The organism is Streptomyces resistomycificus (genome assembly GCF_001514265.1).
Lineage (GTDB): Bacteria > Actinomycetota > Actinomycetes > Streptomycetales > Streptomycetaceae > Streptomyces > Streptomyces resistomycificus.
In genome coordinates this window covers 228,740-342,291 of the sequence record NZ_KQ948994.1, presented here as the reverse complement: position 1 = coordinate 342,291, position 113,552 = coordinate 228,740, and the positions used below count along the sequence as shown (strand labels likewise).

The 113,552-nt window shown below is 69.9% G+C and carries 99 protein-coding genes and 9 pseudogenes (2 of these 108 running past the window's edge); 48 read left to right on the top strand and 60 right to left on the bottom strand.

Going from position 1 to position 113,552, the window contains the following annotated elements; genetic code table 11:
* Positions 1–70, top strand: a pseudogene (locus AQJ84_RS24435) (hypothetical protein); it begins 650 nt to the left of the window's first position.
* A 200-nt stretch (positions 71–270) separates the two neighbouring features.
* Here the strand turns inward: AQJ84_RS24435 and AQJ84_RS24430 are convergent.
* Positions 271–879, bottom strand: a complete 609-nt coding sequence (locus AQJ84_RS24430; protein WP_051869487.1) for a DinB family protein — start codon at positions 877–879, stop codon at positions 271–273.
* 372 nt (positions 880–1,251) lie between these two features.
* On the opposite strand from AQJ84_RS24430, the gene AQJ84_RS24425 reads away from it, so the two are divergent.
* Complete coding sequence (locus tag AQJ84_RS24425; RefSeq protein WP_030037872.1) at positions 1,252–1,992, top strand: VOC family protein; 741 nt, start codon at positions 1,252–1,254, stop codon at positions 1,990–1,992.
* 50 nt (positions 1,993–2,042) lie between these two features.
* On the opposite strand, the gene AQJ84_RS24420 is transcribed toward AQJ84_RS24425, so the two are convergent.
* Positions 2,043–4,469 (bottom strand): SpoIIE family protein phosphatase, encoded by a 2,427-nt coding sequence (locus AQJ84_RS24420; protein ID WP_030037873.1) that lies wholly within the window; start codon positions 4,467–4,469, stop codon positions 2,043–2,045.
* Positions 4,470–4,651: 182 nt separating this feature from the next.
* Here AQJ84_RS24420 and AQJ84_RS24415 point away from each other — a divergent pair, with 182 nt between their 5' ends.
* Together AQJ84_RS24415 and AQJ84_RS24410 are read left to right on the top strand one after the other, a co-directional pair.
* Entirely contained in the window at positions 4,652–6,112 is a 1,461-nt protein-coding gene (locus tag AQJ84_RS24415; RefSeq protein WP_030037874.1) for an aldehyde dehydrogenase family protein, read from the top strand.
* Between the two features lie 306 nt (positions 6,113–6,418).
* Positions 6,419–7,078 (top strand): TetR/AcrR family transcriptional regulator, encoded by a 660-nt coding sequence (locus AQJ84_RS24410; protein WP_030037875.1) that lies wholly within the window; start codon positions 6,419–6,421, stop codon positions 7,076–7,078.
* 197 nt (positions 7,079–7,275) lie between these two features.
* On the opposite strand, the gene AQJ84_RS24405 is transcribed toward AQJ84_RS24410, so the two are convergent.
* Both AQJ84_RS24405 and AQJ84_RS24400 read right to left on the bottom strand, forming a co-directional pair.
* On the bottom strand, positions 7,276–7,590 hold the full coding sequence (locus AQJ84_RS24405) for a hypothetical protein (protein ID WP_030037876.1): 315 nt from the start codon (positions 7,588–7,590) through the stop codon (positions 7,276–7,278).
* A gap of 603 nt (positions 7,591–8,193) precedes the next feature.
* Positions 8,194–9,780, bottom strand: a complete 1,587-nt coding sequence (locus AQJ84_RS24400) for a hypothetical protein (protein WP_030037877.1) — start codon at positions 9,778–9,780, stop codon at positions 8,194–8,196.
* A 220-nt stretch (positions 9,781–10,000) separates the two neighbouring features.
* On the opposite strand from AQJ84_RS24400, the gene AQJ84_RS24395 reads away from it, so the two are divergent.
* Both AQJ84_RS24395 and AQJ84_RS24390 read left to right on the top strand, forming a co-directional pair.
* Positions 10,001–11,248: an MFS transporter gene (locus tag AQJ84_RS24395; protein WP_030037878.1), complete on the top strand. Its 1,248-nt coding sequence runs from the start codon at positions 10,001–10,003 to the stop codon at positions 11,246–11,248.
* 247 nt (positions 11,249–11,495) lie between these two features.
* Positions 11,496–12,038 carry a GNAT family N-acetyltransferase gene (locus tag AQJ84_RS24390; RefSeq protein ID WP_030037879.1) on the top strand — a complete coding sequence of 181 codons (543 nt, stop codon included), beginning with the start codon at positions 11,496–11,498 and terminating at the stop codon, positions 12,036–12,038.
* Between the two features lie 397 nt (positions 12,039–12,435).
* On the opposite strand, the gene AQJ84_RS24385 is transcribed toward AQJ84_RS24390, so the two are convergent.
* Positions 12,436–12,909, bottom strand: a complete 474-nt coding sequence (locus tag AQJ84_RS24385) for a GNAT family N-acetyltransferase (RefSeq protein ID WP_030037880.1) — start codon at positions 12,907–12,909, stop codon at positions 12,436–12,438.
* Positions 12,910–13,245: 336 nt separating this feature from the next.
* Between AQJ84_RS24385 and AQJ84_RS24380 the strand changes: the two genes are divergently transcribed.
* The gene (locus tag AQJ84_RS24380) at positions 13,246–14,022 is read left to right on the top strand and encodes an HAD family hydrolase (protein ID WP_053191056.1); all 777 of its coding nucleotides are present in this window, start codon (positions 13,246–13,248) and stop codon (positions 14,020–14,022) included.
* A 10-nt stretch (positions 14,023–14,032) separates the two neighbouring features.
* On the top strand, positions 14,033–14,470 hold the full coding sequence (locus tag AQJ84_RS24375; protein WP_225877104.1) for a hypothetical protein: 438 nt from the start codon (positions 14,033–14,035) through the stop codon (positions 14,468–14,470).
* A 48-nt stretch (positions 14,471–14,518) separates the two neighbouring features.
* Here AQJ84_RS24375 and AQJ84_RS45135 read toward each other — a convergent pair.
* Together AQJ84_RS45135 and AQJ84_RS24370 are read right to left on the bottom strand one after the other, a co-directional pair.
* Positions 14,519–14,707: pseudogene (locus tag AQJ84_RS45135) on the bottom strand (MFS transporter); the annotation flags it as partial.
* A 33-nt stretch (positions 14,708–14,740) separates the two neighbouring features.
* Complete coding sequence (locus tag AQJ84_RS24370; protein WP_037802027.1) at positions 14,741–15,928, bottom strand: MFS transporter; 1,188 nt, start codon at positions 15,926–15,928, stop codon at positions 14,741–14,743.
* Between the two features lie 67 nt (positions 15,929–15,995).
* Between AQJ84_RS24370 and AQJ84_RS24365 the strand changes: the two genes are divergently transcribed.
* The 4 genes and pseudogenes from AQJ84_RS24365 to AQJ84_RS24350 all read left to right on the top strand — a co-directional run bounded on the left by AQJ84_RS24365 (position 15,996) and on the right by AQJ84_RS24350 (position 20,229).
* On the top strand, positions 15,996–17,048 hold the full coding sequence (locus tag AQJ84_RS24365) for an ArsR/SmtB family transcription factor (protein ID WP_051869490.1): 1,053 nt from the start codon (positions 15,996–15,998) through the stop codon (positions 17,046–17,048).
* Between the two features lie 592 nt (positions 17,049–17,640).
* A pseudogene (locus AQJ84_RS44310) lies at positions 17,641–17,746 on the top strand (VOC family protein); the annotation flags it as partial.
* A 318-nt stretch (positions 17,747–18,064) separates the two neighbouring features.
* Positions 18,065–19,117: a hypothetical protein gene (locus AQJ84_RS24355; protein WP_053191073.1), complete on the top strand. Its 1,053-nt coding sequence runs from the start codon at positions 18,065–18,067 to the stop codon at positions 19,115–19,117.
* A gap of 2 nt (positions 19,118–19,119) precedes the next feature.
* A complete protein-coding gene (locus tag AQJ84_RS24350; RefSeq protein WP_030037887.1) occupies positions 19,120–20,229 on the top strand; it encodes a beta propeller repeat protein in 1,110 nt (369 codons plus the stop codon).
* Positions 20,230–20,383: 154 nt separating this feature from the next.
* Here the strand turns inward: AQJ84_RS24350 and AQJ84_RS24345 are convergent, their stop codons facing one another.
* Together AQJ84_RS24345 and AQJ84_RS24340 are read right to left on the bottom strand one after the other, a co-directional pair.
* On the bottom strand, positions 20,384–21,010 hold the full coding sequence (locus AQJ84_RS24345; RefSeq protein ID WP_030037888.1) for a TetR/AcrR family transcriptional regulator: 627 nt from the start codon (positions 21,008–21,010) through the stop codon (positions 20,384–20,386).
* Between the two features lie 256 nt (positions 21,011–21,266).
* A complete protein-coding gene (locus tag AQJ84_RS24340; RefSeq protein WP_030037889.1) occupies positions 21,267–22,091 on the bottom strand; it encodes an SDR family oxidoreductase in 825 nt (274 codons plus the stop codon).
* 345 nt (positions 22,092–22,436) lie between these two features.
* Between AQJ84_RS24340 and AQJ84_RS24335 the strand changes: the two genes are divergently transcribed.
* A complete protein-coding gene (locus tag AQJ84_RS24335; RefSeq protein ID WP_030037890.1) occupies positions 22,437–23,894 on the top strand; it encodes an FG-GAP-like repeat-containing protein in 1,458 nt (485 codons plus the stop codon).
* 126 nt (positions 23,895–24,020) lie between these two features.
* Here AQJ84_RS24335 and AQJ84_RS24330 read toward each other — a convergent pair whose 3' ends face one another.
* The 3 genes from AQJ84_RS24330 to AQJ84_RS24320 form a co-directional block, all read right to left on the bottom strand.
* Positions 24,021–26,123 carry an alpha-galactosidase D gene (locus tag AQJ84_RS24330; protein WP_030037891.1) on the bottom strand — a complete coding sequence of 701 codons (2,103 nt, stop codon included), beginning with the start codon at positions 26,121–26,123 and terminating at the stop codon, positions 24,021–24,023.
* 266 nt (positions 26,124–26,389) lie between these two features.
* Positions 26,390–27,814 carry a sensor histidine kinase gene (locus AQJ84_RS24325; RefSeq protein ID WP_030037892.1) on the bottom strand — a complete coding sequence of 475 codons (1,425 nt, stop codon included), beginning with the start codon at positions 27,812–27,814 and terminating at the stop codon, positions 26,390–26,392.
* On the bottom strand, positions 27,811–28,479 hold the full coding sequence (locus AQJ84_RS24320; protein ID WP_030037893.1) for a response regulator transcription factor: 669 nt from the start codon (positions 28,477–28,479) through the stop codon (positions 27,811–27,813). The genes AQJ84_RS24325 and AQJ84_RS24320 overlap by 4 nt, the downstream gene beginning before the upstream one ends.
* Positions 28,480–28,650: 171 nt before the next feature.
* Here AQJ84_RS24320 and AQJ84_RS24315 point away from each other — a divergent pair, with 171 nt between their 5' ends.
* From AQJ84_RS24315 to AQJ84_RS24290, 6 genes and pseudogenes are all read left to right on the top strand, one after another.
* Complete coding sequence (locus AQJ84_RS24315) at positions 28,651–29,343, top strand: PepSY domain-containing protein (RefSeq protein ID WP_030037894.1); 693 nt, start codon at positions 28,651–28,653, stop codon at positions 29,341–29,343.
* A gap of 247 nt (positions 29,344–29,590) precedes the next feature.
* Entirely contained in the window at positions 29,591–30,088 is a 498-nt protein-coding gene (locus tag AQJ84_RS24310) for a peptidylprolyl isomerase (RefSeq protein WP_030037895.1), read from the top strand.
* A 441-nt stretch (positions 30,089–30,529) separates the two neighbouring features.
* The gene (locus AQJ84_RS24305) at positions 30,530–30,799 is read left to right on the top strand and encodes a GlsB/YeaQ/YmgE family stress response membrane protein (protein ID WP_030037896.1); all 270 of its coding nucleotides are present in this window, start codon (positions 30,530–30,532) and stop codon (positions 30,797–30,799) included.
* A 390-nt stretch (positions 30,800–31,189) separates the two neighbouring features.
* Positions 31,190–31,861 carry a glycoside hydrolase family 11 protein gene (locus AQJ84_RS24300; protein WP_030037897.1) on the top strand — a complete coding sequence of 224 codons (672 nt, stop codon included), beginning with the start codon at positions 31,190–31,192 and terminating at the stop codon, positions 31,859–31,861.
* Positions 31,858–32,547: pseudogene (locus tag AQJ84_RS24295) on the top strand (polysaccharide deacetylase family protein); the annotation flags it as partial. The gene AQJ84_RS24300 and the pseudogene AQJ84_RS24295, both read left to right, overlap by 4 nt.
* 443 nt (positions 32,548–32,990) lie before the next feature.
* Positions 32,991–33,260: a hypothetical protein gene (locus tag AQJ84_RS24290; RefSeq protein WP_225877106.1), complete on the top strand. Its 270-nt coding sequence runs from the start codon at positions 32,991–32,993 to the stop codon at positions 33,258–33,260.
* Between the two features lie 21 nt (positions 33,261–33,281).
* Here AQJ84_RS24290 and AQJ84_RS43765 read toward each other — a convergent pair whose 3' ends face one another.
* The 3 genes from AQJ84_RS43765 to AQJ84_RS24285 form a co-directional block, all read right to left on the bottom strand.
* Positions 33,282–33,440, bottom strand: a complete 159-nt coding sequence (locus AQJ84_RS43765; RefSeq protein ID WP_310591763.1) for a beta-galactosidase small subunit-related protein — start codon at positions 33,438–33,440, stop codon at positions 33,282–33,284.
* Positions 33,441–33,502: 62 nt separating this feature from the next.
* Entirely contained in the window at positions 33,503–33,643 is a 141-nt protein-coding gene (locus AQJ84_RS43540; RefSeq protein ID WP_164872985.1) for a hypothetical protein, read from the bottom strand.
* 57 nt (positions 33,644–33,700) lie between these two features.
* Positions 33,701–34,555, bottom strand: a complete 855-nt coding sequence (locus AQJ84_RS24285) for a helix-turn-helix transcriptional regulator (RefSeq protein WP_063753033.1) — start codon at positions 34,553–34,555, stop codon at positions 33,701–33,703.
* 145 nt (positions 34,556–34,700) lie between these two features.
* Here AQJ84_RS24285 and AQJ84_RS24280 point away from each other — a divergent pair, with 145 nt between their 5' ends.
* Together AQJ84_RS24280 and AQJ84_RS24275 are read left to right on the top strand one after the other, a co-directional pair.
* Positions 34,701–35,516, top strand: coding sequence for a phytanoyl-CoA dioxygenase family protein (locus tag AQJ84_RS24280; RefSeq protein WP_030037901.1), 816 nt, complete (start codon positions 34,701–34,703; stop codon positions 35,514–35,516).
* Entirely contained in the window at positions 35,513–35,851 is a 339-nt protein-coding gene (locus tag AQJ84_RS24275) for a hypothetical protein (protein ID WP_030037902.1), read from the top strand. Before AQJ84_RS24280 ends, AQJ84_RS24275 begins: the two co-directional genes overlap by 4 nt.
* Before the next feature lie 135 nt (positions 35,852–35,986).
* Here AQJ84_RS24275 and AQJ84_RS24270 read toward each other — a convergent pair whose 3' ends face one another.
* The gene (locus AQJ84_RS24270; protein ID WP_030037903.1) at positions 35,987–37,750 is read right to left on the bottom strand and encodes a glycoside hydrolase family 6 protein; all 1,764 of its coding nucleotides are present in this window, start codon (positions 37,748–37,750) and stop codon (positions 35,987–35,989) included.
* 841 nt (positions 37,751–38,591) lie between these two features.
* On the opposite strand from AQJ84_RS24270, the pseudogene AQJ84_RS45250 reads away from it, so the two are divergent.
* The 3 genes and pseudogenes from AQJ84_RS45250 to AQJ84_RS24260 all read left to right on the top strand — a co-directional run.
* Positions 38,592–38,654 (top strand): annotated as a pseudogene (locus AQJ84_RS45250) (glycoside hydrolase family 48 protein); the annotation flags it as partial.
* 196 nt (positions 38,655–38,850) lie between these two features.
* On the top strand, positions 38,851–39,873 hold the full coding sequence (locus AQJ84_RS24265) for a LacI family DNA-binding transcriptional regulator (RefSeq protein ID WP_053191052.1): 1,023 nt from the start codon (positions 38,851–38,853) through the stop codon (positions 39,871–39,873).
* 252 nt (positions 39,874–40,125) lie between these two features.
* On the top strand, positions 40,126–41,256 hold the full coding sequence (locus tag AQJ84_RS24260) for a GH12 family glycosyl hydrolase domain-containing protein (RefSeq protein WP_030037905.1): 1,131 nt from the start codon (positions 40,126–40,128) through the stop codon (positions 41,254–41,256).
* A gap of 85 nt (positions 41,257–41,341) precedes the next feature.
* On the opposite strand, the gene AQJ84_RS24255 is transcribed toward AQJ84_RS24260, so the two are convergent.
* The 8 genes and pseudogenes from AQJ84_RS24255 to AQJ84_RS24220 form a co-directional block, all read right to left on the bottom strand.
* Positions 41,342–42,292 carry an expansin EXLX1 family cellulose-binding protein gene (locus AQJ84_RS24255; protein ID WP_030037906.1) on the bottom strand — a complete coding sequence of 317 codons (951 nt, stop codon included), beginning with the start codon at positions 42,290–42,292 and terminating at the stop codon, positions 41,342–41,344.
* A 467-nt stretch (positions 42,293–42,759) separates the two neighbouring features.
* A pseudogene (locus AQJ84_RS44305) lies at positions 42,760–42,879 on the bottom strand ((Fe-S)-binding protein); the annotation flags it as partial.
* Entirely contained in the window at positions 42,870–43,778 is a 909-nt protein-coding gene (locus AQJ84_RS24245; protein WP_037802034.1) for an amidohydrolase family protein, read from the bottom strand. The pseudogene AQJ84_RS44305 and the gene AQJ84_RS24245, both read right to left, overlap by 10 nt.
* Positions 43,775–44,086: an L-rhamnose mutarotase gene (locus AQJ84_RS24240; protein ID WP_030037909.1), complete on the bottom strand. Its 312-nt coding sequence runs from the start codon at positions 44,084–44,086 to the stop codon at positions 43,775–43,777. Before AQJ84_RS24240 ends, AQJ84_RS24245 begins: the two co-directional genes overlap by 4 nt.
* Positions 44,086–45,123, bottom strand: coding sequence for an aldo/keto reductase (locus AQJ84_RS24235; RefSeq protein ID WP_030037910.1), 1,038 nt, complete (start codon positions 45,121–45,123; stop codon positions 44,086–44,088). Before AQJ84_RS24235 ends, AQJ84_RS24240 begins: the two co-directional genes overlap by 1 nt.
* Positions 45,120–45,878: an SDR family NAD(P)-dependent oxidoreductase gene (locus AQJ84_RS24230; RefSeq protein ID WP_030037911.1), complete on the bottom strand. Its 759-nt coding sequence runs from the start codon at positions 45,876–45,878 to the stop codon at positions 45,120–45,122. Before AQJ84_RS24230 ends, AQJ84_RS24235 begins: the two co-directional genes overlap by 4 nt.
* Positions 45,875–47,212: an L-fuconate dehydratase gene (locus tag AQJ84_RS24225; protein ID WP_053191071.1), complete on the bottom strand. Its 1,338-nt coding sequence runs from the start codon at positions 47,210–47,212 to the stop codon at positions 45,875–45,877. The genes AQJ84_RS24230 and AQJ84_RS24225 overlap by 4 nt, the downstream gene beginning before the upstream one ends.
* A gap of 14 nt (positions 47,213–47,226) precedes the next feature.
* Entirely contained in the window at positions 47,227–48,078 is an 852-nt protein-coding gene (locus AQJ84_RS24220; protein WP_030037914.1) for a fumarylacetoacetate hydrolase family protein, read from the bottom strand.
* An 880-nt stretch (positions 48,079–48,958) separates the two neighbouring features.
* On the opposite strand from AQJ84_RS24220, the gene AQJ84_RS24215 reads away from it, so the two are divergent.
* The 4 genes from AQJ84_RS24215 (at position 48,959) to AQJ84_RS24200 (ending at position 53,613) form a co-directional block, all read left to right on the top strand.
* A complete protein-coding gene (locus AQJ84_RS24215; RefSeq protein ID WP_030037915.1) occupies positions 48,959–50,005 on the top strand; it encodes a sugar ABC transporter substrate-binding protein in 1,047 nt (348 codons plus the stop codon).
* A gap of 160 nt (positions 50,006–50,165) precedes the next feature.
* Positions 50,166–51,779: a sugar ABC transporter ATP-binding protein gene (locus AQJ84_RS24210; RefSeq protein ID WP_051869492.1), complete on the top strand. Its 1,614-nt coding sequence runs from the start codon at positions 50,166–50,168 to the stop codon at positions 51,777–51,779.
* A gap of 2 nt (positions 51,780–51,781) precedes the next feature.
* Positions 51,782–52,825, top strand: coding sequence for an ABC transporter permease (locus tag AQJ84_RS24205; protein WP_053191050.1), 1,044 nt, complete (start codon positions 51,782–51,784; stop codon positions 52,823–52,825).
* Positions 52,826–52,911: 86 nt separating this feature from the next.
* Positions 52,912–53,613: a FadR/GntR family transcriptional regulator gene (locus AQJ84_RS24200; RefSeq protein ID WP_053191048.1), complete on the top strand. Its 702-nt coding sequence runs from the start codon at positions 52,912–52,914 to the stop codon at positions 53,611–53,613.
* A 265-nt stretch (positions 53,614–53,878) separates the two neighbouring features.
* Here AQJ84_RS24200 and AQJ84_RS44770 read toward each other — a convergent pair whose 3' ends face one another.
* From AQJ84_RS44770 to AQJ84_RS24180, 5 genes are all read right to left on the bottom strand, one after another.
* Complete coding sequence (locus tag AQJ84_RS44770; RefSeq protein WP_259294300.1) at positions 53,879–54,004, bottom strand: hypothetical protein; 126 nt, start codon at positions 54,002–54,004, stop codon at positions 53,879–53,881.
* A gap of 201 nt (positions 54,005–54,205) precedes the next feature.
* Positions 54,206–56,023 (bottom strand): polyprenyl diphosphate synthase, encoded by a 1,818-nt coding sequence (uppS, locus tag AQJ84_RS24195; protein ID WP_051869494.1) that lies wholly within the window; start codon positions 56,021–56,023, stop codon positions 54,206–54,208.
* A gap of 15 nt (positions 56,024–56,038) precedes the next feature.
* Positions 56,039–56,908 carry a hypothetical protein gene (locus AQJ84_RS24190; protein WP_030037920.1) on the bottom strand — a complete coding sequence of 290 codons (870 nt, stop codon included), beginning with the start codon at positions 56,906–56,908 and terminating at the stop codon, positions 56,039–56,041.
* A complete protein-coding gene (locus AQJ84_RS24185) occupies positions 56,905–57,510 on the bottom strand; it encodes an ATP-binding cassette domain-containing protein (RefSeq protein WP_030037921.1) in 606 nt (201 codons plus the stop codon). Before AQJ84_RS24185 ends, AQJ84_RS24190 begins: the two co-directional genes overlap by 4 nt.
* Before the next feature lie 651 nt (positions 57,511–58,161).
* On the bottom strand, positions 58,162–58,536 hold the full coding sequence (locus tag AQJ84_RS24180) for a VOC family protein (RefSeq protein ID WP_030037922.1): 375 nt from the start codon (positions 58,534–58,536) through the stop codon (positions 58,162–58,164).
* Positions 58,537–59,163: 627 nt separating this feature from the next.
* On the opposite strand from AQJ84_RS24180, the gene AQJ84_RS24175 reads away from it, so the two are divergent.
* The 3 genes from AQJ84_RS24175 (at position 59,164) to AQJ84_RS24165 (ending at position 61,070) form a co-directional block, all read left to right on the top strand.
* Positions 59,164–59,661 carry a hypothetical protein gene (locus AQJ84_RS24175; protein ID WP_225889141.1) on the top strand — a complete coding sequence of 166 codons (498 nt, stop codon included), beginning with the start codon at positions 59,164–59,166 and terminating at the stop codon, positions 59,659–59,661.
* 370 nt (positions 59,662–60,031) lie between these two features.
* Complete coding sequence (locus AQJ84_RS24170) at positions 60,032–60,607, top strand: dihydrofolate reductase family protein (protein ID WP_030037924.1); 576 nt, start codon at positions 60,032–60,034, stop codon at positions 60,605–60,607.
* A 91-nt stretch (positions 60,608–60,698) separates the two neighbouring features.
* On the top strand, positions 60,699–61,070 hold the full coding sequence (locus AQJ84_RS24165) for an iron chaperone (protein WP_030037925.1): 372 nt from the start codon (positions 60,699–60,701) through the stop codon (positions 61,068–61,070).
* A 293-nt stretch (positions 61,071–61,363) separates the two neighbouring features.
* On the opposite strand, the gene AQJ84_RS24160 is transcribed toward AQJ84_RS24165, so the two are convergent.
* Entirely contained in the window at positions 61,364–62,584 is a 1,221-nt protein-coding gene (locus AQJ84_RS24160) for an acyltransferase family protein (protein WP_051869496.1), read from the bottom strand.
* A 175-nt stretch (positions 62,585–62,759) separates the two neighbouring features.
* Between AQJ84_RS24160 and AQJ84_RS24155 the strand changes: the two genes are divergently transcribed.
* Positions 62,760–66,470, top strand: coding sequence for an nSTAND1 domain-containing NTPase (locus AQJ84_RS24155; protein WP_053191044.1), 3,711 nt, complete (start codon positions 62,760–62,762; stop codon positions 66,468–66,470).
* A 353-nt stretch (positions 66,471–66,823) separates the two neighbouring features.
* Here the strand turns inward: AQJ84_RS24155 and AQJ84_RS24145 are convergent, their stop codons facing one another.
* Positions 66,824–67,561 carry an ATP-grasp domain-containing protein gene (locus AQJ84_RS24145; protein WP_078631536.1) on the bottom strand — a complete coding sequence of 246 codons (738 nt, stop codon included), beginning with the start codon at positions 67,559–67,561 and terminating at the stop codon, positions 66,824–66,826.
* A 320-nt stretch (positions 67,562–67,881) separates the two neighbouring features.
* On the opposite strand from AQJ84_RS24145, the gene AQJ84_RS24140 reads away from it, so the two are divergent.
* Entirely contained in the window at positions 67,882–68,391 is a 510-nt protein-coding gene (locus AQJ84_RS24140; RefSeq protein ID WP_030037928.1) for an SUKH-4 family immunity protein, read from the top strand.
* A gap of 15 nt (positions 68,392–68,406) precedes the next feature.
* On the opposite strand, the pseudogene AQJ84_RS44300 reads toward AQJ84_RS24140, so the two are convergent.
* The 3 genes and pseudogenes from AQJ84_RS44300 to AQJ84_RS24135 all read right to left on the bottom strand — a co-directional run.
* Positions 68,407–68,668: pseudogene (locus tag AQJ84_RS44300) on the bottom strand (IS5/IS1182 family transposase); the annotation flags it as partial.
* A pseudogene (locus AQJ84_RS41215) lies at positions 68,644–68,992 on the bottom strand (helix-turn-helix domain-containing protein); the annotation flags it as partial. The pseudogenes AQJ84_RS41215 and AQJ84_RS44300, both read right to left, overlap by 25 nt.
* 117 nt (positions 68,993–69,109) lie before the next feature.
* On the bottom strand, positions 69,110–69,655 hold the full coding sequence (locus tag AQJ84_RS24135; RefSeq protein WP_225877108.1) for a GrpB family protein: 546 nt from the start codon (positions 69,653–69,655) through the stop codon (positions 69,110–69,112).
* Between the two features lie 453 nt (positions 69,656–70,108).
* On the opposite strand from AQJ84_RS24135, the gene AQJ84_RS24130 reads away from it, so the two are divergent.
* From AQJ84_RS24130 to AQJ84_RS24125, 3 genes and pseudogenes are all read left to right on the top strand, one after another.
* Positions 70,109–72,805, top strand: coding sequence for an ATP-binding protein (locus AQJ84_RS24130; RefSeq protein ID WP_053191041.1), 2,697 nt, complete (start codon positions 70,109–70,111; stop codon positions 72,803–72,805).
* Between the two features lie 114 nt (positions 72,806–72,919).
* A pseudogene (locus AQJ84_RS42440) lies at positions 72,920–73,018 on the top strand (IS5/IS1182 family transposase); the annotation flags it as partial.
* 162 nt (positions 73,019–73,180) lie between these two features.
* Positions 73,181–74,401: a S1 RNA-binding domain-containing protein gene (locus AQJ84_RS24125; protein ID WP_037802038.1), complete on the top strand. Its 1,221-nt coding sequence runs from the start codon at positions 73,181–73,183 to the stop codon at positions 74,399–74,401.
* A 356-nt stretch (positions 74,402–74,757) separates the two neighbouring features.
* Here the strand turns inward: AQJ84_RS24125 and AQJ84_RS24120 are convergent, their stop codons facing one another.
* Positions 74,758–74,958 (bottom strand): hypothetical protein, encoded by a 201-nt coding sequence (locus tag AQJ84_RS24120; RefSeq protein ID WP_404817510.1) that lies wholly within the window; start codon positions 74,956–74,958, stop codon positions 74,758–74,760.
* A 260-nt stretch (positions 74,959–75,218) separates the two neighbouring features.
* Here AQJ84_RS24120 and AQJ84_RS24115 point away from each other — a divergent pair, with 260 nt between their 5' ends.
* Complete coding sequence (locus AQJ84_RS24115; protein ID WP_030037935.1) at positions 75,219–75,590, top strand: DUF6233 domain-containing protein; 372 nt, start codon at positions 75,219–75,221, stop codon at positions 75,588–75,590.
* Between the two features lie 77 nt (positions 75,591–75,667).
* Positions 75,668–75,877, top strand: a complete 210-nt coding sequence (locus AQJ84_RS24110) for a hypothetical protein (RefSeq protein WP_030037936.1) — start codon at positions 75,668–75,670, stop codon at positions 75,875–75,877.
* 68 nt (positions 75,878–75,945) lie between these two features.
* Here AQJ84_RS24110 and AQJ84_RS24105 read toward each other — a convergent pair whose 3' ends face one another.
* A complete protein-coding gene (locus AQJ84_RS24105; RefSeq protein WP_030037937.1) occupies positions 75,946–77,196 on the bottom strand; it encodes a PP2C family protein-serine/threonine phosphatase in 1,251 nt (416 codons plus the stop codon).
* Between the two features lie 433 nt (positions 77,197–77,629).
* Between AQJ84_RS24105 and AQJ84_RS24100 the strand changes: the two genes are divergently transcribed.
* The 3 genes from AQJ84_RS24100 to AQJ84_RS24090 all read left to right on the top strand — a co-directional run bounded on the left by AQJ84_RS24100 (position 77,630) and on the right by AQJ84_RS24090 (position 80,749).
* The gene (locus AQJ84_RS24100) at positions 77,630–78,496 is read left to right on the top strand and encodes a GNAT family N-acetyltransferase (RefSeq protein WP_030037938.1); all 867 of its coding nucleotides are present in this window, start codon (positions 77,630–77,632) and stop codon (positions 78,494–78,496) included.
* A gap of 220 nt (positions 78,497–78,716) precedes the next feature.
* Complete coding sequence (locus tag AQJ84_RS24095; RefSeq protein WP_030037939.1) at positions 78,717–79,322, top strand: GOLPH3/VPS74 family protein; 606 nt, start codon at positions 78,717–78,719, stop codon at positions 79,320–79,322.
* A gap of 353 nt (positions 79,323–79,675) precedes the next feature.
* Positions 79,676–80,749: a TauD/TfdA family dioxygenase gene (locus AQJ84_RS24090; RefSeq protein ID WP_030037940.1), complete on the top strand. Its 1,074-nt coding sequence runs from the start codon at positions 79,676–79,678 to the stop codon at positions 80,747–80,749.
* Between the two features lie 223 nt (positions 80,750–80,972).
* Here the strand turns inward: AQJ84_RS24090 and AQJ84_RS24085 are convergent, their stop codons facing one another.
* From AQJ84_RS24085 to AQJ84_RS24060, 6 genes are all read right to left on the bottom strand, one after another.
* The gene (locus AQJ84_RS24085; protein ID WP_030037941.1) at positions 80,973–81,611 is read right to left on the bottom strand and encodes a CoA transferase subunit B; all 639 of its coding nucleotides are present in this window, start codon (positions 81,609–81,611) and stop codon (positions 80,973–80,975) included.
* Positions 81,611–82,381, bottom strand: a complete 771-nt coding sequence (locus AQJ84_RS24080; protein ID WP_030037942.1) for a CoA transferase subunit A — start codon at positions 82,379–82,381, stop codon at positions 81,611–81,613. Before AQJ84_RS24080 ends, AQJ84_RS24085 begins: the two co-directional genes overlap by 1 nt.
* Before the next feature lie 174 nt (positions 82,382–82,555).
* Positions 82,556–83,719, bottom strand: coding sequence for a zinc-binding metallopeptidase family protein (locus AQJ84_RS24075; RefSeq protein WP_059198866.1), 1,164 nt, complete (start codon positions 83,717–83,719; stop codon positions 82,556–82,558).
* The gene (locus AQJ84_RS24070; RefSeq protein ID WP_030037945.1) at positions 83,716–84,927 is read right to left on the bottom strand and encodes a Dabb family protein; all 1,212 of its coding nucleotides are present in this window, start codon (positions 84,925–84,927) and stop codon (positions 83,716–83,718) included. Before AQJ84_RS24070 ends, AQJ84_RS24075 begins: the two co-directional genes overlap by 4 nt.
* A gap of 22 nt (positions 84,928–84,949) precedes the next feature.
* A complete protein-coding gene (locus AQJ84_RS24065) occupies positions 84,950–85,474 on the bottom strand; it encodes an aromatic-ring-hydroxylating dioxygenase subunit beta (protein WP_030037946.1) in 525 nt (174 codons plus the stop codon).
* The gene (locus AQJ84_RS24060) at positions 85,471–86,823 is read right to left on the bottom strand and encodes an aromatic ring-hydroxylating oxygenase subunit alpha (RefSeq protein WP_159042797.1); all 1,353 of its coding nucleotides are present in this window, start codon (positions 86,821–86,823) and stop codon (positions 85,471–85,473) included. The genes AQJ84_RS24065 and AQJ84_RS24060 overlap by 4 nt, the downstream gene beginning before the upstream one ends.
* A 204-nt stretch (positions 86,824–87,027) precedes the next feature.
* On the opposite strand from AQJ84_RS24060, the gene fdxA reads away from it, so the two are divergent.
* The 3 genes from fdxA (at position 87,028) to AQJ84_RS24045 (ending at position 89,328) form a co-directional block, all read left to right on the top strand.
* The gene (gene fdxA / locus AQJ84_RS24055) at positions 87,028–87,342 is read left to right on the top strand and encodes a ferredoxin (protein WP_030037948.1); all 315 of its coding nucleotides are present in this window, start codon (positions 87,028–87,030) and stop codon (positions 87,340–87,342) included.
* Positions 87,339–88,337, top strand: coding sequence for an NAD(P)/FAD-dependent oxidoreductase (locus AQJ84_RS24050; protein WP_051869500.1), 999 nt, complete (start codon positions 87,339–87,341; stop codon positions 88,335–88,337). The genes fdxA and AQJ84_RS24050 overlap by 4 nt, the downstream gene beginning before the upstream one ends.
* Positions 88,338–88,533: 196 nt before the next feature.
* Positions 88,534–89,328 (top strand): IclR family transcriptional regulator, encoded by a 795-nt coding sequence (locus tag AQJ84_RS24045; protein ID WP_030037950.1) that lies wholly within the window; start codon positions 88,534–88,536, stop codon positions 89,326–89,328.
* 246 nt (positions 89,329–89,574) lie between these two features.
* Here the strand turns inward: AQJ84_RS24045 and AQJ84_RS24040 are convergent, their stop codons facing one another.
* The 15 genes from AQJ84_RS24040 to AQJ84_RS23970 all read right to left on the bottom strand — a co-directional run bounded on the left by AQJ84_RS24040 (position 89,575) and on the right by AQJ84_RS23970 (position 105,038).
* On the bottom strand, positions 89,575–89,931 hold the full coding sequence (locus tag AQJ84_RS24040; protein ID WP_030037951.1) for a cupin domain-containing protein: 357 nt from the start codon (positions 89,929–89,931) through the stop codon (positions 89,575–89,577).
* A complete protein-coding gene (locus AQJ84_RS24035) occupies positions 89,928–90,701 on the bottom strand; it encodes an aldolase/citrate lyase family protein (RefSeq protein WP_053191037.1) in 774 nt (257 codons plus the stop codon). The genes AQJ84_RS24040 and AQJ84_RS24035 overlap by 4 nt, the downstream gene beginning before the upstream one ends.
* 27 nt (positions 90,702–90,728) lie before the next feature.
* Positions 90,729–91,892, bottom strand: a complete 1,164-nt coding sequence (locus AQJ84_RS24030) for an amidohydrolase family protein (RefSeq protein WP_157874946.1) — start codon at positions 91,890–91,892, stop codon at positions 90,729–90,731.
* A 71-nt stretch (positions 91,893–91,963) separates the two neighbouring features.
* Positions 91,964–92,782, bottom strand: coding sequence for a fumarylacetoacetate hydrolase family protein (locus AQJ84_RS24025; protein WP_051869504.1), 819 nt, complete (start codon positions 92,780–92,782; stop codon positions 91,964–91,966).
* A gap of 159 nt (positions 92,783–92,941) precedes the next feature.
* Complete coding sequence (locus tag AQJ84_RS24020) at positions 92,942–93,337, bottom strand: nuclear transport factor 2 family protein (RefSeq protein ID WP_053191034.1); 396 nt, start codon at positions 93,335–93,337, stop codon at positions 92,942–92,944.
* Positions 93,322–93,774 (bottom strand): VOC family protein, encoded by a 453-nt coding sequence (locus AQJ84_RS24015; RefSeq protein ID WP_037802045.1) that lies wholly within the window; start codon positions 93,772–93,774, stop codon positions 93,322–93,324. Before AQJ84_RS24015 ends, AQJ84_RS24020 begins: the two co-directional genes overlap by 16 nt.
* 205 nt (positions 93,775–93,979) lie before the next feature.
* A complete protein-coding gene (locus tag AQJ84_RS24010) occupies positions 93,980–94,894 on the bottom strand; it encodes an ABC transporter permease (protein ID WP_030037958.1) in 915 nt (304 codons plus the stop codon).
* On the bottom strand, positions 94,891–96,072 hold the full coding sequence (locus AQJ84_RS24005) for an ABC transporter permease (RefSeq protein ID WP_063753035.1): 1,182 nt from the start codon (positions 96,070–96,072) through the stop codon (positions 94,891–94,893). Before AQJ84_RS24005 ends, AQJ84_RS24010 begins: the two co-directional genes overlap by 4 nt.
* Positions 96,069–97,625 carry an ABC transporter ATP-binding protein gene (locus AQJ84_RS24000; protein WP_030037960.1) on the bottom strand — a complete coding sequence of 519 codons (1,557 nt, stop codon included), beginning with the start codon at positions 97,623–97,625 and terminating at the stop codon, positions 96,069–96,071. The genes AQJ84_RS24005 and AQJ84_RS24000 overlap by 4 nt, the downstream gene beginning before the upstream one ends.
* Before the next feature lie 25 nt (positions 97,626–97,650).
* Positions 97,651–98,739, bottom strand: a complete 1,089-nt coding sequence (locus tag AQJ84_RS23995) for a BMP family ABC transporter substrate-binding protein (RefSeq protein WP_030037961.1) — start codon at positions 98,737–98,739, stop codon at positions 97,651–97,653.
* 660 nt (positions 98,740–99,399) lie between these two features.
* Positions 99,400–99,537, bottom strand: coding sequence for a hypothetical protein (locus tag AQJ84_RS43150; protein WP_157874945.1), 138 nt, complete (start codon positions 99,535–99,537; stop codon positions 99,400–99,402).
* A 13-nt stretch (positions 99,538–99,550) separates the two neighbouring features.
* Positions 99,551–100,930, bottom strand: coding sequence for an amidohydrolase family protein (locus AQJ84_RS23985; protein WP_053191032.1), 1,380 nt, complete (start codon positions 100,928–100,930; stop codon positions 99,551–99,553).
* Complete coding sequence (locus AQJ84_RS23980) at positions 100,927–101,949, bottom strand: alcohol dehydrogenase catalytic domain-containing protein (protein ID WP_051869509.1); 1,023 nt, start codon at positions 101,947–101,949, stop codon at positions 100,927–100,929. Before AQJ84_RS23980 ends, AQJ84_RS23985 begins: the two co-directional genes overlap by 4 nt.
* A gap of 417 nt (positions 101,950–102,366) precedes the next feature.
* Positions 102,367–103,578 (bottom strand): PucR family transcriptional regulator, encoded by a 1,212-nt coding sequence (locus tag AQJ84_RS23975; RefSeq protein WP_079022651.1) that lies wholly within the window; start codon positions 103,576–103,578, stop codon positions 102,367–102,369.
* 11 nt (positions 103,579–103,589) lie between these two features.
* A complete protein-coding gene (locus tag AQJ84_RS23970; RefSeq protein WP_030037966.1) occupies positions 103,590–105,038 on the bottom strand; it encodes an aldehyde dehydrogenase family protein in 1,449 nt (482 codons plus the stop codon).
* Between the two features lie 73 nt (positions 105,039–105,111).
* Between AQJ84_RS23970 and AQJ84_RS23965 the strand changes: the two genes are divergently transcribed.
* The 3 genes from AQJ84_RS23965 (at position 105,112) to AQJ84_RS23955 (ending at position 110,026) form a co-directional block, all read left to right on the top strand.
* On the top strand, positions 105,112–106,194 hold the full coding sequence (locus tag AQJ84_RS23965) for an NAD(P)-dependent alcohol dehydrogenase (RefSeq protein ID WP_063785363.1): 1,083 nt from the start codon (positions 105,112–105,114) through the stop codon (positions 106,192–106,194).
* A 133-nt stretch (positions 106,195–106,327) separates the two neighbouring features.
* A complete protein-coding gene (locus AQJ84_RS23960) occupies positions 106,328–108,529 on the top strand; it encodes a cytochrome P450/oxidoreductase (protein ID WP_051869513.1) in 2,202 nt (733 codons plus the stop codon).
* Between the two features lie 354 nt (positions 108,530–108,883).
* Entirely contained in the window at positions 108,884–110,026 is a 1,143-nt protein-coding gene (locus AQJ84_RS23955; protein ID WP_051869515.1) for an acetamidase/formamidase family protein, read from the top strand.
* A 148-nt stretch (positions 110,027–110,174) separates the two neighbouring features.
* Here the strand turns inward: AQJ84_RS23955 and AQJ84_RS23950 are convergent, their stop codons facing one another.
* Entirely contained in the window at positions 110,175–111,008 is an 834-nt protein-coding gene (locus AQJ84_RS23950) for an SDR family oxidoreductase (protein WP_030037971.1), read from the bottom strand.
* A gap of 285 nt (positions 111,009–111,293) precedes the next feature.
* Here AQJ84_RS23950 and AQJ84_RS23945 point away from each other — a divergent pair, with 285 nt between their 5' ends.
* A complete protein-coding gene (locus AQJ84_RS23945) occupies positions 111,294–112,163 on the top strand; it encodes an AraC family transcriptional regulator (protein WP_053191028.1) in 870 nt (289 codons plus the stop codon).
* A gap of 171 nt (positions 112,164–112,334) precedes the next feature.
* Here AQJ84_RS23945 and AQJ84_RS23940 read toward each other — a convergent pair whose 3' ends face one another.
* The gene (locus tag AQJ84_RS23940) at positions 112,335–113,126 is read right to left on the bottom strand and encodes a hypothetical protein (protein ID WP_059198865.1); all 792 of its coding nucleotides are present in this window, start codon (positions 113,124–113,126) and stop codon (positions 112,335–112,337) included.
* Positions 113,123–113,552, bottom strand: partial view of an ABC transporter ATP-binding protein gene (locus AQJ84_RS23935; protein WP_079022650.1) — the 3' portion only. 206 nt of this gene lie beyond the right edge of the window; 430 of the gene's 636 nt are visible here — the last part of the coding sequence; the start codon falls outside the window, past its right edge; its stop codon occupies positions 113,123–113,125. Before AQJ84_RS23935 ends, AQJ84_RS23940 begins: the two co-directional genes overlap by 4 nt.

Genomic DNA, 113,552 nt, shown 5'->3' with positions numbered 1-113,552 from the left:
GGTACGGCGACTCACGGAGCATATTCTGGCCGACGATCCGCGGAAGACTGCTGAGATTCAAGGAAGTTGAGAACATGGCGACAAGTGCGCGCGCGTCGTCACCGACGGGGCCGCCCCCCTCTTGTCGAGCCGGTGAAACCACGGTGCCTCTACGGGCATCGGCAGGTAGCGTGCGGGCCATGTCGAGCCCCGAGTCGGACACGGGGGGAGCTTTCGGTCACGCCGTCAGCCCACTGCCATCACTGAGTTCGTAGCGTTTCCCGCCCCGCGTCACTCGATGTCTCTTCCGCTGTACCTCCTTGCCATGGCCGTCTTCGCCATGGCGCGCGGTACGGCACCGTCCTGCCAGCGGTAGAGGTCGCGCAGCAGGGAGATCTCGGCGCCGTGATGGATCAGCTCCCTGTTGACGTGCAGGACCCTGTTCTCCATGGGAAACCGCTCGGGACCCACCGTGGGCGGATTATCCAGGTCAGCGTCCGAGAGTTCGCGGACCCCCGCGTTCCATCTCCCGTACACCTCATCGAGCTGTTTTAGCGCCTCGTCAGCGGTCCCCGCGTAGGCGAACGTCCGGGAGTCGACGTCCTGGCCGCCGAAGTACCACCCGACCCGATAGCCCAGGCAGGAGACGATGATGTGCGCCAGCCGCCAGGCAATCGTGGTCACCGGCGCCGGCACCGGGTCAGGGGACGCGGAGTCCATCGTCCATTCCCCCGAGCCTTCCGACATCGGTGCGGCGGACGTGCCACGTGGGCGGACGCTCCAGCAGCCGCGCACCGGCTCCCAGAAGTACTCCTCATCGGTAAGACCGTCCAGCCGCGGCCGCAGGTTCTTGTGCCAGTACCAGTCCAACTGCTCTGCGAGCCGCTCGCTTCTTGTCATTTCCGCACACTACATACGCCGGAGACCGGGCTGCGACCCTCGCGGACGCCGCCGGCCGTGGGCCGCGAGAGCATACCGCACGGGGAGATGACGCTGGGGCTGATGTGCCCTTCGGGTGGCGCCGCCGCGAGCGGCTGTTTGACATCAACAACCCGGCTGGCTGGGCTGGTTCAATGACCCGGATGGGACAGTCTCGACCGATGACATGACGGATGATCAAGACCGCAGACTCCCGCCCGAGATCAGCATGAGTATCCCGAGCGAGCGCCACGCCAGAGCCTCCGGCCTGCATGTTCGAAGGTGGCGAAGACTCTCTGTTCGGTGACGGCACCTGCGGATGTCGTTGCAGCGTCGGCACATAGGATCGCCGGTATGGCACTGCGACCTGTTCAGGTGAACATAAAGGCCCTTGACGACTCGGCGGTCGGCCGGTTCTGGGCGGAGGCGCTCGGCTGGGGTGTTTCCAGCGAGGGACCCGGCGTGACCAACGTCGAACCCGTCGGCGGCTTCGTGTGGCCGGACCCGGTCGCCGTCTGCATCGACGTCGTAACCGTCCCGGAACCCAAGACGTCAACGAAGAACCGTGTGCATCTCGATCTCGCCACCACCTCGGCGACCCATCAGGCGGAGCTGGTCGCACGCCTCCGGGCACTCGGTGCGACGCCCGTCCACGTGGGCCAGGGCGACGTGCCGTGGACGGTCCTCGCCGACCCGGAAGGCAACGAGTTCTGCGTGCTGGAGCCTCGGGAGACCTACCGGGACACCGGGCCTATCGCCCGGGTGGTGGTCGACTGCGAGGATCCGCGGGCCATGGCCCGGTTCTGGGACGAGGCGATGGACTGGACCCTGCACGAGGTGACCGACGATCACGCGGTGTGGCGCTCCGCCAAGGGCGTCGGACCATATCTCGAGTTCCTCCGCACCGGCGTGAAGAGCGTGCCGGACCGCGTCCATCTCGACCTGCTGCCGTACCCCGGTGACGATCAGGCAGCGGAGGTGGCCCGGTTGCGGGACCTCGGTGCCACCGACCTGGACCTCGGCCAGGGCGACGTCCCGTGGAGGTGCATGGCCGACCCGGAGGGCCACGAGTTCTGCGTCCTCGCCCTGTCCTGACGCAGAGCCCTGACGACACCAACCTCGCTGCTCCGTTCGTCGGTTGGGCCTCAGTCGACGGGAAGAGACTGCTCGGCCCAAATGATCTTGCCGTTGGTGATGTGACGGGTGCCCCAGCCTTGGGTGAGTTGAGCGACGAGGAGCAACCCGCGTCCGCCTTCGTCGAAGGTGCGGGCCCGCCTCAGGTGGGGCGCGGTCGCGCTGCCGTCGGAAACCTCGCAGATGAGGGTGCGGTCGTAGATCAGTCTGAGCTCGATGGGAGGCCGGCCGTACCGGATGGCGTTGGTGACCAGTTCACTGACGACCAACTCGGTGACGAACACGGCATCGTCCAGGCCCCATTCGGACAGTTGCCGGCTAGCGGCCTTGCGTGCCCCGGCGACCGCGGCGGGGTCGGGTGGCAGCTGCCAGGTTGCCACGCGGGAGGCGTCGAGGGCGCGGGTGCGGGCGACGAGGAGAGCCACATCGTCGGAAGGGCGATCCACGAGCATGGTGCGCAACAGGGCGTCACAGATGGCCTCCAGGCCCTGAGCGGGTCGGCGCAGCACCTCGCGCATGGCGTCGATCCCTTCGTCGATGTCACGGCCGCGGGCCTCCACGAGACCGTCCGTGAAGAGCACGAGCAGGCTGCCCTCGGTCAGCTCCAGCTCGGTCGACTCGAAGGGCAGGCCACCCAGGCCGAGGGGCGGACCTGCCGGGACCTCGAGGAACTCGACGGTGCCGTCAGGTGCCACCAGGGCGGGCACGGGGTGGCCGGCCCTGGCAATCGTGCAGCGGCGGGAGACCGGGTCGTAGACGGCGTACAGGCAGGTGGCGCCGATGTCGCCGTCGAGCAGGGCCATGCTGTCCTCCCCGCCGGCCAAGTGGTTGACGAGGTCGTCGAGGTGGGTCAGCAGCTCGTCGGGAGGCAGGTCGACATCGGCCAGTGTGCGTACGGCGGTGCGTAGCCGTCCCATGGTCGCCGAGGCCTGGATGCCGTGTCCCACGACGTCACCGACGACCAGGGCGACCCGGGCGCCGGACAGTGGGATGACGTCGAACCAGTCGCCGCCGACACCGGCTTGCGCGCTGGCGGGCAGATAGCGGGAGGCGACATCCAGGGCCGCCTGCTCGGGAAGACGTTGCGGAAGCAGGCTGCTCTGCAACGTGAGAGAGGTGTCGCGCTCGCGGGTGTAGCGCCGGGCGTTGTCGATGCACACGGCGGCGCGGGCGGTGATCTCCTGGCCCAGCAGCAGGTCGTCCTGCTCGAAACGCTTGGGGTGTCGGTGGCGGGAGAACGTGGCCACTCCCAGGGTGAGGCCACGGGCGCGCATGGGTACCGCCAGCACCGAGTGGAACCCGAACTGCCGCATCCGATCGGCCCGTTGCGGGGCGGTCCGGTCGAGATTCTCCAGGACGGCGGGCGTGACGTGCTCGATGAGCGGCCGTCCCGAGGCCAGACAGTCCGCGGCGGTGGAACCCTCCGGGTAGGCGGCCACCGTCCCGTGCGGCACCACCGTTTCGGGACAGCCCTCTAGCACCGACTGAGAGGCGACCCTGCGCAGCATCACCGGACCGGACGGAGCGCCCTGCGGCGGATCCTCACCCCCCTCGATCGCCGGCAGGAGATCCACCGTCACGAAGTCCGCGAACCGCGGGACCGCCACGTCGGCGAGTTCCTGAGCGGTGCGGGGCAGGTCCAGGGTGCTGCCGATCCGCACGCTGGCGTCGTTGACCAGGACCAGTCGCTGCCGTGCGAGGTACTGCTCCGTCACGTCGTGCGCCGACAGCAGGACTCCTTCGCTCCGCCCGTCAGAGTTCCGCACCGGGACGAGGGACACCGACCACACGCTCTCCCGCTCGTGGCCGGCGAGGTGCAGTGCGGCTCCGAGCTCCTGAAGGCGGCCGGTCTCCAGCGCGGTTCGCATGCCCTCCTCGGTCCGTTCGCTCTCCGGGTCGAGGACGATCTCCGTAACGCGCAGGCCGCGCATCTCCTTCTCGGACAGGCCCATCACACGTTCCATGTCGGCGTTCGCCCAGCGCAACCGCAGTCCGGTGTCGTACAGGGCCATCGTGTAGGGAGCCTGGGCGAAGCTGCGCCGCACGAACGAATCGTCCTCGGGAGTCGGGGCCGGCTTCGACACGGCTGACACCAGCAGCCAGTCGTCGTCCCCGTCGTTCTCCCGGTGATGGGCCAGCAGCCCAACGGTGAGCCGGTGACCGTCCCGGTGCAGCAGCGTGGCCGTCCCGCTCCACCTAGGCAGACCGGTCAACGAGTCCAGCACGTGCGTGTGAGCGGCGTCCGCGAGCAGCACGGACCCGTTCCGGCCGACCACCTCGGAGGCCCGGTATCCGAGCAGTCGCCGGGCCCCCTCGTTCCACGCCGTCACGACACCATGGCCATCGACGACGACCCTGGCGGTGGCCGCCTCGTCGACCTGTTCCTGCGACCAATCGCTCGGAGGGCCCTCGTCCCGCGCGGACGCGGATCGGATCATGACGTCATCTCGCCTCACTCACGCCCTGGGGCCGTCTCTCCGCGAGCGCCCTGAACCCGAGGTGCGCCGCACCTTCACTTATTACGACACTAGACACAAGAGTGACAGATGGGCGGGTATGGGTCCTCGTGGCAGGACGGCTGGCAGGACGGCGACACCGCCCCCGGACGGAGGCGGCACCCATGGCTGGCAGCGGCACGAGGTGGCCGGATCAGGACGAGTGGGCCGGGAAGATCTACAGCGCGGGCTGGCGCGAGCCCCACGGTGGCACGCGCCAGGTGATCGAACCTGCCACGGGGCACGTGCTGGCCGACATCGGCGTCGCCTCCCCCGCGGACGTCGCCCGGGCCGGCGCACGGGCCGCCCGGGCCGCCGGGGACTGGGCCGCGGCAGCTCCTTCCGATCGCGTCGAGGTCCTGCTGCGTGCGTCCGCCGCCCTGCGTGAGCACAGCGATACTTTCCGCGACTGGATCGTCCGTGAGTCGGCCGGCGTCCCCGCCAAGGGCGACTACGAGATCAACGCCGCCCTGGCCCAACTGACGCACGCCGTCGGACTCGCGTCCCTGCCCCGGGGTGAGGTCCTGGCCCCTCAGGTCCCCGGTGGAGCCAGTCTCGCGTGGCGGGTCCCGCTCGGCGTCGTCGGTGTCATCAACCCCTGGAACGCGCCGCTCCTGTTCGCGGTGCGCGCACTGGCGCCCGCCCTCGCGCTGGGCAACACCGTGCTGCTCAAACCCGACCCGCTCACCCCCGTCTCCGGGGGTGTCCTCGTCGCGCGGCTCTTCGAGGACGCCGGGCTGCCCGAGGGAGTGCTGCATGTCTTGCCCGGCGGCGCGGAGACCGGGCAGGCGGTCGCGGCGGATCCCCACGTCGCCATGGTCGCGTTCACCGGCTCCACCGAGGCCGGACGCGCCGTGGCCCGTGTGGCAGGCGAGGGGCTGAAGCGGGTCTCCCTGGAACTCGGCGGCAAGAACCCTCTCGTCGTGCTCGAGGACGCGGACGTGGAGGCGGCAGCCCTGGCCGGAGCCATGAGCACCTTCGGCTACCAGGGACAGGCGTGCGTCGCAGCCGGCCGGCACCTGGTCCACGCCGACCTGGTCGAGGCGTACACCGACGCGCTGGTCGGGCACGCGCGGACCATGCGCGTCGGCGACCCCCGCGAGGAGGGCGTCAGCGTCGGCCCGGTCATCAGCGAACGGCAGGCCACCAGGATCGAGCGCATCGTCGACGCGAGCGTCGCCGCCGGGGCGCGGGTGCTCACGGGCGGCCGGCGCGACGGCCTCTTCTACCCGCCCACCGTCCTGGACCACGTCGACCGGACCATGCCCGCCTTCACCGAGGAGATCTTCGGTCCCGTCGCCCCGGTCATCCCCTTTCACACCGAGGCGGAGGCCATCGAGATCGCCAACGACACCGCGTACGGTCTGACGGCTGCCGTGCACTCCGGCTCCGTACCGAGGGCGACCGCTGTCGCAGAGCGGCTGCGCACCGGCATGGCCCACATCAACGACGTCTCCGCCAAAGACGCCGCGAACGCCCCGTTCGGAGGCATGGGCATCTCCGGAAACGGCTCCCGCATCGGCGGCACAGCCAGCCTGGAACAGTTCACCCAGTGGCGCTGGATGACGGCACCGGGACCGGTGTGACATCGGAGCCGGGCGGAGGCCTACGAGTACTCGCAGCCGGGCGGAGGCCTACGGGTACATGGCGTGGCGCCGCGCCACGCCATGTACCCGTGATCCGCGCTCCGCTGTCGTCCCACGGTGGCGATGTCGCCGCCCCCGATAACGGATACGATGAGGCCGAAAATGGATTTCCGGCGCGCTCAGTGCCGCATCGGCCGCTGAAAGGGTGACCGTCTCATGGCTTCGGCGACACCACCCGTCCCCGGTAGTCCTGACTGGTGGGCGAGCCGGCCGCCGACTCCCGCCTATCGGCGCGGGCGTCCCCCGATGGACGTCGACCGGATCATCGAGACGGCGTTGAAACTCATCGATGAGGTCGGGGCCCAGGCGCTGACACTGCGGATGCTCGCCGACGCCCTCGACTCGGGTACGGCGACGCTCTACCGGCACTTCAACGGCAAGGACGAACTTCTCGTTCTGGTCGCCGACAGAATCCTGGGCGAGGTCCGCGTCCCTCCTGCCGAATCGGCAGGCAAGTCCTGGCGGGAGGCCGCGACAGTCGCCGCGGAGGCTTTCCACGACACCTTGCGCCGACACCCCCGAGCGGTTCCTCTGCTGTCGGCTCAGGTTCCTGTCGGCCCCAACGGCCTGCGCGCCAGGGAACGGCTGCTCACGCTGTTCCTGAGCCACGGGTTCTCGGTCCGGCTGGCAGCCCGCGCCTACACCGCGCTCGGACACTACGTGACGGGCTTCGCCATCCAGCAGTACGGCCCCGGCACACCCCGCCCCGAGGACCAGGTGCGCCTGCGGGGCTACTACCGTGCCCTGGACCCGGCCACCCACCCGGCCACGACGGCCGCAGCCGACGACCTCACCTCCGTACCGCTCCAAGAGGAGTTCCGGTTCGGCCTGGAGCTGCTCCTCGACGGTCTGGAGCAGGCCAGGCTCAGAGAGTCTCAGGTGTGCGGCGATGCGGCCGGGCGCTGACCCTGGCAGGTCACGGGGTGCGCGTCGGAACAGGTCGATGTCGCCGACGCCGATCCTGGCGGGCGGCACCCCGGTGTGGTCGGCGCGCCGTGTCGCGCCGGTGCAGGGACGCTCGTCCACGCCCCTGGGACAGCGGCCGACATACACGGTTCAGGCGGATCACTCGTTCGCGAGCACGCTGTCTGTCGGACCGAAGATCACACGTCCGGCTGTCCTTGGCGCCGCTCGGGTACGGCGTCCCGCCGCGGGAAGCCGGGCGGCCGCCGCACCACGGGCCGATCGTCGTGGCCGGAAACGGCGATCCCGCTCAGCGGCGAGGCAACTTCAGCCGAACGGATCCGCGCCTCCAGGCCCGGCTCGATCTGCGTGTCCGTGCTGTTGAGGAGTCCGGCAAGCATGAAGTAGTGACCGGCCAGCATCACCGCTTCGACGGCACCCTTCGTTCCGTACCGTGAGGGCAGGCCCGCCCACTGCCGCTCGGAGAGCCGGCTGGTGGCCGGCAGGGTATCCACGTCGGCCAGCAGTTCGGCGTCCTGAAGGTCCCAACCCCCGAGGTCGATCCGTGTGGCGTGCGCCGTTTCCCTGAGCTCCTACCGGTTGGGCGGCGGAAGGAAACCGCCCCTGGACTCCGCTGCGTATTTATGGATACAACGTAACCATAAAACGGCTGGACCTCCACTGTGGTCCGCGTCAGGACATTCCATGTGGCCGTCCCGGAAAGTTGCGGGCGGCCAGCCGGATGACGGGGCCGTAGGCGATCCGTCCGAGGCTGGGTCGTCCTCGTCGGGCTGGACACCGACGAACGTGTTGTCGTCGTCGTTGAGTTGGCCGACCAGGTGGAACAGGCCTCTTCCGACGGGTCGTCGATGTGTGTAGTCCTCGCGACCGAAGCCCGCGGGACTCGGCCGCGGCTGCAGCGGTGCCTTCGACGGCGGTCTGGTCGGCCGGTTCCTGACAGTGGAGCGGGCCCCGCGCCTGCGTAGGTAGGCACGGTTCGCCCGGCGTCTGTTGCCAGCCGGGGAGGCAGCCGCCTCGGGAGGGCCTGCGGGGGTTGCCGGCCGCTGGTTGGACGCCGGGGTTGCTGGTTCCAGCGCGAGGCCACCAGCAGGCTTCTTCTACGCCGGCGGCCTTGCCCGTTGGCCCTCCGCCATCACCAGCCCGCGGATCGTTTCCTGACTCAGCGCCGGGTTCGCAGCCGCGGCATGGGCCAACTCCTCGTCGTCGAGGAGCTGTGCCAGCCGAGACTGCGGAAGCTTCGGGTGGCGCGTCGCCGCGGCCCTCACGGCAGGGTCCGGGTCCAGGGTGAGCCGCTCCACGGCTGCCGGCTCGGTTTCGAGGTCGCATGCGGCCAAGGCCCGGACCTCAGGGTCCTCGTGGTCGGCGAAGGCGGCCAGTCCGCCGGTCGGGAAGTTCGGCCGGGTGGTGAGGTGGCTGCGCTCGGGGCCGGTGTACTCGAGGAAGCTGCGCAGCAGAAGTGGCGCGGGGGCGTCTGGATGATGCTGGGCCAGCAGGACGCGTACGCCGAGGTCGTCGTCGGCCGCCAGGCGTGCGACGAGGTCCGGTGGCAGCAGGTGATCCCTGGCTGCCTGCCGACGCAGGAGTGGGTGGCTGGAGAGCGCCTTCCGGCGGACCGTCTTCGGATCCTGCGGGACCTCGGGCGGGCGATGGAAGACGAAGACATGGTCCATGGGGGCTTCGTAGTCGATCCGGGCCCGTTCCTCCTCGCTCAGTGCGGGGTGGACGGACACGGCCAGCCGGACCTGCGGGGCGGGGTCCGTCGCGAGCGCGCGGCGCTCCGCAGCCCCGAGGTCCGCGCGGTGCGCGACCCTCGTGCGCACGTCCGGGTTCGGATCGGCGACGAGCGCGTGGCGCTCGGCAGGTCCGAGGTCCGCGCGGTGCGCGATCAGGCCCCGTATCTCCGGGTCCGGATCCACGGCCAACAGAACCACAACGTCGGGAGGAAGGGAGGGGTTGACGGCGATCATCGCCTTGTCCTCCTCGCCGACGGGACTCTCGAGGACACCGTCCACTACAGCTCTGCTGAGGGCGTGATGGAGCAGCATGTCGTTGCGGGCGTGGCACGGCCGGTCAGGGAGCGCGCTTTCCACCCACGCCGGATCCTGTCGGCGCGCGTGTCGCCGCGCCGTCTCCCGGACCTCGTCATCGGGATCCGTGAGCAGTGCGGCCCGCGTGTCGGCGGACAGTGACGCCCACTGGTTGACGCCCCAACAACGAACCTTCGGGACCGGATGCGTGGGCATGGAGCGGCGCAACGTGGTGGAGATCTGCTGGTAAAAGCCGTACCCACCCAAGAGTTCGCCCTCGTACGTGCTGATCATATGGACGACGGCCTCGTCTGGCAGGGGCCTGGGCTGCGCCGGGGCGGCCCACCGGGGTCCCCCGGCGAGGTGGGCACGGACGAACCATTCGGGGTCGTCCAGCAACCGAACTCGCTGGGCCGGATCGACATGGGGGTTACGGGCGAAGAAGCTGCGGGTGTAGGCGTCGGGGTGCTCGATCACCGCGTCGACGACGGCGTCGGGCAGGATCCGGTCCCGGCACAGCACCATCCGTACGGCAAGCGGAGCGTCGGCGAGCAACCGCAGCAGGATGCTCTCTGGAGCGGACGGGTTGAGGGCCAGCCCCGCGAGCCGACGGGCGGGAAGGTCCGCGTCTGACCAGATCTGCTCAGGCGTAGGCATGCTCCGTCTCCCCCCAATGTGCCAACCGGCCTCGTGCGCGACTGGTTGACGACCCTATCCGCCTCACACGGTGACGGGCCAAGCGTCAAGTAGCACTGACGAAGGCGTCGGCGAAGGCATCAGCCAGGGTGCCATGAGGGGGAAGCCGCGCGCCTGGCCCGGCGTTGCCGGTCCTATATCCCGTTGACGGGCGCGCCGCCCAGCCCCAACGATCAGGCGCATGTGTGCCGCCCTGGCGCCTCTGCGCCACCGCCCGTTCCGTCACCTCTTCATCGGTACGACGGCCAACCTGCTCGGCAACGGGGTGGCGCCGATCGCCCTGGCCTTCGGCGTGCTCGACGCCACTGGCTCGGTCGGTTCGCTCGGGTTGGTGGTCGGCGCCCACTCCCTCACCAGCATCCTCTTCCTGCTGTTCGGCGGGGTGTTGGCGGACCGGCTGCCGCGCGGCCCGCTGCTGGTCGGCAGCAGCATGGTCAGCGCCGCGAGCCAGGCGGTGATCGCCGCCCTGATCCTCACTCACAGCGCCGCCATCCCCCTGCTCATGGTGCTCGCCGCGGTCAACGGGGCGTCGAGCTCCTGCTACCAGCCCGCCGCCCAGGCCCTGCTCCCCCAGACCGTGCCGGCCGAGTCCCGCCGCGCCGCCCTCGCGCTCTCCCGGATCGCGGGCAGCAGCGCGATGATCGTGGGTGCTTCGCTGGGCGGCCTACTGGTCGCCGCGGTCGGCCCCGGCTGGGGCCTGGCCGTCGACGCGCTCAGCTTCGCGCTCGCCGCCGCGTCCTTCGCGCTGGTCCGCGTCCAGGCCGCGCCGCCCGCGCCCAGCCCAGGCGTGGTGCATGAACTGCGCGTCGGCTGGCAGGAGTTCACCTCCCGAAGCTGGGTGTGGGTGATCGTGGTGGCCTTCTGCTTCCTCAACGCCGGCGGCACCGCCTCGTTCACCGTCCTCGGCCCGGCCGTCGCCGACACCACCGGGATCGGCCGCACCGGCTGGGGCCTTGCCCTCGCCGCGGGCTCGCTCGGCGCGGTCGCCGGCGGCGTACTGTCGCTGAGATGGCGGCCCCGGCGCGCGATCCTGGTCGGCTGCGCGCTCATGAGCCTGACGGCGATGACCCCGCTGCTGCTCGCGCTCGCCCCCTACACCTGGGTTCTCGTCGTGGCCAACTTCGTGACGGGCGTGGGCGTCGAGCAGGCCGGTGTCGCCTGGTACTCGACCCTCAACGAGCAGATCCCCGAGGACCGCCTTGCCCGCGTCTACGCCTACGACGACCTCGGCTCCTACCTCGCGCTCCCGCTCGCCCAGTTCGCCACCGGACCCGCCGTACTCCTCCTCGGCCTCCATGCCACCCTCTACGCGGCAGCCGCACTCATCCTCCTCGCCACCCTCGCCATGGTCGCCACCCCCTCCGTCCGCGCCCTCGTCCCGAAGACCGCAGAACCGCTGTCCGCCTCCGACGATCCGGTGCCTTGCTGAGCTCGATCCGACTCGTGAACAACCAGAGGTGGGTGGTGTTCCGGGCGCGATGGTGCGCCGCGCTCAGCGGGTCCGTGCCCGCTGGGCTGCGGTGGTGCCAGGTGCCACGCCCCTCGGTCCGTACGCCCACGACGCCGCCGGGGAGTCGGCATCAGCTCCGAGAGCGTGCGCGCCTGGGTGAACGGGCGTGTATCGAAGATGCCTGGTGAGGATGACGGAGAACCTGTTTGTGATCCAGAATGATTGGATGGTCACGCTTGAGACTCCCCGTTTGATCCTGCGTCGCTGGCGCGAGGAGGACATTGCGCCCATGGCTGCCGTCAATGCCGACCCCGAGGTCATGCGGTGGATCCGTGATGGCAGCGTCCGTGACGAACAGCAGACTCGCGGTGGGATCCAGGCATGGGAGAGCGAGTGGGAGTCAGAGGGCTTCGGCCTGTTCGCGGTGGAGATCAGGTCCACTGGCGAGCTGGCCGGGTTCACCGGACTTTCCGTGCCCCACTTCTTGCCGGAGGTACTGCCGGCGGTCGAGGTCGGCTGGCGGTTGGGACGTTCCCACTGGGGGCAGGGTTTGGCCACCGAGGCCGCTGCGGCCGCTGTACGGTTCGGGTTCGAAGAGCGAGGGCTGGAGCGGATCGTCAGCATCGCTCAAGTGGGCAACGCCGCCTCCGAACGGGTCATGACCAAACTGGGGATGCAACCGGTCCGTGAGACCGTCAGTCCCACCTGCGGTCGGCAAGTACGGGTGTTCGAGTTGTCGTCGGACGAGTACCTCACCACCAGTCGTTGATGAGGGCGACGAGGACGGTAGCCCGTAGCGGACCGCGAGTTTGGCGTACCTGGTAGCCACAGCTCGATGTCTCTCGGGGCGATTGGTGCCGCACTCGACCGCGTGCCGGACCTAGTAGTCCTCTGGGTCGAACTTCGGTGGCCGGCCACCGCTGGACCCGCGCTTCTTGCGGTTGCCGGCATGTGGCACGTGGAGATCTGACGGATGAGCAATGGGCAATGGGCGTTGCTGGAGCCGTTGTTGCCGAGGGCAAGAAGCCCGGCCGCCCGCTGAGGTGGCCCGGCGACAGCTGATCGACGGCGTATGGTCCCGGCCCGCGACCCCTGTCCCGCGCCACGAACCAAGGTCACCCCACGACCAACGACCCGGAGAGCGAATACCGGTGACGGTTGGTGGGTCAGGGCCGCGTGACGTTGAGCGGCAGATCTCGGTGGAAGACGGCCATGGCCCGGCCGGGGCCGTTGTAGTCGTCGACGATCTCCGTGTCGAAGCCGAGGCTGCGATGGAAGGCGATCGAGCCGGTGTTCTCGACTGACGTGATCGCCTTCAACTTCCGTGCACCGTGACGTTCCGCTGCTTCAGCGAACGCCCTGTACAGACAACGCCCGAGACCGGTGCCACGGGCATCGTCCCGCGTGGCGATCAGATGCACGTACCCGATGCCGTCCGGGGTGACGAACCCGAAGATGTACCCGCGGATACCGTCCTCTGCCCGGGCAACCAAGCAGGTGGAACCGAACTCCTGCACCAGGGCCAGAAGGTGCAGCGACCGAAGATCCCGTTCGCCCCAGTAACGGGAGTGATCAGTCAGGACCTCGTGGAAGTCGGTCACTCCGGCCGGTGCGATGCGTATCCCCATGACGACGATCATGGCAGGCAACCTGGCAGCTACAGGCGAAGGTCCGTACCGGTTGGGCAAGTTGTGACGCAGTCCCGGGCCCCGCGCGGGCTGTTCCACCCTGCCCTAGCCGGGGTCCCCCACACTCCGCTCGCGCACAGGTGTGCGGCGTAGGCCGCTCCACCGTCTCCGCAGACCTCAAGGCGAGACAGGGAAACCAGTTCGAAGGCCGTGGTCGTGAATCTGGGGCGTCCTGGCGTCTGCGAGATGTGTTCGGCGAAGTGCCGTGCTGCTGAGCGGAGTTGTACGCGTGGCGTCCCGACAGAGAGATCTTGACAATTACTCCCAGTGCCACGGGATGATCCCCCCATGGCAGATGTGATCTTCTTCGATCTGGACGGCACCCTGGTCGATCACCGAAGCGCAGTCTGGGAAACGATCGGCCAGATCATTCAGGCCGCGCCGAACGCGACGGCTCCACCGGAGGAGCTGGCGACGCTGTGGTGGACGCTGGAGGCGCGCCACATGCGGGAATACCTGGCCGGTCAGTGCTCATTCGCTGAGCACCACCGGCGCAGACTCCGTTCCTTCCTGCCGATGCTGGGCGAGCCGATTCCTGAAAGCCCCGGCCTTCTGGACGCCTGGATCACCGAGCACTACCTCACCGTGTTCGAGGAGTCCTGGCGGTGCTATCCCGATGTCAAGCCCTGCCTGGAGGCCCTGAAACATCTGCCGCACGGGCCGCGTCTCGCCGTCCTCACCAACGGGGACCCTGAACAGCAGCGCGCCAAGCTCGCCCGCTTCGGCCTCCTCGAATACTTCGAAGCCGTCCTGACCCCGACCGACCTCGGTGCGGCCAAGCCCGCCGCCTACGCCACCGCCTGCCGGCGGATGCGGACGGACCCCGCGCAGGCGATCAACGTGGGCGACATGCTGGAAAGCGACGTGAACGCAGCCGCCCTCGCCGGACTCACCGGCATCTGGCTGGACCGAGGCATCGACTTCGTCACCGGTGGACCATCGCCGACAGCAGACGAGACGGTCCCCCGCATCGAGCAGCTCACCGACCTCCCCGACCAGCTGGCGGTCACGCCGGCCTTCCCGGAGAGATTTTCCGTGTCGCCACAGACGGGGCAGCGCATCTAGCCTGTAGGTCATGCATCAGGATCGGAGGCGCGACCGGCGACCAGTTCGCCGCATGGGGCTGGTGCGGACCCGGCTCCAGGTTCCGGCCTTGGCGGTCGAGGGTGCTGATGTGGTGATCGTCGGCTGTTTCTCCGGCAAGCAGAAGGACTTTGCCGCGTTGATGGACACGGCGGCTCAGGAGATGACCAGGCGCGGTGCACGGGTTGTGGGTCGCATCGTGCAACGGCGTGGCGTCTCGGGCGGAGGGGCCGAGAAAATGGCCCTGCCCTATTCCTCGCGGACGCTCCTGAGCTACGGCAAGGTTCGTGAAGCAGCTGCGCTCTGTGAGCAGACCAATGCCGACGCGGCGGTCTTCTTGGCCTCTCTGACAAAGCGCCAACGTCGGGTGCTGACAGAGATACTTGGCTGCCCAGCTGTGAGTCTCGTCGATGCCCTGACCGCAGATTGAGCACGTACGTCCAGCAGCGCCTCCGCCATCGGGCAGGACGTTGCGCGAGATGGTCTGTTTCAGGATGCGGGCCACTTGCCCGACGGAGAAGCCGCGCTGACAAAGGAAGAGGACGAACACGCCGCGCTGGAACAGCGTGTTGGCGAGCACGGCGTATACGTAGAACGGGCGCGTGACGCTTCGTGCTGCATCGTCGACTGCAGCCGACCCGCCAAGGGCCTCCGTGGTGCCGGTCAGGCTGCGAGCTCCCCCTGGCGACTCCGGTGAACATTAATGCGTAGCGGGGACGGCCGCCTGTCGTTCCTCGTGTCTGCCCAGCGCCGCGAGGATCAGGGTTACGGTGACCGATCCGGCCGCCATCATCGTCATCGCCTGGGCCGGGGAGGTCAGTTGGGCCAGCGTGCCCGCGAGGACAGCGCCGATGCCCTGCATGGCCGCCATGCCGGTCGCGTGCAGGCCGAGGGCCTGGCCCGCGAGGTCGTCGGGGGTCAGGGACATCAGACGTTCCTGCAGGACCAGGCTGGCGGCGAAACCGACGGAGGCGACGGTGACGGCCACGGCAGACAGCGCCACGCCCGGCTGGAGGACGAAGAACAGGTAGGGAGCCGCCAGCAGCAGGCGCAGCGGGGTCGCGAGACGGGGGCGCAGCGCCGGCGGTACCAGGCGGCCCACCAGCATGTCGCCCGCGAACATGCCCACTGCCCCGCACGCGTACAGCGTGCCTGCGGCTGAGGGGGCGTAGGAGACGTAGAGGGAATCGCCGCCGACCACCAGGCCGTTGGGGACCCACAGGCCCAGGTACGCCAGGCGGCGGGGGCGTGAGGACCACAGGAGGGCGTTGGTGCGCCAGGTCGCCGAGAGGGACGGGCGGCCGGCGGAGCGCGGCTGGCGCGCGGTGAGGCCCAGGCGGGTGACGAGGGCCGACAACGCGTACAGCGCCGCCGCCAGGAGCAGGCACATCCGCGGGGACAGGAACGTCAGCAGCGCGCCGCCCGTCGCGAAGCCCGCCATCTGCACCAGGCCCCAGATCATGTTGGACATCGAACGGCCCAGGACATAGCCGTCCTTGGAGAGGATCTCGTTCAACAGCCCGCCTCGCACTCCCCCGCCCAGCGACGCGACCAGACCCTGTAGGAGGACGACGGTGAAGACCGCCCAGACCGGTAGGCCGGGCAGCGCCAGTACCGCCGTACCGGCCGCGAAGGCGACGGCCAGGCCGGACAGGGCCGCGCGCGGGGGCAGGCGGTCGGCGCCCGAGAGCAGGAACGCGCCCCCCAGTAACTGCGCCAGCTGCGGACCGAACATGCTCACCGCCGACAGGAGCGGGGAGCCCGTGGCCCGGAAGACCAGCGTGGCCAGGGCCAGGCCGCCGATCGTCTGAGCCGCGGCGAAAGCGGCGAAGGAAAGCAGGTACGGAGTGAACTCCGGGGTGCGGAACAGGGTTCGGTAGCTGCGCATGCGCCGGAGTCTCGGGCCGGCTCGACGCCGTGTGTACTGTTTCGCCGACACACGAAAGGTCGTACGCATGGGCCTCTGGCGGATCGACACCGACACCCTCGCCCGCAGCCGCTTCGTGCTCTCGCCGTTCGCCGAGACCTTCGCGAGCCTGAGACTGCTGCACGCGGGGAGCGGAGCCCATCCGGGCGAGGAGACCTGGCTGCGCGCGCACCTGCCTGGCTACCGCGCGCACCTGGCAGCCGACGTGGTGGTCGCGCGCCTCGTGCAGATAGCCATCGGCTCGTCCTGGATCGCCGACTTCTTCTGCCCCACCTCGTGCGAGGGCGAGAGCTTCGAGGAGACCGTGGCCCGGGTGCGGGCGACCGGAGCGGAAGAGGCGCGGGCCAACCTCCGTGTGTGCCTCAAGGGCCCGCTCCCTGCCGCTCTGGAGCGGGACGACCTGCCCGAGCGGGCTACCACACTTCTGACGTATGTCTGGGAGGAGACCGTGCGGCCGTACTGGGAGCGTCGGCGGCGCATCCTGGAGGCCGACATGAACGCGCGGACCTCGCGGGTGAACCAGGGCGGCTGGGCAGCCGTCCTGGACTCGCTGAAGCCCGGCACGCGGTGGCTCGGGGAGAGCCGGTTCCAGGTCAACGTGAACGCGTATCCGCCGCGGGAGATCGCCGCCGGGGCCGATCTGCTGTTCATGCCGGTGACGCCGAAGACCAGTTGGGTGTCGTGGGAGGGGAAGGAGCGGTACGCCGTCGTCTACCCGTGCCTCGGGGTACTCGCCGAGGACCACGACCGTCGGGCCGTCCCGGCCGGGCTCGGTGCGCTCATCGGGACCGCACGGGCCGGGCTGCTGGTACTGCTGGGGACTCCCGTGAGCACGACCCAGCTCGTCGCCCTGACCGGGCAGAGCCTGGGGTCGGTGGGCGGGCATCTTCGGGTTCTGCTGGACGCGGGGCTGGTGGAGCGGTGGCGGGCCGGACGGTCAGTGCTGTACGTGCGGACGGCTGCTGGGGAAGTGCTGGTGGAGGCGTCCGCGGGTGAGCCTGCCTCGCCTTCGACAGCCATGCCGGGGTCGCCTGTTGCGCACCAACCACCACCGCGTCAGCGCCAGTTGAAGGATCGGTGAAAAACCGTCAGAAAGGGGGCTACGGCCCATGCTGCCGCCCTCTGCGCGCACGGCAATCGGTCAGGTGGGGACGAAACTCGGCCACCAGGGCGGGACGTGTCCCGGGCATCGAGCCGCAGGGTAGGAGTCCACCACGCCAAGCCACGTCACCAGGAACCATGTGACGTACACGGTGAGGACGAGGCCTGCGGTCAGCGCTGCGCGTCGGTGGCGCCTTCCCAGGGTGCCGTACAGGACGACCCAGGAAACGGCCACGGCGATCCATATGAGAGGGGCGAGAAGCAGCAAAGTCATGCTGTCGGCCGCCGCGTTGACGCCGACGTCACACGCAGCCCAGACCCTCCCGATGGTGACGACGCAGACCACGGAGGCCAGGCCCCCGAAGAGGACGCCGCATGGAATCCCTCGGGACCAGGGTCCCGAAGGTCCCGCCGACCCAGCCTCCACCATCACCTGTCCCCCGTCGACTGTCCCCCACCGCCGGTCTCCATCGCCGGAAGGGCAGAGACTATCGGGGTGCTGGGAGTGGTCGTCATCTGGCCCGCGTGAAGGCCGGTGCGGTGGCACGCGGGCGCGCCCTCCTGGTCGACCGGTGCCGCTGCGGGAGGAGCCCTGGGGCGAACGCCTCTTCCAGATCACCGACCCCCAACGGCGTGATCGTCCAGTTCGTCGAGTGGGCCTCACCGGCGACCCACTGATCCCCCACGACTCCCGCCGTCGCTCCCTGCCCCCGCGGGGGAGAAACCTCACCGACAACGACTCCGGAAAGTCCATGCGGCTCAGACCCGTCGCCCGGTAGGAGCTGTTCGAGAGCGGCGAGTTGAGCGTGGCGGCGCCCACCTCACCGGACACCTGGCCCACTGGAACTCCGACCTGGACGACGAACCGCGATCGTGGCTCCAGGAGTCCCACGATGCGATGTGCCTCCAGAGGGACCCGCGATCGGCCGAATGCCGTCTGTTCACGGGTGGGTGAACGCCCATAGCGTGTGCGACCTTCGCGCCCTGGGGGGTCTCGTGAACGGTCTCCGTGCGGTCGTCGTCTGCCTTGTGATCGTCTGTGCCACGCTGGTGTCGCCGGCCGCGGCTGTGACGCCGAGTTGGTCCGCGCTGCCGGTACCCGCGGCGGCCCCTCCGGTGACCGTGTCCGATCTCGCCGCCCGCGGGCCGGGCGAGGCGTGGGCGACCGGGTACGAGCACGCCACCGATGGACTGCGGCCGATGCTGTACCGGTGGGACGGCAGGGCGTGGAGCCGGGACACCACCTTCCCCGGCGCCGGTGAGCTGGGGTGGCTCGGCAAGGTGCAGTTCGTCGGCGAGGAGGTGTGGATCTTCCACAACCGCGTAGGGCTGGGTGAGATCCTGCGCCGGTCGGCGGGAGGAGGGTGGAGTGCCGTCCCGCTTCCGCAGACCCTCTGGGTCCATCAGGACTTCGCCGCGGTAGCGGGTGCCGCGTGGGTGGTCGGTGAGGACGACACCGGACTGAAGGTGTTGCGCTACGACGGTTCCGGCTGGACCACACAGTCCACCCCGGACGGCGTGCTGTACCTGATGGGGATCACCGCGCGTACCGCGGCCGACGCCTGGGCCTGGGCTGACACCAGCACCGGGACCACCGTCCTGCGCTGGGACGGCACGGTGTGGCGGGACGCGAAGGTGCCACTGCCGTCGAACGCCAACGTGCACACGGTCATCCTCGAACGGTCCGGCCGCGTCACGATCGGCGGCAGCCAGTACACCGACGGCGTGGCCCGCACCTACCTGATGACCTGGAACGGGCACGCCTGGCGCACCACCCACCCACCGCTGGGCGACACCCACACGGAAGCCATGGTGCGAGGTCCTGACGGCACGCTGTGGCTGCCTGTGCGCAGCGACCGCGCGTTCCAGTCGAAGTACGCACGGGTGGACGGCTCCCGCACCGCCTTCTCCTACGGCCCGGAGCGCACGAACGCGATCGACGTCAAACCGCGTGCGCTGGCGAAGGCCGGATCCGCACTGCTGTCCTTCGGGACCGTCGAGATCTACGGCTCGGGGCCGAACCTGATGAGCGAGCGGCTGGGAGGCTGACCATGGCACGCAGACTTGTCGTCGCGGCGCTCGCTGTCGCCATGACCATCGTGACCATCATGACCCCGGCCACGGCGCAGACCCTGTCCTGGCAACACGTTCCGGTACCGGCACAGGTGCGACCGCAAGCCGGGCTCAACGAGGCCGTCGCGTTCGGGTCGGACCAGGCGTGGGCGGTGGGCACCGACGCCGTCGGTCGCGAGGCGCCGGGCTTCCCGCTGGTACTGCGCTGGAACGGAACCGCCTGGCAGCGCCAGAGTCTGCCGGGGATCGGCTGGCAGGGAGACCTGCTGTCCGTCGCCGCGACCTCACCGACCATGGTCTGGGCGGTCGGCCGCGACTCGGCGGGCAGCGCCCGACTGCTCCGCTCCGACGGCAACTCCTGGTACGAGAGCCGGCCGCCGCGCGGCGTCGTGCTGACCAAAGTCGTCGCCGGCGGCGGTGAGACCTGGCTGATCGGTTCGCGGGACGGTGCGCAGGTGCTGCTGCGCTGGGACGGGCACGGCTGGCGGGACGTGCCGGTGCCGCCGGGGGCCGTGTACGGCCTGCACATCCTGGCGGCCGACGACGTCTGGGCCGCGGGCGCCACCGACTCGGGTGCGGCCGTGTCGCACTGGGACGGGCAGGCGTGGCAGCAGACGATCGTGAACGGGTTCCCGCGGTCGGCCGTGGGCAGCGTGCTGGCGGTCTCGCCGACGGAGGTGTGGGCGGGCGGCACGGCCGGGTTCGTCGGCGGTCCGGTGGGCCGGCCGATTCCGCCACTGCTGGTCCGCTGGGACGGGCAGGCGTGGAACCGGGTGACCGTGCCCACCGACTTCGGCTCGGTCACCTCACTGGCGCCCGCCACGTCCGGTGCGCTGGCCTGGGTCTCGGTCGCCCGCTCGCAGAAGTGGGGCCCGCCGGGCAGCTATCCGCCGTTCGTCTCCGGGCCGGATTTCCTCGCCTGGGACGGACAGTCGTTCACCGAGCACAGCGAACCGGCCGTGGCCGGGGAAGGTGACTCCTCATTGCTGCGGCTGGCGCCGGTGCCAGGCACGTCGGCGGTGTGGTCGGTCGGCCGCGCCGACGGCCCCGAGGGCACTTTCGCTCCACGCATCATGCGATTCGGTTGAGTTGCCGAACGGGGCCGCGTCCGAAGTCGAACGTCTCGACGCCGTCCAGGCCTGCGAGCCCCTCCAAGCCGTTCGCCACGAGCTCCTGCTGCTCCGGGGAGTCACCGTCTTTTCCCTGCACTGGCCGCAGCAGGGGCGTGCGGCCTTGGTGGGACTATTCCGTCAGGGTGCCCATCGCACGGTCGAGCAGCACGGCCAGGGGAACGGTGCCCTCACAGGCCACCCAGCCCGTCGCGGCCGCGTCCAGGCAGGCGAGCGCGGACGCGGCCAGCGCGTTCGGCCTGATCTCCTCCGGCCGGTCAAGGCTGACATCCAGCCGCCGGGCGATCTCCGGCACCAGCATCTCCTGCCAGCGCAGCTGCTTCTCGAAGTGCCGGGCTCGCAGTGACGGAGTCTCCTGGAGCATGCGCAGGTAGCTGAGTGCCCGCTCGGGCGCTGCCTCATTGCTCCGCGTCAGCACGTCGAACGCTCGGCGCAGGCTCTCCCAGGGCCGCTCGTCCTCGGGGCGGGCGGCGAACTCCTCCGCGATCTGACGGCCGGACTCCTCCAGGCCCTGCAGGACCATGTCCTCCTTGGTGCCGAAGTACCGGAACAGGCTGGCGCGCGACAGCCCCACCTCACCGGCGATCTGGTCGACGGTTGTCCGGTCGAACCCTTGCTCGACGAAGAGCCTCAGCGCGACCTCGACGACTTCCTTCCGGACCGTCGCGCGCATACGTTCCCGCAGGCCAGGGGGCTTGGCTGCGGACTGGGCGGAGGTACTGGCGGCGGAGTCGGTCATGAGAAAAGGGTACAGCAGCGACTCAAAGTGATACTGAGCATCAGAAGGCACCACCTCGTCCACCGCCATGGGGCGGCTACCTGGTGAACCGGACCGCTCGTCACGTGATGCCCCTCCGGCGCAGACGGTGCCGCCGCGGCCCCCTCCCGTCACCCCGGTGGAGGTGCCGAGGGGAGGGAGCCGGCGGTGCACTGCGGCCCCTTAGCGGACTTCGAGGGCCGCGAGCGGGGCTGCCCACCAGGTGCCGTGCGCGGCTTCAGGCCGCGGCACCCTCGGCCTCGGCGGAAACCGCCGCCCACTCCTCCCATATCTTCAGCCGCTCGGCGTAGACCTGGGGGACGAGGTGAAGGGGGGCGGTGCCGAAGAAGACGCGCAGCGGAGGGTTGTCGGCGTCGACGATCTTCAGCAGGGCCGGACCGGTTGCGGCGGGGTCGCCGGACTTGACGTCGCCCCAGGAGGCGGCCACGGCAGCGCGCAGGTCGTCGTAGGCGGACAGCTGCCCCGCGAAGGTGGCGGAGGCGCCGGCCCAGTCGGTTTCGAAGCCGCCGGGCTCGACGAGGGTGACCTTGATGCCGAATCCGGCGACCTCCTGGGCGAGGGCCTCGGTCAGGCCTTCAAGAGCCCACTTGGAGGCGTTGTAGCCGCCCAGGTTGGGGAAGGAAACGACGCCGCCGACCGTGGAGATCTGCACGATGTGGCCGCTGCCCTGGGCCCGCAGGAAGGGCAGGGCGGCCTGGGTGACCCACAGGGCGCCGTAGAAGTTGGTCTCCATTTGGTCGCGGACCTGCTGCTCCGTCAGCTCCTCGACCGCACCGAACAGGCCGTAGCCGGCGTTGTTGACGATCACGTCCAGGCGGCCGAAGTGGTCGTGCGCCCGCTTGACGGCCTGGAACGCGGCGTCCTTGTCGGTGACATCCAGAGTCAACGGCAGGACCGCTTCGCCATGGGCCGCCACCAGATCCGCGAGGGAATCGGCGTTGCGGGCGGTGGCTGCGACCTTGTCACCGCGCTCGAGGGCCGCCTGGACGAACTGACGGCCGAAGCCGCGCGAGGAACCGGTGACAAACCAGATCTTGCTCATGAGGGTACTCCCGTTCGAAACGAACTTTCTAACCGAAACTCTAGACCATGGTGAGACGCAGTATCAAGTAGCGCCTATGAATCTCCATGAGCATGAGTAACGGCGCGGTGTGCGACTCGATCGAGCTGCGCAGGAGAGCGGTGCGCGAGGACAAGCCGTGCGGCGCAGGCTCGGCGGCACTACAACACCCGGGCCATGCGGCCTACTTCACGCCCGGAGCTGCCCCGATCGTCGCCGTGGGCCACGTCGTCAGCGCCAGAACCTCACCTCTCCGTTCCCGTACAACCCTTCAGGCCCACCAGAGGTCATCTCTGGGTCCCCACGTATGCCCTTGAGAGGAATCCGATGTCCCGGCCTCACCACAAGCGCTCCCGGCGTCCCGTCGTCCTGGGCGCCACCGCCGTCGCGGCCGCCCTGGCCGGTGGCCTGCTCATCACGCTGCCCGGCGGCGCGAGTGCCGCGGCGTCGGGACTCGCCGACGACTTCAACGGTGACGGCTACCGCGATCTGGCGACCGGCGCACCAGGCGCTGTCGCGGGCGGCAAGGCGAAGACGGGCGCCGTGGTCGTCAACTACGGCTCGTCGAGCGGTATCAGCGCCGCGCGCCACAAGACCACGTCGCAGAGTTCCTCCGGAGTGCCGGGCGATTCGGAGACCTCCGACCGTTTCGGCACCGAACTCGCGCACGGCGACCTCAACAAGGACGGCTACGGCGATCTCGTCGTGGGCACACCACTGGAGGACGTCGGCGGCGATGTCGACGGCGGTTCGGTGACGATTCTGTGGGGCGGCTCGTCCGGCCTGTCAGGCGGTACGACGATCGGCGACCCGAACGCGTCGGGCCACGACCGGTTCGGCCAGTCCCTCGCGGTCGGTGACTTCACCGGTGACGGGAAGGCCGATCTGGCGGTCGGTTCCACCGGCAAGGACGTGTGGATCTTCAAGGGCGGCTTCACCAAGTCCGGCGGCGCGGCCGGGAAGCTGCGCTTCGACGCGCAGATCGAGTCGGGCGCGTATCCCAAGGGCGCGGTCCAGCTGACCGCCGGGGACTTCGACGACGACGGGGCGGCCGACGTCGTGGTGGGGTCCTCCGCGGGCAACTTCGTCTACCGGGGCGCCTCGACCGGGCCCACGTTGCAGACCGAGGTGGGTACGGGGTACGCGGGCGCGCTCACCGCGGCCGACTTCGACCGCGACGGGCACGACGACCTGGTCGTCGGCTCCGACTTCGTCTCCGTCACGGACCAGACGGCGAAGGGCGGCTACGCCACCGTGTTCTACGGCGGCGCGGCGGGCGTCGACACCACTCGCAGCGCCGTCTTCAGCCAGGACAGCGCGGGCGTGCCGGGAGCGGACGAGTCCGACGACTCGTTCGGTGGCACGCTCGCCGCGGGCGACGTCAACGGTGACGGTTACCCGGACCTCGCCGTCGGTGCGGACTTCGAGACCATCGGCTCCGCGACCCACGCCGGCAGCGTCTGGGTGCTGCGGGGCGGCGCCTCCGGTCTGACGGGGACCGGCGCCCAGTCCTTCAACCAGGGCACCTCGGGTGTCCCGGGCGCCAACGAGTCGTCGGACCTGTTCGGCGACGCCATCCACCTTGCCGACCACGACAAGGACGGCCGCGCCGATCTGTCGGTGGGCGCGGGCGGCGAGAACAGCGACGACGGCGCGGTGTGGGTCCTGCGCGGCTCCACGCGAGGTGTCAAGGCCACCGGCGCGGTGAGCTTCGGTGCGTCGTCCGTCGGCATCGGGAAATCGGGGGACGACCCCATGTTCGGGGACGCCATGTCGGGCTCCTGAGCATGTAGACAGACAGCCGGAAGGGGCACCGGAATCCTCCGGTGCCCCTTCCGTTGAGGGCCCGTCCGTTGAAGGGCCCGTCCGTGTTCGGATCGGGGCCCCGCGCGCTTCAGGCCTCCGTGCGGATTACGAAAGAGTCCACTTCTGGTTGTTGCCGCCGTTGCAGGTCCACAGGACCAGCTTGGTGCCGTTGGCCGTCCCCGCGCTCGTGGAGTCCAGGCAGAGGCCGCCGTTCACGTTGGTGATGGTGCCGTCCGCGTTGACGTTCCACTGCTGGTTGGTCTGGCCGTTGCAGTCCCAGATGACGACCCGGGTGCCGTTGGTCGTGCCGCGGTTGTAGGCGTCCAGGCACTTGTTGCCGTAGACCACGAGCTCCTTGCGGGAGGTGTTGTTCCAGGACTGGTTCTCGCCGCCGTGGCAGTCCCACAGCTGCGCGTCGGTGCCGTTGGTGATGGTGTTGTTGTTGATGTCGAGGCAGCGGTTCGACTGCTGTCCCACCACCCGGGCGCCGTTCGCTCCGGGAAGCGGACGGACTTCGATGGCGTCGAAGTCCGGTGTCCAGGCAGAGGAGTTGGAGAACGTCAGCGTGTTCGACGAACCCTTCGCCAGGGAGACCTCCACCGAGACGGTGCCCGGCGTCGTCCAGGAGCCTGTCGGCGGGAAGGAGACCGTGGTGGCCTGCTGTCCGTTGACCTTGAGGACGGCCGTACGGGCCGCGTCGCTGCCGTTGGTGTAGGCGATGTCGACGACCTTGGTGCCCGTGGCGCCGACCGTCACGTTGTTGAAGCGGAGAGTGTTGGCGGAGCCGTTGCCGACGCCGCCGACCTTGGTGCCGCCGGAGCAGTTGGCACAGCTCGCGTTGACTGCCGAGCCACCCTTGGTGTTGGCGCCGGCCTCGGCCTCGTACGTCGAACTCGCGGCCTCGGTGCCACCGGTGACCGTGAGCATCACCGAGTCCCTGGCGGGGACGTTGACGGTGTAACTGGTGCCGAAACTACCCACGTTGGAGCGCGTCCAGAGATTGCGGACCGTGGCGGAGGCGTTGGTCAGGCCGAGGTCGGACCACCGCACGGTCATGTTCTGCGCGCTGCCCGTACGGTTGAGCAGGACGACGGCCCGCTTGCCGGTGCCGGACAGGACCTTGCCGTAGACCTGCAGTCCGCCGGCGTCCTCGGCGACCTTGACGCCCTGGAGGCCGCGCGGGTCCTGGTCGACCGCGATGACCTCGGGGTTGGTGAGGATGTCACGGGTCTGCGTGGACATCGTGGTCAGGTTGTTGCCGGCGAGGAGCGGGGCGCCGGAGACGGCCCACAGGTTCATGTGGCTGCGGTTCTGGGCGGCGGTGAAGCCGTCCAGGCCGACCATGAGCATGTCCGGGTCGTTGTAGTAGCCGGTGTGCTGGGCCGAGGGGTGCACGTTCGTGTCGAAGTTGGTGAGCATGCTGTTCCACGACGGCGAGTTGCCGTGGAAGATGATGTCGGTGTTGGTGCGCCACAGGGCCGCCATGCCGGCGCCCCAGTTCCACGGGTTCTGCTTGCCCCAGTTGCAGATGGACAGTTTCAGCTCGCGGCCGGTGGTGGCGGTCGCCTTGGCTGCCGCGTCACTGATCGCCTGGTAGGTGGACTTCGCGTCGAGGCCCTCGACGTCGCCGCCGCACCAGTCGACCTTGACGTAGTCGAAGCCCCACTTCGAGAACTGGAGCATGTCCTGCTCGTAGTGGCCCTCGCTGCCGCTGCCGGGCGCGGCCGGGCGGCCCGTGGGGAAGTAGTAGCCGCAGCCGTCCTTGCCGGCGTCGGTGTAGATGCCGGCCTTGAGCCCCTTGCTGTGGATGTAGTCGGCGATGGCCTTCATGCCGCCGGGCCACTCGGCCTCGTCGATGGTGATGTTGCCCTGGCTGTCACGGGTGCCCTGCCACCAGCCCTCGTCGAGGTTGATGTACTCGTACCCGGCTTCCGGCATTCCGGCCGCGACGAACGCGTCCACCTGCGACTTGATCACGTTGTAGTCGATCTTCGCCGCGAACGTGTTCCACGAGGCCCAACCCATCGGCGCGGAAGGCACCGCGATCTGGCGGGACGTCACCGCGACCGATTCCGCCCGGCCGAGTTCGGTTGCCTGCTGGTGCTGGAGGCCGACCAGCGCCCCTGCGGCCGTCGCGAGCACCGCCGTACGGACAAGGACGGCTCTGCACAGGCGTCTTGCGCGGGGGACGAACTGCTGAAGGGACATACGGAATTCCTTCCGGAGGACGCGGCAAGGCGAGCACACTCAAGAATTTGGCCGAGATATCGAACAGCGCACGAAACGTCGAACCACCCGATCGGCGCTGAAGCTAGGGCCCCGCCACACGGAAAGTCAACGGCTCGTCACCACTGAATTCACAGCGACCACAGAACCCGAGACGCCGGCGCGCACGAAGCCCCCCCATGTCGCACGGAACCGCCGACCGGCTCCGGCGTTTCCCGGACCGACGGCGGCCGTGGTCTGATGCGGCACTAGGTGAGCGGCAGCCTCAGTTCGAACAAGGCACCACCGCCGGGGGCGTCGGCGACCGTCAATGTGCCTGAGTGGCGTATGGCGATGTCCTTCGCGATGGCGAGGCCCAGACCGGCGCCCCCGTCGTCCCGGGCTCGGGATTCGTCGAGGCGGACGAAGCGTTCGAAGATACGGTCGCGGTCGGCGAGGGGGACGCCCGAGCCGTCGTCGGCGACCTGGAGGACCACCTGGTCGGCGTCCGTGCGCAGGGTGACGGCGACGCGGTCGCGGGCGTGCCGGCGGGCGTTGTCCAGGAGGTTGCCGAGGACGCGGCAGATCTGGTTGCGGGAGCCGCGCACCTCCACGGACTTGACGCTGTCGAGGGTCACTCCGTCCCGGGAGGACACCTCCTCCGCCACGACCTCCGCCAGGTCGAAGCGTGCCTCCGGCGGGGGCCGCTCCCCCGCGTCAAGGCGGGCGAGCAGCAACAGGTCGGCAGCGAGGCTCTGCAGTCGTACGGTGTCCTCGACGGCCCCTTCGAGGTCCAGCAACTCCGGGTGCGCGGAACCGACTTCGAGCTGCGTGCGCAAGGACGCGATGGGGCTTCGCAACTCGTGTGAGGCATCGGCGACGAACGCTCGCTGTCGCTCGACCGAGGTCTCCAGGGCGGCGAGGGTCTCGTTCGTCGTGCGGGCCAGGCGGGCGATCTCGTCGTGTGTGTCCGGCTCGGGAACGCGCCGTGACAGGTCCTCGGAGGCCGTGATGGCGGCCATCTCGGCGCGGATGCCCTCGACCGGGCGCAGTGCCCGCTTGGTGACCACGTACGTCACCGCGCTGACGGTCAGCAGCAGCAGCGGCAGCCCGATGAGCATCGTCGTCAGCGCTACGTCGACGGCCTCCTGCTGGGTGGAGAGCGGAGCGCCCGCGTAGACGGTGAGCAGGGCACCCCCGGGCGTGATCACGTCGACCGCGGCGAACCGGTACTGTGCCGTCACCCCCTCTACGGTCGCCGTCCCCTCGCCGTACCAGGTCTCGTCGGTGACCTCCCCGGCGGTGAGAGCGTCGTTGTCCTCGATCTCCCGATCGCCCTCCGCCCTGTCGTCGGCGTCGTCGTTGGTCTCGGAGTTCAGCCGGTCCGAGGCTGCGGCGGTCACGTTCATGCCCTCGACGTCCTCACCGACCGCGACGGGCTTCTCCTTCCGGTCCAGGACCTCGACGGGGTTCTCGTCGCCGTCCGGCAGGTTCAGCTCGTCGTACGCGAACCCGTTCGCCAGCGCCGAGGCGGCGTTGCGGGCCACGGAGTCGGCCTCGGCATCCGCCTTGTCGGTGAGGGTGAACCTCAGCGAGAGCAGGACGGCGGTGCCTGCGGCGACCAGGGCTATGGCGACGACGACCGTCGTGGCGAGGGTGGCGCGGGCCCGCACGGAGCCGAGACGGCGCTTCACGGGCGGGTCTCCAGTCTGTATCCGGCCCCGCGTACGGTCTTGATGAGCGCGGAGCCGAGCTTGCGGCGGAGCGTGCTGATGTAGACCTCGACGATGTTCGGGTCGCCCTCGTACGCGAAGTCCCAGACGTGCTCCAGGATGTCGGACTTCGACACGACCTCGCCGGCTCTCATCACGAGCTGTTCGAGGACGGAGAACTCCTTGGTGGTCAGGGTGATCTCGTCCTTCGCGAGGAACACCCGCCGGGCGGCGGTGTCGACCTTCAGATCGCCGACGGTGTGCACGGGCGAGGCGCCGCCCGCCGGCCCGCGCCGCCGGAGCAGCGCCTTCACGCGGGCGACGAGGACGACGTAGGAGAACGGCTTGGTCAGGTAGTCGTCGGCGCCCGTGTCGAGGCCCTCGGCCTCGTCGTACTCGCCGTCCTTGGCGGTGAGCATCAGGATCGGCACGTCGTGGCCGGCGGCGCGCAGGGCGGCGCACACGCGGTAGCCGTTCATGCCGGGCAGCATGATGTCGAGGATCACCAGGTCGTAGACCCCCTCGCTCGCTCGGTGCAGGCCCTCGATCCCGTCGTGGACGACGTCCACGGCGTACCCCTCGGCCGTCAGGCCCCTGGCCAACGACACGGCGAGCCGCTTCTCATCTTCCACGATCAACAGGCGCATGCCATTAGCTTGGCAAACCGAACCTGAAGCGACCTTCAGGGGACTTCAGGTCTGCTTCAGCGTCGATCGGCCAGATTGGTTCCCGTCGAAAGCAGACGAGGCAGACGAGCCAACTGCAGCCCGCGACAACATCCGTTACTTGTCGCACCAGTCGCATTCCGGAGGAATCCCATGAAGCGCAACGTCGTGATCGCTACCGTCACGGCCGTCGCCCTGATCGGCGGCGGCACCGCGACCGCCATCGCGGTCTCGGGTGACGACGAGGCGCCTGCGAAGAAGTCCGTGTCGGTGTCGAACGACGACAACGACCGCGACGACGTCAACGACACGGACGAGTCGGCCCAGGACCGGGCCGAGGACCAGGCCGCCCGCGACACGGACGAGGACACCGAGGACAGGGCCGAGAACGCCGCCGACGCGAAGGCCGGGAAGACCACGGCCGCCGACGCGATCAAGGCGGCGCTGAAGCACACGGCCGGAACGGCGGTCTCGGCCGACCTCGACGACGAGGGCACGGCCCACGTGTGGGAGGTCGACGTGCTGACCAACGGCGGTGCCTGGCACAGCATCCAGATCGACCCGGCCAGCGGCAAGGTCCTCGGCTCGCACACCGAGAAGGACGACGACGGTGACGACGCCGCCGAGACCGCGCAGATCCGTGCGGCCCTGAAGGGCAGCTCGGTGACCGCCGCGGAGGCAGCCGAGGCCGCCGCCACCAAGGGCACGGTGTCCTCCGTCGACCTCGACGAGGAGAGCACGGACCATGCCTGGGAGGTCGACACCACCGCCGCCGACGGCACCGGCAGCGACTGGCGTGTGGACCCCGGCTCCGGCAGGGTCACCGCCGACCGCTCCAACGACTGACGCGGGCACACGGACCACGGGGAGGCGTGACCCGGTCCGCCGACGGTCCCCCCAGAAGGGCCACGTCTCCCTCTTCCCCACCCCCCAGGTAGGGGCACCCCGATACCGGGTGCCCCTACCGTCGCGTGCGGGTCGCACAGCGCCGAAGCGACGGTCGACGGCGATCACCGGCGCATGTCAGGCCACCGGATCAACTCTCCGGGGGGCGGCTCCAGGGCAGCGCGCGGCGCCGTGACAGGATCTCCTCATGTCTACAAACGTCTACTTCGACATCAGCATTGACGGCGACGCCGCGGGCCGGATCGTCTTCAAGCTGCACGACGACGTCGTCCCCAAGACGGCGCAGAACTTCCGTGAGCTGGCCACCGGCCAGCACGGCTTCGGATACGAGGGCTCGGGCTTCCACCGTGTCATCCCTGACTTCATGCTTCAGGGCGGCGACTTCACCCGTGGCGACGGCACCGGTGGCAAGAGCATCTACGGCGCGAAGTTCGACGACGAGAACTTCAAGCTCAAGCACGACAAGCCGTTCCTGCTGTCCATGGCGAACTCCGGCCCCAACAGCAACGGCTCGCAGTTCTTCATCACCACGGTGCTCACGCCGTGGCTGGACGGCAAGCACGTGGTCTTCGGTGAGGTCGTCGAAGGCCAGGACCTGGTGAAGAAGATCGAGTCCCTGGGCTCGCACTCCGGTGCCACCCGCGCGAAGATCGAGATCACTTCGTCGGGCGTCCTGGAGAAGTAACACCTCCGCCCCCGGGCGGCGGGACCGGCTCGACGCAGGCTGGTCTGGCCGCGCATCCCCCCGCTCGGGCCGGTCCTCCCTCCCCAAACCAACGCACCCCGGTCCAAGGACCCCGCACCCCGGTCCTCGCACCCCGCACCCCGCACCCCGCACCCCGCACCGGGACGTTCGCGCCCCGGCCGCGCCGCTCAGCTCGAAGAGCCCGCCCCTCTGCCGCCCGACATACCGTGGCAGGCAGGCGGGCCGTGGTCGCGAGGTAGCGGATCCCACGCCCGCGGGAGAGCCCGGCCGATCGTGTGGGGAACGCCGAGCGGCCTGCCGTTCGGGCGGCTGCGGAACCGGCCGCATTCGAACCCGTGACAGTCGCTGCGTTTGAAATCTCCGACTCGGTACAGACGGTTGCTAACACAGCCTTTATACGACCAGGTAGGGGAGACAATCATGGGCATCATCGCCTGGATACTCATCGGTCTGCTCGCGGGCCTCATCGCCAAGGCGCTCATGCCGGGCAAGGACCCGGGCGGCATCATCATCACGATGCTCATCGGTATCGCGGGAGGCCTCCTCGGCGGCTGGCTCGGCAAGGTCATCTTCGGCGTCGACTCCATCGACGGCTTCTTCGACATCTCCACCTGGATCGCAGCCATCGTCGGCTCGATCATCCTCCTCGCCCTGTACCGGGTCTTCACCGGAAACCGCCGCCGTACCTGATCCCGCCCCCACTCACCCGTACGACGGCTCCGCCCTCCCACCCGGGGGGCGGAGCCGTTTCGCGATGAGCACCGGTCCGGTGTCCGGCGGTTCGGCGATCGTCTGCGCGGTGCGGACACGAACGGGCCCTACTCGACGCCCGTCGTTCCGGAACCCTTTCGAAACATTCGAAGCCGTGACCTCACATATTTGATCTTTGCTGAGTGAACATCACTTGTACGGCGGCATCCGTACGCCCAAGAGGGCTTTCACCAGGCGTTATCGCGCTCACGCACAGCGCACCTTTCACGAATGTTTCGTAATCAAGGGCGAAAGTCTTGACGCTTGACGGGGGCAGGTCAACACTGTTCGACCAAGCCCCGCCCCGTGGAAGACGGAGGAATCCCGCCCATGAACCTCATACCTGCACAGCCGAGCCGCAGGCAGGCCTGCGCCATGATGCTGGGGGCCACGACCGCGCTGGCTCTGCCCGGCACGGCTCATGCCGACACGGTCGTCACCACGAACCAGACCGGCACCAACAACGGCTTCTACTACTCGTTCTGGACCGACGCGCAGGGCACGGTCTCCATGAACCTGGGCTCCGGCGGCAACTACGGCACCAGTTGGCGGAACACGGGGAACTTCGTCGCCGGCAAGGGCTGGCGCAACGGCAGCCGCCGGACCGTGGCCTACTCGGGCTCCTTCAGCCCTTCCGGCAACGCCTACCTGTGCCTCTACGGGTGGACGTCCAACCCGCTGGTCGAGTACTACGTCGTCGACAACTGGGGCACCTACCGGCCTACGGGAACGTACAAGGGCACCGTCACCAGCGACGGCGGCACGTACGACATCTACCAGACAACGCGCTACAACGCCCCCTCCGTCGAAGGCACGAAGACCTTCAACCAGTACTGGAGCGTCCGCCAGTCGAAGAGGACCGGCGGCACCATCACCACCGGCAACCACTTCGACGCATGGGCGCGAGCGGGAATGCGCCTCGGCAGCTTCAGCTACTACATGATCCTCGCGACCGAGGGCTACCAGAGCAGCGGCAGCTCCAACATCACGGTGGCGGCATGAGCACCAGGCCGCGGACACGTCCCGCGTCACGCCCCCTGACGACGACACTCGCCGCCGTCGCGCTGGCCGCCGCGGGCACGCTCACCGCCAACGCCGCCCCGGCACAGGCAGCCGCCTGCAACGGGTACGTCGGCCTCACCTTCGACGACGGCCCGTCCAGCAGCACACCGGCCCTGCTCAACGCTCTGACGCAGAACGGACTGCGGGCCACGATGTTCAACCAGGGCCAGTACGCCGCCGCCAACCCCTCCCGCGTGCAGGCGCAGGTCAACGCCGGCATGTGGGTCGGCAACCACAGCTACACGCACCCGCACCTGACCCAGCTCGGCCAGTCACAGATCGACTCGGAGATCTCCCGGACCCAGCAGGCGATCGCGGCCGCGGGCGGCGGCACGCCGAAGCTGTTCCGGCCGCCGTACGGCGAGACCAACTCGACGGTCAAGGCGGTCACGGCCCGGTACGGTCTGACCGAGATCATCTGGGACGTGGACTCCCAGGACTGGAACGGCGCCGGCGCGGATGCCATCGTGCAGGCCGCCGGGCGACTCGGCAACGGTCAGATCATCCTCATGCACGACTGGTCCGCCAACTCGCGGGCCGCGCTCCCACGTATCGCACAGGGGTTGGCCGCCCGCGGCCTGTGCGCCGGCAGGATCTCCCCGCAGACCGGCCGCGCCGTGGCCCCCTGACAGGTCGTGGGGGCACAGTGCCCTCTGTACGACCCGTGCGCGTCACCATGAGAGATCGCCCCGGCGACACGCCCGCGGGCGACGGCCGGCCTCGCGCCGGCCGTCGCCCGCGTGTCCGCTGCGCATCTCACCTTCGCGTCTCACCGAGCCCTTGGTCATGCGCGTGCGATCGGGGTCCCCGCGGGTCGGGTCTCGCGTCGAACCACCGTTGCGAAAGGCGTCCGAGTGGTACCGCGGTCAGCCACCTGACGGCTCTCTCGCACACCCCCGGCATCCCCCACCACCGGGGCGACGAGGTCATCGAGCTTGCCGGACTGAGCAACGTGGCCGGCATCGTCTCGTCCGTGTGGGGCGGTGCCGGCCGCCGCGGAGTCGGCCGTCCTCACCGTAGGGTGATCCAGACACGCATGTGATCGTGGCACGTGTGCAGTTGAGGCCAGGTGCGCTCTCACCTCCGGGACAAGGGAAAGCAGGTCGTGATGTCGGCGGACGAGCCGTTGCGGATGTCGGTCGACGGGGAGGAGTTCGAGGTCAGGCAGCCGGACGACAGCCCGGGCACCTACCACTTCACCTGGCTGACCGGGCCCGACCCTCAGTACGGGTTCATGTCCGCCAGCCACCCTCCGACACAGGCCGGCAGGGCCGATCTCGAGGAGGCCATCCGGGACTTCCTCTCGCAGGTCGACCCCGACACCGGCTACATCGAGTAGTGAGGCATGGCGTTCTCGGCGTCATTCCGGGCCGAGCTGCGTCAGCTCGAAGGTGAAGCCGGCTGGTCCGAGCTCCAGCCGGTGGCGCGGCATTACGCCGCCGGCGCCGTCGCCGATGGCCGCCCAGCGGACGTCCGTACGGTTGCCTTTGTCCTGCGGGCGTACGTACGGCGTCTGCATCTCGTCCACTGTGACGCGGAGGCGACCGACGCGGTCCGCCTGCCGGGAACCCCGGGTAGGCCTCACCGGGGCCGCGCCCCGAACCACTCCACGGGCGACCATTCCTCGGACGACGCGGTCCATGAAGGCGTCGTGCCGCGCGAGTCGCCGGAAGGGTTGCGCTGCCGGCGCTCGTCGGCGTGCTCGAAGCCGTGGGTCTCCATGATCGGGATGTCGACGCGACCGTAGTGTCGAATCTTCCTGCGGGAAGCGACTCTGCTTCAGCCGCCCGAGCCTGTCGCCCCTGGGCCGGGTACGGCCCCGGACCCTTGCTGGGTCACGGGCCGGACGTGGTCCCCAGTGGTCTGGGCGGCTCGGATGCTGCGCGGGGCGGCGCCGAGCTCACGGCGACAGGCCTTGTTGAACGCCTGCAGGTCGGGAATTCCGACGGAGGCCGCGACAGCGGGGATGGTCAGCGTGGTGGCCCGCAGGAAGTGGCGCGCCCGCTCCATCCGCCGGGCTCGGATGTAGCCGACGACCGTCTCCCCGGTGGCGGCGCGGAACAGCCGGGTCAGGTGGTTGTGCGAGACGCCCGCCGCCTTCGCGATCTCGGACACTGTCAGCGGCTCGGCCAGCCGGGCCTCGATCAGTGCCACCGCCGCCGCGACCGCGGGATGGGCGGCCTGGGTGTCCCGTGTCGTCGGCGGGGCGAGATGGGCGACCCGCCAGAGCGCCGCCCACACCTCGGCCGCCGCCCGTGCCGCCGTATTCGGCCAGACGGCCAGTGCCTGCCGCAACTGCGCTGTGAGCAAGGCCAGTTCCGGCCCCGCGTCCTGGATCACCGGGACGCTGCGGGGCGTGCCGGACGAGCTCAGGCGCAGGTGGACGTAGAAGTGTTCGGAGCGGCCCCGGTAGCGATAGCGGACCTCTGTACCGGGCGGAACGAGGCTGACCCTGCCGGGGCGGATCGCGTGCGGGGTTCCGTTCACCATCAGGTCGGCCTCATAACCGTAGAGGTGGAGCTGCCACAGATCCGGCAGCAGGAACTGGTCCACCTGGCCGGCGGGGCCGTGCACGCCGATGCCGACGGCGGCGAGAGTGGGAGGCTCGTCGAGATGGACGAGGACCGTGTGCATGGGCACGTGTTCTACCACGACGCCCGTGAGCGCGCACCGGGTTCGCCGTCTGCGTCCCCTTGCCGGTCTTCATGGTGAGAATCGACCAGTGGAGGGTGAACGTGACCCACGCGACGAGCGGCGGGCGGTGCCTAGCGTGGCGGTCATGGAGAAGAGGCAGGAACTGCTCAGCTCGGTCGAGATGGCGCGCTTCGTGGCGCAGGGGTCGCTGCGCCTGGACGCGGTGGTCCCGGCGGAGATGAACGCCGAAGGCCTGACGGTGCTCGCGGACGGGGTGCCGCCGGTGCCGTACGGGACGCCGCTGTCCGAGGCATACGCGGCGGACTCGTTCGTCCGCAGGTTGCTGGACGTTCCACGGGTGGCGGGGGCCCTGCACAGTCTGGTGGGCCGGGCGCCGACGGTGGACCACCACTTCGTGCACGTCCGCGAGCCCCGTGGCGGGGACGCGCAGCCGCTGCACGGGGACGCCGTCATCGACGTCCGGCCGGACGCCTTCGACGTGCAGTTGATGTACTACCCGCAGGCGGTGACGCTGGAGATGGGCGGCACTCTCAGCGTGCCGGGAAGCCATCTGCGGCGCATCAACGAGTCCGACACCGGCCGCTACCAGAACCTGCGCGGCCAGTCCCGGCTGGTCTGCCCGGCCGGTACGGTGGTGTTTCTGCACCACGGGCTCTGGCACGCCGGCAGGCGCAACAACAGCGACACGGTCCGCTACATGTTCAAGATCCGTTTCAACCCCACGGCCCGCCAACAGCGCCTGTGGGACACCTCGGATCTGGACGACCCGCAGGTGACCCGGGAACTGGACGTGACGTTCCCCTGGTACGAGCCGGCCACGGGACGGCTGGAGCGGTACAACCGCATCCTGCTGTGGCGGGCACTGACCGGCGACGACTCCTTCGACATCGACTACTGGGTGACCCGGGTCTCCAACCGTCCGCAGGAGGCCGCGGTATGACGAGCGAACCCATGTCCCGTGCCCAGTCCCCCCAGGCGGAGCTCACCCCGGTGCTGCGGCAGCAGGTGCTGGTGCTGTACCTGGCCAGCTCCGCCCTGGACTCCCACGTCGTGGGCTGGTCGCAGTACGACGGCACCGGGCGCACCTCACCCACCACGGGCGACAGCGACGAACCGCCCTACGAGTCGGGGGTGGCGGCGCTGCGGGACGGCTGGCGGCTGATCCAGGCAGCTCAGCTGATCCCGCCGTATCCGGGCCACGAGTACGACGTCTCCTTCCTCAAGCACGAGTTCTTCTTCGAACGGATCGTCGACATGGCCGCAGGGCTTCCGTAATCGTCCTTTTAGAAGGCCTGAACAGGTGGACCGAGCGGTCGTTCTCCCGACCAGGGAGCGTGGGATCCGCCGGGATCCGTCCCTCGGCCCTGCCGAGCCGGACCGACCCCGGCGGTCACACACCGCGTCAGCAGGTCACGACAGCGGCGGGTACGCGTTCTTCACCAGCTGCTGGAACTGGGCGGAGAACCAGTGCCCGGCCAGCGGTGAGTTCGGCAGCGAGCCCGGGGGGTTGTTGCCGTTGCGGGCGTTGCCTCCGTACGTCGGGTCGCACATCCGGTCGAAGCCCTTGCCCTCGTCGTTGGGGACGGGGGCGCTGTTGCCGTCCGACTCCCCCGGCGGCTTGACCCACACATAGGCGTCGATGCCGGCGGCCGGAGCCGCGGTCGGCCGTTCGCCGATGCCCGCGCCGCTCTGGTTGCACCAGTTGCCGGCATGGATGCGACGGTCGATGCGGCTGGCGTCGACGTAGCCGTCCACGGAGGTCTGCGATCCGGGGCCGGTGGGCCGGGCGGAGCCGCCCCAGCCGTTGCGTGAGGTGTCGATCAGCATGCCGAGGCCGGAGTTGAATCCGGCCGCGACGAGCTTGTCGCGCAGCGCCTGGGCGAAGGACTGCTCGTCCACGTACTGGTTCCAGTCCACCCACTTCGACTGTCGTACGGTCTGGCCGTTCACCGAGTCGGTGACCTTGAGGTACGGCTCCTTGGTCGGGCTGTAGTTCGCGGTGTTGACGATGAAGCCGGCCACGTCGTTCACGCTCGCGCCGTTCGTCGTCGCGACCTTGTGGAACTGCTGCACCGCGGGGCCGAGGTTGCTGTCCCAGCCGAGCCAGCCGTGGTGGGCGGCGTCGACGTAGTTGTAGACGTTGGGGATGGCGCCCAGTTTGTCCAGGGCGTAACTGACGCCCTTCTCGTAGTTGCCGTTGCTCTTCATGTTCACGCAGGCGTCGGTGGTGGTGTTGGTCCCGCCCGCGTTGGTGACCAGGTTGGGCAGCGAGTCGGGCTCGATGACGGTGGCGATCCGCAGGCCCGCGTACTTGGACTCGGACAGGATCGACGTGATGGGGTCGATGTACTGGGACTTGTACTTGTCGAGCTCGTTGGGCCCCAGCTCGCCGTTGGAGGCGAGGGCGGCGCAGTCGCGGCCGGGCAGGTCGTAGATGACGATCTGGACGACGAGATCACCGGAGCCCTTCTGCTTCAGGGCCTCGTCGAGGTGGGCGCGCAGTCCCATTCCGCCCTTGACGCCGTTGATCGCGGCGATTCTGTCGAGCCAGACGGCGGTGGGCTGATCGGCGATGCTGCTGCCGCCCGGTTCGGCGGCGGCCTTGGCGGACCACTCGGGGTTCACGTACACCTTGGCGCCGGTGTAGGGGTTGTCAGCGCGGCTGCCGGTGCCGCCACCGCCATCGCCGCCTCCGGTACCACCACCAGTGCCACCTCCGGTACCACCACCTGTGCCACCGCCGGTACCACCACCGCTGTCGACGTTGCAGGCGACGCCGTCGAGCGTGAACGTGGCGGGCACGCTGTTGGTGCCGCTGTAGGAGCCGTTGAAGCCGAAGCTGACCGAGCCACCGCTTGCGAGGTCGCCGTTGTAGCTCTCGTTGGCGGCGGTGACGTCGGCACCGCTCTGACTGATCTTCCCGTTCCAGCCGTTCGTGACCTTCTGGTTGCCGGAGTACGACCACTTCACCGACCAACTCGACTTGGCGGCCGAGTTGTTGGTGATGGTGACGGCGGCGGTGAAGCCGGTGTCCCACTGGCTCTGCACCTTGTAGTCAACGGTGCAGGGAACGGCCGAGGTGGCAGCGCCGGCCTGGCCGACGAGGAGCGCCGTCCCCGTCGTCCCGGCGACCAGCGCCAGGGCGGCGAGCAGCGATGTCCTGCTGTAACTCATGAGTGCGGGTTTCCTTCTCTCGATGGGGCCTTACGGATGGAGGGCGCGCCAAGGGGCGCGCTGACCGAGGCACTGCACGGCGGCTGTGCCGTCGCAGGCTGAGTTCAGGGAGGGACCGCAGGAGCGGTCCCGCGCGTGCAAGGTCCGGTTCAGAGCAGGACGGCTCGTGGTCGTCGGACCACTTCACGCCCAGGTCGACGAAGGAGTGCGATTCCCTTCGTCACCGCGGCGCCGCGCTGACCGCCGACGCCCGGTGGCTCGGAGCGTGGTCCTGCCGGCATCGGCTTCCGGCAGACGGCGTGCGCGTCCGAGTAGTCGGCCGCTTAGCACGCTTACTGGCCGCGGGATTTGTACGGTTCGAGCGGGATTGCTCTTCGGCGACACGGTCGTTGATCGGCTCGAAGCTCCGAAAACCGCTGATCCACCGGCTGGTGACAGTGTGTCCCACCGTGCATGCGGCCGTGGCTTCCCGGGCCGAGACCACCGGCAGGACCGCGCTCGGGACGAGTGCGACCGAAGCGTCACTGACTAAAAGTACTGAATGCGGGGGGTGTCGCATGAGCGAGTCCTTACAGCTTGGCGCGCCGCTACGGACGCGTCGAGTGATGGAACCGCTCCCACTGGTGAGGAGGAAGTTAGCGGCAACCGGTGAAGTTTCATAGGGCCCTTGCGAAACTTTTCGCTCCGTCAGCTCAGTTCGAACTTTGAACTCCGCAACATCTTGACCGCGCCCGTCTTCATCCTCACGATGGGAGCGCTCCCACTGGATTCAGGCCCTTGGCATCTCTCCGTGAGTCGCATGACGCAAGGAGGAACAGCACATGGATCCCGGACGCAAACCCACGAGACCACGTCGGAGGCCTACAGCTACCTCCTGTGGCTGCAGGCCATGTACAGCAAGGTCAACGTGGGTCACCAGCGCCTTGAGCAGCGAGTTCCGCTCCCGACCACCAGCGACAGCACCCATGACCTCCCACTCCATACGGGAGCGCTCCCAGCCTTTGTTGCGGGGCGACCGCCCGTAACCATGCCACTGGCGAAGTCGTGTGCTCGATCCCCTCCGGCCGGTAAGATCGGTGATCTCTTGGGGGGAGGTGGTCATGGGCAGGCGACGCCCGGGGACACCGACGCTGGAGGAGGTGGCCGCCCACGCGCGGGTGGGACGGGGCACGGTCTCCCGCGTCATCAACAACGCGGCGGGCGTGAAGGAGTCGACGCGTCGGAACGTACAGCGGGCCATCGAGGAACTCGGCTACGTGCCCAATCTCGCGGCCCGTTCCCTGGCGGGGCGCCGGGCCGACGCCGTCGCGCTGGTCATGACGGAGCCGGACTGGCGGCAGTTCGCCGAGCCCTTCTTCTCCGAGATCGTCCGCTCGCTCGGAGACGCGCTGACAGACACCGGGATCCAACTGCTGCTGACCCTGGTCCGCTCGGACGCCGAGCGGCAGCGCTTCCTCGAGTACGCGCGCGGCGGACGGGTCGACGGGGTCCTGCTGATGTCCGTGCACGCCGGTGATCGACTGCCGGACATGCTCGCCGAAGCCCGGTTGCCGACCGTACTGCTGGGTCGCCGCTCGGGGGAGGAGTACGTCAGCTACGTCGACGCCGACAACATCGGCGGAGCCCGCAGCGCCGTGTCCTACCTTCTGCGGCAGGGCCGCAGAGAGATCGCGACCATCACCGGGCCGCTCGACCTCTACGCCGCACAGTGCCGCTTGCGCGGCTACGAAGAGGCCCTGGCGTCGGCGGGCCTGGAGTTCGAGCAGACCCGGGTCGCCGAGAGCGACTTCACCGCGGAGAGCGGACGCCACGCCATGGCCGAGCTCATCCAACGGCATCCGGACATCGACGGCGTCCTAGCCGCGTCGGACACCACGGCCGCGGGGGCTCTGGAGGCCCTGCGCGCGGCCGGCCGTCGGGTACCCGAGGACGTCGCCGTGATCGGCTTCGACGACTTCTCGCTGGCACAGCGGACCGAACCACGACTGACCACGGTGCGGCAGCCGATCGAGGAGATCGGGCGGGCCATGGTCCGGTTGCTCCTGGAGGAGATGGAGGAGGGCGCCGTGGCCTGGCGTCACGTCATCCTCCGTACGGAGCTGGTGATCCGCGAGTCGACCTGACCTTCGTCAGGCGACTCGTGCGGGGAGCGCTTTCGGAGCCAGGCGATGCTTTCGGAGACGGGCGATGCTCTCGTCTCGGTACCCCCGTCCGACCTGCGCCCCCGAAATCAGTTCGGCATGTTCATGCCGACAGTCTTGCCAGTGACCTGAACCATCCCTACAGTCCGTGCCGAACCCAGGATTGGGAGCGCTCCCATTCACAAGGTTCCGGGAGCACTTCCGTTGACCCCCCTCCCCCTGAAGAGGATCCGCATGCGTCCTTCCCCGCACCATGCCCACAGCGCGCGTGGCCTGCTCGGCGCGCTGCTCACCTCGCTCGTATCGCTCGCCGCGCTTCTGACCACGACGTCCGTGGCGCAGGCCGACACCACGATCTGTCAGCCCTTCGGTTCAACGACCATCCAAGGCCGCTACGTGGTGCAGAACAACCGCTGGGGCACCAGCGCCACCCAGTGCATCGCCGTCACCGACTCGGGGTTCAGGATCACCCAGGCTGACGGATCCGTCCCCACGAACGGCGCTCCGAAGTCCTACCCGTCCGTCTACAACGGCTGCCACTACACCAACTGCTCGCCCGGCACCAAGCTTCCCGCTCAGCTCAGCACCATCTCCAGCGCCCCCACGAGCATCTCCTACAACTACGTGAACGACGGGGCGTACAACGCCTCGTACGACATCTGGCTCGACCCCACGCCCCGCACCGACGGCGTGAACCGGACCGAGATCATGATCTGGTTCAACAAGGTCGGATCGATTCAGCCCATCGGTTCCCCGGTCGGCAACGCCAGCGTGGGCGGGCGCGACTGGCAGGTGTGGTCAGGCAACAACGGCATGAACGATGTGCTCTCGTTCGTCGCTCCGTCGGCGATCAGCAGCTGGAGCTTCGACGTCATGGACTTCGTCCGGCAGACCGTGTCCCGGGGACTCGCGCAGAACAACTGGTACATGACGAGTGTTCAGGCAGGGTTCGAGCCGTGGCAGAACGGTGTGGGCCTCGGCGTGAACTCGTTCTCCTCCACCGTCAACACGGGCTCCACCGGTGACCCGGGCACCCCCGGAGGCTCTACGGCGTGCAAGGTGTCGTACGGGGCGAACGCCTGGCAGGGCGGGTTCACAGCCGACGTCACCATCACCAACACCGGTTCCTCCCGCGTGAGCGGCTGGAAGCTCGCGTTCACCCTCCCGTCCGGGCAGCAGATCACCAGTGCCTGGAACGCGACCCTGTCCGGGTCGTCAGGAGCTGTCACCGCGAGCAACGTGGCCCACAACGGAGAGGTGGCGGCCGGTGGCCAGGCGACCTTCGGCTTCCAGGGCACCTCAAGCGGTGCCTTCGCCAAGCCCTCCGGTTTCAGCCTGAACGGCACCGCCTGCACCACCGTCTGACACGCGTTCACCCTGCGGGGACCCGCCTGGTGCCTCGACGCCGGCCGACGGGTCCCCGTAGGCCGCACAGCACACCGGCAGCAGGTCAGTGCCGGGCGAACTGTACGCGCGTCGACTGCACGGCATCCGCCCGCAAGGCGATCCCGTTGATGGTCAGCTGTTCTCCGTAGATGTCGGTGAGCCTGATCGCGCCGCCGCACCCGCTCCCGTCGGGGGAAAGGAAGTAGTTGTAGTCGGTGCGGGTCAGTTGGCGCCAGCCGCCGCCGGTGCGGACCTCCAGCCGAGCGAGCGGGTTGCGGTGGCCGATCGCCTGTATGCCGCACCAGTAGGGGCTGGAGCCATTCTTGTAGCGGATCGAGATCGTGCCCGCCGGCTCGGGGCTCACCAGGCTCCAGGTGATCGCGAGCCTCCCGGTCGAGACGGGGGCCAGTTTCGCGAAGGCCTGTTCGCTGAGGTCGAGTTGCCCCGGTGCACAGGGCAGTGGGCATTCGTTGGTGATCCGGACCGTGACCGAGGCACCGCTCGCCGCGCGAACGAGTACGTACGCGCCGCAGGCCTTGGACGTCTCGTAGTCGGTGGTGTTCATCGCCGCGATCATCATGTCGGCGCTCGGACCGTACGAGCAGGCGCCGTCCCCGACCCCGGCCTCGTAGACGGTGGCGACTCCCTGATAGGTGCTCTTCGGGCGGATCCGATCGGCCAGGGAGGACGTGGCAGGAACCTTCCGCGCCGAGGCCGACGCCGACGCCGACGGAGACCCGGAAGCCTTCGGCGTCGTGGCGTCGGCCGACGGGGACGCGGAGCCTGCGGACGGGGAAGGTGTGGAGGACTTCTTCCCCGGCGATGTCGGCGGGCGGGATTCCTGGGAGTTGGCTACGGCCGTGGCCGGGGCACGCCCGGCGTTCTCCTCGCGGTCTGGTTGCATCGTCATGACCAGGCAGACGAGGAGACCTGTGACGACCAGCCCAGCGGTGGTGCCCACCATCAGCCGGCGTCTGCGCCTGCGCTGCCGCGCGGCCTGGCGTGTCTCTTGCATGTTCATCCGTTCGGAAGGGCGTGTCGTCGTTCGCACTGTCCAGTGGCCGCCGGTGGCGAAAAGGTTGCCGCCGATTTTCGGTCCGCTCGGGTCGGGTCGGGTCGCTGGAACGACATCCGGATGCCGCCGTGCTCCCACCCGAGGCCCTCAGGTGGGAGCACGGCCTGCTTCCGGCGCGGGTCACCGCTTCCGCGACTGTCGCGTCGGTGCCGGGTGAGCCGGGGTGGCGGGCCCCGGGCACGCCACCCCGGGGCCGGTCAGCTGGCCTTGGTCATGTTCCACTGCTGCGCGGCGCCGCCGTTGGGGGTCCACTGGATGGCCGGAGTGCCGTCGCCGCCGGTGGCCGTTGTCGAGAGCCTTGCCGCTGTGGGCGCAGACCAGCCGGTAGACGCCGCCTGCCAGGACGGCCGGCATGCCGCCGACCTCCACGCAGACCACGGAGTCGTTCGCGTCGGGCGCGCTGGTGGTGTCTGGCCCTGGGGGAACTCCACGGTGTGGCCGAGGCGTTCCAGCAGTTCGGTCACGGCGCGACCGGTGCAGGGGAACACGGTGTCGTTGAAGCAGGTGATGAAGAGGGCTAAGCGCATGGGTCTTCCTGAGGCGGGGCCGGCCGTGCGGCGACGGACAGGCCGTAGGTCCGCGCGGCCGTGCCGGTGAAGACGTCGTGGCGCTCGGCCGCCCCGAGCCCGGCCGTCAACTCGCGTGCGGCGGCGATCACTTCGGCGTACGTGGCGGCGAGCCGGCAGACGGGCCAGTCGGAGCCGAACATCAGCCGTCCGGGTCCGAAGGCGTCGAGCACGGTGTCGGCGTACGGCGCGAGGGCCGCGACGGTCCAGGAGTCCCAGTCCGCTTCGGTGACCATGCCGGAGAGTTTGCAGACGGTGTTGGGGAGGGCGGCGAGGCGACGGATCTGCCGCGCCCAGGGGTCGAGTTCACCGGAGGCGATGGGCGGCTTGCCGAGGTGGTCGAGGACGAAGGTGAGGCCCGGCAGGCGCTCCGCGGCCTCGACGGCCGCCGCGAGTTGGTGGGGCTGGACCACGAGGTCGTAGACGAGTTGCGCGTCGGCGACCGCGGAAAGGCCGCGCAGTACCTCGGGGCGTACGAGCCAGCGAGGGTCCGGCTCGCCCTGCACCTGGTGGCGGATGCCCACCAGGTGTTCCCCTCCGGGGCTCGCGCCCAGACTCGCGAGGGTCTCGGCGACCTCGGGCGCGGTCAGGTCGGTCCACCCGACGACCCCGGCGACGAGGTCGTTGCCGGCGGCCAGGGCCAGGAACTCCGGGGTCTCCTCCGCCACGGTGATCGTCTGCACCAGCACGGTGGCGGTGACGCCGGCCGCGCGGGCCTCCGGTACCAGGTCAGTGAGGCTGAAGTCGCGTCGCAGCGGGGCGAGTTCGTCCCCGCTGATCCAGTCCTGGTCGCGGACGGACAGGTCCCACACATGGTGGTGGGCGTCCACGACGCCGGGCGCGGTCTCCGCTCCGGTCACAGTTCCCACACCACCGGCAGCGAGGCGTCCGCGCCCTGCGCGGAGTAGTCGTGGACGACGTCGAGCAGGTCGGCCATCCGGGCCTGCCAGGCGATGTTGACGGGCAGCTTGTCGAGTTCGGCGATCATCGCCTGGTAGTCCTCGACCTCCAGCACATGGAACAGGTCCGTGCCGCTGCGCCAGATCGTCCATTCGCTCACCCCCGCGGCGCGGATGGCGGCGGTGAGTTCCTCGGGCACCTCCCGGTGCGCGGCCTCGTACTCCTTCACGCGGTCGGCACGGACCTTGGTGTGCAGGGCGACCCTCATTACGGCTCCTTCGACGGCTCGGGTTCCCCGGTCGACGCGGCCCGGCCGGTTGGTACGGGGACGGGGGTGTCCGGGTGCAGCAGGCCCTCGGCGCGCATCTCGTCCCACAGCGTGTCCGGAATCGGGCGCCGCAGCTGCTCCACCGTGTCGCGCACCTCCTCGGGGGAGCGTGCCCCGCTCAGGACGCTCGCGACCGCGGGGTGGCCGAACGGGAAACGCAGCGCGGCGGCCCTCAGCGGCACTCCATGGCGTTCGCAGACCGCGAGGAGCCGTAGCGCCCGGTCGAGGACCGGCTGCGGAGCAGGTGCGTAGTCGTACGTGGCGCCGGGCCGGGGTGCCGTCAGCAACCCGGAGTTGAACACCCCGCCGATGACGACACTCCGGCCGCGAGCGGCTGCCTCCGGGAGCAGTTCGGCGAGCGAGTCCTGTTCCAGGAGCGTGTAGCGGCCGGCCAGCAGCACCACGTCGATGTCCGTCTCACGCAGGAACCTGGCGGGCAGGGCGGACTGGTTCATTCCGACGCCGATCGCGCCGATCACGCCTTCGGCACGCAGTCGCTCCAGCGCCGGGTACGCCTCGCGCAACGCCTGGTCGGCATGGTCGTCGGGGTCGTGCAGCAGGGCCACGTCCACACGGTCCAGGCCGAGGCGTTCCAGGCTGGCTTCCAGGGAGCGCAGCACCCCGTCGGCGCTGAAGTCCCAGACACGACGGTGGGTGGCCGGGACGGCGAAGCCGTGGGCGAGGTCGTCGCCCGCGCCGCCCTCCGGGTCCGGCACGAGAAGCCGGCCCACCTTGGTGGAGAGGGTGTAGGTGTCACGGGGTCGGTCGCGCAGCGCGGCGCCGAGCCGCCGTTCCGACAGGCCGAGACCGTAGTGGGGCGCGGTGTCGAAGGTGCGGACGCCGGCGTTCCAGGCCGCCTCCACCGTGGCGTGGGCGGCCTCGTCGGTGACCGGGTGGAAGAGGTTTCCGAGGGCGGCACAGCCCAGCGCCAGTTCCGAGACCGGTACCCCGCTGCCGCCCAGCCCGGTGGTTCTCACGACCGGTCCACCGGGCGCATCCGCAAGCCCTGCATGCCTCCGTCCACCGCGAGTGCGGTGCCGGTGACGGACGCCGCGGCCGGACTCGCGAGGTAGACGATGGCGGCAGCCACCTCGTCGGCGGTCACCAGGCGCCCCAGGGGCTGGCGGGCGTTGAGGGCGGCGCGCTCGGCCTCGGGGTCGTCGGCGGCGTCGAGCAGCCGGGAGACCCACGGTGTGTCGGCGGTGCCGGGGTTGACGCAGTTGACGCGGATGCCCTCGCGGACGTGGTCGGCGGCCATGGCGAGAGTCAGCGAGAGGACCGCGCCCTTGCTGGCGCAGTACAGGGCGCGCTGGGGCAGTCCCGCGGTGGCGGCTATCGAGCAGGTGTTGACCACGGCCGCGTGCGCGGAGCGGCGCAGGTGGGGCAGGGCGGCGCGCGTGGTGCGCACCATGCCCAGGACGTTGACGTCCAGCACCCGGTGCCACTGCTCGTCCGGGTTGTCCTCGATGGTGCCCACCGCGCCGATGCCCGCGTTGTTCACGAGGATGTCCAGGCCGCCGAGCCGCTCTGCGGCCTGTTCCACGGCGGCGCGCACGGAGGCGTCGTCACTGACGTCGGCCTGGAGGCCGAGCAGCGGTTCGCTCACGCCGCCCGGCTCGAGGTCGAGCACGGCCACTGCCGCGCCCTGCCCCGCCAGTGCGCGGGCCGTGGCGAGCCCGATGCCGGACGCGCCCCCGGTGACGACGGCCCTGAGTCCTGACAGACCGGTCATGCCTCCTGCTCCCGTCCAGCGAGGTCGGCGGCCCAGAAGGTGCCGTCCGGATAACGGTATTCGGCGAGGGAGGCGGGGTGCATGGTGGCGGAGAAGCCCGGGGTCAGCGGCGCGGTGTAGTGACCGTCGCGCATCACCACGGGCGCGGTGAAGTGCTCGTGGAGGTGGTCGACGAACTCGATGACGCGGTTCTCGGTCGTGCCGGACAGCGCCAGGTAGTCGAACATCGACAGATGCTGCACCAGCTCGCACAGCCCCACTCCGCCGGCGTGCGGGCACACCGGCACCCCGAACTTCGCGGCGAGCAGGAGGATCGCGAGGTTCTCGTTGACCCCGCCGACCCGGGCCGCGTCGATCTGCAGGACGTCGAGGGCGCCGACCTGGAGGAGCTGCTTGAAGACGATGCGGTTCTGCACGTGTTCGCCGGTGGCGACCTTCACGGGGGCGACGCCCCGGCGGATGGCTGCGTGGCCGAGGATGTCGTCGGGGCTGGTGGGCTCCTCGATCCAGTACGGGTCGAACTCGGCGAGCGCATTGGTCCACTCGACCGCCTCACCGACGTTCCAGCGCTGGTTGGCGTCGATGGCGATGCGGATGCTGTCGCCTACGGCGGCGCGGGCGGTGCGCATGCGGCGGACGTCGTCGGCGAGGTCGGCGCCGACCTTCAGCTTGATCTGGGTGAAGCCGTCGGCGACGGCCTGCTTGGCCAGCAGGGTGAGCTTCTCGTCCGAGTAGCCGAGCCAGCCCGGAGAGGTGGTGTAGCCGGGGTAGCCGCGCTCCAGCAGGTCGGCCTCACGCTCCGCGAGCCCGGTACGGCCCTCGCGCAGCAGGTGGAGGGCGTCCTCGGGGGTGAGGGCGTCGGCGATGTAGCGGAAGTCGACCTGGGAGACCAGCCACTCGGGGTCGGCGTGGGCGAGCAGCCGCCACAGCGGCTGCCCGGCGCGCTTGGCGGCCAGGTCCCACACGGCGTTGACGACGGCGCCGATGGCCATGTGCATCACGCCCTTCTCGGGACCGAGCCAGCGCAGCTGGCTGTCCCCGATCAGGTCCCGGTTGACCGAGCCCGGGTCGCCGCACAGCTCCTCCACGGAGCGGCCCACGAGGTGGGGCCGCAGGGCGCCGATCGCGGCGACCTGGACGTCGTTGCCGCGTCCGATGGTGAAGGTGAAGCCGTGGCCCTCGTGTCCGTCGGCCGCGTCGGTGCGCAGCACGACGTAGGCCGCCGAGTAGTCGGGGTCCGGGTTCATGGCGTCCGACCCGTCCAGCTCCCGCGAGGTGGGGAACCGGATGTCGTAGGTGTCGACCGCGGTGATCCGGGCGGAGGTTGAAGTCAAGGTGGTGCTGCCTTTCACGCTTGGGCGAAGGTCTGACGCTGGCTGCCGAGGCCGTCGACGGAGAGCTCGACGGTGTCGCCGGGGCGGAGATAGGGGGTGCCGCTCAGGCCCAGGGCCACTCCCGCGGGGGTACCGGTGTTGATCACGTCACCGGGCTCCAGGACCATGTACTGGCTCAGGTACGACACGACGTGATCGACCGGGAAGATCATGTCGCCGGTGTGGCCGTCCTGCCGCTTCACACCGTTGACGCTCAGGTGCAGGCCGAGGTTCTGCGGGTCACCGGCCTCGTCGGCGGTGACCAGCCAGGGGCCGAGCGGGTTGAAGGTCTCGCAGGACTTGCCCAGGTCCCACTGCGAGGAGTACTCCAGTTGGAACTCGCGCTCCGAGACGTCATGGCTGACCGCATAGCCCGCGATCACGTCCCGCGCGGCGTCAGGTCCTCCGAGGTAGCGGGCCCGCCGTCCGATGACGACCGCCAGCTCGACCTCCCAGTCGGTCTTGACCGAGCCACGCGGGATCAGCACCTCGTCGTAGGGGCCCACGACCGTGCCCGGGTCCTTCATGAAGACCACCGGGCGGGGCGGGATCGCGGCGCCGGTCTCGGCGGCGTGGTCGCGGTAGTTCAGCCCGACGCAGATGATCTTGCCGGGGCGGGCGACGGGGGCGCCGATCCGCAGACCCTCGGTGTCGAGCTCGGGCAGTCCGCCCGCCGTGACGGCCGCGCGGGCCCGGTCCACTCCCCCGGAGGCGAGGAAGCCGCCGTCGATGTCCCGGGTCACGGAGGACAGGTCCAACAGCCGGCCGTCGTCGGTACGGGCGGCGGGTCGCTCCTCACCGGGGGCGCCGACTCGTAGCAGTTTCACTGGGGGGGCTCCCTTGCCATGCGGGTTTCGTCTGAGTGGTGGTCGGCCGTAGGGCCGGGCCGCCTGTGGTGCGCCGGGCCTGACGACGGGCCTGCTGATGGGCCGGCCTACAGGCTTCCTTCATCCGCGTCTCCAGTCATCGGAGGAATGGCGGCACAGTGACACTAGATGGGGAGACAGCACGTGACAATGGATTCCTCGGATGTATTTCCCTCGGCCTTGCCAGCGATAGGCCCACAAAGAACAGATTCACCCTGGTCAGGCGCGGCAATGAGGTCGACATGCCACCCACCATCCGATGAATCCGGTGCGGAGCCACAAGGTCATCTCCACTGGTGACGGCGCCGCAAACAGGCGTACCAGCGGACCACCCGGAGAGGATTCGGCCACTCCGAGCGCCCGCCTGACCCCCTCCTCGTCCGCCCAGGGCGGCTCCGTTGTCGAATCGTGAGCTGCCGCAGCACCTCACCCGCCACTCACAACCTCGGAAACTCTGCAGCTCACAGGGCGTGTCGGCGCGGAGCCCCGCCGCCGGGACGGCACCTCGGGGCCCAAACGCCCCGATGTCTGGCAAATCTCTGGCCGTGAACCCTTGTCAACGTCGGCAACGTCGTCGTAACGTCCTCGACGTCCGGGATACATCGGAGGAATGGTTCACCATTCGGTGCGGCCATTCGGCTCGCCTCCATGCGGTCGCTCCGCCCCCGCATCCTCGGTCCCCGGCTGACCCTCACATCCCACCCTCAGGGCACGATTCACGCGTTCTCCGCGCCGGATCGGCAGGTGCCCGCCCGGCGACCTCGCCCCTCCCCGCAGGCAGGTACGCCCTCCCACCGTCGCCCTGCGGCCCCGCGCCCCTGGCTTAGGAGAGAACACGGCCATGAAGCTCGCTCGCACCCGTTCCACCGCCGCAGCCACCGCCGTGCTCGCGGTACTGGCCCTCGCCACCGCGTGCAACCGCGAAGGCACCGACTCGGTCGCCTCGGGCGGCGACAAGCCCGCCATCGGGATCGACCTGCCGCGCTCCGACTCCGACTTCTGGAACTCCTACGCGCAGTACATCGAGAAGGACGTCAAGTCCGACGGCGTCAACGCGCTGCCGATCAGCAACTCGCAGAACGACGTCACCAAGCTGGTCGCCAACGTGCAGGTGTTCCAGAACACGGGCGCCAAGGCCGTGGTCATGGCCCCGCAGGACACCGGGGCCATCGCCTCCACCCTCGACACCCTCGCGTCGAAGAAGATCCCCGTGGTCAGCGTCGACACCCGCCCCGACAAGGGCGACGTCTACATGGTCGTACGCGCCGACAACCGGGCCTACGGCACCAAGGCCTGCGAGTTCCTCGGCAAGCAGCTGGGCGGCGAGGGCAAGGTCGCCGAGTTCCAGGGAGCGCTGGACTCCATCAACGGACGTGACCGCTCCGAGGCGTTCGCCGCCTGCATGAAGGAGAAGTTCCCGAAGATCAAGGTCTTCGAACTGCCCACCGACTGGAAGGGCGATGTCGCCTCCGCCAAGCTGCAGAGCCTGCTCGCCCAGCACCCCGACCTGAACGGCATCTACATGCAGGCGGGCGGTGTCTTCCTGCAGCCGACCCTGGCGCTGCTGGAGCAGAAGGGCCTGCTCAAGCCGGCCGGCCAGAAGGGGCACATCTCGATCGTCTCCAACGACGGAATCCCGCAGGAGTTCGACGCCATCCGCAAGGGCCAGATCGACGCCACCATCTCGCAGCCCGCCGACCTCTACGCCAAGTACGCGCTGTACTACGCCCAGGCCGCGGCCGAGGGCAAGACGTTCAAGCCGGGCAAGACCGACCACGACTCCACCATCATCAAGATCGCCAACGGCCTCGAGGACCAGCTGCCCGCCCCGCTGGTCACCAAGGACAACGTCGACGACAAGACCCTGTGGGGCAACAACGTCGGCTGACGACCGGCACTCCCGGCGACCGGCACTCCCGGCGACCGGCCCTTCCCGCCCGCCGCGCCGGGGGACGCGCGGCCCTCGTCCCCCGACGCCCACCCGCCTGCGCGTACACCCTCCCGCGCTCCTCGGCTCCAGCCTCCGTACACGAAGGACGGTATCCCCCATGGCGGACACCGCGACCGGCCCGGCGATCGGCCTCGGCACTCCGGCCCCCGTCGCCGACGCGACCGGCATCAGCAAACGATTCGGCGCGACCGTCGCGCTGCGCGACGCCCGCATCGCCGTCGCCCCCGGCGAGGCGCACGCCCTGGTCGGACGCAACGGCGCCGGCAAGTCGACGCTCGTGTCCATCCTCACCGGCCTGCAGCAGCCCGACACCGGCACCCTGCGCTTCTCCGGCGCTCCGGCGCCCGCCGTCGGCGACATCGACGCCTGGCGCTCGCGCGTGGCCTGCGTCTATCAGCACTCCACCATCATCGGTGAGCTGACCGTCGCCGAGAACCTCTTCCTGAACCGGCAGAGCGCCGGGGCGGTGCAGCCCATCCGCTGGAAGCAACTGCGCCAACGCGCCGCGGAGTTGCTCGGCGAGTACGGCGTGGCCGTCGACCCGGCCGCACGGGCCAGGGATCTCACCGTCGAGCAGCGGCAGTTCGTCGAGATCGCGCGAGCGCTGTCGTTCGGCGCACGCTTCATCATCCTCGACGAGCCGACCGCGAAGCTCGACGCGCGCGGCATCAACCGCCTCTTCGAAAAGCTTCGCGACCTCCAGCGGCAGGGCGTCGCCTTCCTCTTCATCTCGCACCATCTGCAAGAGGTGTACGACCTCTGCACCACCGTCACCGTCTACCGCGACGCGGCGCACATCCTGACCGCGCCCGTCGCCGAACTCGGGCACCGGGCGCTGGTGGAGGCCATGACCGGCGAATCGGCCTCCACGGTCACCGCCTCCGTCGGCGGGTCTGTGGCTTCGCGGTCCGATGGCACCGAACTGCTGGCGATCGACGGCCTGACACTGCCCGGCGTCTGCGAGGACATCTCCCTCTCGGTCCGCTCCGGAGAGGTCGTCGGGCTCGCCGGAGCCACCGCCAGCGGCAACGTGCAGGTGGGTGAGACGATCGCCGGTCTGCACCGCGCCAAGGACGGCCGGATCACGGTCGGCGGCAGGACCGTGCGCACCGGCAGTGTGCCGTCCGCGCTCGCCGTCGGAGTCGGTCTGGTCCCCGAGGACCGCCACCTCCAGGGTCTGGTGACCAACCGCAGTGTGGCGGAGAACGCGACGCTCACCGTCACCGGCCAGCTGGGTCCGTTCGGCACGGTGCTGCCCGCACGTACCAAGGCCTTCGCCGGGCGCATGATCCGCGACCTCGACATCAAGACCCCGGGAGCCGCCACCCCGGTCTCCGCCCTCTCGGGCGGCAACCAGCAGAAGGTCGTCGTCGCTCGTGCCCTGGCCACCGATCCGCACGTCCTGGTGGCCATCCGGCCCACCAACGGGGTGGACGTCAAGTCCAAGGAGTTCCTCCTGGGGCGCATCCGGCAGGTCGCGGACGGCGGGAAGGCCGCGCTGATCGTCTCCGACGAACTGGACGACCTGAAGGTCTGTGACCGGGTCGTCGTCATGTTCCACGGGCGCGTGGTCGCCGAGTTCGACCGCGGCTGGAAGGACGAAGTCGTCGTCGCCGCCATCGAGGGCGTCAGCGGCGGCACGGCTCCCGCCCCCGCTTCCCCCGCATCCGCCGTACCCGCCTCAACCGGCGCAGACGAGCACGGAAGGTAGTCATGTCCGCCACCACAGATCTCACCGAGCCCGCTGTGATCACGACCGAGCCGACCACCGCGGACGCCACGCGCCGCCGGCTCGTCCTCGGGCGTTTTCGTGACCTGTCCCTGGTCCCGGCGATCCTCGTCCTCGGCCTGATCGGGTTCATCGTCTCGCCTGCCTTCCTGACCGGCGACAACCTCATCGGCGTGGCCCAGCAGTCCACCGAGCTGAGCCTGCTGGTGCTGGCCACCGCGCTGATCCTGATCTGCGGCCGGATGGACCTGTCCCTGGAGTCCACGATCGGCGTGGCGCCCGTCATCGCCGTGTGGCTGGTCCTGCCCACGAGCGGCGCCCGGTTCACGGGCCTGGGGCTGCTGCCCGAGTGGACGGCGGTGCCGCTCTGTCTGCTGGTGGGTGTGGTGATCGGGGCCGCCAACGGGTTCCTGATCCTGAAGCTGCGCCTCAACGGCTTCATCGTCACCCTCGGCATGCTCACCATGCTGCGCGGACTCCAGGTCGCCCTCTCCGAGGGCCAGTCCATCGTGGAACTGCCGTCCTCCTTCACCTACCTGGGCAAGTCGTCGTGGCTGGGTGTCCCGGCCGCGATCTGGATCTGCGTGGTGCTGTTCGCCCTCGGCGCCGGCGCGCTGGCCTGGCTGCGGCACGGCCGGGCGCTCTACGCGATCGGCGGCAACCCTGAGGCGGCCCGCACCGCCGGTATCCGCGTCGACCGCATCGTGTGGATCGTCCTCATCCTCGGCAGCGTCCTCGCCGCGTTCGCCGGCATCCTCTACAGCGGCCACTACGGCTCCATCTCCGCCACCCAGGGCAGCGGCTGGATCTTCCAGGTCTTCGCCGCGACCGTCATCGGCGGAGTCAGCCTCAACGGCGGCAAGGGCTCGATCTTCGGCGCGCTCACCGGTGTGCTGACGCTGCAACTCGTCGTGAACGTCATGACCTTGGCGGGTGTGCCTCCGCTGTGGAACCAGTTCCTCAACGGAGCCATCATCATCGTCGCCTTGATCATCTCCCGGTTCGCCTCCGGCGAGAAGCAGGAATAGCCCCGTACCGCAAGCCGCTCCGGCGGCCCGCGCGCAGGCCAGGCGGGCCACCGGGCCTGCGCGTCCCCGAATCAGAGAGGCACCTCGTGGCACTGACGGACGAGGCGATCGACAAGATCAAGGCGATGATCGTCGCCGGCGAACTCGCGCCCGGCTCCCGGCTGCCGAAGGAGGAGATCCTCGCCGGACAGCTCGGGCTGTCCCGGAACTCCCTGCGGGAGGCGGTCCGGGCGCTGACCGCGATGCACATCCTGATCACCCGGCAGGGCGACGGCACGTACGTCTCCAGTCTGGAGCCCCATCTCCTGCTGGAGAGCCTCTCCTTCGCCGCCGACGTCTCCCAGGGCCACACGGCTCTGCAGTTGCTCCAGGTACGACGTCTGCTCGAACCGCAGGCGACAGGGCTGGCCGCCTCGCTGCTGAAGCAGGAGGACCTCCGGGAACTGCGCGACATCCTCGACCGGTCCCGGACCGTCGCCACCGTGGAGGAGTTCGTCGCCCACGACATCGCCTTCCACCTCAGGATCGTCGAAGCGGTCGGCAACCCCGTGCTGTCGATGCTGCTGCGAGTGCTCTCCACCCGCACCCAGCGCGTCCGCATCGTCCGCGGCAGCCAGACCGGTCACGCCCTGAACGCCGCCCACCAGGACCACGAGCAGATCCTCAGCGCCCTTCAGTCACGGGACGCCCTGCTCGCCGTCTCCGCGGCGACCGTCCACATCACGGCGGTGGAGCAGTGGCTGGCCACCAGTCTGACCGACGACCCGGTACTCGCGGTCGACGCCTGACCTCGCGCTCCCCTCCACCCCCGCCGCCATCCGGTCTCCCCTCCCACGCCCCGACCGGGTGGCGGCGGGCCATGTCCTCGACAGGAACGGTGGAGAGTGTGCCCTCCGCTCTCGGGGTCACTCCGGTGAACCCCCCGAAAAACGGCACGGGCCGTGCCGCTGAGGGTGTAGGAGCCCGGCGGGGCGGTACCGCCGGTGTGGGTGGCCTGGAAGCCGATGGTGACGGACGCGCCCGGCGCGATCTGATCTGCGACAGCGCGAACTGCTACCTGTCCACCGGCCGCACCACCATGGGAACCCGCTGGACCAGGTGGGTCATCGCCAGGCCGCTGCCGACGGTGCCGGCCGTGGCGGGCATCCTGCCGGCGCTCACCCTGCCCGCCACGGACATGCGCCTGGCTCTTCCCGACAACGGCTCCGCTCCGCACACGTCCACCGAGCGCAAGGCCCACGACACGATCGAGGCCAAGTTCGGTCCCGGCTTCAACGGTCCGCTCGGCGGACCGGTCACGAGGATCCACCTCGCCTGCGGCGGGCAGGGCCGGAGGGCTCGGCTTTGCGCTTGTAGCGCCTGTGCGGGCGGCGGCAACCATCAGGCGAGGGGGGCGGGGACGGCGCCGTGGCGGCGTTGGCGTCCGCTGTATTCGGTGATGGCGTCCCACAGGTCACGCCGGTCGTTGTCGGGCCAGTAGCCGGGGGTGAAGTACAGCTCGGCATAGGTGGCGTGCCAGGGAAGGAAGTTGGAGGTGCGCTGCTCGTTGCCGGTGCGCCACAACAAGTCCACGTCCGGCATGTCGGGGTGGGGCAGGTGGCGGGCGAAGTCGTCCTCGCCGAGGAGGTGGGGGTCTACTTCACCGTCTCGGGCTGCCTGGGCGAGTGCCGCGGCGGTCCGGGCAATCTCGTCGCGGCCGCCGTAGTTGATGCACACGGTGAGGGTCAGTCCGGTGCGGTTGCGGGTGCGATGCTCTTCTCGCCGGAGAGCATGGACGAGGTCCTCGGGCAATTTGTCGGGCCGGCCGGACCAGCGCTGGCGCACGTCCAGGTCACGCAGGGGGCCCTCGTCGAGTTCGCGTTGGACTGCCTCCAGGATCATCGTGATTTCCTCTGTGCCGCGTTTCCAGTTCTCGGTGGAGAGCGTGTAAAGGGTCAGGTGGGGCAGGCCGATCTCCAGAGCGCCGTAAACCATCTCGTGCGCGGCGGCGGCCCCGGCGCGGTGGCCTTCGTGGCGGGGCAGGCCGCGCTGCTCGGCCCAGCGGCCGTTGCCGTCCATGATGACCGCCACATGGCAGGGCATGTGGTGGGCGGCGATCTGCGGGGGCCGGATGCCGTCAGGGTGCGGAGGCGGGGGCCGGAGCCCGGTGTCGTCGGCTGCCGGACCCGGATTGCCCGCCTCCGTCGCGGAGGGCCGGGGGCCTGGCACGGTCAGGGGCGTCAGGCTCCAGGCCAGGGCCGAGCGGAGGCGGGCGGGGCCGAGCACGCGAGTGCGGGCCATGACGGAGGGGCGTGGGGGGCGTGTCAGCAGGGTGGGGCCGGCCGCGTCGATGGCATCGAGTTGGGCGCGCATCAGGTCGGCCGCCGTGTCGAGCACAGTGGCGGGGCCCGGGTGCATTCCTCTCGTCATGCCGGGCCTGGTCACCTGACGGCGCGCCAGGGCTGTCAGCTCGGCGATCAAGGCCGCCACGGCTGGACTCCAGCGGCCCTGCGCCAGGTCCGCCTCGGCGTCGGGGAAGGGCTCCAGGGCTTCCCGCGGCAGGAGCAGGTGGCCGTCGGCGAGGTCGGTGCTCAGGTCGGTGAGGGTGTCGGTGAGCTGGCTGCCGTCGACGAAGTGCCGGTAGTCGGCCTGCCGGTCCAGTCGGAGCGTCATCGGCGCGCCGGCCTGCTCGAACAGGTGCCGTACCTGGTCGACCCAGGGCACGACGCCCTTGTTGCACCAGGCCCGCCACGCGGCCCAGTCGGGGAAGCGTAGACCGTGGGCGTCGTCCCGCGTCTGAGCCATGGCGCCCTGCAGACTGGTCAGGTCCAGACTCCACCGCCCCGCCGTGTCCAACAAGGCGTACCGGATCGGATCGGTGCTCCTGCCCACCGCCAGGTCGTGCTTCAGTGCCCTGGTCCACGCCTCGACGTGCGCCGCGCGCTCGGCCGGCGCCGCGCCGCGTTCGTCCGCCAGATCGTCAAGGACGCTGGCCGCCGCCCACAGGGCCCAGCACGCCGGGCGCAGGACGGCCGGCACCAACTGGACGAGGGCGTAGATCCCGGGATCGTGCTGCCGGGTGGTGCGGCGGCACATCTGGTACGCCGCACGAAGGACGGGATCCTCGCCCATCAGGGCACGCGTGCCGGCTCGGCCTCGCCGTCGCGCGTGCGTGGCCGTGTCGAGGGGTGCGGCGGTGGGCTGCGGTTGCTTGCGCATCTTGGGACGTGGACCTCAGAGTGCTTCCGTGTCGGATGCCGAAGCCGACGGCACGGCAGTTCGGCGCGGCGCGGGAAGGGACGGAGCGCCACTACCCGGCACAGGCTCAGGGGGCTGTGCGTTGACGTACAGGGCGCTACGGGTGCTGCGGCGAAAGCCCATCAGGGCGATCAGGGCCGCTCCCGCGAACCAGGTGAGCTGGATTGCCAGGTGTCGCGGCACCGGGCTGGTGGAGAATCCCGCCGCCGTGCCGGCCTGCATGGCTCCATAGGAAGGCAGGTAGCGCATGACCGGGTTGTCGGCCCCGGAGCTGGTGATCGGGTTCTGCAGCGCGAGGTCGATGATGCTGGTCATCACGATGGCGAACATGCCTTCGACCTCCCGGCGCAGCACCGAGCCGAAGCCGACGCCGAGGGCGCCGTAGGTGAGTCCCGCGCTGAACAGCGCGGCGGCGAGCAGCAGAGGCTGGCGGGGTGTCCAGACCAGGCAGGTGACCGCGGTGGCGTAGGCGGCGACGGCAGCCGAGATCAGTGCCAGTGCGGTGACCTTGGCCAGTACGAGGTGGGCGCGGGGGTAGCCGGCCAGCGCCAGTCGGCGGTCGAAGAGGTTCCCGGAGAAGGTGGCGGCGAACATCATGAATCCGGTGATCAGGGTGACCGCGTTGAGCGCGCCGCTGATCTCGGTCAGTTCGTTGCCGTGGGGCGCCAGCGTCTCCCCGGTGGCGCGCAGCCGCATGTGCGCAGGGGTGTCGGGCATCGCCAGGTAGGCAAGGGTCGTCCACAGGGGGACGAACAGGATCACCAGGACCATGGCGAACCGGTTGCGGCCGTGCTCGGTCAGCGCGAATCCGGTGGCGAGTGCGAACCGGGTCAGGTGATACCTCACGCGGCCACCGCCTGGTCCGGGCGGAGTACCCCGCCGTCCAGACGCCACAACTCGTCCAGGCGCTCGGTGTCGTACGCCAGGTGGGAGACGACCAGGACCGAACGTCCCGCATCACGCAGGCGCACAGCGAGATCCCAGAAGCGCTGGTACGTGTCCCAGTCGAACCCCTGATACGGCTCGTCCAGCAACAGCACCTGGGGATCGTGCATCAGCGCCAGCGTCACGTTCAGCTTCTGTCGCGTCCCGCCGCTGAGCACCCCGGCCCGCTCATCGGCGTAACCGGCGAACCCCAGCACGTCCATGACCTCCTCGGCATACCGCAGATCTGCCAGGCGGTATGCCTTCTGGAAGAACCTCAAGTGCTGCCGGACCGTCAGCGCGTCGTTGAGGACCACGTGCTGCGGGCAGTAGCCGAACCGACCACCATGACGGACCGTGCCGCGTGAGGGCCGCAACTCACCGGAGAGGATCTTCAGCAGCGTTGATTTACCGGCGCCGTTCTCCCCGACGATCCCGCACAACGTCCCCGCTCGAAGCAGCACATCAATGCCCCGCAGGACCTCACGCTGACGGTAGGCATGATGCACATCCCTGACCTCCACGCCCGCCTCCCCCCATACAACCGGACTAACCACGACCGGGTTTCCCAACGACCACGGCGCGGAGAAGATACGGGCCCCATGTCGGCGGTTCGACGTCGGCGTGCCGGCCGGCATCTGTACGGGGAGCGCAGAGCCTTCGCCACCTAGCGCAGAGCCTTCGCCGCCTTGCGGTCGGCACTGAGCACCGGGCGAGTCCGCGCCTTCCAGGCTCTGCCCGTGTGATTGACCTCGCACGCGACAGAGCCCCACGCGGGCGGCGGACCCGTCGAATCCCCCCACGACGGAGTCGGCCGACACCGCCCGCTCCGACGCCCCGACCGAGTCGTCCCGGACCTGGGCCTCCTCAGGCAGGCGGGCCTAAGCGCCGTCCACCTCCGCCGTCCACCTCCGCCGTCTGCCTCCCAGCGAGCGGATCGTTCATGCACCGTCTGCCACGGCCATGGCGGTCCGGCAGGTCACGCCGCGGGGCACCCGTCCGTAACCGCGCCCACACCCCGTTGACTACCTGCCGGTGGGGTCCGGCTTCCAGCCCTGGACGAGGAGCCCCAGCAGTCCGTCGTGCCGCCGTCCAGCTCCACCACTGAGAACGGGAGGCCGCCCTTCGATCGCGCACCGGGACCGCCTCAGTGACTGCCGCGGGCCCGGTGGCCTTCAGTGGAGGCAGAAGCAGAACGGATGGCCGGCCGGGTCCGCGTAAATCCGCCAGTTGGCCTCCGGGCGGAGCTGGTCCGTCCGCTCCAGTACGGTCGCGCCGAGGGCGAGCGCCCGCTTCTCCTCGCCGTCGAGGTCGTCCACGTCGAAGTCCAGGTGAAGCTGCTGCGGGCGTTCCTGGCCGGGCCACTCGGGCGCTCGGTAGCCGTCCACCCGCTGGCAGGCCAGCGGCGTCCCCTCGAACCCCTCCACCTCGACCCAGTCGGGATCCTCCGGATCCGGGACCACCCGCCCGCCGAGCAGCTCCGCGTAGAACTCCGCGAGCCGTACCGGATCGGCGCAGTCCAGCGCGACCGCCTGCAGCTTTCGAATCACTTACGACACCCCTCGCTCTTCAGCCGCTTCCGCGACGCCCCCGTACGGGAGTGGTCGTACCCGCCGCGGCGGCGGGCATGCGCGGCGGCACACCGGACCGCCGCCGCGCTTTCACCCCGCTGCGCGCAGAGCCACCTGCCCACCTGGCTTCCATCCGGCGCAGGCCGGTTCCACCGGATTCGGGCGGTCTTTCGCTAACGGACGATGACGGGGCGGGGTGTCGTCGCCGACAGCACGCCTACCTGGTCGACGCGCGGGTGCGAGGCCCGTCGGACGGGGAGTGCCTGGCACTGTTCGATTGCGGCAGCACGGTCACCGGAAAGGCAGGTGATTTGGCGTCGGCGCCTTCTGCCAGCCGGGGCAGAAGAGGCGGGCCCGCATCGACCGCAGCTCGGCAGCAGCCCGACCAGCCTGTTTCTCGCAGGCGTCGAGGCCGGGTGCTCTGTACCCGGCCGCGGCTGGTGGACGCCCGTGCGCACCCCGTTCCGCCTGGACCCTCCCCCGTGACGGGTGAGGCGCGCGGCAGGTCCATCGGATGTGATGGGGCGAGGGGCAGGACATGCGACATGTGCAGGCCGCTTCCCGGCCGTCTCGGAGGAGGAACCCGTGCCCAGGGCCCATCCCAGTGTGACTGCCGGACGTCGCGCTGAGCGCCGGACGCAGGCCGACTACACGGGCGGCGTCTACGGCTCCATGCTCGCGGCTTCGGTGGTGATCGGCGCCGGCACACTGGGTTCCTTCCCGCGCACCGAGCTGGTGCTGCTGCTGTTGCTCACCGGCATGGTGTTCTGGATCGCGCACGTGCACGCCCAGCTGTTCGGGGCGCGCCTGGCGCAGCAGGTCATGGACCGCCAGACCGTGTGGCACGTATGCCGCGACGAGTGGCCGATATTCAAGGCCGCCGTCCCACCGGCCGCCGCGGTGGCGATCAGCCCCCTCCTGGGCCTGGACCTGGAGGGCACCGCCTGGCTGGCGGTCTCCGTCGCGGTGGCCGGGCAGGTCGGGTGGTCCGTGGCCGCGGCCCGCCGCGCCGGTGCCTCGTGGCGGCTCCTGACCGTCACTGCCTCGGTCAACGTGCTGCTCGGTTTGTTGATCATCTCCTTCAAGATCGCTCTGACGCACTGATCCGGGTCACGCGGGGGCCTCTGTCGGGGGTACCGGTACCGGGTGGGGCCGGCGCAGATGTCGGGGCCGGCGCGCAGCGGTGCGTTGTTACTCGCGGCGACAGGTGGTCACGGGCAGCGCTACTTGGCCACTGAAAGGTGCCGTCGACCTTTGAGCGCGTGGCATTCGAGTGGTCAGAGCCTCTTGTGGTGGGCACAGCGATGAGTTTCGGAAACTTGCCGGGTCTATGGGTGCGACGGTCGGTTCGTCCCGCCCGATGCGTGACGAAGCGGAAGCGCCTACGCAACGCGGTGGCCCGTCCAACGGTGACGCGTTTCGCCGCGGGACGGGTCAGTACCCGCACCGATCAACCGCGCCCGAGGAGTTCGACATGACCGCTACCTACACCTTCGACGTCTTTTCCAGCCTTGACGGTTTCGGCGCCGCCGGCGGCGACTGGACCGGCTACTGGGGTAAGCAAGGCCCCGAGCTGCTCGACCACCGCCTTGCTGTGTACGGCGAGGAGCAGCGGATGGTCTTCGGGGCCAACACGTATCGCGCATTCGCGCGGATGCTCGCCTCGAGCACCGCCGAGTCCGAAGTGCGTGACCCATGGGTCACACGGATGACGAGCCTGCCCGCCACGGTGGTGTCGACCACGCTGGAAGGGCCCCTCGACTGGCTGGACGCGGACCTCGTGAGCGGCGACGCCGTCGACGTCGTCGCTCGGCTCAAGGAGGAGTCCGAGGTGCCGTTGCGCTCGCACGGCAGCCTGTCGATGAACCGGGCGCTGATGGCCGCCGGCCTGGTCGACCGCTTGCACGTGACGCTCTTTCCCGTCATCACCGGTCGGACCGGGCTGGACGCGATCTTCCAGGGTGCGGCCGACTTCGACCTGGAGCTGCTCGAGAACCGGACGCTCGACGGCCGCATCCAAGAGCTCGTTTACCGACCCACCCTCCATTGAGCTGGACGCATGCGAAGAGGTTCTTCGGCGAGCCTGCAGCGGGGCATTCCGTCGCCGCACCACGAAGGGCGGACAGTGCCACACTGGCGCCATGGGAAAGCCGCAGACGGTCGATGAGTACATCGGGGGTTTCGCGGGGCAGGGCCGCGAGCTGCTTGAGCAGGTACGGGCGCTGGTCCTCGATGCGGTCCCCGCGGCGAGCGAGGCGATCAAGTGGGGCCATCCCGCGTGGGTCCACCCGTCCGGGACGATCCTGTTCATGGTCAGCGGCCACACCAAGCACGCCAACGTCGTGTTCACCCCCAGCACCCGCGAGGCGTTCGACGCCGACCTCGCCGACTTCGCCACCGGCAAGGGGTCGGTCAAGCTTCCGTACGGCCGGCCCGTGCCCGGCGATCTGCTGCGCCGGATGATGGCCTTCCGCGTACGCGAGCACGAGGACGACGGTGTGCTGTGGATGTGACAGGCGTGGCGGACGTGAGCCCGATCCGCGGAGGCAAGGGACCGGCCCGTCACCTCGGGGGAATGTGACGGGCCGGCCCTGCGCCCACGGTGCCACACTCCGGTGCGTCGCGCGTCTTTCCATGGCGGGCGGAGCAACGTCGACGACCCTTGCCCACCAGCTCGAACAACTCGTCCCTGCGTGCGGTCAGGCAGCTGATACAGAGGAACTTCGCTGGCCGAGATGAGGCTGTGTCGGGTAGACACAGGTCGGCAGGGGCACCGCAATGGCAGTGGGTAGGGCCCGGGCTCTCGTCACGATGGCTGCACCCGGCGTGCCAACCTGTGGCCCCAGTTCTGGCTCGGAGCTTCGATGTAACGGTAGGACAGCAGGCACAGGGGCAGCAGCACGCTGAAGAACGCCACTTCGAGCGCGAGACTGTCCTGCCGACGTCGGCCGACCGTGCTGTCGATGACCGTCAGCAGCACCGGATGCACCAGGTACACCGAGTAGCTGATCGTTCCCAGTCCGGTCAGGACGCGCGGCAGGCACCGGCTGCGCAATGCCAGTCCAGCGCCAAAGGTAAGCACAGCCAGCAGAAACGCGGCAATCCAGCCGCGCCTCGTGAAGTGGTCACCATTGCCCCACAAGTACGCGCTCCCCACAGCACAGGCGGTCACGATGACGGCGGTGCAGGCCGTGAACCGCCAGGTGCACTGGCCGTTCTCGGCACGGTAGACGGTGGTGCCGAGGAACATCACGGCCAGGATCACCAGGCCCTCCCACAACGGGACAGTGCCGTTGAACGGGACCAGTGCGAGCGCCAGCGCCCCGCCCAGCGCACCCCCGAACCCCCGGAGCACGGCTGACCCGGCACTCGCACAGCAGAGGGCGACTCCCATGGCGGTCGAGGCGAACGCGATCACTAGGCCGGTCCCGAAGAGGCCCGACAGAGCGGAGGGCGGCAGCGCCACCCCTGCCGCCACGCTCCCGGCCGCGAGCACGGCCAGGATGACCGCGACCGCCGCCGACCGCCGGTGGAGGCGGACCGTGAAGAGAGCGACCACCAGCAGGTAGAAGGACATCTCGTAGGAGAGCGTCCACAGGACGAGCAGGAGACCGGGTGTCCCCAACAGCTCCTGGAGCATGGTGACGTGGGCGACAGCCGCGGTGGTGGCGCTCTGCGGACCGACGTCACGTATCTCCGCGACACCCAGGGCGTTGAGGGCCAGGAGCACGGTGACGACAGTCGCCCACAGCGGGTACACACGGAAGATCCGTCCGATCCAGAACGTCCGGACGCAGCCCCGGCGCTCCAGCGAACTGGGGATGATGTAGCCGCTCACCAGGAAGAAGACCATGATGCCGTAGCGACTGGTGTTGAAGTACGGCATCAACTCCCGCCGGAAGTCCGCCATGAAGGTGTACGACGAGTGGTCGAACACCACGACGAGTGCGGCGATACCGCGTAGCGCGTCTAGCCAGCCCAACCGCGACGGGCCAGCCACCGAGAAGGCCGCAAGCAATCGCGACATTACAGAAAGTGACTGTTTCGGTGAAGCGGTGACGATGAGTGGGGATTCCATGTGTGAGCAGAGTCCTCTTCGATCAGGCAGGCCCTGGTCGGGGTGCACTGATCACCGAGTTCACCGGCTGGAGCATTGTTCGGCAGTACCGTTCTGGCGGTCGAACAATGAACGGGGTGAGGGTGTGGCGGGGCGTCGTGAGGTGCCGGTGGATCCGGCGGCGGGACCGGTGCAGCGGTTCGCATTTGAGTTACGCAAGCTGAGGGCGGAAGCGGACGGGATCACCTACCGGTCGCTGGCCCAGCGGGCGGGCTACTCGGTGACCACGCTCTCGCAGGCGGCGGCCGGCGAGCAGTTGCCGACACTGCCGGTGGTCCTGGCCTATGCGGGGGCGTGCGGTGGAGACCTGGCCGAATGGGAGGCCCGGTGGAAAGCGGCGGTCGAGGAATTCGCCGGTGACGACTCCCGGGACGAGGACGGAACACTCGCGCCGTACCGAGGCCTGGCACGGTTCGAGACCGGGGACAGCGGCCTGTTCTTCGGCCGGGAACAGCTCACCGCCGACCTGGTCGACCTCCTGCGCCGTCGGCGGTTCGCCGCGGTCTTCGGCCCCTCCGGCAGCGGCAAGTCCTCCCTGCTGCGGGCCGGCCTGATACCCGTCCTCCGGCACGCTCAGGAGCCGGGCCCGCGCCCGGCCGCGATCCGGATCCTCACCCCGGGCGAACATCCCGCCCGCAGCCACGCGCCCCTCCTCGCACCCGCGATACCCCGCGACGGCAACACCGAGGCGGACACCTTCGTGATCGTCGACCAGTTCGAGGAGGTCTTCACCCTCTGCCACGACGCGGCCGAGCGCGCTCACTTCATCGATCTGTTGCTGACAGCCCGGCAGCCCGAGAGCCGCCTGCGCGTGCTGCTGGCGGTGCGCGGCGACTTCTACGGCCGCTGTGCCGAACACCGTCACCTGGCCGACGCGCTGCGCGACGCCAACCTCCTGGCCGCAGCGATGAGCCCGGCGGAACTGCGCGACGCCGTCGTAAAGCCGGCCACGGCCGCCGGGCTGACCATGGAACGCGCTCTGACCGCCCGGCTGGTCAAGGAGGTCGCCGACGAACCCGGCGGACTGCCGCTGCTGTCCCACGCGCTGCTGGAGACCTGGCGCCGCCGCCGCGGCAAGACACTGACCATGGCGGGGTACGAGGCAGCGGGATGCCTGGACGGCGCGATCGCCAGGACCGCCGAGGAGGTCCACGGCCGGTTCACCGAGGACCAGGCGGCTGCCGCCCGCCGGGTGTTGCTGCGCATGGTCGTCCCCGGTGACGGCACTCCCGACACCCGCCGTCCCGTCCAGCGCGCAGAACTGCCCGGCACCGGCCGGGGCGACACCGCCCAGGTGGTGGAAGCACTGGCCGGTGCCCGGCTGCTCACCCTGGACGGCGACATGGTCGAGATGGCCCACGAAGCCCTGATCACGGCCTGGCCCCGGCTGCGCGGCTGGATCGAGGACGACCGCGAACGAATGCGTGTGCACCGGAACCTGACCCAGGCGGCCCACGCCTGGCAGGAACTGGGGCGCGAGGAGGGCGCTTTGTGCCGGGGAAGCCGGCTCGCCGCCGCCCAGGAACACTTCGACGGAGCATCCCGCGAGGAACTGACCGACTTGGAGCACACCTTCCTCGACGCCAGCAGGAACCACGAGCGGAAGGGCCGCCGTCGCTATCGGCTGGTGCTCACCGCGGTCACCGCCGCCCTGTGCCTCGCCCTCGTCGCCACCGGCCTCGCCGTGGGGCAGTGGCAGAACGCGGTCACCGCCCGGCACCAGGCCCAGTCCCGCCAACTTGCCGCCCAGTCCAGTGCACTGCTGCACTCCGAACCAGACCTCGCCGCACTGCTCGCTGTCCATGCCTACCGGACCAGCCCGACCCGCGAAGCCACCACCGCCGTGTATGCCGCCGCGGCGCTACCGCTGCGCAAGCGCCTGATCGGCGGCACCGAACCGGTTGGTTCCCTCGCCCTCAGCCCGGACGGACACACCCTCGTCACTCACAGCAGGAACGGCAAGATACGGATCTGGGAGCTACCCGGAGGCCGGCTCCGCCACACATACACCGAACACAGCGTCAGCGAGGTCGTGGCGTTCAGCCCCGACGGACGCACCCTCGCCGTCGCCACGGCTGGTGACAGTGGCGGCGGGCTGGCCCTGTGGGATCCGGTCACCGGCAGAACCCTCAGAACCTTCGCCGTCCCCGACGGCGCGGTACGCGGGATGGCCTTCAGCCCGGACGGGCGTACCGTGGCCGCTGCCTCCGCGCTGGCGGTACGCGTGTGGGACGTGGCCACCGGTCGAACGCGGCACCGCTTCACCAGCCACCCCGACCCGCAGGCGGTCGCCTTCGGCCCCGACGGACGTACCGTCGCCGTGGCGGGCCGTGACGGACTGGTGCGGGTGCGGGACGTGGCCACCGGGCGTATCCGGACCACCCACGACAGCCAGGTCGAGGGCGTCTCGGTAGGTTTCAGCCCTGACGGCCGGACCTACGCGGTGGTCCGCACCGACGGCTCGGTGCAACTGCGGGAGACGGCCAGCGGGATCGTCCGGCACACCTTCAACGACGTTCCCGTCGGGTTGAACGAAGTGGCCTTCGCCCCGGACGGGCGGACGGTAGCTGTCCCCGGCCCCGGGGACACGGTACGACTGTGGGACACCGCCTCCGGCGCGGCGGTGGCCACCGTGACCGTCGGCCACCGCGGACGAGGAGTCATCCAAGTTGCCCTCGATACGGACGGCCGAACCCTGGTCACCAGCAGCAACCTTGACCCCGACGTCCGTGTCCACCGCCTGCCCGGCGACCGTCCCCGGACCACTCTGCGCGGCCCTTCCGGCACGTACATCGCGGGCATGGCGTTCAGTCAGGACGGACGCGTGGTGGCCACGGTTCGGCAAGGACCGCCCGGGCGTGGGTCGGTACAGCTCTGGGACGCCGGAACCGGCGAGCGCGCAGCCGCGCTAGCGCTCGACACCGGCCCGGCACTCCGGGGAGAGGAGATGGACCTCCCGGTCAATCGCCTCGGGGCCGTGGGATTCAGTCCGACCGGAGGCGCCCTGGCTGCCAGGGCCGGCAAGGACAGGGGGATCGAGGTACGGGACATTGTCACGGGCCGCCTTCACCAGAGCCGTGCCCTCGGCGCCGTCGACACGGCGGTCTTCAGTCCCGACGGGACACGGCTCGCCGTCGTCGGTGCGGAAGGCCCGGTGCGGATCTGGCGCCTGTCAACCGGGGCACTGCACACCGCCCACACCGCCGATGGTGGACCCGTCAGGGCGGTGGCGTTCACCCCGGACGGCCACACACTTGCTGTCGCGCACATGGAGGCCGACAGAGAACAGGTCACTCTGCTCGACACCGCGACCGGCCGTACACAGCGCACCATCGAGCCGGGTGGCCGGAGCCCGCTGTCCCTCGCGTTCAGCCCGGACGGGCGCACCCTGGCCACCAGCAGCAACAGGTCCGTGAAAACCTGGGATGCGCGCACCGGCCGGCTCCTGGACAGCTACAGCGCCGTCGGTGCGGTGGCATCGCTGGGCTTCAGCTCCGATGGACGCACCCTGGCCGTAGGCAGCGCCGGAGGGGTCCAGCTCTGGGACCTCGCCACCGGCCAGGTCAGAATCACCATGCCGACCCGCTCGCCGGAAACAGTGGCGTTCAGCCCTGACGGACGGACCCTGGCCATCGGCACGGACGGTTCCGTCGGACTGTGGACCGTCGACCTGCCCGACCCGGCCCGCGCAATCCGCACCATCTGCGAGGCCATCGACACCACTCTCACCCCCCTGGAACGCTCCCGCCACCCGCACATCCAGTCCGCTCAAGACGACTGCCATCCAGCCATGTGACCGGACCACACCGCATCAACACAGCACCCTAACGCTCGCTTGCGGGTCGGTGCCGGCAGTTGCCGCGGTCGCCATCCCCGTTGTGAAAGCCGGCGAGAGCCGCCTCGACCTGCTCGGTGAGCTTCTTCTCTGACGCGGCAGTGGGTTTGGCGGTCGCCGTCGCTGTAGGGGTGGGAGACGGTGACGTCTTAGCGTCTGTGCTGTCCGAGGTGCAGGCGGTGAGCAGGAGCGCGGACGTTGTGACGGCGCAGGCGGTGAGGAAGTCCCTGCAGGTCAACGAGGTCATGAGGCAGTCTCCCAGTACCTCCAGCCGATCTCCTTGGTGGGTCTTTGGCACTGGCCACGCTTGCATTTCAGTCGGCCAGTTGAGGGCTCTCGAGGTTCCGGCAGAATCGGCGGTCACGCTCGGCGATCCGTGTCCGTGGACCAGCTGAGCGCAGGACGACGTCCAGGACCCGGTCAGGATCGGCGGCATAGCAGTTGCTGAACCAAGCCATGTTCGCCTCGACCACCGCCCACTGGTCGGCGGCGCCGTGCTCAGGTGTGGCCAGGAGCCCGATGTCCACAACCACCGCGCTGGGCAGCCCTTCGCCGCACGTGGCCAGGAGATCGTCCGCGAACTCCAGGACAGGGTCCTCATGGCGGTGCCCGGCCAGCGGCGCGGCGTCGAGATGGCCGAAGGAGGCGTATTGCGAACCCGTGCGGACCTCGCCGTCCAGGAGGTACAGGCGGAACTCCGCTGCCCAGCTCACCACGTCGCTGATCTGTACCGGCGCGTCCGGTGCCAGCTCCGGCCCTTGCGGGAGACACCTACCGCTGGCGTAGACGGCTGCTGGGAAGCTCTTGTCTCTCGGCGGCTTGACGAATGTCGGCCGGGACAGACGGCGCGCCTCGCCCAGGGTCACCAAGGCAATACGCCGTCCGGTGTACTCAGACGGCAGTGCGGTCAGCCAGTCGTCAGTGGGTTCCAAGAGCGCGATCTCAAGGTCGTCCACGACGCGCGCTGCGAAATTAGGGCCGCCATAGTAGTGGCCGCCATGCCCCAGGGCGGTGCCCGCACCGCCCTGGGCAGGGAGTACTTCTACATCCATGCCCCGCCGACGCGCCGCCCTCGAGAGCAGCTCACAAGTCGAGGTGTACTGCGGCGCCAACGCCAGGAAACCGTGCTCCGTCACGATCACCGACGATGTCACCGATTCGGTCGAACAGTCCACCGCATTCGGCCCCCCACTCCGGGATCAACTGGCCTACCAAGGCGCTCACTGGCGCTCGGTCGTACCTGAAACGATGACTACCGGCCGTTGACGTCAGCCCCTTAGATCCGTGGCATCTACCGCGACTAGGTCCCGTCCGGTGGGTCGTCCACGCGGTCTGAGAGGATCGGATGGACGGATCGAGTAGGGGGTGCCGGTTGCCGAGCGCGCTGTGGCTGCCATATGACGCGAGTTCTCTCGCGCGCATGGGTGTGGGCGGCGAGGCGGCGTGTGGGCTGGTCGAGCGAGGGTTGCCGGCCGACTGCAATCGCATGTTCGTGCGGGACTCAGGTCGGGAGCTGGATGTCCGCGACCTTCCGCCGGGTCGGGCTGCGTTCCTCGGTGTGTTCGAGGACGGCGTCAACACGTACTGGCTGCTGATCGACAGCGGTGAAGTGTGGATGGTCCGCGGCTACGAAGGCGATGGGGACCAGCAGTACGGGCTGGTCAACTCTTCGGTTGCTGGTCTGCAGAACGTCCTGGAGGTGTGGGAGGCGTTCGCCTGCTCGGGAAAGAGCGAAGCGGACGACGACTACGATGACTACGTCGAAGACGTGATTGAGCGGGCCCGGCAGAGCGATCCGAGGGTGTTCGAGGATGACGAAGCCTGGTGGTCACGCGTTTTCGAGGAAGTCGAGCTCGGCGTCTTGGTCCCGGAAGAGGTATAGCCGCGGACGCGGTGGTCATGCGCGGAGCCACCGTCGGATCGCCGCGACCGTGACCGTCCGGTGGAAGACGTAGGCCCGCTTGTCGTAGCGGGTGGCGACCGCGCGGAACGTCTTGAGCCGGTGAAATGGTGCGCTCGACCTCATTGCGGCGCCGATAGACCGTTGTGTCGAAGCCGGTGGGCCGGCCGCCCTTGCTACCCCGCCGTTGGCGGTTGGCTCGCTGGTCCCTGGGTTCAGGGATCGTGTGCTTGATCTGTCGGCGGCGATACGGTCGACGGGCGGCAGCGTCCCGTCGAGGATCACGAACACCTTGCAGGCCGCCGTCCGGACAGCAGCGGCCAGATCCCACGCGCGGGCCGCAAGGATTTCGACGGCTTCGGCCACGTACCGGTACGCCCTGGTGGTCCCGACGCCGAAACCGGCGGGCGAGCTGGGCGTAGGTGTGTCCGCACCGCAGATGTGCCAGTACGAGCAGGGCCTGCCGGCCTGTTGGAAGCCGGCGCCACCGCGTCCCTCGCTCGCGCTGTCGCGCGACCAGCAGGTCGGACAGGCACCGCGGGGTCGAGCTGGACAGATCGAAACCCGGTAGGTAGACACGCACTCGAAGCTCCGAGCGGACAGGTTGCTCTTGGTCGACAACCCATCTACCAGGAGCTGTACCCCCTTTCGCACGCAGCCCCTGTCAACTGAGCCTGCACACAGCCAGATTGGCAAGGACTCACTGCTTCTCCCACACGGGTACCGATGGCAGGCCGAGTTGTGCGCGAGCACGGTCGGTGAGTTCCTGCACCAGCACCGTCTTGGCTCGCGCATACTCACCCGGTCCCGTACCAGCGACGACAATCGCCCGCTTGAGGTGCGCGTACCGGGTCGCGTCCTCGGGATGGGCGCGCAGGTAGTCCCGGAAGATCCGCTGGTTCCGGGTAGGCCAACTCTCCAGGGTCACCACGTGCAGGATATGGCTGCGGACCCCACTATCTGCGCGGACGTACGGCAACCGGTCAGTCATCCTGTTGTCGTGAGGGTGGAAGCCGAGTTCGGCGAGCGCCGCCTGGTGGGGGGCAGCGTGCGTGAGGTCGTGGGCGGCAGCCATCAGGTCGATGACGGGCTTGGCTGACAGTCCCGGGACAGCGGTCGAGCCGATGTGTTCGATCTTCAGGAGCAGCCCAGGCGCCGCTGCCCGGAGAGCATCGATGGCGGTGGCGGCCTGCCGGGGCCAGCTCGGGTCATAGTCGGCTACGTGGATGCCGCTGGGCTCTGACACGGCCGTGATCCTGGTCAACGCACGCTGCTATGTCCACCGGAATTCCGCCCAGCCACCACGCCCGCCGTCACCATCCGACGTTGGAAAAGGCTCAGAGCCCATTCAGCGGGGATGCTCCTGGGTGAGGACGGCTGCGGCAGTTGACGACAGACGATTCGTGCTGCACACGCTCTTCGGAAGATGCGCCAGGACCTCGGACGGGCCGCGCCTGCTCCGTTCCACCGGAGCTCGCGTTGCGGAGAGCGCGCGGTTGACCAGGCGCCCGGCCGGCGATCTTGAGCGGGTCTCAGTTGACGCGAACTTCCGGCAGGGAGCCGCGCGGAGCGTCACTGGTAGCCATTGGAAGAGCGCCCAGGTGCCGTTTGGCGGCGTTCTGGGCATGACTGACGTCGGGCGGCGGTAGCGCGTTTGGGGGCGGCGCAACTGCTACAGCGGAGGACCGGGGGGCGGTCGATGACGGTCGAGGAGCTCGTGGCGGCAGTGGTCGCCTTGGCGATCGTGTCTGCGAAGAGGCTGGGTGCCGGTCTGGCGGATCGCGCGATGGAGAGTGTGGAGCAGTCGGTGGCCGACCGGCTGGGGTGGCTGTACCGGTGGATCGCCGGCCGGCTGCCCGGCGAGGAGGGCGCGGCTCTGGTCGAGGAGGCGGGCCGTTCTCCGGCTGCACGGGCTCTGCTGCGACGGCGTCTGGTACGGGCTTTGGGTGAGGATCCTGCAGGCGTTGAGGAGCTGCGGGTGCTGCTGTCGCCGCACACTCCGGTCCTCGCCCATAGCGATTCCCTTCTCCCGGAATCGTCCGGCATCCCGCGTCAGCTGCCGCCGGCGGTGGCGGATTTCACCGGTCGCGGCCAGGAGTTGGTGCGGCTGGTGGAGGCTGCTGAGCGTCCAGGCGGGGGCAGGGTGTGCCTGGTGCACGGTCCGGGCGGGATCGGCAAGACATCTGTCGTGGTGCAGGCTGCTCATGAGCTGATGCCGTCTTTCCCCGACGGCCAGCTCTTCGTCGACTTGAATGGGGCGGAGGAACGTCCTGCTGCCGTGGGCGATGTCCTGGGTGACTTCCTGGTGGCTCTGGGAGTACCGCGCGGACGAATCCCCGATGACGAGGCCGGACGGACACGTCAGTTCCGTACGGAGTCGGCCGACCGGCGTGTACTGATCGTCCTGGACAACGCCGCCAGTGAACAGCAGGTGGGTGCGCTGACGCCTGGTGGGTCTTCGTGCGCTGTCCTGATCACCAGCCGCCAGGTACTTGCCACGCTGGCCGTGGATGAGCGCGTCGCATTGCCGGGGCTGGACGAGGGCACCGCCTGGGATCTGTTGAGACGGATCGGCGGCGGGGACCGGGTGGACGAGGACCCCGAGGCAGGTCGCGACGTGGTCCGTCTGTGCGGCGGGCTCCCGCTGGCCCTGCGCATCGCGGGAGCGCGACTGGCCACGTTTCCCGCACGTACCGTGGGCTCGTTCGCCCGCGATCTCGCCGACGACCATCGGCGGCTGGATGTGCTGAGCCTGGGCGAGCGCAGCGTGCGCGCGGTCTTCCTCGCCTGTTATCAGGCGCTCCCTTCATTGCAGCGGTGTGCGTTCAGACTGTTGTCGGCCCTGGACACTCCCGACCTACCGGCCTGGGCGCTGTCGCCTTTGCTGGGCGTGGACCCCGATACGGCCGACGAATGCCTGGAGGGACTGCTGCTGGTGCATCTCGTGCAAGCTCGCCGCGGCGAGACAGGCGGCCAGCGCATCGTGCTGCACGATCTCACGCGCGGGTTCTCCAAGGAGCGAGCGGCCGAGCAGCCGGCGGACGAGGCCGATAGCGCCGTGCGGCGTCTGCTGGGGGCTCTCCTCAGCGCGGCCGACGCAGCCGACGCGCAGTTACGGCCGGCCGGTGCCCGGCACAGCAGCCGCGACGGGGCGGTCCGCCGTCCGCCGCCGGAAGAAGCTGTGGCGGGTGACGTGTGGGAGGCCGTCGAGTGGTTCGAAGCCGAGCGTGCCGTGCTGGTGGCAGCTGTCGCCCACGCTCACGCTCGCGGGTGGTGGGAGCTGTGCTGGGAGATCACCGACGCGATGAGTATCGCTCTCGAGCATCAGTGGCGCTGGGACATCAGCAGCCAGGTCCATGAGCTCGCTCTGGACGCGGCCGACCGTCTGGGGGATGGCGGGGCCCGTGCCGCGCTGCTGCGCAACCTCGGCGAAGCCTTGCGTGACGGCGGCAGTGACGTGGGCAGGGCCGCAGAGTGCTTCAGCGAAGCGATCGCTCTCTTCCAGAGCTCGGGCGACGCATACGGCGAGAGCGACGCCCTGGGCAACCTGGGAATCCTGCAACGCCAGCAGGGCGCGCTGCGGGTAGCGGCGCGAACGCTCACCGCGGCCGAGAGACTCTTCAGAGCTTTGCCGCTTGAGCGCGGGCTGGCCTGGACCCTGCGGGAGAAGGCGGTGATCAGTCGGCACCACGCTCACTACTCCGAAGCCCTCGCCCAACTCGACGAAGCGGAGGCCCTGTTCGCCGGCAACGAGGAGAGCCGCGGTGTCGGCTGGATTTTACGCACCCGCGCCGACACCGAGAAGGAGAGCACGGTGGGCGGCTGCCCGCTCCCTCGCCGCTGGTACGCAGGCCCCTGGCCCGGGCGCCACGTCACAAGCCGTGACGCACAGGATCCGCGGTGGGCCGCGGCCCGCGCCCACTACGAGCACGCCGCCCAGCTCCTACACGCTGTCCGGGACCACCGCGGGCACACCTGGGTCACCCTGGGGCTGGCCGACATGGCGCTCTACGAGGGCGACCACGCTGCCGCCGAACTGATCAGCCGCGGGCTTCAGGAGACCGACGCCTGCGGCGACCATCGGGGCCGCAGCAGGGCACTGACCGTGCAAGCCCTTTTGCACGCCGAGGCAAACCGCCTCAGCGAGGCCATCACGCTGGCAGAGCAAGCCCTCGCCGGCCCCCGCGACCATGTCGGCGCCGCTCAAGCCAGCTTCCGCCTTGCCCGCCTCTACGGCGCGGCAGGCTGGCACAACGACGTCCTCCACACCCTCCAGCAGTCCCGAACCCATCACCACGCCGCCGGCATGCCCTTCCCCGACCTCGCCGACAGCGAACTAACCAGGACACTCACCCTCCCCGCGCCCCGCGCCCGTCGCTTCCGTCGCCGTCAGTGAGCGATTTCAGCGCACCCACTGATCGGGTGATGCTCGCGGTGTGGGCAACGCATGAGGCTCCCGTGCCGTCGGGGAAGGCGTTCGAAGTCTCAACCTACTGGCGCAGGAGCCGCGTTGGTTCCGAATTCTGCCGCACTCGACCTGCCCCACGCGCTGGTCGAGTGGCCCACCGTGCTCATCGTCACCGGCGAGGGTGGCCGCCGATGCAGACTCCCTGCGCACCACGTGGACTGGTCGCCTGGTTTACCTGGTGCAAGCACGAGACCCTCAATGATCGCGGCGGCGTAAATCAGGCGTGGGACGGAGCATCCCGCATTACTCTCTCGTTCACGAGATCGGCTGCTCAGCTGCATCGCCGACGACCACGGGAGCAGAGTGCCGCCGTTTGTTTACCGGATCACGAAGTACGACCCTGCCGACCGCGACGAGCACGGCAGTTACCTCGGCGCTGAGGACACGGTCAGCGACCACGGGCCGGTCGAGGCGGCCTACCTACAGGCGGTTGCCGCGTTCGCCGAGGACACCGGCGTCGACCGTCTGGACATACGCGAGCCGGGGGTTGCCGGCCTCGCCCACTTCGGCCTGGAGCCGACCGTCCACGGCCACGGCCTCGCCGGGCTGTTCCCGCCTGACCTGAGCGGGTTCCACGACGGTGCAAGAGTGCCTCTCCCGGTCGGTCTGGAGCTGGTGCGGGTCATGCTCCGCGACAACGGCGCCTGGTGCTGCCTGGAGGTGGAGGGCAGGCTCACCGTGCGCGTCGGATGGGATCAGTACGTCTACGTCACCAGCGACCAGCCCTGCGAGGCAGCCGTCTCCCGCACGCGGGCGCTCGGGCTCTTCGCGGAACGGCTGGAGAACTCCCCGTACGACGAGGATTTCGATGAACCGGGCGTACAGCGGCCCGCCGACGAGGACTTCTGGGCCCGTCTGCGCTGGTCCGTCGCCACAGGGCAGGCAGCGATATTGGAGGAGGAACACCTCTACAACGCCTCCCGCTGGCACCGCCTCACCGAGGACACGCTCGACGCGGTACGCGGTCGGCTCACCCCCCGTGCCCGGTTGACCGTCTGGCCGGACCTGTCCACCGACGTCGACACGGTCCTCGCCACGCTGCCCGAGGGCTCGGTAGAAGTCGTCTGGGAGGACGAGAACGGGTTGATCACCAGCATGACCGCCGACGAGTCGGAGTACCGGGAACTGACCGCCCAAGTGGCAGGTGCACGTGCCGCTTCGGCTTTGTCCGTGTACGTCGACGAACGTCATCCCCTCTTCACTGCCGTCCTTCCCGACAACGACGGCGTTCTGCGGGCCCGGTGGCGGACCGAACCGACACCGAGTGACCGGAACTGGGCGTTTCTGAAGACTCTCCGGGTGGGGGACGTCTGCACGGGCACGGTCACGGAGATCGCCTGCTCCGGCGTGACCTCTGTGGACATCGGGGGCTTCACCGCGAGGATCGATCTTCCTGAGCTGTCCCGGCGGCACGTCGATCATCCCGCCGACGCCGTCCGTGTCGGCCGACGAATCTCCGCCGAGATCCTTGAAGTCGACCTGGTGAGGGAACGCGTACGCCTGTCCCCGAGGACACTGCGATGACGTCGGCCTTTCGCCACGTCGTGCCGCCCCCTACGTGCAGGCTGTCGCAGTTCGAGAATGCCGCCACGGCGTCCAGGGCCCCCTCCCTGAAGCGCACAGGGGCGGCCGCCTCGATCAACCGCCTCCTCCGAGCGGGCAACCCACTACGGCTGGCAGGAGCCACAAGCCGTCACCGCGACCCAGATCCTCCGATGGCAGCGCGCCGAACAAATCACCGATGAACTACAGGCGCCGCTCTACGCCACCCTGAACAGCCGGCAACGAGCCGAATTCGCCGAGCTCGTCGCAGCGTTGACCGCGCCACTGAACCTGTGACGGACCCGCGGGCTGCGGTCTCCAGCGGTCGCCGATCAGGGTCAGCGAGGCTTTTGGTGCTTACGGCCGCGGTGACGCCGCACGGTGACGACGCAGGCGAGTACGCCGAGTCCCCAGGCGATCAGGAGGGCACCCCACAGCGGCATGGTCACCTTGGGGATCAGCAGACGGATCTCCGTCTCCGCGCGGTTCTCGAAGATGAAGACCACGGCGACAGCGGTGATCAGGAAGAACGGCAGCACGCGGCGGACACTCGGGCGAGAGAAGAAGGGTGTGCGCTGCTTGTGCTGGTGGTGTGGTTCTGTGCCGGTAGGAGCCATGGGACATCTCCATCGCGTTTGCCCCCTTCCCTCAGCGTGCTCTTCCCGCACGCAGCCCGCGACCGCCGGACACAGCCGTCACGATCGGCCGTAGTCGCTGACCACCTCCCACCCACCGCCATCGAACAGCAATTCGATCCCGCGGGGGTGCAGGCGTGGATCATGGGCATAGAATCAAAAATGTGTTCGACGACCTGCCTCCCGACCTGGACCGCCTCAACGCCCTGCGGGTGTGGCATGCCATGTGGCTCGAGCGCATCGACGCGAAGATCGCAGCCGTGCGGCAGCGTCAGCTTGAAGCAGAGCACGGTCGACGTCGCCGGCCCGAACAGCCTGAGTGGATCGTCGAACTCGGCATCGGCACCGGACATCCCCCCGTCCAGGTCCACAGCGGCGACTGCCGCATGATGGGCAAGCGCCGCCGGCCCGTCGGCCGTGACGAAGCCCGCCGCCTGCTCACCGCGGGCCTGCGCGCCTGCACCCACTGCCAGCCCGACACCGCCCTGGACATCCTCGGCTTATCCACTCGCCCGGCCTGTGCCGCGGCGCGGTGATCGAACGCCTGTACCTCACGGTCGTATGCTGCGTTTGCGGTGATTCATCCACTGATCACCCGGAACGGAACCCACAGATGACCGTCACTCCCCCGCCGCCCGTCAGCGAGCCGGACCCCTCCACGTTCACCTGCTCCAGCAGCCTGGTCGGCCCCTGCTCCGGCTGCCAGCGCCCCACCCACAAATACGGCAGCGGCGGCAGCCCCCTCTGTCAGTGGTGCATGGCCCCTGTCCAGGACCGGTGGGGTCCGGCCGTGCGCTTCACGAGCACGCGCTCCCCCGGCTGACACGGGCGACGGACCGCAGATCGTCGAAGCCCGCGGACCGCCGTCACCTGAGCGGCGGACCGTGCGGCTCATCGCCCCGTACGCGGCACCTGCGGCTCGTCGGAGGATGTCGGTGAAGGGGATGCGTTGGCGAGATCCGCCCCGGTGTCGGCGTTCCGCCGGGAGTGACGGACGCCGTGCCAGTCCAGGCACATGATGGTGGCGTCGTCCTGGAGGTGACCGTCGTTGGCGGCGACGACCTTCGCGATGACGGTGCGGGCGGCCTCCCGCGGATGGAGGTCGCCGGTGCGCACGATCAGGCTCGCCAGGTCCACCTTGCTGGCGCGGTGCTCGAGCATGCCGTCGGTGAGCATGAACAGCCGGTCGCCGGCCCTCAGATCCAGCCGCTGGACCCGGTAGGTGTGCGGGAACCGGAAGCCGAACGGCATGTCGACCGCGACCTTGAGTTGCTCCACTTTGCCCTCACGCAGGCGCAGCGGCCATGGGTGGCCCGCGTTGACGAACTCGGTGGCACCGTCGAGCAGGCTGATGCGCAGGAGCTGACCGGTGACGTAACCCTGCCGGCCGTGGTCGAGCATCGTCTGATGCGCCTGCCGGGCCTGTTCGACCAGATCGGCGCCCGCCCGCCTGGCCCCGCGCAGCGCGCCCACGGCGAGGGTGGCGAGGAGTGAGGCGGCGACGTCATGGCCCATCGCGTCGGTGACGGACAGCTGCACGGTGTCGCGGTCGATCACGTAGTCGAAGGTGTCACCTCCGACAAGGTCGGCGGGCTCCAGTGCGCCGGCCACCGCGAACTGTGCGGCCTCGCAGGCGAGGGACGCGGGAAGAAGCCGGTGCTGGATCTCCGCGGCGAGACTCAGCGGCCTGGTGCGGCGGCCCCATTGGTACACATCGGTGTACGACCGGTTCGCGATCACGATGTAGGCCAGGGCGTGCGCGGTCTCGCCGATCTCCCGCATCGCGCTCTCGTCGGGCGCCGACGGGAGGAAGAGTTCCAGCAGACCGATGGCGTCTCCCCGGTTGGTGACCGGGGCGACGACCCGCACCCTGCTCCGGCCGTCCTTGGTCTGGGTGGCCGGCTGCTGGGTCCGGATCACCTCGTCGTACAAGGTGCCGGGCAGGTCTATGCGCCGGGCCGGGTCGTCGGTCTCCACGTCCCCGGCGGCGCCGAGGCGCACCACCGATGTACCGGTGAAGTCCGTGATGAGGAAGGAGACCCCGGTGGCGTCGAGGCTCTGCCTGAGCATGTGGGCGACGACGTCGAGGGACTCCACCGGTGGCGCAGCTTCCGCCGCGGCCAGTGCCCCGGCGAGCCCCACGGTCCGGCGGCTGTCGTCGTCCGAGGGATGCCCGGAGTCGGCCGCCCTGCCGGCGTCCGGCGGATGTGCGCTCACCTGATACGTCTCCCGTTGTCGATCGCCCGCACTCACCTCACCAGAGGAGACGTGCCGACGGTCCGGCCGCGATGGCCTCCCAGGCAAGCACACATCCGCACCGCGCACGTCTGTTCCCGGGACCCGCGCGGACCGTGTCCCCTTGTTCCGGTCTCCAGCGGGCCGTGGGTGTACGTCTTCGCCTCGTCTCCACTGCCCGGTGGAGGGCCCATGATGCCCCCGCTGTCCGCAGTCTATTGGCGGGGCGGGAGCAAGGCCTGTCCTGGAGAATCACCGGCCACGGCCGACCTGCCGACCTCGGCGAGGGCGACGCACGGGCTCCGAAATACGGTGGCGTTGCCTGATGCCGGTTGCTTGGATGCCCGGCGTGACCTCTACCTATCTTGCCGATCATCCGGAGCGGGCCTTGCTGGACCTGCTCGAGGAGTACTACGACGCGGTCCCACGCCACAGCGCCCGTGTCGAGGACCATGGGCCGCTCACCTTGTTCGTGCGGGAAGGCCAGGGCTGGCCGTTCTACGCACGTCCCGCGCGGGGGCGGTCCGGATCCCCAGCTCCCGCAGACGTGCACAAGGTCCGTGCCCGCCAGCGGGAGCTGGGGATCCCGGAGAGTTTCGAATGGGTCGCCGAGACCACGCCCACGCTGCGGGCAGCAGTCGAGGAGTCGGGGCTCGTGGTCCACGAACATCCGCTGATGGTGCTCGATCCGCGCACTCCGGCAGCGCTCGCGGAGGAGTGGTCCGGCGGCGTATCGGTGCGGATCGTGGACGCGGACGATCCGGTGCTGCCCAGCGCACTGGCCGTTCCTCACCTCGCCTTCGCCGAACCGGGAACCCACGTCGGCCTCGCGGGGGAACCGCAACTGGCGGAAGCGGTCGAGGCCCGTGGCGGCGACGGATCGGTCCAACGCGTGATCGCGCGTATCCGGGCAGGTCTGACGGTGGTGGCCGCGGCGGTCGAGCACGGTTCGGCACTGTCCGCGGGCCAGCACCAACCGCTTGCGGGAGTCAGCGAGATCGTGGGCGTCGGAACGCTTCCCGCGGCCCGCCGTCGCGGTCTCGCACTGGCGGTCACCGCGGCTCTGGTGGCCGACGCCCGGTCGCGGGGAGCGGAAACCGTCTTCCTGTCGGCAGGTGACGACGACGTCGCGCGGATCTACGCCAGGCTCGGCTTCCGCAAGATCGGTACGGCGCTGATCGCCGAGCCTGCCGAACAGGTCCGATGACGGTGCCGCCCGCGCCCCAACTCCACCTCCGGCTCCTTTGGGCGAGCCCCACCTGCAGTCGGTGTCGACACCAGTCGCGTTCTGCATGTCATGACGGCGTCTCGCATTGACCAGAGGCCCTGGGTCGTTCATAGTGCTGCGAACACTCTTCGAGCCTGCGGCCACCCGGTCCGGAAGGACCCAGGCACCGAAGCCGGAGTTCGGTACTGGGGAGAACTGGATGAACACTGATCCCACCTCGAGCCTCACCGGTGACTTCATGCTGGCCGTCTACCTGGACGGACAAGGCCGGGTTCCCGGCTATCGCACCGGCCTCGACTTCGGTCTGAGCGCGGCGATGCTGATGGAGCTCGCCCTGGACGGCTTCATCCGCACCGTCGACGGATACGTCGTCGCCGTCCAGGGTGCGGAGCCGCGTGACCCAGAGCTCCGCGATGTGCTCGCGCGGATCCGGTCGTCTCGCAGACGGCGCAGGACATCGGAGTGGGTCAGGGCGCTGAGCGGCGGCGCGCACAAGCGTCTGACCGTCGGCCTGATCACTGACGGTGTCCTTGTTCGCGCGCCGAGGCGGTTGCCGTTGCCGACCGGGGCGGCTCGTCGATACGACGTCCGTGGAGAGCGGCGGGACGCCGCGGTCCGGTCCCTGGGTGGTGCGTCAGATCGCTCCGTCGCACTGGCCGCCCTGGCGAGTGCGTGCGGAGCCACCTCGGACGGTCGCGAGTGGAGCGAGTCCGAGTCGACGCCGCACCCCCTGAACCTGACCTGCACCGAGATCCTGACCTCGGTCGCCGACTGCGTGCGTCCGCTGGCGTTCTCCTCCTGGTAAGAGCAACCCTCGTACACGTACTGCATTACAAGATGCCGTCTCGCCCATTGACTCGCACTTCGAGCCTCCCTATGGTGGAGACACTTCTTGAAAGGACGGGACCCGCATGAAGCCAGTCGCCCTGATCGGCGTCTTGCTCGTGTCGTGCGCTGGCCGCCGGACCTACGACGAACCGCTCAGGTACTCCCCGCCCCGGGAAGGACTGCGCCCCGGCACGGCTGTCGGCGAACCTCAGACTCCCTTCTGAGCGCCTGCGTCGCAGCGCGACACCGCGCCGCCGCAACGAGCCATTCGCCGTCCGCCGTGTCATCGCCGGCAGGCCTTTCCACCACACTCGCGAGGAGTGCATCACCATGACCACCACCGCCCCCCATCAGCAGATTTCCGGGCCCTCCGCCTGGCGCGGCGACGTGCTGTCGAACTCAACCGCCTGGATCTACGTCCTCAGCGACGCCGAGCGCACCGAGCTGGAGGACCTGGGACGGCGCTTCGTCGCCGACGACCCCGACCTGCGCACCGTCACCGCCGCCGACTACCCGTTCGAGGCCTGCCGGGCTCTCAACGACGAGTGCGCGCGGCAGATGGACGCCGGCCGGGGCTTCGTCCTGGTGCGTGGACTGCGCACCGAGGAGTACGGCGACGCCATGGCCGCGGCCGTCTTCTTCATCATGGGCCTTCACCTCGGCCAGCCGATCGGGCAGAACCAGAGGGGCGACCTGCTCGACCACGTGATCGCCACGTCGAACAAGACGCTGTCCGACGAGGGCGCACTGCCCTCCCGCGTGCGGGACCGGCTGCCGTTCCACTCGGACAGCTCCGACGTCGTCGCCCTCATGTGCCTGCGCGGCGCGAAGGAGGGCGGAGCGTCGAGCCTGGTCAGCGGCACCACGATCTACAACGAGATGCTGAGCCGTCGGCCGGACCTCGCGCCGCGGCTCTTCGACACCTACCACTGGGACTGGCGGCGCCAGGACCCCGACTCCCCGGAGCTGACGTACACCTCACCGATCATCAGCTACGTCGACGGCGTCTTCAGCACCTACGCCGGCAGCTCGATGATCTTCAGCGCCCAGGAGTACCCCGGCGTTCCCCAGCTGACGCCCGACCAGGCTGCCGCGATCGCCCTCTTCGACGAGATCTCGCAGGAGCCTGGCCTGCCGATCGACATGGATTTCCAGCCGGGGGATGTGCAGTGGCTCCTCAACTACGCCGCCCTGCACTCGCGTACCAGCTACGTCGACCACACGGAGCCGGAGCGCCGACGGCACCTGCTGCGGCTGTGGCTCAAGCGCGACGTCGGCCGCCCGCTGGCCCCGGAATTCGGCAAGCACGTCGTCGAAATGGGTGAGCCCACCACCCCGTTGGTGCCCGGCGGCCGGTTCCGCATCGCCGACGCCGTCACCGTCAACGACGACTGGGGGGTGTGACGCCGCACCCTCTGGGTGACAGCCGGCAGGGAAAGAACTCTCGCAACCGCCGCAGCCATGAAGACACCGGGCTGCGGCGGTTGTCTGACGTCCTCCTTGCGCGCGGCACCGGGCACATCGGATCACTGGATCAGGTGCCGTCGCGGGGCATCACCGGAAAGCCGAAAGCCGGCGTCACCGTGCGGTGACGCCGACGCGCTGTTGGCCTTGGTGTCGGCCTGGTTCACGTTTCGGGGATGAGGACCTTCGCCGCCGTCCTGGCGGTGATCTCCGCGGCGGTGACACCGGGGGCGGTCTCGACGAGGAGCAGGCCGTCGTCCGTGACGTCCAGGACCCCGAGGTCGGTGATGATCCGCTCCACGCAGCCCTTTCCGGTGAGTGGCAGGTCGCACTGCTCCACGATCTTCGGCGTGCCGTCCTTGGCGGTGTGGGTCATGGTGACGATCACCCGACGGGCGCCGTGCACGAGGTCCATGGCTCCGCCGATACCGGTCACCATTTTCCCGGGGATCGCCCAGTTGGCGAGGTCGCCCCTCGCGGAGACCTGCATGGCGCCGAGCACGGCTGCGTCGATGTGGCCGCCGCGGATCATGCCGAACGACAGGGCGGAGTCGAAGAAAGCCGCGCCCGGCAGGACGGTGACGGTCTCCTTGCCCGCGTTGATCAGGTCCGGGTCGACCTCGTCCTCGTACGGGAAGCGGCCGGTGCCGAGGATGCCGTTCTCCGACTCCAGTACGACGTGGACACCTTCGGGCAGATGATTGGGGATCAGTGTCGGCAGCCCGATGCCGAGGTTGACGTACTCACCGTCGCGCAGTTCACGGGCCGCGCGGGCGGCCATCTCATCGCGTGTCCAAGCCATCAGGCCCGCACCTCCCCAGACGTCACCGTGACGTTCTCGATCTTCTTGTCGGCGGCCTGCTCAGGGCTGAGGGCGACCACCCGCTGGACGAAGATGCCCGGCAGGTGGACTTGGTCGGGGTCGATCGCGCCCGGTTCCACCAGCTCCTCCACCTCCGCGATCGTGATGCGGCCCGCCATGGCGGCGAGGGGGTTGAAGTTGCGCGCGGACTTGTTGAACACGAGGTTTCCGTGCCGGTCGCCCCTCGCCGCGCGCACCAGGGCGAAGTCGGTGGTGATCCCGCGCTCCAGGACGTACGCGGCGCCGTCGAACTCACGGACCTCCTTGGCCGGTGAGGCGACCGCGACGCCGCCCTGGCCGTCGTAGCGCCAGGGCAGGCCGCCGTCGGCGACCTGGGTGCCCACCCCGGCCGGCGTGTAGAAGGCCGGGATGCCGCAGCCTCCCGCACGCAGCCTCTCGGCGAGGGTTCCCTGCGGGATCAGCTCCAGCTCGATCTCGCCGCCCAGGTACTGGCGGGCGAACTCCTTGTTGCCGCCGATATAGCTGCCGGTGACCCGGGATATCCGGCCCGCGGCGAGCAGCACGGCGAGGCCGGCTTCCATCGCCCCGCAGTTGTTGGAGACGACGTCGAGCCCTGTGACGCGGGCTTCGTGCAGGGCCTGGATCAGGGCCCCCGGAACTCCGCTGAGCCCGAAGCCGCCGACAGCGAGGGACGCCCCGTCGGGGACGTCCGCGACCGCGTCGGCCGCGGAGGCGACCACCTTGTCCATTCGCCTGCCCACTTTTCTGCAGGGCGCATGCGTCCTGCGCTGATCGAACTCGACGAGTTCGGATTGGTTCGTCTGAAGGGTGGCCCCGGAGCCGGAACCGGAACCGGAGTCACTGCGGTGCGCGCCCGGCCGCGCTCGGCACGGGCGGCACGGGCGGCACCGGGATCTGCGGCGCTACGCCGGCAGGTCGCTCAACAGCCTGCGGTAGATGCCCGCGTAGGCCGTCAGCTGCGCCAGCGACAGTTCGTCGCGGCGCGGATCGTCGGCGGCCGGCCTCGCCTGCGGGCCGAGGCGCACGGTGTCGACGCCTCGGGCGCGCAGTGCGACGCCGTCGGTGGATCCCGTCCAGCCGGTGATCGGCGGGGGCTGCGCGCCGAACTGGTGGCGCCAGGCCGCCCGGGCGGTTGTCACCACCGGGGCGTGGGCCGACGTGGCCGCGGCTGTCGCGACCGGCTCGGCCTCCACGTCGACCGCGCAGTCCCGCAGCGCCGACTCCGCGCACCGCGCCCGCAGCCGGCCGGCCAGCTCGGCCGCCAGCGCGGCCGGCTCCACCCGGTCACCGGCGACGACGTACAGATCGATCCGCAGCTGGGCCGGCAGCAGATCCGGCTTGTCCGGCCATCCCCCGCTGATCGCGCCGATGCCGCACGCCCGCCCGGTCTGCCCCACCCGCGGGTCGGAGGCCAGGTAGTCCGTGCGCCAGCGGGCCAACTCCGCCAGCACGACGCCGGCCTGGGCGACCACTCCCCCGGTCGGCGTGGCGGACTCCGCCACCATCGCGGCCCCGGAACGACCGGTCACCCGGACGGTCAGGTAGAACGCGCCCGGCTCGTGCCACAGCAACGTGGGCGGACCGCACTTGGCCACGATCGCCGACCGCGGCAGCGGGTACGCGTCGGCATAGGCCTCCAGGCCGGTGACGTGGCTGGAGCGGCGGTGCGTTCCTGAGCCGGCGAGCAGCAGCCGCCCGGCTCCCGCCTCGGCGAAGGCGACCAGCGCGGCGGCCGCCGGGCCGCGGGCGACGCCGAGACCGAAGCCGGTCACCACGTCGTCGTCCACGGTGAGCGGACCGACCGGCGCGGGGTCGCCGGTGACGAGCCGGTTGGGCGCGTCACCGTCGTCAAGCGACGTGTCGAGGTGGGAGTACAGCAGCGGCCCGGCCCCGTGTGCGGCGATCAGACTGCCGCCCGCCGGGCCGTGCTCCAGCACCTCCCACTCGACCCGCGGCCACCGGTCCGCGCACCAAGCGCGCAACCGGTGGGCCGCCGCCCGCTCCCCGCCCCGCGGGGAAGGGGTCTCGTCGAGCAGGTGCAGGACGTCAAGCAGCTGCTGTCTCAAAAACGTCCCCAGTCGTCGGACGCCGGGCGCCACACGTCGATGTTGCGCGGGTCGGCCGGCATCCTGCGGGGCCGGTGCGTCTCGTGCTCCTCCGGCGTGAACACCCGATGCCGGTCGCACAGCTCGTAGCGCGGGCCGAAGCGCGTGTCGTGCATGTAGAACGCGATCGACGTCGACGCCGAGTGGTTGACGATGTCGGAGGCGATCGGCGCACCCTTGTACAGCGCGCGGGCGCGCATCCGCATGACGTGGTCGAGGCTCTTCATCGCGAAGCACAGGTGCGCGACGTAGTGCTCGGTGTTCTTCTGGATCGCGAGGCTGTGGTGGTAGCGGTCCTCGCCGCGGAGAAACGTGGTGGAGCCGACGACGTAGTCCGAGGGCAGGAACTTCAGGACCCTCTGGTAGAAGTCCAGCGACTCGTCGTACTTCACGGTGGCGATGAAGGGGTGCACGAGGTCCAGCGGCCGGATCTCGATGTGCGGCGGCTCGGCGTACTCCTGGAACTCGGTGAACAGCTCGACGATGAGGCCGTTGGGGTCCTTCACCGCGAAGCCGTTGTCGCACAGCGCCTGCTGCCGCTCCTGGAGGTCCAGAATCTCGAGGCCGGCGTCGGCGACGCTCTTGCGCAGCTGCTCGAGTACGTCCTCGCTCTCCACGCTGTAGCCGACGGCCGTCGTCCACCCGTCGGTACGCTCGGGCGCGTTGATCAGCTCGATCGCGTGGTGCTCGATGTCGGCACGCAGGTAGGCGTACTCGTCGGTGCGCTGCTCCAGTTGCAGCCCGACGTGGTACTGCAGGAAGTCGATCGCGGCCTGCATGTCCGGAACCTCGATCCGGGCGTACTCCATGCCGTACGGCCCGTGCGGGCGTGTGCTCACGGGGGATGTCCTTCCTGCAGCGAGCGACAGACGCTCGGTGTACTCGAACGAGGTGATGGCCTGCCGGTCGATGACCGGGCGCCAGCGGGTGCGCACGAAGCTCTCGTGGGACTCGCTGCCCAGATAGGCCAGCAGATCGTCCTGGCTGTCGAAGTCGACGGCCATGGTGTGGGTGAAGGTCTGGTCGCGGGTGGAGACGTTCTCGCCGAGGACGAAGCCGCGCATGGCGGGGTACCGGTCGGGGAACGTACGCAGCTCGGCCAGCACGGACTCGCGTGTGGCCTGGTCGACTCCGTCGGCGAAACGGAAGGACAGGGTGTGTCGGATCATCGGGGTCACCTTCCGCCGCCGACTAGAGGATGAAGCTGAGTCGGGCGCCCGCCGCGAGCGACTCGTGGCCGAGGACCGAGCGCCGCAGCCGGAAGCGGAGTCCGTCCTCGGCCGGCACCAGCAGGTGGTCGTACCACCCGACGTAGGCGTCGAAGCGCCCGTCGCGGGCGCGGTGCACCACGAAGGACGCCGCCACCCGGAAGGAGTCCTCCGTGTGCGCGGACAGCCGCACGTTGGACACCAGCCGGTGCGTGCGCGAGTGCGGGTTCTCGGCGTGCGCCTTGCGGGACTTCAGGCGTTTGACCCGCGCGTTCAGCAGGTCCCAGTCGTCGTCGACGAACGATCCGGTCTCGTGCGGGGACCAGCCGGGGCGGTGGTCGGTGGTCGGGATCTCGTAGCGGGCGCCGGGCTCGAAGAGGGCCAGCCAGCCGTCGTAGTCCCAGTGATCGAGGATGTCCGCCTCGGTGTAGAGGAAGTCCTCCACCTCCGGCCGGGTGACGGTGCGTCCCGCACACTGCACCGAGGCGCGGTTGCCGATCGTCGTCATCGCACGTCCCTCCCCGTCACGAAGGCCGCCGGTCGCTCGCCCTGGATCTGGAGGCCGTCGTCGAGCCCCGTGGCTTCCACCCATTGCCGCCAGAAGCCCCGCATCGCGCCCTCGTCGATCGATCTGCCCTGCACACCCTTGGCCTCGTCGGCCATGCCGCGGGACATGTCGCTGTAGTCCAGCTCGGGTGCGCCGGCGCCCGCCGTGGCCTGGATGCCGCGTTGGACCGCCTCGTACGCCTCGATGTCGTCCGGCGTGGCGAGGCCGCCCGGGCCGACGAAGCTGACGACCGTCTTCATGCGCAGGGCGCGCGTGTCCGGGTCCTCCTCGCGCGGGACCAGCTGCCAGGCACGCACATCGGTCTGGTCGGGCGCCACCGGCTCCAGCTGCCGGATGGACAGGCCCTCGATGTCGAACAGCAGCAGATTCGGGAACACGAACAGGATGTGGCTCTCGTCGGCCACGAACCGGGCGCGTTTCTCCCCCAGCCGCTGTGTCATCTCCGCTCGGTGCTGCTCGGTGCGCACTCGCTCGTCCTCGCCGAAGCGCGGCTCCCAGACCATGCTGATCCGCCCGCCGTGGCCGGTCAGGACCAGTAGCCCGTGGCCGTTGCCGAGGTTGTAGGCGTACTGGTCGTCGTCGGTGACGGCGTAGCCGCTCTCCCGCAGGTAGCCCACGAACGTGTTGTGCGTCGGCGCGAAGTGGTACCCGTCCATGGCGTTCTCGACGGCGAGTTTCCAGTTGCCGCGCACGCTGTAGAGCTGCGTGCCGGGCAGCGTGGTCATGCCGCCGAGGTGCTGCTCCTGGATCATGGTCATGTAGTCGGCCGCGTCGCCGAGGTAGTCGAGCAGCGGCGGCACGTCGGGGTCGAAGGAGACGAAGACGAATCCTTCGTGGATCTCCAGGCGCGGCACGCCGCGCAGCCCCATCGACTCCCGGAACTGGTCGCTCGACTCGTAGGCCCCGGCGTCGGGGATCGCGGCGACCTCGCCGTTGTTGCGGAACGTCCAGGCGTGGTAGAAGCACTGGAAGAGCCTGGTCGAGCCCTCACTCTCACGGCACAGCACGGTGCCGCGGTGCGGACAGGAATTCAGGAACGCGTGCACCTCGCCGGCGCTGTCCCGGCAGAAGATCAGTGGCCGACCGCCGAGGGTGCGGACCTTGAAGTCGTTGGGGTTGGGGATCTCGGTCTCGTGCCCGAGGTAGAGCCAGGTGTGCATCCACACCCAGCCGCGTTCCCGGGTGAAGACCTCCGCGCTGCGGTAGGCCTCTCGGTTGACCCGGAAGGTGAGCTGGTCCCAGTCCTCGATGATCATCGGTGCTGAGACGGTCCGGGGGTTGCTTCCCATGGGGAGTTTGCCTCTCACAAGTCCCGACCCGAGTGGCGTGCTGTGAGACGCCATCTCGTATGTCGCATTAGAGTCCCCCGCGCATCCGGCACTGTCAAGCATGTGCCCAACTGTTGACACCTCGGCCCGACGCGGCCATCATCGCATTCCACATTGAAATACACCGTCTCGCATGCTGTGCGACCGTGTGAAGGGCAAAAGCTCGTGCCGTACGTCATCACTCAGGCCTGCATCGACGTCATGGACAAGTCATGCATGGAGGAGTGCCCGGCCGACTGCATCTACGAGGGCGACCGGATGCTCTACATCCAGCCCGACGAATGTGTCGAGTGCGGGCGCTGCGAACCCGTCTGCCCGCAGATCTCGATCTTCCACCACGAGGACCTGCCGGAGGAGAGCAAGCACTTCGAGCGCGTCAACGCCGAGTTCTTCACCCTCGGAGCCCAGCCGCTCGGATCCCCCGGCGGGGCGCGCAAGGTCGGCCAGGTCGGCCACGACCACCCGGAGGTGGGCGCGTGACGGGCCTTCCGACCGCGGGCGTCGGCCCCGAGGTCTCCGTCGACCTGCTCGTCATCGGAGCGGGCCCCACGGGACTGTACGGCGCGTACTACGCCGGTTTCCGCGGCCTGAGCGTCGCGGTCGCCGACGCGCTGCCCGAGGTGGGCGGCCAGATCGCGGCGCTGTATCCCGAGAAGCTCATCTACGACGTGGCCGGCTTCCCCGCCGTGCGCGGTCAGGACCTGGTGGACCGGCTGGCCGAGCAGGCCGGGCGGTGGGAGCCCACCTACCTGCTCGGGCACGGGGTCGTCCGGCTGGACGACACGGGCGAGGGCATCCTCGCCGTCACCGACGCCGGCGCGCGGATCACCGCGCGCGCGGTCCTCGTCTGCGGCGGGATCGGCAACTTCATCCCCCGCGAACTGCCGGTGGGCTCCGAGTACCTGGGCCGGGGGCTGCGGTACTTCGTGCCGCGACTGGACGAGCTCTCCGGACAGGACGTCGTGGTGGTCGGCGGTGGGGACTCGGCACTGGACTGGGCGCTGTCGCTGGAGCCGATCGCCGCGTCGGTGACGCTGGTGCACCGGCGTACGCGGTTCCGGGCCCACGAACGCAGCGTCGAGCAGGTGCACGCATCCTCCGTGCGGGTCCTGACGCCCTACGAGGTCGAGAAGATCTCCGGTGACGGGTCGGTGTCGGAGGTGGCGGTCGCGAGCACGGACGGCGGCCGGATCGTTCTGCCCGCCCAATCCGTCGTCGCCGCACTCGGCTTCATCGCCGATCTCGGCCCGATCGAGCAGTGGGGACTGCGACTGCGCCGCCGGCGCATCCTGGTGGACCCCACGATGCGCACCAGCCGGGAGCGCGTCTTCGCGGCCGGCGACATCGCCGACTACGACGGCAAGGTCAGCCTCATCTCCATCGGCTTCGGCGAAGCGGCCCTGGCCGTCAACCACATCGCCGCCCTGCTCGACCCGGCATGCTCGATCACGCCGGGCCACTCCTCCGATGCATGACATATCCACACGGGGCGGCGCGGCGAACGGTGGCCCTTCCGCGGCCGCCGGCCGCGACCGCCCCGGTTCGCGGGCGATGAGCGCCTCGAAACGCTGCGCACCAGATTGCGCTCCCCCTTACCATTACTTCACTCGATACGGCGTTTCATTTAATGTCTTACTTTGACGAGCACGGACGAACAGGAGCGAGGATTTCATGCCCACGAAGGCGGAGCGCGGAACCGGCGAGCAGGATGGCCAGGAGAGGACCGCACCGACCATTCAGACGGTGCAGCGTGCGGCGCTGATCCTCGGCTCGTTCACGGTCGGCAAGCCCCACATGAGCCTCAACGAGATCACCGCGCGACTCGGGGCGAGCAAGGCGACAGCGCACCGCTACACGAAGGCGCTGCGGGCAGCGAACCTGCTGCGGTACGACGAGCGCACCTCGCTGTACTCCCTCGGCCCCCAGGTGCTCACACTCGCCACGGCCGCGCGTGCCGGCCTGCCGATCGTCGCCGCCGCCGAGCCCTACATGGAGGACCTGGTCAGGCGCATCGACGAGACGATCGTCCTGTCGGTCTGGGACGGCGAGTCGGCGACCGTGGTGCGCTCGGTGGACAACACCGATCACATGGTGCGCATCAGCGTCCGGGTCGGCTCGCGCCTGAGCCTCACGTCCTCGGCGCAGGGTCGCGTCTTCCTCGCGTTCCTGCCCCCGGAGCAGGTACCCACGCTGCCCCGCTCGGTCCGCAAGTCGGAGCTCACCGAGGAGCTGGATGCCATCCGGCAGCACGGTCTGTCGGTCAACTCCCCCATCGTCAACGGCGTCCGTACCGTCGCGGCGCCGATCTTCGAGGGCGACAAGATCAGCGGCACGCTCGCGATCGTCGGCACGACGGCGACCGTCTCCGACGACGTCAAGTCAGAGATGGCCCAGGCCCTGCTGGAGACTGCCCGCGCGTTGTCGCAGCGGCTGGGCACCTCCGACGACGGAGCCAACGGCAGCTGACTCCGCCGCAGCGACACGGGACGGCTCACCGCGCGAAGCGGTGGGCCGTCTGTCGTGACGCCCACCCGAGGGACGGCCGGGTGGCTGGACGGCGGCCCGTCCTGACTCCCTTGGCGGGCGATCCCGCCGACATCCTTGCGTCTTCATGATCTGACGTCGGGCCACCGTCACGGACGGCGGGGCACGCGCCCGCACGCGGGTCCGCCCCCCGCGGTGTACCCGTGGGGGGCGGACCCGTATATCGGGTCAGGGCAGCAGGTCGGCCCGGGGCGGGACGAAGAAGTCGATGTTCACGCAGGGGGTCTCGGTCGGCTCCACGTAGTGTTCGCTGCCGCGGGGAACCAGCAGGAAGGATCCGGCACGCATGTCGTGCGCGACACCGTCCACGTAGTAGTTGGCACGCCCCTCGGCGATATGGACCAGTTGGTCGAAGTCCTCGTGCCGGTGCGGGTTGAGCGTCATGCCGACCTCGAGCTCGTGGTGGCAGATCATCACCTCGTCCGTCGCGTAGACGCGACGCCGGACCCCCGGCCTGACCTGGGTGACCGGCAGTTCGTCCCAGTGGACGACGGTGCCGAACAGCGCTGCGTTGCGGGTGCTCACGGTGTTTCCTCTCCGGCGGCCGCTCGCAGGCCGGCCGCCAACATCTGCAGATCCGAACCGACGACCAGGTAGTCGGCGTCACTCAGGCCCAGGTCGGCCGCTGCACTGCGGGCCGGCACCCAACCACCGAACGCCACCCCCGCGGAGCGGGCGGCGTCGCGCACCCGGTCCACCGCGGCGCGCAGGACCCTCGGGTCCGCCGGCAGGCCCAGGTCGACCGCGAGGTCGGTGCTGCCGACGAAGCACACGTCGAGAGCGGCGACCAGATCCGGCAGCGGATCCGTCCGCGCCGTCTCGATCTGGCCGACCAGCACCGGCGGGTCGTCCTGCTCGGCGCGCAGGAAGCCGGCCAGCGGGATCGCACCGAACCGGGCGGCCCGGTTGGCCAGGCTCACCGACCGGCGACCGGCCGGCGCGAACCGGGCCGCGGCCACGAGTGCCTCGGCCTGGGCTAGGCGGGTGAGCATGGACAGCTGGATTCCCGCCGCTCCGGCCTCCAGCAGCCGGTTGACGGCGGCGGCGTCCACCTCGGGCACGCGGACCAGGGCCGGCAGTCCGCACGCGTCCGCGTGGCGCACCAGGTCGACGGCACGCTGCTCGGTGAGGGTGGAGTGTTCGAGGTCGACGACCACGAACGCGAACCCGGCCGCGGCCGCCAGTTCCACCACGTCGGGCGACGCCAGCTTGACGAACGTACCGACGGCGGGTCCCCCCGCCGTCAGGGCCGCGCGCAGCCGGCGCCGCAGCAGATGGACGTCACCTGCGGTCATCGGATCCTTCTCTCACGGTGGGGGGTGTCAGGCCGACTGCAGACCCCGCCACGGCACGATGTCGACCTCGGCGCCACCGTGCAGCACCACGGTCGGCTCCAGGCGCGGGGCGACGATCGTGTTGCCCGCGGCGTCGGGCAGGGTGACCTCGTCGGTCTCGGTGACGACCGTGACGTCCGCCCTCCCTCCGACCTCCAGGCGCCCGTAGCCCTCGGCATCGAGTCCGAGCAGCCGGGCCGGCGCGACGGTGGCCCGCCTGACGCACTCCTCGAGCGGCGCGCCGAGCGCGACCAGCTTGGAGATGCTGGTGAGCAGGTCGAACACCGGACCGCGCCAGTTGCGCGCACTCGTGTCGGAGCTGAGGATGTCGGGCAGGAACCCGTCGGCGATGGCCCGGCGGGCCACCTCGAAGCTGAGGTTGCTCTTGCCGTGGGCGGAGTCGAACAGCACCCCGCGCTCGCGGGCCGCGGTGACGGCCGGCTGCACGCGGTCGCCGTCGAGAATGCCGTGCGGCTTTCCGGTGTAGCAGTGCGCCACGATGTCGCCCGGTCGCAGGTAGTCGAGAACGACGGGCAGCGGCTCCGCGGTCTCGCCGATGTGCAGCATCAGCGGGAGGCCGGCCTGTTCGGCCAGCGCCACGGACTTCTTCAGCAACGGCTCCCAGTTCTCGCCGACGACGTCCTCGGAGAGCCGGATCTTGAAGCCGCGCACGATGTCGGGATGGGCTTCGGCGGTCGCGAGCGCGTCCTCGGGGACCAGGGTGTCGGGGTTCAGCAGCTCGCCGAACCTGAAGTCGATCAGGCCGAGCACCGAGACGTTGAGGAAGTTGACGATGCGCAGCGGGTTCGCCTCGACCACCAGCTTGCGGAAGGCCGCGAACGTCGAGGCGCCGGCCGTGCCGGCATCCGCCGCCGCGACCACACCGCGGCGCAGATGGGCCTCCTCGGCCGGGGCGCCGACGGCGGAGACATACTGGAAGATGTGGGTGTGGCCCTCGACCAGGCCCGGCAGCACGGTGGAACCGGTGACGTCGATCGTGCGCGACGCGTTCGCTGCCAGCCCCTCCCCGATCGCGGCGATTCGGTCACCGGTGACCGCCACGTCGAGCCGGGCGTTGGTGCCCGACGCCGGGTCGATGACGGTTCCGCCGGCCAGGACGAGGTCGTAGGGCGACTCGGACGATATGGACATCGGTATGGCTCCCAGGGTGAAGGGCGGTCGGCTGACCGGTTCGGTGAACGGGGTGGTCGCGCGGTGTGGCGTCACGCGGGACGCACCACGCGGGTGACGAGAGGCAGCACGCCGTCCACCTCGACGCGGACCTCGTCGCCGTCGGCGAGGAAGCACGCGCGGTCCTGGCCGGTGCCGGCCGGGGTTCCGGTGAGGACGACGTCGCCGGGTTCGAGCGCGGTGAACCACGACAGCCTGCTGAGCAGCTCGGGGATCGGGAAGATCATCCCGGCGCTCGTGTCGTCCTGCAGGAGTTCGCCGTTGACCCGGGTCCGTACGCGGATCGCGTCACGGTCGGCGAGCTCGTCGGGTGTGCGGATCGACGCGCCGAGGGGCGTGAACCCCGGATAGCTCTTGGCGAGGGCGGGCGCGGCCGTGGCGCGCATGACGTCACGTGCCGTCATGTCGTTGGCGGCGGTGATGCCTGCGACGGCCGGCCACACCTGCGCCTCGGACGCCTGGTAGAGCCGGTGCCCGACGACGACCGCGATCTCCCCCTCGTAGTCGGGTTCGGTCACGGACTGCGGGATCACCACCGGCGCACCGGGTGCCAACACGCCGGATGACGCGGCCAGGTACAGGATGGGCTGCTCGGGCAGTCCCCGGCCGGTTCGGGCGGCCTTCGAGACGTAGTTGAGGCCCACGCCCCACACCGCGCCGGGACGGCCCAGGGGCGCCGTGAGCGTGGTCTCGTCGAACGGGACTCGCTCGCGCACCGCGCAGGACGCGAGGCCCCGCAGTGAGTGCTCCTGCGCGAGGACCGCGCCGACGTGCGGAAAAGCCGTGTCCAGCAGGGCGATGGTCCCGCCCTCGATCCGGCCCAGGCCGGCCTGTGTCGTTACCACTTGCATGACGGCATCTTTCAGTGCGAGACGACATCATGTCAAGCAATGCGAGACGGCATCATGCACAGTGATACGAACTCCGGGAGGGGGCATACGTCGACACCCCGTCCGCGCAAGGGCGGACGGGGTGTCGGGGAGGCCGGCTCCGGGCAGCGGGGCGGGGCGTCAGGCGAGCTGCCGCTGTACCTCGCCGCTGTCCCAGTAGTCTGTGCGGCGCGTGATGAGGCCGTGGGCGACGGTGAACACGAAGACCCCGCGCACCCGTACGGGGCGGTCGCCCGCCGAGCGCATCCGGAACGTCATGACGTACGGCACCGCGGCCGACTCACCGTCGACGAGGAAGCGCTCGGGCAGGTAGTGCAGGTCCCCGAAGTCCTCCAGGAACCCGGTCAGCGCCGCGCGGTACTCGGCGCGGCCACTGCGGCTGCGTCCCAGCGACGAGGTGTGTTCGTTGACGAAGTCCTCGGCCACGCAGGCGGCCACGGCGTCGGCGTCGTGCGCGTTCAACGCGGCGAGGTACGCCTCGACCGCCGCGCGGGTGTCCTTCAGCGCGTCCCCCACTTCTTGCGGACCGAGTCGAACACGCGCTGGTCGTGGGAGATCTCGACGACGTTGCCGTCGGGATCCTTCAGGGCGCAGATGTAGCCGATGGGATCGGGCATCTGTCGGGGCTCCCAGTGCAGGCAGCCCAGCTCGCGCGCCTGGTCCGCGAGCGCGTCGACGTCCTCGCGTGCCGGCACCTCGATGCCGATGTGTGCGAACGGGTGCAGCAGGCCCAGCTGGGCGCCCTTGTCCTTGTTGAACGACACCAGGACGAGTACGAACGGCGTCTCGGCCTGCTGGTCGTTGGAGAGCCAGACGCTCTCGCCGTCGGCGTCCTTGAACCGTTCGACCACGACCAGCGGGGTCAGGGTGGTGTAGAACGCGATCGCCTTGTCGAGATCGCCGGTCGGCAGCGCGAGGTGAGTCCAGCGGGCCGAGGTGAGACCGGTGGCCACGGTACCTCCATCATGAGTGGGTGGGATTTCTTCGAGCCTAGGTGTGCACGCGTCCGCGGGTCGATGTGCTGCGGACACAACGCGTACGCCGGGGACACCGGCCCCGCGCGACCGCGGTGCCGCGCCGCCGGTGGGTCCGGGGACGCGCGCCCACGGCGGATACCGGCCTCGCGCGTCGGTGGTCGCGCCCGCCGGGTCCCGGCCGTCACGTCGACCCGCGCTGGAAGGGCCGGCCGAGCGCGGCGGGTTCTCGGTGCTGGGTGGTGAACAGCAGCATGGCGAGGAGCGCGAGCAGATACGGCGCGGCGACGAGCAGCTGGGCGTTGAGGGTGACACCGAGCGCGGGGAGCGCCAGGCGCATCGCGTCTGACAGGCCGAACACCAGGCAGCCGAGCAGGGTCCGGCCGAGCCGCCACGCCCCGAAGATCACCGCGGCGATGACGATGTATCCGCGCCCGGCGGTCATGTTCTGGTTGAACGATCCGACCTCGCCGACCGCGAGGTAGGCGCCGCCGAGACCGGCCAGTGCCCCGCACCACAGCAGGGCCTGTCGGCGCCGCGCGTTCACCTTGATGCCGGTGACGTCGGCGGCCTGGGGGTTCTCCCCCACCGCCCGCAGCTCCAGGCCCCAGCGGCTGCGCTCCACCAGCCACCAGGTGAGCGGCACCAAGAGGATCAGCAGGTACGCGGGCCAGCGTTCGGAGAACAACGGCTTGCCGATGAGTGGGATGTCCTGCAGCAGCGGGATCGACAGCACTCCGACCTGGTGCGAGGCGAACTGGTCCGTCGTGATCAGGTAGCTCGTGAGCCCGAGCACCAGCGAGTTCAGCACGAGTCCGACGACGAAGGTGTTGATCTGCGCCCGGTGGGAGAGGTTGCCGTGCACGAAGCCGAGGACCAGGCCGGTCAGGACGCCGGCCACCAGGCCCACGGTGGCGCTGCCGGTCGCGCTGGCGGTGGCGACCGAGGTGAACGCGGCGCCGAGCATCATCGCCTCGACGGAGATGTTCATCGCGCCGGCCCGCTCGGCCAGGTACTCGCCGCAGGCGGCGAAGGCCAGCGGAACGGTCAGCCGGACCCCGCTCGCGAGAATGGTCGTGGTGCTGTCGAGAACGCTCATGCGGCTGCCTTCGTCTCGGTCGGGACAACGGACACGGCGGGCGCGGTCGACGGCATGGCACCGCGGCGCCCGCGGAAGAGGTCGACGAGGACGGGCGGCGCGACGAACGCGAGGACGAGCAACGCCTTCACGATGTCGACGAGGTAGGACGGCACGCCGGTGGCCGAGAGGAAGTCGCCGCCCGCACGCAGCACGGCGAACACGAACGCCACGGGGATCGCCACCAGCGGCCGGTTCCGCGCGACGAGCGCGACGAGCAGGCCGTCCCAGCCGACGTTGTCCGAGAGCCCGGCCTGCAGCCGGTTGGTGCTGACCGGGCTGGCCAGCAGCAGCCCTCCCGCCAGCCCCGCGAACGCACCTGACAGCGCCAGGGTGAACCCGCCGAGCGCGCCCACCCGGACACCGGCGTGCTTGGCCGTCAGCGGGTTCAGTCCGACCATGCGCACCCGGAAGCCCCACCGGCTGCGGCTCAGGACGAGGGCCACGCCGACCGCGGCGACGAGCGCGATGAACAGGCCCGTGTTCAGCTGCAGAGACGGATACTGGCCGAAGCCGGCCAGCTGGGCGTTCACCGGCAGGGGGTTGGACTGGGCGTCGGCGATGCCCGAGGAGCCCTGCGTGCTCTCCTGCAGGCCCCACGGAGTGCTGACCGCGAACGTGACGAGCTGGATGGCGAGGAACGTCATCAGCAGAGTGCTCACCGGCACGTTGACACCGCGGAAGCGGAGCATCAGAGCACTGAGCGCGGCCCAGGCACCGCCGCCGACCGCGGCGGCGATCAGCACCACGACGATCAGCATCGGGCCGGGCATCGCCAGCCGCAGCCCGACCCAGGCTCCGGCCAGGCCCCCGACGAGCACCTGCCCCTCCTGGCCGATGTTGAAGGTGCCGGCCGACGAGCAGATGCACGCGCCGACCGCGACCAGCAGCAAGGGCGCCACGTTCAGCAGCGTCGTCGTCCATCCGGTGGTGTTGGCCAGGGACCCGGTCCAGATCGCGGACAGCGAGGCGCTCGGCGAGGCACCGGTCAGCATGAGCAGCAGCGCGGATGCGCCAAGGGAGACGGCGACGAGCACGACGGTGAGGCCGGCTGTCATCCGACTGTCGCTCCCGGGTCGGAGCCGGTCGAGGAGGCGGCGGCCCAGCTCGTCCGGGGCCGACAGCGAGGCGGCACTCATGCGGCCTCACCGCCGACCAGCATGCCGAGGCGCTCGGAGGTCGCCTCCGAGACGGGCAGGACTCCGGTGATCCGCCCGGAGGAGATCACCGCGATCCAGGTTGCAAGCGCCATGACTTCCTCGAATTCGGTGGAGATGAGCAGCACTCCGACGCCTTCGGCGGCCGCCTTGCGCAGCCGGGAGTACATGTCCTCGATGGCACCGACATCAAGCCCGTGGGTGGGCTGTGCCGCCACGAGGACGCGGGTGTCACCGGACAGTTCCCGGGCGAGTACGACCCGCTGCTGGTTGCCGCCGGACAGGCTGCGCACCGGCGCGTCCAGCGACGACGTGACGATGTTGAACTCGTCCGCGAGGCGACGGGCCTCGGCGCGCATGACGCCCCGCCGAAGCAGGAACCGGCCGCTGACCTTGTCGAGCGACTTCATGGTCAGGTTCTCGGCGACGCTCATGTCGAGGACGACGCCACTGTGGTGCCGGTCCTCGGGCACGATGCCGAGACCGGCCTTGGCGAGGGCGCCGGGCCGGGTCACGTCGACCGTGCTCCCGGCGACCTCGACGGTGCCGGCGGTCGGCGGGAGAAGCCCGGCGAGGATCTCGCCGAGCGTCGCCTGCCCGTTGCCCTCGACGCCGTAGAGGGCGACGATCTCGCCCGCGCCCACGGTCAGATCGACGTCTTCGAGGACCCTGACGCCCCCTTGTTCGACCGTGAGGCCGGCCAGGCGCAGGACGGGCTGCTGCCGGTCGCGGTCGCCTGCCTGGCCGGTGCGCGCCTTCTGCACCGGCAGCAGACCGAGGGCGGCACCCTCCTCCCCCAGCGACACGTCACGGCCCACCATCTGCTGGGCGAGCAGCTGGGGAGTGGTCTCGGCGGTGGCCGCCCGGAAGGCGACCCGGCCCTTGCGCAGGACCGTCACCCGGTCCGTGGCCTGGGCGATCTCGGCGAGCTTGTGGCTGATGAGGATGACAGCGCGCCCCTCCTCCTGCACCACCCGGCCGAGCACGCCGAACAACTCCTGCGACTCGGCCTGGGTCAGCACCGAGGTGGGCTCGTCCAGGATCAGGATCTGAGGGTCGCGCCGCAGGCATTTCACCACCTCGACCCGCTGCCGCTCGCCGGCCGAGAGCGACCCGACCTGCGCCTCGGGGTCGATCGGCAGTCCGTAGCGCGCGCAGACCTCGGCGATGTCGCTGCAGATGGCCTGCTTGTTGACCTTGCCGGTGTCGCCGAGCGCCACGTTCTCCCACACGGTCAGCCCGTTGATGAGGCTGAAATGCTGGTGCACCATGCCGATGCCCAGCTCTGCCGCTTCCTGCGGGCTGTCCAGCGCGACGCTTTCACCGCGCACCAGGACGGTGCCGGTGTCTCGCCGGACCAGCCCGAGCAGGACCTTCATGAGGCTGGACTTGCCCGCCCCGTTCTCGCCCAGGAGTCCGTGGATCTCGCCGGCGTCGACCCTGAGGTCTACGGCGTCGCAGGCCGTGACGGTTCCGTAGGACTTTGTGATGCCGCGCAGCTCGAGTATCGGAACCGCTGAGGTCGTCGGTGTCATCGCTGATCTTCCTCGTGTCGGCTCGTCAGCCGAGGCGCTTGACCTCGGCCTCGGTGTTGATCTTCTTGCTGCCGATGTCCTTCATGAACTGCGCGAGCTTCTGCTCCTCGTCGCCCTTGGCGTCGCAGATCCTGACGGTCGGGTAGGGGTCGCGACCCAACTGCCACACGCGTGTCGTGCCCATCTTCAGGTTGTCCTTGGCGAACTCCTCCAGCGCGGCGCGGAAGTAGTCGCCCGGGCTGAAGATCACCGAGATGTCGTATTTCGGGCTGGTCGAGTCGCACCGGTCGGTGCCGGGCGTGAGGGTCAGGGCGTCGTTGGCGTTCGCGAGTTGTGCCGCCGCGTCGGTCGCGCCGCCGAGGTAGGGGTAGATGACCTTGATGCCCTGACTGATCTGGGCCTGGGTGGCCTCCTTGGCCTTCGCCGAGTCGTTGAAGTCGCCGGTGTAGGTGCTCGTCAGGGTGGCCTTCGGGACGACCTCCCTGATCCCGGCCAGGAACGCCTTGGCGGCGGCGACGCTGAAGCCTGCCTTGGCGCCGGTGATGAAACCGGCCTTGGTGTAGCCGGCGGCCTTCATCTTCAGGCCCGCGGCGTAGCCGGCGGTGAACAGCGACTGGTTGGGGTCGTCGGTGGACAGCAGGACCCGCGGGGCCTGGTCGATGTTCGCCGACGACGGCACGTACCAGGCGGTCTTGGCGCAGACCGGCTCCTCTGAGGCGGGGATGGCGGTCTTGAGTTCACTCGCGCCGAGCGCGACCATGTCGACGTGCTGCTGGCACAGTGCGCGGGCCGCGGTGAGGGCGTCACTCGCGGGCACACTGCCCCGCTTGATGACCGTCCACCCCTTCTCCTTGGCGAAGGCGTCCGCCGAGTCGACGAAGCTCTGGTAGTAGCCGTGGTCGTTGATGTCGCCGGGGCTGAGGACACCGATGACGACCTTGCCATCGCCGTTGACATCGGGTTCGCTGAGGCCCGAGCCGCTGCTGCCGCCGGCCTGGGTGGTCGCCTTGGGCGCTGTCGCCGCGTTGCTGGCGCAGCCGGAGAGCGCGAGCGCCCCCGCGAGGGCGAGGCCGGCTGCGGCCCGACGAGGCCGGAGCATTCTTCCTGTGGTCATGTGCGTGGTCCGTTTCTGGGTGACGCCGTCCCGCCGGGGCGGGGGTGACGTTCGGGTCGGGGTCGGCTGAACGGTCTGGGTCCTGGTCGTGTTCGGCGCCAGGAGACGTGCTCCCGGTCGGAGAGGGGCTCCTCACCCGCGGCGACGAGCCACGGGCAACCGGGGCCGCCTGACCGCTCGGACCCGGGTGGGGTCGATGCGGTCGCGGGCGGAGAGGGTCGAGTCGTCGGCGGTGATCCGGACGGCCTCGGCGGGCAGGGCGTGTACGCCTGGGAAGCAGATGGTGGTCGGCGCCGCCTCGTGCGGGCGACGCTCCGGGTTTGCGGGACTGTCAGCAGCCGATGGTCTGGCGGCGGGCTACGAGGGCGCCGGTCGCCGGTCCGCTGTGCGCCTCTCGCCGGTGTCGCGGGCGTGATCGCGGGGCGCCGCCTCGATGTGGTCGGCGTGCTCGGCGATCGTGACGTGCGCGAAGGACCGGCCGGTGCGTTCGGTGTCGGGCAGGCGTTCTTCGGCTCGGGGGTGTGGTGCCGCTCGGCCCCGGCGGTGGCCGCGGTCGGCGGCGCGTCGGCGCTGACCGGGGTGCGGGAGCCGTGCGGTACGGCGTCGCCTCCCGCGTCCGGGTGGAGCGTGATGATCACGCAACCAGGTCGAGAGTGGTGATCACGCGTCCGGGCCCAGCATGGTGATCAGGCGTTCCGGATCGAGCGTGGTGATCATCGCGGTCGGCGGTGGTGCCGCCGGTTGCGGCAGCAGGCCCTTCTTCGCCGGCGAAATCCCGGACGTGTCGAAGACGTTCAACGGCGGGTCTCCTCTATCGGCTGGCCGCCGGTTCCGTCGGCCAGGTGGGGCGGGGCGTGATGCCGGCGCGCCGCAGCAGGGCGGCTGACCGCTCGGCGGCGGCCGCGGCCACGGCCGCGAGGTCGACGCCGGTCGGTCGCCGGTCGCGGACGACCACGCGGCCGTCGACCAGAACGTCACGGACGGTCCGCGACACGTGGCCCCACACGAGTTGGCGGGCGAGGTCGCCCCGGGGCATCCAGGCGGGGTCGGCGGTGTCGAGTACGACGAGGTCGGCAGCCTTGCCCACCTCGAGGGAGCCGATCCGGTCGCCGAGGCCGATCGCCCGGGCGCCGTCGATCGTCGCGAGGGCGAACGCCTGCTCGGCTCGGACGGGATCGGGCAGATCCCGGTCGCGTTCCAGGCCGGCGAACAGGTAGGCCGCCAGGAGGACGTCCGGGGCGTCGCCGGCGTTGTGTGCGTCGCAGCCCAGTGCGACCCTCCCGCCGCGCCGCACCAGTTCGGCGTGGCGGGAGGCTCGTGTGTAGCCCTGGGCGAGACGCAGGTAGGCCCCCGGGCAGGCGGCGACCGCGGTATCGGTCTCGAGGATCGCGTCCACCTCCGTGTCGTCGAGCCACACGGCGTGGCCCAGCAGCAGGCGCGGGCCGAGCACTCCCAGCTCGCGGAAGTGGACCACCGGCCGGCGCCCGCAGCGCAGCGCGTACGCCTCGATGTCGGCGGGCCCCGGCGAGATGTGCCAGGTCAGTTGGACGTCGAGCCGTTCGGCCAGACTCGCCGCTCCGGCGAAGAGCTCGTCGCTCGCGAGGTCGTGGCCCACGAGCGTCACCCACCCGGTGACCGGCCCGGTGGCCGGCAGGGACCGGACGATGTCCTCCTGCCGGGCGAGTACCTCGTCGACGGGCGCGCCGAACGGCACGTTCTCGGCGTCCCAGCCCCAGCCCCCGACGCGCGCGCGGACACCCGCGGCGCCGAGCCCCGCCGCGACGCGTTCCGGGTAGGCCACTGTGCCCGGCTCCAGCACCGTGGTGATGCCCCGGGACAGACACTCCACCGCGGTGATGGTCGCGGCCAGTTCGTCGTCGTCGCCGTCGGCGTGGGCGTGCAGCGGGACGATCCAGTCGAAGATCGACTCCTGCGAGCCGATGTCGTCCGGAATCATGCTGCGCACGAGGGGATCGACGGTCGTGTGCTGGTGGGCGTCGACCAGACCCGGGATCACGACACAGCCCGACGCGTCGATCTCCCGCGCGCCCGGGAAGCGGGCGCGCAGGTCCTCGGCCGTGCCCAGCGCGGCGATGCTGGTCCCGGACACGGCGACCGTCGTTCGGGTGAGGACTCGCCGAGCGGGGTCCATGGTGACGACGTCGCCGCCCACGATCAGGAGATCGGTCATGGCTTGATCACGACCTTGCCGATGGTGTCGCGGGCCGCGAGTACGGCCCAGGCGTCGGCCAGATCCTCGAGCGGGAACCGGGCGGCGGTGGGCAGACGCAGACCGCCCGCGAAGCAGGCTGACGTGGCGGCGACGAAGTCGGCGGAGCTGTAGCCGCCGGTGCCCAGCAGTTTCAGGCCCCGGTGGAAGACCTCCTGGAGCGAGAACGACACCTGGTCGCCGCTGGTGTTGCCCATCAGCAGCAGACGCCCCCGGATGCCGAGGCAGTCCAGTGAGGTACGCCAGGTGTCGGTGCCGACGTGGTCCAGGACCAGGTCCGCCCCTGCTCCGTCGGTGAAGACCGACACCGTTTTCACCGCGTCCGGGTCCTCGTTGCGCAGCACCAGGTCCGCGCCTGCCGCCCGGGCCGCGGCCCGCTTCGCGTCGCTTCCGGCGAAGGCGACGACCGAGGCGCCGGCTCGCTTGGCCAGCGCGATGGCCGCCAGGCTGACCGAGCTGGCGCCCGCGTGCACGACGAGGGTCTCGCCGGCGGCGAGTGACCCGACGGTGTGCACCGCGTGCCAGGCCGTCGCAAAGGCGGTGGGCAGGGTGACGGCCGCGCTGAGGGGCACGGAATCGGGGACCTGAACAACCGACTCCGCGGACGCCAGCACGTATTCGGCCAGCGCGCCAGGGGCGTTGCCGCCGAGAATCCGCGGTCTGACGCAGTACGCGCGATCACCCACCGCGCAGCGCGGGCAGCTGCCGCAGCCCTGGGTGGGGTCGACTGTGACCCGGTCACCGGGCACCACCGAGCTCACCGCGGATCCGGTCGCCGCCACCGTTCCGGCGAAGTCCATGCCCGGCACGTGGGGAAGACGGAAGCCGGGGATCAGGCCGGGTCCCTTGAGCTGCAGCAGGTCCAGGCGGTTCAGCCCGCAGTACGCGACCTCGACGACGACATCGCGCGGTCCGCACACCGGCTCCTGGACGTCCTGCAGGAACACGGCCTGGGGCCCGCCGAAATCGGTCTGCACCATGGCTCGCACCGCGGCCTCCTTACCCTTACCCGTCTCGCATTGCGAGGCGGTGGAACGTATTGCGAGGTACTCTGCCCCTGCCGAACGGTGCTGTCAACGCCCTGGTGCTACATCTTGGTTTCGCGGGCGTATCGCCTGCGGTGAGGCTCAACAGCCCAGGCTGCGGCAGGGTCGAGCAGGTACACGAACAGGCGACGCCGCACCACTCGGGCGCGGCGGAAAAGCCTGATGTCGGCTCGGTCCGGAGGACGTGCACGGGATGCGGTCGGGTCAGTGTCACGCCGGGCAAGCGGGGCAAAGTCGGGTCGGTGCCCGACCCGGCAAGCCCAGGGCGAAGTCAGGTCAGTGCCCGACCCGGCAAGCCCAGGGCGAAGTCAGGTCAGTGCCCGACCCGGCAAGCCGAGAGCGCATGCCGGATCAGCGTCCGGCGGACACCGGCTCGTCCTCGCCGCACACCTGGGGGTCGGCGGCGTGGTCGTCGGCCGCGAGCAGGTCCAGGGCCGTGAGCGCCAGGTGCAGTCGCGCCGACGCGGCGGGCAGCAGCGGGTCCGTGCCCAGGAGGTTCTTGATCTGGCGCACCCGGTAGCCCACCGAGTTGCGGTGCAGATGGAGTTGTTCGGAGACGCTCTGGCGGCTGCCCCTCTCGGCCAGCCAGGCACGCAGAGTCGCCATCAGTTCCGGACGCTGCCGGATCGGCCCGAGGTGCGCCTCGGCGTACGCCTCTAGTCGCGCGCGCGGGAGAGGCAGCAGTACCTGGACGACCCCACAGCGGTCGTAGGTGAGCAGCGGCTCCTGCTGGGCCCGGGCCAGGCCCAGCAGTCTTTCGGCCTCGGTGAACGACCGGGCCAGGTCTTCGGGTGAGTCGGTTCGGGAGCCGCTCGCCGCGACGACACGGTCAGCGGACTCGTCGCCGGTCATCAGGCGCAGTCGGTTCCGCAGGCGGGCGAGCACGGTCTCGTCCGGCACCACCGTCCACGCCGTGCGCCCGTCCTGCTGCACCGGGTGCTCCAGCCAGGCAAGGGCCGTGGACCAGGCGCGCAGGCGGGAACCGTGGTAACGCAGTACGGCACCGGCCTGCGGTCGCTGCAGATCGATCCCCAGCCCGGCGGCCGCCGCGCACACCGAGGCGCTCACCGTCGTGGACCGCAGCGCGGCGACGACGTCGGCCGGCGTGTGCCGCACCGAGAACTCGACCGGGTCGCCCCCGGCACGCACGGCGTCGATGAGCAGTGCGGTGACGGCGGCACCGGCCAGCGCTCGCACGCGCGGATCATCGGCACCGACAGTCAGCAGCACGCCGGCCACCGTGGTGCCCGCACGCACGGGTAGTGCAGTGGCCCGAGATCCGTCGAGCGTGTCGACCGCCGGTGCGGCCCCGCCGGCGAGTACGCCCTCAGCCACCGCGGCCGGCACTCCCGCGCCACCGTCGGTGGTCGCCAGAGGCACGCCCTCGACGGACAGCAGGCGCACATGCGTGCCGGTCGCACGCCGGAGGGCGCGGAGCACGTCCAGACAACCGGCGCCGGCGAGTACGGCCTCCGACAGTTCCCGCTCCAGTACAGCAGGCTCGGCGTCCGGCCCTGGCCCTTGTCGGGCCGGTCCCGACCACGTTCCGGCGGAGGTGCTCATGGTGTCCTGTTTCAGCGGGCCAGCAGCCTGATGGCCACGCCCTTCTCCTGGGTGTACTCGCGCAGCGCCGTGTACCCGCCTCCCCGGCTGAAGCCGCTGTCCTTCTGCATGTTGAACGGGAAGCCGATGACGCCGGCGTCGTGGAACTGGTTGACCGTGACCTGGCCTGAACGCACGTCCTTGGCCAGCCGCAGGGCGCGGGAGATGTCGTTGGTCCAGAGACAGGCCAGCAGGCCGAAGTCGGTGTCGTTCATCAGCCGGGTGGCCTCGGCGCTGTCGCGGAAGGACTCCACGGCGAGCACCGGGCCGAAGATCTCCTCGCGGGCGACGCGCATGCCCGCGTCCACGCGGTCGTACACGGTCGGCCTGACGAACCACCCGTCTCCGACGGGGGCCCCGCCGGTGACCAGCCGCGCGCCCTCGCGACGCGCGTCCTTGAGGAAGCCGCTGACCCGGGCGAACTGTGCGGCACTGACCAGCGGTCCCATGTCCAGGTCGGCTTCCCACGGGCCGCACTTGACCGCGGCCATGCCGGCGGCGACCCGCTCCACGACCTCGTCGTGCACCGAGGCCTCGACGAGCAGCCGGGAACCGGCGTAGCAGTTCTGCCCCGCGTTCTCGGTGATCGAGGCGACGATGGCCGGGATCGCGGTGTCGAGGTCGGCGTCGGCGAAGAGCACGTTGGGCGACTTGCCGCCGAGTTCCAGTTTCACGGGGACGAGGTTCTGTGCGGCGGCCGCCATGATCGCCCGCCCGGTGGCGGTGGAGCCGACGAAGCTGATGTGGTCGACGTCCGGGTGCGAGGTGAGCGCGACGCCCGCCTCGGGGCCGAGGCCCGCGACCACGTTGATCACACCCGGCGGGAAACCGGCTCGGCGGGCGAGTTCGGCGAGCGCGAACGGCGACAGCGGAGCGATCTCGGACGGTTTGAGGACGACCGTGTTGCCCGCCGCGAGCGCCGGCGCGACGTTCGCGGCGGTGAGCACGGCAGGAACGTTCCACGGGATGACGACGGCGCACACGCCGTACGGCTCGGGAACCGTGTAGCCCAGGTAGTAGGGACTTCGGGTCGGCAGCGTGACTCCGGTGAGCTTGTCGGCCGCTCCGGCGAAGTAGTCGATGATGCCGTGGGCGATGTAGATGTTCGTCCGGCCGCCGGACAGGGGCTTGCCCACGTCCCTGGCCTCGATGGCCGCGAGGGCCTCGACGTCGGCCATGATCAGGTCGGCCCAGCGCCGGATCAGTGCCCCGCGTTCGCTCGGGTTGGTCGCAGCCCAGCCGGGGAAGGCGCGGCGCGCCGCGGCGACCGCGTCATCGACGTCGGCCCCACCCGCCCGGGCCACCGTGGTGATCACCTGCCGGGTTGCGGGATCGACGACATCCAGTGTGCCGCCGTCGCGGGCCTCAGCCCACTCGCCGTCAAGGAAATGCTGGGAGGAAGGAAAGTCAACAGCCGCCATAGTGCGAACCTTGACCGACCCTGTCGCGCATGTCAAGATGCGATCTCGCAATGCGAGTCACAAAGGAGACCTGGTGCGCGCTACCGCCGCTCTGCTGGAGCAACCCGGACAGCCCTTCGTCCTGACCGAGGTGGACCTGGACGAACCCCGCCCGGACGAGGTGCTCGTCCGTGTCGTCGGCGTCGGCATCTGCGGTACCGACCTGGAGTTCGCCGGCTTCTTCCCCACTCCCGCGCTCCTGGGGCACGAAGGGTCGGGCATCGTCGAACAGGTCGGCGCGCACGTCACGTCCGTGCGCCCGGGTGACCATGTCGCCATGTCCTTCGCGTCGTGCGGCACGTGCGGGCTGTGCAGGACCGGCTCACCCGCCTACTGCCGCGGTTTCGACGCGTTGAACTTCTCCGGCCGCCGACCCGACGGCTCCACCGCGGTGACCCACCAGGGGCGTGAGGTCAACGCCCACTTCCTCGGCCAGTCGTCGTTCGCCGACCATGTCGTCGCACCGGAGCGGGCGGTGGTGAAGATCGACCCGTCACTGGACCTGCGGCGAGCCGGGCCCTTCGGCTGCGGCTTCCAGACCGGTGCCGGCGGCGTGCTCAACGTACTGCAGCCGAGCCCCGGCTCGTCGATCGCGGTCTTCGGGGCAGGAGCCGTCGGCGTGGCCGCGGTCATCGCCGCCTCGCTGAGCGGCTGCGAGGTCGTCGCCGCCGTCGACGTGAACCCGGCCAAGCTCGAGGCCGCCCGCGGCTACGGCGCCACACACACCGTGGACTCCTCGACCGGGACTGTCGCCGACCAGCTGGCAGCCCTGGTCCCCGGAGGCTTCGACTTCGTCATCGACACGACCGGGCGCGAGGACGTCCTGCGTACCGCTGTCGAGGCTCTCGGGCCGCTCGGTCGCGCCGGAGTCATCGGCATCGGGCCCAGCGAGTCGATGAGCTTCGAGTGGCGCAGCATCCTCAACGGGCGCACCGTCACCGGCATCATCGCCGGGTCCAGCCTGCCGCAGCTCTTCCTGCCCCGGCTGCTCGAGCTCAACGCCAAGGGCCGCTTCCCGGTCGAGAAGATGATCACCTACTTCCCGTTCGAGCAGATCAACGAGGCCGTCGCGGCCGTCCGGTCCGGCTCGGTCGGCAAAGCTGTGCTGACCTTCTGAGACGTCGCCCACCATCCGTTGTCGCACACGGCGGCAACACCTTAGGGTGGCCGACGCCGACGAGGCACCAGACATCCGGTGGCGCGGCCGGACAACACCGCGCACAGGTCCGAGCACGTGGAGCGTGCCCACCATGTCCGCCGACATCGACTTCGACCACCACTCCGACGAGGCCAACGCCGATCCCGTCGCCTACTACGCGCACTTCCGCGAGAGTTGCCCGGTAGGCCGCTCGGACGCCCACGGCGGGTTCACCTACACGACGCGGTACGCCGACGTGGCCCGCATCGCCCGCGACGACGCGACGTTCTCCTCGGCCCGCAGCGACAACGGCGGCTCAGGGGTCGGCATCGTCATCCCCAAGGGGCCGGGACTCGAGCAGTATCCGATCGAGCTCGACCCGCCGCGTTCGACCGAGTACCGGCAACTGATCAACCCACTGCTGACCCCGGAGGCGGTCGGGCAACTGGTACCCATGATCGAGCGCCACGCCGCCCGCGTCGTGGACGACTTCATCGAGCTCGGCTCCTGCGACCTCGTCCGCGACCTCACCAACCCGCTGCCGGCCGCGGTCACCCTGGACTGGCTCGGTTTCCCCGAGGAGGACTGGGCGAAGCTGGCCGGGCCGATCCACGACATCTTCGCCGCGCCGGCCGGCAGCGAGCGCGCCGTCCGCGGGGCCGCCGGACTGGCCTACATGGACCAGCGTATCCGCGAGCTGATCACCGAGCGCCGCTCGGCACCACAAGCCGACGCGGTCAGCACGCTGGTGGCCGGCCGGCGTGCCGACGGCAGCGAGTTCGGCGAGGACGAGCTGGTGTCGGTGATCGGCCTGCTTATCGCCGGCGGCGTCGACACCACCACCTCCCTGACCGGATCGACGCTCGTCCACCTGGCTCGCCACCCCGAACAGCGTCAGCGGCTGATCGACTCCCCCGACCTGCTGGACAGCGCGACCGAGGAGTTCCTCCGCGCGTTCGCCCCATCGCAGTCGATGGCGCGCACCGTCACCGGCGACGCCGAGGTCGGTGGCTGTCCGATGCACGCGGGCGACCGGGTGCTGATCCCGTGGGTCGCGGCGAACCACGACCCCGCCGTGTTCCCCGAGCCCGAGCAGGTACGACTCGACCGCGACGCCAGTCGCCACCTCAGCTTCGGGATCGGCTCGCACCGGTGTGCCGGCGCGCACCTCGCCCGAGCCATGTTCCGCGCGATGATGACGCAGGTGCTGACCCGGCTGCCCGACTACCGGGTGATCGAGGAAGGCCTCGTCCCCTACCCGACACGCGGCAACCAGTCCGGCTGGGACGCGGTCCCGGCGGTCTTCACGCCCGCCCCCCGGGCGACCGCGACGGCGGGCACGGCCCGCGCGCTGAGCACGCCCACCCCGCTGCGGGTGACCGCGGTACGCGGCGCGGCCGACGACGTGGTCGCCGTCGACCTCGGCCTGCCGGACGGAGGCGCGCTCCCCGCCTGGCGGCCCGGCGCGCACGTCGAGCTGCGTCTACCCTCGGGCAGACTGCGTCAGTACTCGCTGTGCGGTGACCCCGCCGACGCCACGACCTGGCGCATCGGCGTCCTGCGCGAGCACCGGGGCCGGGGCGGCTCGGCCGAGCTCCACGAACTGGCCCGCCCGGGAGCCACGTTCGCGGTACGCGGGCCACGCAACCACTTCCCGCTCGCCAAGGCGCCGTCCTACCTGTTCCTCGCCGGCGGCATCGGCGTCACACCGATCCTCGCCATGGTCCGCGAGGCCGCCGGACGCGGCACGCCCTTCACCGTCGTGTACGGCGGGCGCACCCGCTCGACGATGGCGTTCGCCGACGATCTCGCCGCCGTCGCCGGCGACGCGCTCACCCTGCTCCCGCAGGACGAGGCCGGGCTGCCGGACCTTCCCCGGCTGCTGAGCGGGCTGGACACGGGCACCGCCGTCTACGCCTGCGGTCCGGCGCCGATGCTGGCGGCCGTCGAGCGCGAGTGCGCCCGCCTGGACCTCACCGACCGACTGCACCTGGAGCGCTTCTCCGCCGGCGACGACCTGGAGACGGCGTTCGACGCCGCGGAGAACCGGCCCTTCGCGGTTCAGCTGGCCCGCACGGGAGTCACCCTCGCCGTGCCGGCCGACCGCCGCCTCATCGAGGTCCTGCGCGACGCCGTCAGCGGCCTGTCCTACGACTGCGAGAAGGGCTACTGCGGTGCCTGCGAGACCCGTGTGCTCGCCGGCACGCCGGAGCATCGGGACTCCGTGCTCACCGACGAGGAACGCCTAGCCGGGCGCACGATGATGGTCTGCGTCGGCCGCTGTCAGGGCGACCGACTCGTCCTGGACCTCTGAGGTCTGGCCGGCCCGCGGACCACGTCCGCCGGCCGGCCTCCGGGCACCAGCCGACCGGCCACCGAGCACAGGTAGGCAAGGGGCTACGGCACGGCCACAGACGCGATGGCCCGTGAACGAGGGCCGAGCGACGCGAACGCGATGCACGATGCGCGATGCGTTGTGCGCTGCGGTGTGCGTGCCGCCGTACGGCTTCACGACACGACGGCGCGGTGACGGGAAGCTCCCGAGCCAACTCTTATGCGAGATGTCATGTTGCGATACGAGACAACTTCACGGCGCGGACCTCCCTGTGAAACAGCACGGCAACGAGACGTTCATAGCGTCGAGGCCTCCTTCCACGAAAGGTGGGCCATGCCAGCCATCGACTCGCCCCTCCTCGACGTCGCCGCGACCGGCTTCCCGATCCTCCAGCCCGGCCACGGAGCGATCCCGTCGACTACCTACGTCCCTGCCACGCCCGCGAACACGCTGTGGGGCCGCCTTCCGTGCGAGGCGGACTCACCGTGCGCGGTCGTGCCATCGGGTTCCGTCGTCACGGTCGACACGATCAGCCACGAGGGGCTCCTCGAGGATCAGGGCCGCGACCCGCGGGCGTTCTTCGCCCGCTACGGCGTCAGCGGCGCCCATGTGCTCGACGACGCCCAGCAGATCGCGGACTCCGGCGTGCCGCATCACTTCGATGATGACGGGCCGCACCTGGTCACCGGTCCGATCGCGGTGGCCGGCGCCCGGCCCGGGGACCTGCTCGCCGTGAGCGTCCTCGGCCTCACACCGCGGGTTCCGTACGGCATGATCTCCGCACGGCACGGCTTCGGCGCGCTCCCCGGCGAGATGCCGTCGCTGCCCGGTCCCGCGTTCACCTTCGCCACGGCACACGCGGATCGTCACGGCGCGTGGGGCCGGCTGGCGGTGGATCCCTCCGAACCCGCCCGTGGCTCCCTGCGCTTCCCGCTGCGGCCGTTCCTCGGTGTGATGGGGGTGGCGGTACCCGGGGACGAGCGGCCGCACTCGGTACCGCCGGGGAGCCACGGGGGCAACATCGACATCTCCCTCCTCGGCGAGGGCGCCACTCTGTTCCTTCCGGTGCAGGTCGACGACGCGCTGGTCTACTTCGGCGACCCCCACTTCGCTCAGGGCGACGGCGAGGTCGCCCTCACCGCGTTCGAGGCGTCGTTGCGCGCCACCGTCAAACTCGAGGTGGTGCCCGGTGGTGCGGCTCTACGGCCCGGCCACGGACGCGTCGCCCCGTTCGCCGAGACGGACGACTATCTCGTGGCGATCGGACTGGACGAGGATCTGGACGTGGCGATGCGGGACTGTGTGCGTTGCGCGCTGGACCTGCTCGTGACGGACTACCGCATCGACCGTCATCTGGCGATGGCGTACCTCAGCGCCGCAGGCGACTTCGCGGTCTCCCAGGTCGTGGACGGCGTGAAGGGCATCCACGGAAAGATCCGCAAGTCCGACTTCCGCGAGGTCGACGTGCCGCGCTGACGGGCAGACACGCCGTCGGTTCGACGCCGGGGACGCCGACCAGGTTCACGGATCGCGGTGTCGCCGCGGACTCACCCCACGTCGGGTTCCACGACGGCACCGGACATCTCGAGCACACCGGGCGCCCGGCTCTCACGGGCCGGGGGTCTCAGCGGAAGATGCCGACGTTCTCCGCAACCCACTGGCGGAACGGTCTGGCCGGGGAGCCGGTGACCCGTGCGACCGTGTCGCGCACCGCGAGCAGTTCGTCGTTGACGTCTCCTCCCGTGACGTCGAGCACCGCGTCCGCCGCCTCGTCCCCGAAGACCGCGGCCATGTGGGTGTGAGCCTCGTGCCGACTGATCTCGGTGAAGGGAACATCCCGCCCGAGTGCCGCCGCGATGGCCAGGACCTGCTGCCGGGCTGTCACCGGCTCCGGACCGGTCAGGGCATACGTCCGCCCCCGGTGGCCGGGCTCGGTCAGCGCCACCCGCGCCACCGACGCGATGTCCGCCGGGTGGATCGTGGGCAGCCCGGTGTCCGCGTACGGCGCGCGGACCGTCTCACGGTCGCGGATCGACGCCGCCCACATCAGAGCGTTCGATGCGAACTGTGTCGGCCGCAGGATCGTCCAGGCCATGCCGCTGTCCGTGAGCAGCCGCTCGACCGCCAGGTTCTCGTCGGCGGGGCCCAGGTGCGGATGGGTCTGGACGGTAATGGACGACACCAGCACCACGTGCTCCACACCCGCCAGCCGGGCGGCCTCGATGATGTCGGCGTCAGGACCCAGCCGCGACACGAGGAACAGCGAACGCACGCCCTCCAGGGCGGGCTTCACCGACACCGGCTCCACGAGGTCCCCCTCGACGGTCTCGACCCTTTCGGGGAACGTGGCCCGTGCGGCGTCACGGGTCAGCCCTCTCAGCGGCCCCGCACCGCATGCGTCCAGCTCCCTCAGCAGTGCACGTCCTATGTTGCCGGTGCCTCCGGTCACGAGGATCACGAGCGCGTTCTCCTGCCGTCAGATGATCAGCTTGGGGGGAACGCTAGGAGCTCAATCGCACTTCAGGTCAAGGGACATGAGGCACCTGCACGGCCTCGCGATCAGTTTGTGGTCCGGCGCCGGCCGAACTCCCGCTCCGGAGCTCCGGCGAGCGCCTCCCTGGTGGCCAAGGGGGCATGAACGTGCGTCGGCTGCGTGGCCGCCCAGGCGCATGATCGGATCGAACCGCTGCGGTCGGGTACGGCCCGTGTTCTTCCGGCAGGGTTGACCTTGAAAGGAGGCCTCGTGATCTCGGCACTCAACCAGCTTGTCGACCTCGTCGAAGAGCACCTCGCTGAGGAGCTCGACGTCCGCGGATTGGCCAGTGGGCTCGGCACGACGGAATACCACCTGCGCCGGATGTTCTCGTCCTTGGCCGGCATGCCGCTGTCGGAGTACGTACGCCGACGCCGCATGACCGTCGCCGCTGCCGACGTCGTCCGGGGTGAGGACGATCTGCTGAGCATCGCCGTCCGCCACGGATACGGCTCCGCCGAGGCGTTCGGGCGCGCGTTCCGCGCGGTCCACGGCGCCGGCCCGAGTGACGTGCGCTGCGACGGAGGCCCCCTGCGTACACAACCGCAGGTCAGGTTCCGCCTGACCGTAGAAGGGAGCACCCCCATGGACACCCGACTCGTAGACCGCCCCGCGTTCCGGTTGATCGGACACGCGGCCCGGGTTCCGCTCGTCCACCAGGGCGTCAATCCGCACATCCGTCAGCACATCACCGCACTGCCGCAGGAGGAGCACCTCCGGTTGAAGGCACTCGGCGACACCCAACCGGAGGGCCTGCTGCAGGTCTGCGACGACCTGGACCCGGACGGCGAAGAGGGTAGCGAACTGACCTACCTGCACGGGGTCGCTGTCTCCCAGAGCACGCCGGCCCCCGGCGACCTCGACGCCATCGAGGTTCCGGCCGGCAGGTGGGCGGTCTTCCGCACAGCCGGACCGTATCCGCAGACCCTGCAGTCGACCTGGGCCGCGACCGCGACCGAGTGGTTCCCCTCCAACCCCTGGCGTCTCCGGCCAGGTCCCTCGATCGTCGCGGTCCTCGAGCGCGCGGACGACTTCAGCACGGCGACCTGCGAACTGTGGCTGCCCGTCGAGCCGGTATGACGGGCCATCGTTGATGGATCCTTCGTGACGGCTCGCCGGTTCATCTGACGGGCCGCTCCGGCTTGTTGGGCAGGGTGAGGGACCGGCCGTCACGTCGGGTGGGCGCCGGGCTCCACGGCTCCGGAGGGGTGGTCCGGGTCCGTCGGGACGGGTGGGTCTGCTGGTCAGGGTCTAGGAAGGGCGGAACCGCGATCTGAGGGACCACGGTGAGCGGGAAGGGCGGTGGGTGTGGAGGACGAGCAGCGCCAAGGCGGCGGTCGTTGCGGACCAGGTGAGGGAGAGCAGGCCGTGGGACCAGGGGACGTGTGGGGTGAGGGCTGAGCTCAGCGCCAGCTGGTTCACGCCGTACAGAGGAAGCGCGGCCACGCCTGTCACGTCCATGAGTGTGTTGAAGACGGGATTCTGCAGGCCGGTGTCCACCAGGCTGAGCATGATGATGAGGAAGAACCCCTCCAGCTCGCCGCGGACCAGAGAGCCGAGCAGCAGGCCGATGCCGCCGTAGGCGAGCCCGGCTCCCGCAAGGGCCAGCGCCAGGGGGCCTGTGTGGCGTACGGGCAGGGAGATCCACAGCAGGATCGTGGTGTAGAAGGCCAGCAGGGAGGCGGTGAGGGCGACGGCGGCAAGCTTCGCCAGCAGCATCGGCAGTCGGGGGTAGCCGGCCAGCAGCAGGCGGCGGTCCATCTGCCGCGATTGGAAGGTCTCCGTGAAAGTGATGAAGCCGGCGACCATGGTGATGGCGCCCAGAGCGCTGGCCACCTGGCCCACCTGGCTGGCCCGGGCGGAGACGGGCGCGCTGACGGCGTCCAGCCAGACGCGCACCACTACGTCGGACGTGCACAGGCGGGCCACGGCGATCCAGACCGGGATGAACGCGACCGCCAGAACCAAGGCCAGCCGGTTGCGCAGGTGGCCCAGCAGAGTGCAGCGCAGCAGTTCGGTGAACGCCGTCCAGGAGAGCCTCAACGGTTGGTCTCCTCGAAGTGCAGGCGCCCTTGGCGCAGTTGGGCGATCGCGTCGAAGTGGTGCAGGTCGTGCAGCAGGTGCGACACCACGATGATCGACCGGCCCTGATCACGCAGATCGGCGGCCAGGGTCCAGAACCGCTGATGGGTGTCCCAGTCGAAGCCCTGGTAGGGCTCGTCCAAGACCAACAACTGCGGATCGTGCATGAGGGCGATCAGCAGGTTCAGCTTCTGTCGCGTTCCGCCACTGAGCTCGCCGACCCGCTGTCGGCGGCAGCCGGTCAGTGCCAGCAGTTCCATCAGCTCGCCGGCGCGCTCCAGCGTCGCCAGCCGGTAGGCCATCTGGAACAACCGCAGGTGCTGTCCGACGGTGAACGCGTCGTTCAGTACCGCTCGCTGCGGGCAGTACCCCACCGCGCCTGTCCGT

Excerpts from the sequence above, each read along its gene's own strand:
- AQJ84_RS24400 (WP_030037877.1), bottom strand. The coding sequence starts at position 9,780 with ATGCCTACGCCTGAGCAGATCTGGTCAGACGCGGACCTTCCCGCCCGT.
- AQJ84_RS24305 (WP_030037896.1), top strand. The coding sequence starts at position 30,530 with ATGGGCATCATCGCCTGGATACTCATCGGTCTGCTCGCGGGCCTCATC.
- AQJ84_RS24130 (WP_053191041.1), top strand. The coding sequence starts at position 70,109 with ATGACGGTCGAGGAGCTCGTGGCGGCAGTGGTCGCCTTGGCGATCGTG.
- AQJ84_RS24340 (WP_030037889.1), bottom strand. The coding sequence starts at position 22,091 with ATGAGCAAGATCTGGTTTGTCACCGGTTCCTCGCGCGGCTTCGGCCGT.
- AQJ84_RS24010 (WP_030037958.1), bottom strand. The coding sequence starts at position 94,894 with ATGAGCGTTCTCGACAGCACCACGACCATTCTCGCGAGCGGGGTCCGG.
- AQJ84_RS24275 (WP_030037902.1), top strand. The coding sequence starts at position 35,513 with ATGACGAGCGAACCCATGTCCCGTGCCCAGTCCCCCCAGGCGGAGCTC.
- AQJ84_RS24000 (WP_030037960.1), bottom strand. The coding sequence starts at position 97,625 with ATGACACCGACGACCTCAGCGGTTCCGATACTCGAGCTGCGCGGCATC.
- AQJ84_RS24330 (WP_030037891.1), bottom strand. The coding sequence starts at position 26,123 with ATGTCCCTTCAGCAGTTCGTCCCCCGCGCAAGACGCCTGTGCAGAGCC.
- AQJ84_RS24410 (WP_030037875.1), top strand. The coding sequence starts at position 6,419 with ATGGACGTCGACCGGATCATCGAGACGGCGTTGAAACTCATCGATGAG.
- AQJ84_RS24230 (WP_030037911.1), bottom strand. The coding sequence starts at position 45,878 with ATGACCGGTCTGTCAGGACTCAGGGCCGTCGTCACCGGGGGCGCGTCC.
- AQJ84_RS23985 (WP_053191032.1), bottom strand. The coding sequence starts at position 100,930 with ATGACCGATCTCCTGATCGTGGGCGGCGACGTCGTCACCATGGACCCC.
- AQJ84_RS24170 (WP_030037924.1), top strand. The coding sequence starts at position 60,032 with ATGACCGCTACCTACACCTTCGACGTCTTTTCCAGCCTTGACGGTTTC.
- AQJ84_RS24425 (WP_030037872.1), top strand. The coding sequence starts at position 1,252 with ATGGCACTGCGACCTGTTCAGGTGAACATAAAGGCCCTTGACGACTCG.
- AQJ84_RS24415 (WP_030037874.1), top strand. The coding sequence starts at position 4,652 with ATGGCTGGCAGCGGCACGAGGTGGCCGGATCAGGACGAGTGGGCCGGG.
- AQJ84_RS23955 (WP_051869515.1), top strand. The coding sequence starts at position 108,884 with ATGCCAGCCATCGACTCGCCCCTCCTCGACGTCGCCGCGACCGGCTTC.
- AQJ84_RS24390 (WP_030037879.1), top strand. The coding sequence starts at position 11,496 with ATGGTCACGCTTGAGACTCCCCGTTTGATCCTGCGTCGCTGGCGCGAG.
- AQJ84_RS24240 (WP_030037909.1), bottom strand. The coding sequence starts at position 44,086 with ATGAGGGTCGCCCTGCACACCAAGGTCCGTGCCGACCGCGTGAAGGAG.
- AQJ84_RS24265 (WP_053191052.1), top strand. The coding sequence starts at position 38,851 with ATGGGCAGGCGACGCCCGGGGACACCGACGCTGGAGGAGGTGGCCGCC.
- AQJ84_RS24070 (WP_030037945.1), bottom strand. The coding sequence starts at position 84,927 with ATGATCCGACACACCCTGTCCTTCCGTTTCGCCGACGGAGTCGACCAG.
- AQJ84_RS24090 (WP_030037940.1), top strand. The coding sequence starts at position 79,676 with ATGACCACCACCGCCCCCCATCAGCAGATTTCCGGGCCCTCCGCCTGG.
- AQJ84_RS43540 (WP_164872985.1), bottom strand. The coding sequence starts at position 33,643 with ATGGAGACCCACGGCTTCGAGCACGCCGACGAGCGCCGGCAGCGCAAC.
- AQJ84_RS24085 (WP_030037941.1), bottom strand. The coding sequence starts at position 81,611 with ATGGCTTGGACACGCGATGAGATGGCCGCCCGCGCGGCCCGTGAACTG.
- AQJ84_RS24385 (WP_030037880.1), bottom strand. The coding sequence starts at position 12,909 with ATGATCGTCGTCATGGGGATACGCATCGCACCGGCCGGAGTGACCGAC.
- AQJ84_RS24005 (WP_063753035.1), bottom strand. The coding sequence starts at position 96,072 with ATGAGTGCCGCCTCGCTGTCGGCCCCGGACGAGCTGGGCCGCCGCCTC.
- AQJ84_RS24280 (WP_030037901.1), top strand. The coding sequence starts at position 34,701 with ATGGAGAAGAGGCAGGAACTGCTCAGCTCGGTCGAGATGGCGCGCTTC.
- AQJ84_RS23970 (WP_030037966.1), bottom strand. The coding sequence starts at position 105,038 with ATGGCGGCTGTTGACTTTCCTTCCTCCCAGCATTTCCTTGACGGCGAG.
- AQJ84_RS24430 (WP_051869487.1), bottom strand. The coding sequence starts at position 879 with ATGACAAGAAGCGAGCGGCTCGCAGAGCAGTTGGACTGGTACTGGCAC.
- AQJ84_RS24395 (WP_030037878.1), top strand. The coding sequence starts at position 10,001 with ATGTGTGCCGCCCTGGCGCCTCTGCGCCACCGCCCGTTCCGTCACCTC.
- AQJ84_RS24375 (WP_225877104.1), top strand. The coding sequence starts at position 14,033 with ATGCATCAGGATCGGAGGCGCGACCGGCGACCAGTTCGCCGCATGGGG.
- AQJ84_RS24045 (WP_030037950.1), top strand. The coding sequence starts at position 88,534 with ATGCCCACGAAGGCGGAGCGCGGAACCGGCGAGCAGGATGGCCAGGAG.
- AQJ84_RS24420 (WP_030037873.1), bottom strand. The coding sequence starts at position 4,469 with ATGATCCGATCCGCGTCCGCGCGGGACGAGGGCCCTCCGAGCGATTGG.
- AQJ84_RS24315 (WP_030037894.1), top strand. The coding sequence starts at position 28,651 with ATGAAGCGCAACGTCGTGATCGCTACCGTCACGGCCGTCGCCCTGATC.
- AQJ84_RS24370 (WP_037802027.1), bottom strand. The coding sequence starts at position 15,928 with ATGCGCAGCTACCGAACCCTGTTCCGCACCCCGGAGTTCACTCCGTAC.
- AQJ84_RS24350 (WP_030037887.1), top strand. The coding sequence starts at position 19,120 with ATGGCACGCAGACTTGTCGTCGCGGCGCTCGCTGTCGCCATGACCATC.
- AQJ84_RS23995 (WP_030037961.1), bottom strand. The coding sequence starts at position 98,739 with ATGACCACAGGAAGAATGCTCCGGCCTCGTCGGGCCGCAGCCGGCCTC.
- AQJ84_RS24165 (WP_030037925.1), top strand. The coding sequence starts at position 60,699 with ATGGGAAAGCCGCAGACGGTCGATGAGTACATCGGGGGTTTCGCGGGG.
- AQJ84_RS44770 (WP_259294300.1), bottom strand. The coding sequence starts at position 54,004 with ATGTCCGTGGCGGGCAGGGTGAGCGCCGGCAGGATGCCCGCCACGGCC.
- AQJ84_RS24345 (WP_030037888.1), bottom strand. The coding sequence starts at position 21,010 with ATGACCGACTCCGCCGCCAGTACCTCCGCCCAGTCCGCAGCCAAGCCC.
- AQJ84_RS24215 (WP_030037915.1), top strand. The coding sequence starts at position 48,959 with ATGAAGCTCGCTCGCACCCGTTCCACCGCCGCAGCCACCGCCGTGCTC.
- AQJ84_RS23975 (WP_079022651.1), bottom strand. The coding sequence starts at position 103,578 with ATGAGCACCTCCGCCGGAACGTGGTCGGGACCGGCCCGACAAGGGCCA.
- AQJ84_RS24205 (WP_053191050.1), top strand. The coding sequence starts at position 51,782 with ATGTCCGCCACCACAGATCTCACCGAGCCCGCTGTGATCACGACCGAG.
- AQJ84_RS24270 (WP_030037903.1), bottom strand. The coding sequence starts at position 37,750 with ATGAGTTACAGCAGGACATCGCTGCTCGCCGCCCTGGCGCTGGTCGCC.
- AQJ84_RS24080 (WP_030037942.1), bottom strand. The coding sequence starts at position 82,381 with ATGGACAAGGTGGTCGCCTCCGCGGCCGACGCGGTCGCGGACGTCCCC.
- AQJ84_RS24300 (WP_030037897.1), top strand. The coding sequence starts at position 31,190 with ATGAACCTCATACCTGCACAGCCGAGCCGCAGGCAGGCCTGCGCCATG.
- AQJ84_RS24060 (WP_159042797.1), bottom strand. The coding sequence starts at position 86,823 with ATGGGAAGCAACCCCCGGACCGTCTCAGCACCGATGATCATCGAGGAC.
- uppS (WP_051869494.1), bottom strand. The coding sequence starts at position 56,023 with ATGCGCAAGCAACCGCAGCCCACCGCCGCACCCCTCGACACGGCCACG.
- AQJ84_RS24365 (WP_051869490.1), top strand. The coding sequence starts at position 15,996 with ATGGGCCTCTGGCGGATCGACACCGACACCCTCGCCCGCAGCCGCTTC.
- AQJ84_RS24380 (WP_053191056.1), top strand. The coding sequence starts at position 13,246 with ATGGCAGATGTGATCTTCTTCGATCTGGACGGCACCCTGGTCGATCAC.
- AQJ84_RS23980 (WP_051869509.1), bottom strand. The coding sequence starts at position 101,949 with ATGGTGCAGACCGATTTCGGCGGGCCCCAGGCCGTGTTCCTGCAGGAC.
- AQJ84_RS24255 (WP_030037906.1), bottom strand. The coding sequence starts at position 42,292 with ATGCAAGAGACACGCCAGGCCGCGCGGCAGCGCAGGCGCAGACGCCGG.
- AQJ84_RS24145 (WP_078631536.1), bottom strand. The coding sequence starts at position 67,561 with ATGGATGTAGAAGTACTCCCTGCCCAGGGCGGTGCGGGCACCGCCCTG.
- AQJ84_RS24310 (WP_030037895.1), top strand. The coding sequence starts at position 29,591 with ATGTCTACAAACGTCTACTTCGACATCAGCATTGACGGCGACGCCGCG.
- AQJ84_RS24035 (WP_053191037.1), bottom strand. The coding sequence starts at position 90,701 with ATGACCGCAGGTGACGTCCATCTGCTGCGGCGCCGGCTGCGCGCGGCC.
- AQJ84_RS24065 (WP_030037946.1), bottom strand. The coding sequence starts at position 85,474 with ATGACGACGATCGGCAACCGCGCCTCGGTGCAGTGTGCGGGACGCACC.
- AQJ84_RS24025 (WP_051869504.1), bottom strand. The coding sequence starts at position 92,782 with ATGCAAGTGGTAACGACACAGGCCGGCCTGGGCCGGATCGAGGGCGGG.
- AQJ84_RS24030 (WP_157874946.1), bottom strand. The coding sequence starts at position 91,892 with ATGTCCATATCGTCCGAGTCGCCCTACGACCTCGTCCTGGCCGGCGGA.
- AQJ84_RS24100 (WP_030037938.1), top strand. The coding sequence starts at position 77,630 with ATGCCCGGCGTGACCTCTACCTATCTTGCCGATCATCCGGAGCGGGCC.
- AQJ84_RS23960 (WP_051869513.1), top strand. The coding sequence starts at position 106,328 with ATGTCCGCCGACATCGACTTCGACCACCACTCCGACGAGGCCAACGCC.
- AQJ84_RS24335 (WP_030037890.1), top strand. The coding sequence starts at position 22,437 with ATGTCCCGGCCTCACCACAAGCGCTCCCGGCGTCCCGTCGTCCTGGGC.
- AQJ84_RS24160 (WP_051869496.1), bottom strand. The coding sequence starts at position 62,584 with ATGTCGCGATTGCTTGCGGCCTTCTCGGTGGCTGGCCCGTCGCGGTTG.
- AQJ84_RS24110 (WP_030037936.1), top strand. The coding sequence starts at position 75,668 with ATGACCGTCACTCCCCCGCCGCCCGTCAGCGAGCCGGACCCCTCCACG.
- AQJ84_RS43765 (WP_310591763.1), bottom strand. The coding sequence starts at position 33,440 with ATGCAGACGCCGTACGTACGCCCGCAGGACAAAGGCAACCGTACGGAC.
- AQJ84_RS24320 (WP_030037893.1), bottom strand. The coding sequence starts at position 28,479 with ATGCGCCTGTTGATCGTGGAAGATGAGAAGCGGCTCGCCGTGTCGTTG.
- AQJ84_RS24095 (WP_030037939.1), top strand. The coding sequence starts at position 78,717 with ATGAACACTGATCCCACCTCGAGCCTCACCGGTGACTTCATGCTGGCC.
- AQJ84_RS24260 (WP_030037905.1), top strand. The coding sequence starts at position 40,126 with ATGCGTCCTTCCCCGCACCATGCCCACAGCGCGCGTGGCCTGCTCGGC.
- AQJ84_RS24210 (WP_051869492.1), top strand. The coding sequence starts at position 50,166 with ATGGCGGACACCGCGACCGGCCCGGCGATCGGCCTCGGCACTCCGGCC.
- AQJ84_RS24285 (WP_063753033.1), bottom strand. The coding sequence starts at position 34,555 with ATGCACACGGTCCTCGTCCATCTCGACGAGCCTCCCACTCTCGCCGCC.